Source organism: Micromonospora sp. NPDC049201, from assembly GCF_055586805.1.
Genome location: NZ_JBVJHM010000001.1, coordinates 762,427 through 874,772, shown reverse-complemented (window position 1 = coordinate 874,772; position 112,346 = coordinate 762,427). Strand labels below are relative to the sequence as shown.

101 protein-coding genes and 3 pseudogenes (1 of these 104 running past the window's edge) are annotated in these 112,346 nt (G+C 74.7%); 56 read left to right on the top strand and 48 right to left on the bottom strand.

Annotation, left to right across the window (positions count from 1 at the left end; translation table 11 throughout):
- Nucleotides 1–253, bottom strand: partial view of a ribonuclease HI gene (rnhA, locus tag ACZ6O5_RS03615; protein WP_465974299.1) — the start only. Its footprint begins 314 nt before the window's first position; only the first 253 of its 567 coding nucleotides appear in the window; its start codon is at nt 251–253; the stop codon falls past the left edge of the window.
- 110 nt (nt 254–363) lie between these two features.
- Here rnhA and ACZ6O5_RS03610 point away from each other — a divergent pair, with 110 nt between their 5' ends.
- Both ACZ6O5_RS03610 and ACZ6O5_RS03605 read left to right on the top strand, forming a co-directional pair.
- Nucleotides 364–1,137, top strand: a complete 774-nt coding sequence (locus ACZ6O5_RS03610) for a tyrosine-protein phosphatase (protein WP_465974298.1) — start codon at nt 364–366, stop codon at nt 1,135–1,137.
- Nucleotides 1,138–1,139: 2 nt separating this feature from the next.
- Complete coding sequence (locus tag ACZ6O5_RS03605) at nt 1,140–2,267, top strand: serine hydrolase domain-containing protein (protein WP_465974297.1); 1,128 nt, start codon at nt 1,140–1,142, stop codon at nt 2,265–2,267.
- Here ACZ6O5_RS03605 and ACZ6O5_RS03600 read toward each other — a convergent pair.
- A complete protein-coding gene (locus ACZ6O5_RS03600; protein WP_465974296.1) occupies nt 2,205–3,428 on the bottom strand; it encodes a lycopene cyclase family protein in 1,224 nt (407 codons plus the stop codon). The two genes, ACZ6O5_RS03605 and ACZ6O5_RS03600, sit on opposite strands and share 63 nt — an antisense overlap.
- 81 nt (nt 3,429–3,509) lie before the next feature.
- Between ACZ6O5_RS03600 and ACZ6O5_RS03595 the strand changes: the two genes are divergently transcribed.
- On the top strand, nt 3,510–4,568 hold the full coding sequence (locus ACZ6O5_RS03595) for a Gfo/Idh/MocA family oxidoreductase (RefSeq protein ID WP_465974295.1): 1,059 nt from the start codon (nt 3,510–3,512) through the stop codon (nt 4,566–4,568).
- Here the strand turns inward: ACZ6O5_RS03595 and ACZ6O5_RS03590 are convergent.
- Complete coding sequence (locus tag ACZ6O5_RS03590; RefSeq protein WP_465974294.1) at nt 4,540–4,680, bottom strand: hypothetical protein; 141 nt, start codon at nt 4,678–4,680, stop codon at nt 4,540–4,542. The genes ACZ6O5_RS03595 and ACZ6O5_RS03590 overlap by 29 nt on opposite strands.
- Nucleotides 4,681–4,849: 169 nt before the next feature.
- Here ACZ6O5_RS03590 and ACZ6O5_RS03585 point away from each other — a divergent pair, with 169 nt between their 5' ends.
- Nucleotides 4,850–6,577 (top strand): FUSC family protein, encoded by a 1,728-nt coding sequence (locus ACZ6O5_RS03585; RefSeq protein WP_465974293.1) that lies wholly within the window; start codon nt 4,850–4,852, stop codon nt 6,575–6,577.
- A 236-nt stretch (nt 6,578–6,813) separates the two neighbouring features.
- Here the strand turns inward: ACZ6O5_RS03585 and ACZ6O5_RS03580 are convergent, their stop codons facing one another.
- From ACZ6O5_RS03580 to ACZ6O5_RS03570, 3 genes are all read right to left on the bottom strand, one after another.
- Entirely contained in the window at nt 6,814–7,950 is a 1,137-nt protein-coding gene (locus tag ACZ6O5_RS03580; RefSeq protein ID WP_465974330.1) for an RNA polymerase sigma factor, read from the bottom strand.
- Nucleotides 7,951–7,958: 8 nt separating this feature from the next.
- Complete coding sequence (locus ACZ6O5_RS03575; protein WP_357306203.1) at nt 7,959–8,369, bottom strand: YciI family protein; 411 nt, start codon at nt 8,367–8,369, stop codon at nt 7,959–7,961.
- 228 nt (nt 8,370–8,597) lie between these two features.
- Nucleotides 8,598–9,014: a DUF6069 family protein gene (locus tag ACZ6O5_RS03570; protein WP_465974292.1), complete on the bottom strand. Its 417-nt coding sequence runs from the start codon at nt 9,012–9,014 to the stop codon at nt 8,598–8,600.
- 171 nt (nt 9,015–9,185) lie between these two features.
- On the opposite strand from ACZ6O5_RS03570, the gene ACZ6O5_RS03565 reads away from it, so the two are divergent.
- The 5 genes from ACZ6O5_RS03565 to ACZ6O5_RS03545 all read left to right on the top strand — a co-directional run bounded on the left by ACZ6O5_RS03565 (nt 9,186) and on the right by ACZ6O5_RS03545 (nt 13,704).
- Nucleotides 9,186–10,292 carry a sensor histidine kinase gene (locus ACZ6O5_RS03565; RefSeq protein WP_465974291.1) on the top strand — a complete coding sequence of 369 codons (1,107 nt, stop codon included), beginning with the start codon at nt 9,186–9,188 and terminating at the stop codon, nt 10,290–10,292.
- A gap of 114 nt (nt 10,293–10,406) precedes the next feature.
- Nucleotides 10,407–11,069, top strand: a complete 663-nt coding sequence (locus ACZ6O5_RS03560) for a response regulator (protein WP_281941436.1) — start codon at nt 10,407–10,409, stop codon at nt 11,067–11,069.
- 250 nt (nt 11,070–11,319) lie between these two features.
- The gene (locus tag ACZ6O5_RS03555) at nt 11,320–11,805 is read left to right on the top strand and encodes a hypothetical protein (protein ID WP_281941438.1); all 486 of its coding nucleotides are present in this window, start codon (nt 11,320–11,322) and stop codon (nt 11,803–11,805) included.
- A 75-nt stretch (nt 11,806–11,880) separates the two neighbouring features.
- On the top strand, nt 11,881–12,531 hold the full coding sequence (locus ACZ6O5_RS03550) for a class F sortase (RefSeq protein WP_465974329.1): 651 nt from the start codon (nt 11,881–11,883) through the stop codon (nt 12,529–12,531).
- 75 nt (nt 12,532–12,606) lie between these two features.
- Entirely contained in the window at nt 12,607–13,704 is a 1,098-nt protein-coding gene (locus tag ACZ6O5_RS03545; protein ID WP_465974290.1) for a magnesium and cobalt transport protein CorA, read from the top strand.
- A gap of 13 nt (nt 13,705–13,717) precedes the next feature.
- Here ACZ6O5_RS03545 and ACZ6O5_RS03540 read toward each other — a convergent pair whose 3' ends face one another.
- Nucleotides 13,718–14,410 (bottom strand): TetR/AcrR family transcriptional regulator, encoded by a 693-nt coding sequence (locus ACZ6O5_RS03540; protein WP_465974289.1) that lies wholly within the window; start codon nt 14,408–14,410, stop codon nt 13,718–13,720.
- A gap of 73 nt (nt 14,411–14,483) precedes the next feature.
- Here ACZ6O5_RS03540 and ACZ6O5_RS03535 point away from each other — a divergent pair, with 73 nt between their 5' ends.
- Nucleotides 14,484–14,714 (top strand): hypothetical protein, encoded by a 231-nt coding sequence (locus ACZ6O5_RS03535; RefSeq protein WP_396778211.1) that lies wholly within the window; start codon nt 14,484–14,486, stop codon nt 14,712–14,714.
- Between the two features lie 76 nt (nt 14,715–14,790).
- Here the strand turns inward: ACZ6O5_RS03535 and ACZ6O5_RS03530 are convergent, their stop codons facing one another.
- Nucleotides 14,791–15,867: a phosphotransferase family protein gene (locus ACZ6O5_RS03530; protein WP_465974288.1), complete on the bottom strand. Its 1,077-nt coding sequence runs from the start codon at nt 15,865–15,867 to the stop codon at nt 14,791–14,793.
- A 177-nt stretch (nt 15,868–16,044) separates the two neighbouring features.
- Here ACZ6O5_RS03530 and ACZ6O5_RS03525 point away from each other — a divergent pair, with 177 nt between their 5' ends.
- Nucleotides 16,045–16,434 carry a YchJ family protein gene (locus ACZ6O5_RS03525; RefSeq protein ID WP_465974287.1) on the top strand — a complete coding sequence of 130 codons (390 nt, stop codon included), beginning with the start codon at nt 16,045–16,047 and terminating at the stop codon, nt 16,432–16,434.
- An 83-nt stretch (nt 16,435–16,517) separates the two neighbouring features.
- Here the strand turns inward: ACZ6O5_RS03525 and ACZ6O5_RS03520 are convergent, their stop codons facing one another.
- From ACZ6O5_RS03520 to ACZ6O5_RS03495, 6 genes and pseudogenes are all read right to left on the bottom strand, one after another.
- Entirely contained in the window at nt 16,518–18,380 is a 1,863-nt protein-coding gene (locus tag ACZ6O5_RS03520; RefSeq protein ID WP_465974286.1) for a transketolase, read from the bottom strand.
- A gap of 56 nt (nt 18,381–18,436) precedes the next feature.
- Nucleotides 18,437–19,747 carry an MFS transporter gene (locus ACZ6O5_RS03515; protein WP_465974285.1) on the bottom strand — a complete coding sequence of 437 codons (1,311 nt, stop codon included), beginning with the start codon at nt 19,745–19,747 and terminating at the stop codon, nt 18,437–18,439.
- Between the two features lie 509 nt (nt 19,748–20,256).
- Nucleotides 20,257–21,051, bottom strand: a pseudogene (locus ACZ6O5_RS03510) (membrane protein); the annotation flags it as partial.
- 53 nt (nt 21,052–21,104) lie between these two features.
- Nucleotides 21,105–22,202 carry a hypothetical protein gene (locus tag ACZ6O5_RS03505; protein ID WP_465974284.1) on the bottom strand — a complete coding sequence of 366 codons (1,098 nt, stop codon included), beginning with the start codon at nt 22,200–22,202 and terminating at the stop codon, nt 21,105–21,107.
- Between the two features lie 56 nt (nt 22,203–22,258).
- On the bottom strand, nt 22,259–23,902 hold the full coding sequence (locus tag ACZ6O5_RS03500; protein WP_465974283.1) for a serine/threonine-protein kinase: 1,644 nt from the start codon (nt 23,900–23,902) through the stop codon (nt 22,259–22,261).
- A gap of 238 nt (nt 23,903–24,140) precedes the next feature.
- On the bottom strand, nt 24,141–25,919 hold the full coding sequence (locus ACZ6O5_RS03495; protein ID WP_465974282.1) for a hypothetical protein: 1,779 nt from the start codon (nt 25,917–25,919) through the stop codon (nt 24,141–24,143).
- A 153-nt stretch (nt 25,920–26,072) separates the two neighbouring features.
- On the opposite strand from ACZ6O5_RS03495, the gene ACZ6O5_RS03490 reads away from it, so the two are divergent.
- From ACZ6O5_RS03490 to ACZ6O5_RS03460, 7 genes are all read left to right on the top strand, one after another.
- Nucleotides 26,073–27,206: a peptidoglycan recognition protein family protein gene (locus tag ACZ6O5_RS03490; RefSeq protein WP_465974281.1), complete on the top strand. Its 1,134-nt coding sequence runs from the start codon at nt 26,073–26,075 to the stop codon at nt 27,204–27,206.
- A 269-nt stretch (nt 27,207–27,475) separates the two neighbouring features.
- The gene (locus tag ACZ6O5_RS03485; protein WP_465974280.1) at nt 27,476–30,661 is read left to right on the top strand and encodes a penicillin acylase family protein; all 3,186 of its coding nucleotides are present in this window, start codon (nt 27,476–27,478) and stop codon (nt 30,659–30,661) included.
- Between the two features lie 95 nt (nt 30,662–30,756).
- Entirely contained in the window at nt 30,757–31,944 is a 1,188-nt protein-coding gene (dinB, locus tag ACZ6O5_RS03480; RefSeq protein WP_465974279.1) for a DNA polymerase IV, read from the top strand.
- A gap of 101 nt (nt 31,945–32,045) precedes the next feature.
- The gene (locus tag ACZ6O5_RS03475; protein WP_465974278.1) at nt 32,046–32,975 is read left to right on the top strand and encodes a hypothetical protein; all 930 of its coding nucleotides are present in this window, start codon (nt 32,046–32,048) and stop codon (nt 32,973–32,975) included.
- Nucleotides 32,975–33,427, top strand: coding sequence for an ABA4-like family protein (locus ACZ6O5_RS03470; protein WP_465974277.1), 453 nt, complete (start codon nt 32,975–32,977; stop codon nt 33,425–33,427). The genes ACZ6O5_RS03475 and ACZ6O5_RS03470 overlap by 1 nt, the downstream gene beginning before the upstream one ends.
- A 9-nt stretch (nt 33,428–33,436) precedes the next feature.
- Nucleotides 33,437–34,666 carry a sensor histidine kinase gene (locus ACZ6O5_RS03465; RefSeq protein WP_465974276.1) on the top strand — a complete coding sequence of 410 codons (1,230 nt, stop codon included), beginning with the start codon at nt 33,437–33,439 and terminating at the stop codon, nt 34,664–34,666.
- A complete protein-coding gene (locus ACZ6O5_RS03460) occupies nt 34,663–35,289 on the top strand; it encodes a response regulator (protein ID WP_281941476.1) in 627 nt (208 codons plus the stop codon). Before ACZ6O5_RS03465 ends, ACZ6O5_RS03460 begins: the two co-directional genes overlap by 4 nt.
- Before the next feature lie 4 nt (nt 35,290–35,293).
- Here ACZ6O5_RS03460 and ACZ6O5_RS03455 read toward each other — a convergent pair whose 3' ends face one another.
- The 5 genes from ACZ6O5_RS03455 to ACZ6O5_RS03435 all read right to left on the bottom strand — a co-directional run bounded on the left by ACZ6O5_RS03455 (nt 35,294) and on the right by ACZ6O5_RS03435 (nt 39,121).
- Nucleotides 35,294–36,007, bottom strand: a complete 714-nt coding sequence (locus ACZ6O5_RS03455) for an RraA family protein (RefSeq protein WP_465974275.1) — start codon at nt 36,005–36,007, stop codon at nt 35,294–35,296.
- Nucleotides 36,008–36,090: 83 nt separating this feature from the next.
- The gene (locus ACZ6O5_RS03450) at nt 36,091–36,717 is read right to left on the bottom strand and encodes a maleylpyruvate isomerase family mycothiol-dependent enzyme (protein WP_465974274.1); all 627 of its coding nucleotides are present in this window, start codon (nt 36,715–36,717) and stop codon (nt 36,091–36,093) included.
- Between the two features lie 31 nt (nt 36,718–36,748).
- Nucleotides 36,749–37,501 carry a dienelactone hydrolase family protein gene (locus ACZ6O5_RS03445; protein ID WP_465974273.1) on the bottom strand — a complete coding sequence of 251 codons (753 nt, stop codon included), beginning with the start codon at nt 37,499–37,501 and terminating at the stop codon, nt 36,749–36,751.
- 80 nt (nt 37,502–37,581) lie between these two features.
- On the bottom strand, nt 37,582–38,511 hold the full coding sequence (locus ACZ6O5_RS03440) for a diacylglycerol/lipid kinase family protein (protein ID WP_465974272.1): 930 nt from the start codon (nt 38,509–38,511) through the stop codon (nt 37,582–37,584).
- A gap of 10 nt (nt 38,512–38,521) precedes the next feature.
- Complete coding sequence (locus ACZ6O5_RS03435; protein ID WP_465974271.1) at nt 38,522–39,121, bottom strand: TetR/AcrR family transcriptional regulator; 600 nt, start codon at nt 39,119–39,121, stop codon at nt 38,522–38,524.
- Nucleotides 39,122–39,194: 73 nt separating this feature from the next.
- Between ACZ6O5_RS03435 and ACZ6O5_RS03430 the strand changes: the two genes are divergently transcribed.
- A complete protein-coding gene (locus ACZ6O5_RS03430) occupies nt 39,195–39,740 on the top strand; it encodes a hypothetical protein (RefSeq protein ID WP_465974270.1) in 546 nt (181 codons plus the stop codon).
- 51 nt (nt 39,741–39,791) lie between these two features.
- Here ACZ6O5_RS03430 and ACZ6O5_RS03425 read toward each other — a convergent pair whose 3' ends face one another.
- Nucleotides 39,792–40,562, bottom strand: coding sequence for an SIR2 family NAD-dependent protein deacylase (locus ACZ6O5_RS03425; RefSeq protein ID WP_465974269.1), 771 nt, complete (start codon nt 40,560–40,562; stop codon nt 39,792–39,794).
- Nucleotides 40,559–40,846 (bottom strand): DUF1905 domain-containing protein, encoded by a 288-nt coding sequence (locus ACZ6O5_RS03420; RefSeq protein ID WP_357306142.1) that lies wholly within the window; start codon nt 40,844–40,846, stop codon nt 40,559–40,561. The genes ACZ6O5_RS03425 and ACZ6O5_RS03420 overlap by 4 nt, the downstream gene beginning before the upstream one ends.
- Before the next feature lie 119 nt (nt 40,847–40,965).
- Between ACZ6O5_RS03420 and ACZ6O5_RS03415 the strand changes: the two genes are divergently transcribed.
- Nucleotides 40,966–42,255, top strand: coding sequence for a sensor histidine kinase (locus ACZ6O5_RS03415; RefSeq protein ID WP_465974268.1), 1,290 nt, complete (start codon nt 40,966–40,968; stop codon nt 42,253–42,255).
- The gene (locus tag ACZ6O5_RS03410) at nt 42,243–42,902 is read left to right on the top strand and encodes a response regulator transcription factor (RefSeq protein WP_405089568.1); all 660 of its coding nucleotides are present in this window, start codon (nt 42,243–42,245) and stop codon (nt 42,900–42,902) included. The genes ACZ6O5_RS03415 and ACZ6O5_RS03410 overlap by 13 nt, the downstream gene beginning before the upstream one ends.
- Nucleotides 42,903–42,906: 4 nt before the next feature.
- Here the strand turns inward: ACZ6O5_RS03410 and ACZ6O5_RS03405 are convergent, their stop codons facing one another.
- Nucleotides 42,907–44,535, bottom strand: coding sequence for an ABC-F family ATP-binding cassette domain-containing protein (locus tag ACZ6O5_RS03405; RefSeq protein WP_465974267.1), 1,629 nt, complete (start codon nt 44,533–44,535; stop codon nt 42,907–42,909).
- Between the two features lie 218 nt (nt 44,536–44,753).
- A complete protein-coding gene (locus tag ACZ6O5_RS03400) occupies nt 44,754–45,059 on the bottom strand; it encodes a DUF1330 domain-containing protein (protein ID WP_107158075.1) in 306 nt (101 codons plus the stop codon).
- Nucleotides 45,060–45,181: 122 nt separating this feature from the next.
- Between ACZ6O5_RS03400 and ACZ6O5_RS03395 the strand changes: the two genes are divergently transcribed.
- The gene (locus ACZ6O5_RS03395; RefSeq protein WP_465974266.1) at nt 45,182–45,514 is read left to right on the top strand and encodes a putative quinol monooxygenase; all 333 of its coding nucleotides are present in this window, start codon (nt 45,182–45,184) and stop codon (nt 45,512–45,514) included.
- Between the two features lie 54 nt (nt 45,515–45,568).
- Here ACZ6O5_RS03395 and ACZ6O5_RS03390 read toward each other — a convergent pair whose 3' ends face one another.
- Nucleotides 45,569–46,414, bottom strand: a complete 846-nt coding sequence (locus tag ACZ6O5_RS03390) for a S1 family peptidase (protein ID WP_465974265.1) — start codon at nt 46,412–46,414, stop codon at nt 45,569–45,571.
- A gap of 410 nt (nt 46,415–46,824) precedes the next feature.
- Between ACZ6O5_RS03390 and ACZ6O5_RS03385 the strand changes: the two genes are divergently transcribed.
- A complete protein-coding gene (locus ACZ6O5_RS03385; RefSeq protein ID WP_465974264.1) occupies nt 46,825–48,267 on the top strand; it encodes a glycoside hydrolase family 10 protein in 1,443 nt (480 codons plus the stop codon).
- 135 nt (nt 48,268–48,402) lie between these two features.
- Here ACZ6O5_RS03385 and ACZ6O5_RS03380 read toward each other — a convergent pair whose 3' ends face one another.
- Together ACZ6O5_RS03380 and ACZ6O5_RS03375 are read right to left on the bottom strand one after the other, a co-directional pair.
- Nucleotides 48,403–49,977: a Na+/H+ antiporter gene (locus ACZ6O5_RS03380; protein ID WP_465974263.1), complete on the bottom strand. Its 1,575-nt coding sequence runs from the start codon at nt 49,975–49,977 to the stop codon at nt 48,403–48,405.
- Between the two features lie 76 nt (nt 49,978–50,053).
- Nucleotides 50,054–50,674 carry an L-threonylcarbamoyladenylate synthase gene (locus ACZ6O5_RS03375; RefSeq protein WP_281941511.1) on the bottom strand — a complete coding sequence of 207 codons (621 nt, stop codon included), beginning with the start codon at nt 50,672–50,674 and terminating at the stop codon, nt 50,054–50,056.
- Between the two features lie 96 nt (nt 50,675–50,770).
- Between ACZ6O5_RS03375 and ACZ6O5_RS03370 the strand changes: the two genes are divergently transcribed.
- Both ACZ6O5_RS03370 and ACZ6O5_RS03365 read left to right on the top strand, forming a co-directional pair.
- Nucleotides 50,771–51,040, top strand: a complete 270-nt coding sequence (locus ACZ6O5_RS03370) for a hypothetical protein (protein WP_465974262.1) — start codon at nt 50,771–50,773, stop codon at nt 51,038–51,040.
- Nucleotides 51,041–51,284: 244 nt separating this feature from the next.
- Nucleotides 51,285–54,290: a glycosyl hydrolase gene (locus tag ACZ6O5_RS03365; RefSeq protein ID WP_465974261.1), complete on the top strand. Its 3,006-nt coding sequence runs from the start codon at nt 51,285–51,287 to the stop codon at nt 54,288–54,290.
- 46 nt (nt 54,291–54,336) lie between these two features.
- Here ACZ6O5_RS03365 and ACZ6O5_RS03360 read toward each other — a convergent pair whose 3' ends face one another.
- The 4 genes from ACZ6O5_RS03360 to ACZ6O5_RS03345 form a co-directional block, all read right to left on the bottom strand.
- A complete protein-coding gene (locus tag ACZ6O5_RS03360) occupies nt 54,337–54,717 on the bottom strand; it encodes a VOC family protein (RefSeq protein ID WP_465974260.1) in 381 nt (126 codons plus the stop codon).
- Between the two features lie 45 nt (nt 54,718–54,762).
- Nucleotides 54,763–57,555 carry an FAD-binding and (Fe-S)-binding domain-containing protein gene (locus tag ACZ6O5_RS03355; RefSeq protein WP_465974259.1) on the bottom strand — a complete coding sequence of 931 codons (2,793 nt, stop codon included), beginning with the start codon at nt 57,553–57,555 and terminating at the stop codon, nt 54,763–54,765.
- Between the two features lie 104 nt (nt 57,556–57,659).
- The gene (locus ACZ6O5_RS03350) at nt 57,660–58,448 is read right to left on the bottom strand and encodes a nucleotidyltransferase domain-containing protein (protein WP_465974258.1); all 789 of its coding nucleotides are present in this window, start codon (nt 58,446–58,448) and stop codon (nt 57,660–57,662) included.
- A 43-nt stretch (nt 58,449–58,491) separates the two neighbouring features.
- Complete coding sequence (locus tag ACZ6O5_RS03345) at nt 58,492–59,409, bottom strand: diacylglycerol/lipid kinase family protein (RefSeq protein WP_465974257.1); 918 nt, start codon at nt 59,407–59,409, stop codon at nt 58,492–58,494.
- A 431-nt stretch (nt 59,410–59,840) separates the two neighbouring features.
- Here ACZ6O5_RS03345 and ACZ6O5_RS03340 point away from each other — a divergent pair, with 431 nt between their 5' ends.
- Nucleotides 59,841–61,904 (top strand): M4 family metallopeptidase, encoded by a 2,064-nt coding sequence (locus ACZ6O5_RS03340; RefSeq protein WP_465974256.1) that lies wholly within the window; start codon nt 59,841–59,843, stop codon nt 61,902–61,904.
- A 77-nt stretch (nt 61,905–61,981) separates the two neighbouring features.
- Here ACZ6O5_RS03340 and ACZ6O5_RS03335 read toward each other — a convergent pair whose 3' ends face one another.
- On the bottom strand, nt 61,982–62,431 hold the full coding sequence (locus ACZ6O5_RS03335; RefSeq protein ID WP_465974255.1) for a YbaB/EbfC family nucleoid-associated protein: 450 nt from the start codon (nt 62,429–62,431) through the stop codon (nt 61,982–61,984).
- 209 nt (nt 62,432–62,640) lie between these two features.
- Here ACZ6O5_RS03335 and ACZ6O5_RS03330 point away from each other — a divergent pair, with 209 nt between their 5' ends.
- Nucleotides 62,641–64,203, top strand: coding sequence for an LLM class flavin-dependent oxidoreductase (locus ACZ6O5_RS03330; RefSeq protein WP_465974254.1), 1,563 nt, complete (start codon nt 62,641–62,643; stop codon nt 64,201–64,203).
- A gap of 53 nt (nt 64,204–64,256) precedes the next feature.
- On the opposite strand, the gene htpG is transcribed toward ACZ6O5_RS03330, so the two are convergent.
- Nucleotides 64,257–66,149 carry a molecular chaperone HtpG gene (htpG, locus tag ACZ6O5_RS03325; RefSeq protein WP_465974253.1) on the bottom strand — a complete coding sequence of 631 codons (1,893 nt, stop codon included), beginning with the start codon at nt 66,147–66,149 and terminating at the stop codon, nt 64,257–64,259.
- 144 nt (nt 66,150–66,293) lie between these two features.
- Between htpG and ACZ6O5_RS03320 the strand changes: the two genes are divergently transcribed.
- Genes ACZ6O5_RS03320 through ACZ6O5_RS03310 form a run of 3 tightly spaced genes read left to right on the top strand, consistent with a single transcriptional unit; the run spans nt 66,294 to nt 68,472 of the window.
- Nucleotides 66,294–67,016 carry a FadR/GntR family transcriptional regulator gene (locus ACZ6O5_RS03320; RefSeq protein WP_425788404.1) on the top strand — a complete coding sequence of 241 codons (723 nt, stop codon included), beginning with the start codon at nt 66,294–66,296 and terminating at the stop codon, nt 67,014–67,016.
- Nucleotides 67,013–67,840, top strand: coding sequence for a sterol desaturase family protein (locus ACZ6O5_RS03315; protein ID WP_465974252.1), 828 nt, complete (start codon nt 67,013–67,015; stop codon nt 67,838–67,840). Before ACZ6O5_RS03320 ends, ACZ6O5_RS03315 begins: the two co-directional genes overlap by 4 nt.
- Nucleotides 67,837–68,472, top strand: a complete 636-nt coding sequence (locus tag ACZ6O5_RS03310) for a lysoplasmalogenase (RefSeq protein ID WP_465974251.1) — start codon at nt 67,837–67,839, stop codon at nt 68,470–68,472. The genes ACZ6O5_RS03315 and ACZ6O5_RS03310 overlap by 4 nt, the downstream gene beginning before the upstream one ends.
- A gap of 46 nt (nt 68,473–68,518) precedes the next feature.
- Here the strand turns inward: ACZ6O5_RS03310 and ACZ6O5_RS03305 are convergent, their stop codons facing one another.
- Nucleotides 68,519–69,577 (bottom strand): PKD domain-containing protein, encoded by a 1,059-nt coding sequence (locus ACZ6O5_RS03305; protein ID WP_465974250.1) that lies wholly within the window; start codon nt 69,575–69,577, stop codon nt 68,519–68,521.
- 103 nt (nt 69,578–69,680) lie between these two features.
- Complete coding sequence (locus ACZ6O5_RS03300) at nt 69,681–70,553, bottom strand: NAD(P)-dependent oxidoreductase (protein ID WP_465974249.1); 873 nt, start codon at nt 70,551–70,553, stop codon at nt 69,681–69,683.
- A gap of 135 nt (nt 70,554–70,688) precedes the next feature.
- Between ACZ6O5_RS03300 and smpB the strand changes: the two genes are divergently transcribed.
- The 11 genes and pseudogenes from smpB (at nt 70,689) to ACZ6O5_RS03245 (ending at nt 81,980) form a co-directional block, all read left to right on the top strand.
- Nucleotides 70,689–71,180, top strand: coding sequence for an SsrA-binding protein SmpB (smpB, locus tag ACZ6O5_RS03295; protein WP_281941540.1), 492 nt, complete (start codon nt 70,689–70,691; stop codon nt 71,178–71,180).
- Between the two features lie 78 nt (nt 71,181–71,258).
- A complete protein-coding gene (locus ACZ6O5_RS03290; RefSeq protein ID WP_405089588.1) occupies nt 71,259–71,696 on the top strand; it encodes a VOC family protein in 438 nt (145 codons plus the stop codon).
- 48 nt (nt 71,697–71,744) lie between these two features.
- On the top strand, nt 71,745–72,320 hold the full coding sequence (locus ACZ6O5_RS03285; protein WP_281941542.1) for a helix-turn-helix domain-containing protein: 576 nt from the start codon (nt 71,745–71,747) through the stop codon (nt 72,318–72,320).
- Nucleotides 72,317–73,624: an MFS transporter gene (locus ACZ6O5_RS03280; RefSeq protein WP_465974248.1), complete on the top strand. Its 1,308-nt coding sequence runs from the start codon at nt 72,317–72,319 to the stop codon at nt 73,622–73,624. Before ACZ6O5_RS03285 ends, ACZ6O5_RS03280 begins: the two co-directional genes overlap by 4 nt.
- Nucleotides 73,625–73,691: 67 nt before the next feature.
- Nucleotides 73,692–74,018, top strand: a complete 327-nt coding sequence (locus ACZ6O5_RS03275) for a CU044_2847 family protein (RefSeq protein WP_465974247.1) — start codon at nt 73,692–73,694, stop codon at nt 74,016–74,018.
- Nucleotides 74,019–74,028: 10 nt separating this feature from the next.
- Complete coding sequence (locus ACZ6O5_RS03270; RefSeq protein ID WP_465974246.1) at nt 74,029–75,861, top strand: VMAP-C domain-containing protein; 1,833 nt, start codon at nt 74,029–74,031, stop codon at nt 75,859–75,861.
- Nucleotides 75,858–76,811: an AAA family ATPase gene (locus ACZ6O5_RS03265; protein ID WP_465974245.1), complete on the top strand. Its 954-nt coding sequence runs from the start codon at nt 75,858–75,860 to the stop codon at nt 76,809–76,811. Before ACZ6O5_RS03270 ends, ACZ6O5_RS03265 begins: the two co-directional genes overlap by 4 nt.
- A gap of 2 nt (nt 76,812–76,813) precedes the next feature.
- Nucleotides 76,814–78,964: pseudogene (locus ACZ6O5_RS03260) on the top strand (SAV_2336 N-terminal domain-related protein); the annotation flags it as partial.
- 687 nt (nt 78,965–79,651) lie between these two features.
- Nucleotides 79,652–79,900: pseudogene (locus ACZ6O5_RS03255) on the top strand (DivIVA domain-containing protein); the annotation flags it as partial.
- A gap of 140 nt (nt 79,901–80,040) precedes the next feature.
- Entirely contained in the window at nt 80,041–81,276 is a 1,236-nt protein-coding gene (locus ACZ6O5_RS03250; protein WP_465974244.1) for a ricin-type beta-trefoil lectin domain protein, read from the top strand.
- Nucleotides 81,277–81,383: 107 nt separating this feature from the next.
- A complete protein-coding gene (locus ACZ6O5_RS03245) occupies nt 81,384–81,980 on the top strand; it encodes a GNAT family N-acetyltransferase (protein ID WP_465974243.1) in 597 nt (198 codons plus the stop codon).
- 81 nt (nt 81,981–82,061) lie between these two features.
- On the opposite strand, the gene ACZ6O5_RS03240 is transcribed toward ACZ6O5_RS03245, so the two are convergent.
- Entirely contained in the window at nt 82,062–87,842 is a 5,781-nt protein-coding gene (locus tag ACZ6O5_RS03240) for a WD40 domain-containing protein (RefSeq protein WP_465974242.1), read from the bottom strand.
- 108 nt (nt 87,843–87,950) lie between these two features.
- On the opposite strand from ACZ6O5_RS03240, the gene ACZ6O5_RS03235 reads away from it, so the two are divergent.
- Nucleotides 87,951–89,183, top strand: a complete 1,233-nt coding sequence (locus tag ACZ6O5_RS03235; RefSeq protein WP_281941550.1) for an ArsB/NhaD family transporter — start codon at nt 87,951–87,953, stop codon at nt 89,181–89,183.
- 21 nt (nt 89,184–89,204) lie between these two features.
- Here ACZ6O5_RS03235 and ACZ6O5_RS03230 read toward each other — a convergent pair whose 3' ends face one another.
- Together ACZ6O5_RS03230 and ACZ6O5_RS03225 are read right to left on the bottom strand one after the other, a co-directional pair.
- A complete protein-coding gene (locus ACZ6O5_RS03230; RefSeq protein WP_465974241.1) occupies nt 89,205–89,639 on the bottom strand; it encodes a hypothetical protein in 435 nt (144 codons plus the stop codon).
- Nucleotides 89,632–90,972 carry a molybdopterin-dependent oxidoreductase gene (locus ACZ6O5_RS03225; RefSeq protein WP_465974240.1) on the bottom strand — a complete coding sequence of 447 codons (1,341 nt, stop codon included), beginning with the start codon at nt 90,970–90,972 and terminating at the stop codon, nt 89,632–89,634. Before ACZ6O5_RS03225 ends, ACZ6O5_RS03230 begins: the two co-directional genes overlap by 8 nt.
- A 215-nt stretch (nt 90,973–91,187) precedes the next feature.
- Here ACZ6O5_RS03225 and ACZ6O5_RS03220 point away from each other — a divergent pair, with 215 nt between their 5' ends.
- Nucleotides 91,188–92,258: an NAD-dependent epimerase/dehydratase family protein gene (locus tag ACZ6O5_RS03220; protein WP_465974239.1), complete on the top strand. Its 1,071-nt coding sequence runs from the start codon at nt 91,188–91,190 to the stop codon at nt 92,256–92,258.
- Nucleotides 92,259–92,393: 135 nt separating this feature from the next.
- Here the strand turns inward: ACZ6O5_RS03220 and ACZ6O5_RS03215 are convergent, their stop codons facing one another.
- The gene (locus ACZ6O5_RS03215; protein ID WP_465974238.1) at nt 92,394–93,806 is read right to left on the bottom strand and encodes a hypothetical protein; all 1,413 of its coding nucleotides are present in this window, start codon (nt 93,804–93,806) and stop codon (nt 92,394–92,396) included.
- A gap of 145 nt (nt 93,807–93,951) precedes the next feature.
- Here ACZ6O5_RS03215 and ACZ6O5_RS03210 point away from each other — a divergent pair, with 145 nt between their 5' ends.
- The 3 genes from ACZ6O5_RS03210 to ACZ6O5_RS03200 are packed head-to-tail and all read left to right on the top strand — an operon-like array spanning nt 93,952 to nt 96,049.
- Complete coding sequence (locus tag ACZ6O5_RS03210; protein WP_405089601.1) at nt 93,952–94,626, top strand: glycosyltransferase family 2 protein; 675 nt, start codon at nt 93,952–93,954, stop codon at nt 94,624–94,626.
- Entirely contained in the window at nt 94,623–95,330 is a 708-nt protein-coding gene (locus ACZ6O5_RS03205) for a TIGR04282 family arsenosugar biosynthesis glycosyltransferase (protein WP_465974237.1), read from the top strand. The genes ACZ6O5_RS03210 and ACZ6O5_RS03205 overlap by 4 nt, the downstream gene beginning before the upstream one ends.
- Nucleotides 95,327–96,049, top strand: coding sequence for a methyltransferase domain-containing protein (locus ACZ6O5_RS03200; protein ID WP_465974236.1), 723 nt, complete (start codon nt 95,327–95,329; stop codon nt 96,047–96,049). Before ACZ6O5_RS03205 ends, ACZ6O5_RS03200 begins: the two co-directional genes overlap by 4 nt.
- 56 nt (nt 96,050–96,105) lie before the next feature.
- On the opposite strand, the gene ACZ6O5_RS03195 is transcribed toward ACZ6O5_RS03200, so the two are convergent.
- From ACZ6O5_RS03195 to ACZ6O5_RS03175, 5 genes are all read right to left on the bottom strand, one after another.
- On the bottom strand, nt 96,106–97,002 hold the full coding sequence (locus tag ACZ6O5_RS03195; protein WP_396778096.1) for an inositol monophosphatase family protein: 897 nt from the start codon (nt 97,000–97,002) through the stop codon (nt 96,106–96,108).
- 21 nt (nt 97,003–97,023) lie between these two features.
- Nucleotides 97,024–97,677, bottom strand: a complete 654-nt coding sequence (locus ACZ6O5_RS03190; RefSeq protein ID WP_405089610.1) for a sulfurtransferase TusA family protein — start codon at nt 97,675–97,677, stop codon at nt 97,024–97,026.
- A complete protein-coding gene (locus ACZ6O5_RS03185) occupies nt 97,674–98,684 on the bottom strand; it encodes a hypothetical protein (protein ID WP_465974235.1) in 1,011 nt (336 codons plus the stop codon). The genes ACZ6O5_RS03190 and ACZ6O5_RS03185 overlap by 4 nt, the downstream gene beginning before the upstream one ends.
- Before the next feature lie 43 nt (nt 98,685–98,727).
- The gene (locus ACZ6O5_RS03180; protein ID WP_465974234.1) at nt 98,728–99,516 is read right to left on the bottom strand and encodes a class I SAM-dependent methyltransferase; all 789 of its coding nucleotides are present in this window, start codon (nt 99,514–99,516) and stop codon (nt 98,728–98,730) included.
- A gap of 140 nt (nt 99,517–99,656) precedes the next feature.
- Entirely contained in the window at nt 99,657–100,613 is a 957-nt protein-coding gene (locus ACZ6O5_RS03175) for a TolB family protein (protein ID WP_465974233.1), read from the bottom strand.
- 139 nt (nt 100,614–100,752) lie between these two features.
- Here ACZ6O5_RS03175 and ACZ6O5_RS03170 point away from each other — a divergent pair, with 139 nt between their 5' ends.
- Nucleotides 100,753–101,346: an HD domain-containing protein gene (locus ACZ6O5_RS03170; RefSeq protein WP_465974232.1), complete on the top strand. Its 594-nt coding sequence runs from the start codon at nt 100,753–100,755 to the stop codon at nt 101,344–101,346.
- Nucleotides 101,347–101,352: 6 nt separating this feature from the next.
- Here the strand turns inward: ACZ6O5_RS03170 and ACZ6O5_RS03165 are convergent, their stop codons facing one another.
- Nucleotides 101,353–102,339: an ArsR/SmtB family transcription factor gene (locus tag ACZ6O5_RS03165; protein ID WP_465974231.1), complete on the bottom strand. Its 987-nt coding sequence runs from the start codon at nt 102,337–102,339 to the stop codon at nt 101,353–101,355.
- A gap of 62 nt (nt 102,340–102,401) precedes the next feature.
- Between ACZ6O5_RS03165 and ACZ6O5_RS03160 the strand changes: the two genes are divergently transcribed.
- Genes ACZ6O5_RS03160 through ACZ6O5_RS03145 form a run of 4 tightly spaced genes read left to right on the top strand, consistent with a single transcriptional unit; the run spans nt 102,402 to nt 104,532 of the window.
- Nucleotides 102,402–103,652, top strand: a complete 1,251-nt coding sequence (locus ACZ6O5_RS03160) for an MFS transporter (RefSeq protein WP_465974230.1) — start codon at nt 102,402–102,404, stop codon at nt 103,650–103,652.
- Between the two features lie 21 nt (nt 103,653–103,673).
- On the top strand, nt 103,674–104,153 hold the full coding sequence (locus ACZ6O5_RS03155) for a DUF2975 domain-containing protein (protein ID WP_465974229.1): 480 nt from the start codon (nt 103,674–103,676) through the stop codon (nt 104,151–104,153).
- Nucleotides 104,153–104,371 (top strand): helix-turn-helix domain-containing protein, encoded by a 219-nt coding sequence (locus ACZ6O5_RS03150; RefSeq protein ID WP_107158121.1) that lies wholly within the window; start codon nt 104,153–104,155, stop codon nt 104,369–104,371. The genes ACZ6O5_RS03155 and ACZ6O5_RS03150 overlap by 1 nt, the downstream gene beginning before the upstream one ends.
- The gene (locus ACZ6O5_RS03145; RefSeq protein ID WP_465974228.1) at nt 104,368–104,532 is read left to right on the top strand and encodes a hypothetical protein; all 165 of its coding nucleotides are present in this window, start codon (nt 104,368–104,370) and stop codon (nt 104,530–104,532) included. Before ACZ6O5_RS03150 ends, ACZ6O5_RS03145 begins: the two co-directional genes overlap by 4 nt.
- A 32-nt stretch (nt 104,533–104,564) precedes the next feature.
- Here the strand turns inward: ACZ6O5_RS03145 and ACZ6O5_RS03140 are convergent, their stop codons facing one another.
- Complete coding sequence (locus tag ACZ6O5_RS03140) at nt 104,565–105,764, bottom strand: RtcB family protein (RefSeq protein ID WP_465974227.1); 1,200 nt, start codon at nt 105,762–105,764, stop codon at nt 104,565–104,567.
- A gap of 114 nt (nt 105,765–105,878) precedes the next feature.
- On the opposite strand from ACZ6O5_RS03140, the gene ACZ6O5_RS03135 reads away from it, so the two are divergent.
- The 4 genes from ACZ6O5_RS03135 to ACZ6O5_RS03120 all read left to right on the top strand — a co-directional run bounded on the left by ACZ6O5_RS03135 (nt 105,879) and on the right by ACZ6O5_RS03120 (nt 109,327).
- On the top strand, nt 105,879–106,166 hold the full coding sequence (locus ACZ6O5_RS03135; RefSeq protein ID WP_465974226.1) for a hypothetical protein: 288 nt from the start codon (nt 105,879–105,881) through the stop codon (nt 106,164–106,166).
- A 446-nt stretch (nt 106,167–106,612) separates the two neighbouring features.
- Nucleotides 106,613–107,851: a helix-turn-helix domain-containing protein gene (locus ACZ6O5_RS03130; RefSeq protein ID WP_465974225.1), complete on the top strand. Its 1,239-nt coding sequence runs from the start codon at nt 106,613–106,615 to the stop codon at nt 107,849–107,851.
- Between the two features lie 131 nt (nt 107,852–107,982).
- Nucleotides 107,983–108,147, top strand: coding sequence for a hypothetical protein (locus ACZ6O5_RS03125; RefSeq protein ID WP_465974224.1), 165 nt, complete (start codon nt 107,983–107,985; stop codon nt 108,145–108,147).
- Nucleotides 108,134–109,327, top strand: coding sequence for a helix-turn-helix domain-containing protein (locus tag ACZ6O5_RS03120; protein ID WP_465974223.1), 1,194 nt, complete (start codon nt 108,134–108,136; stop codon nt 109,325–109,327). The genes ACZ6O5_RS03125 and ACZ6O5_RS03120 overlap by 14 nt, the downstream gene beginning before the upstream one ends.
- A gap of 19 nt (nt 109,328–109,346) precedes the next feature.
- On the opposite strand, the gene ACZ6O5_RS03115 is transcribed toward ACZ6O5_RS03120, so the two are convergent.
- Nucleotides 109,347–109,739: a hypothetical protein gene (locus ACZ6O5_RS03115; RefSeq protein ID WP_425788464.1), complete on the bottom strand. Its 393-nt coding sequence runs from the start codon at nt 109,737–109,739 to the stop codon at nt 109,347–109,349.
- Between the two features lie 152 nt (nt 109,740–109,891).
- On the opposite strand from ACZ6O5_RS03115, the gene ACZ6O5_RS03110 reads away from it, so the two are divergent.
- On the top strand, nt 109,892–110,710 hold the full coding sequence (locus ACZ6O5_RS03110) for an alpha/beta hydrolase (RefSeq protein ID WP_465974222.1): 819 nt from the start codon (nt 109,892–109,894) through the stop codon (nt 110,708–110,710).
- 135 nt (nt 110,711–110,845) lie between these two features.
- Here ACZ6O5_RS03110 and ACZ6O5_RS03105 read toward each other — a convergent pair whose 3' ends face one another.
- Together ACZ6O5_RS03105 and ACZ6O5_RS03100 are read right to left on the bottom strand one after the other, a co-directional pair.
- Nucleotides 110,846–111,352 carry a DinB family protein gene (locus ACZ6O5_RS03105; protein ID WP_281941603.1) on the bottom strand — a complete coding sequence of 169 codons (507 nt, stop codon included), beginning with the start codon at nt 111,350–111,352 and terminating at the stop codon, nt 110,846–110,848.
- A 68-nt stretch (nt 111,353–111,420) separates the two neighbouring features.
- On the bottom strand, nt 111,421–112,227 hold the full coding sequence (locus tag ACZ6O5_RS03100; RefSeq protein ID WP_465974221.1) for a M15 family metallopeptidase: 807 nt from the start codon (nt 112,225–112,227) through the stop codon (nt 111,421–111,423).
- Between the last annotated feature and the right edge of the window lie 119 nt (nt 112,228–112,346).

Below are 112,346 nucleotides of genomic sequence, written 5' to 3'. Positions count from 1 at the left end.
TGATGCCGTTACGCACATAGGTGCTGTCGGTGTGCAGCCGCACCGTGACCGGCCGGGTCAGGCTCTCCAACGCCCGGATCGCGGCGGTCAGCTCCATCCGGTTGTTGGTCGTCGCCGTGGCCTCGCCGCCGCACAACTCCCGCTCGTGCCCGCCCCAGCGCAGCAGCGCGCCCCAGCCGCCCGGACCGGGGTTGCCGCTGCACGCGCCGTCGGTCCAGATCTCCGCGACCCGGCCGCTCTCCGCCTCCACCATGCCGGCAACCTACCCGGTACGCCGCCCGACCCGACCGCCCGACCGCCCCGCGCGCCCAGCGCTCCGGCGGGGCCCGCCCGCGGCGCGTCGCCCGACTAGCGTGCGGAGCCATGACCGCACCCCTGGAGTTCAGCACCCTGTGCAACTTCCGAGACCTCGGCGGCTGGCGTACCGACGACGGTCGCACCGTGGCCCGCGGCCGGCTCTACCGCTCCGACTCCCTGGCCAAACTCGCCGGCGACGACCTGGCCCGGTTCGCGGCGCTCGGCGTCCGCACCGTGATCGACCTGCGCTACCCGTGGGAGATCGCCGACCGCGGCCGGGCACCGGAGAGCCTCGGCGTCACCTGGCACAACCTGAGCATCGAGCACCGCACCTACGTCCAGGCCGACATCGACCCCGACGTGGACCCGTGGCGCTACCTGGCCGACCGGTACGCCGAGGTGGCCGAGGACGGCGTGGTCGAGCTGCGCCGGGCGGTGGAGGTGATCGCGCACGACGCGCACCCGTTGGTGTTCCACTGCGCGTCCGGCAAGGACCGCACCGGGCTGCTGGCCGCGCTGGTGCTCGCCCTGCTCGGCGTGGACACCGACCAGATCGCGGCGGACTTCGCGCGCACCGAACACGCCACCGGGCGGCTGGTCGCCGAGTGGCGCGACCGCAACGGCGGCGCGACGCCACGCTGGCCCGCGTACGGGCGGGCGCCCGAGGCGCTCATCCGGCTGGTGCTGGCCGAACTGGCCACGGCGCACGGCTCGGTCCACGGCTACGTCACCGGGCGGCTCGGGGTGGGCGAGGAGACCATCGCCGCGCTGCGCGCCCGGCTGCTCACCGACGACGAAAAACCGCACGACGGCGACGCGACGCTCTGGCAGGCTCGCTGATCGTGGACAGTCGCTGGGACGGCCTGCGGGCCGAGGTGCGCACCGCGCTCGACAACCTCGTGACCTCCGGGCGGGAGGCCGGCGTGCAGGTGGCCGCGTACCTCGACGGCGCGCCGATCGTCGAGGAGCAGGCCGGCCTCGCCGACACCGCCACCGGCCGGCCGATGACCGCCGACACGCCGGTGCACGCGGTCTCCACCGGCAAGGGCCTCACCGCCACCGTGGTGCACGTGCTGGCCGAACAGGGCCGGCTCGACGAGGACCTGCCGCTGGCCCGGGTGTGGCCCGAGTTCGCCCGGCACGGCAAGGACGGCATCACGCTGCGGCACGTGCTCACCCACACCGCCGGCCTGCCCGCGCTGCCAGCCGACGTCACCCCCGCCGACTTCACCGACTGGTCCCGGATGTGCGACCTGCTCGCCGACGCGACACCCCTGTGGGCCCCCGGCGAGCGGCTGGCGTACCACGCGTGGACGTGGGGCTGGCTGCTCGGCGAGGTGGTCCGCCGGGTCACCGGCAGACCGGTCTCCCAGGTGCTCGCCGAGGAGGTGGCCGGGCCGCTCGGCGTGACCCGGGAACTGTTCCTCGGCGTACCGGACGCGGAACTGCCCCGGCTGGCCCGGCTGGAGGACGCCGGCCTGTCCGCGCTGATGACCTGGGCCGGCGCGCACCTGCCGCACTTCGACGCGGTGGCCCCGCCCGCGGTCCGCCCGGACACCACGACCGGCAGCGACCCCGACGTGCTGCGCGCCGACGTGCCCTCGGTCGGCACCATGAGCGCCCGCGCGGTCGCCCGGATGTACGCGGCGCTGCTCGGCCCCGTCGACGGCGTCCGGCTGATCTCCCCCGAACGGCTACGCGCGGTGTCCGCGCCGGCCGTCCGCGCCCAGGAGTGGGTGTTCGGGCAGGAGAGCACGTTCGGGCTCGGCTACGCGGTCGACGACGACGGCTCGTTCGGCACCGCCGGCAGCGGCGGCAGCCTCGCGTTCGCGTACCCGGAACTGGGGTTGACCGTGGCGGCGGTCCGCAACCGGCTCGGCGCCGGCGACGGCGACCCGATGGAGCGGCTACGGACGCTGGTGCGCGACCGGGTCACCGAGACCCTGAGCGGGGCGCAGCCGGGCGCGTAGCCGCCCGGCGGCGTCGCCGAGCACCGCGCCGGTCATCGGCAGCAGCGGGCTGGACCGCATCACCGCCAGATCCTCGGCCGGCGTGGTCACGCCGTCGAGGAACCGCAGCACCCGCTCCGCCGGGTTGCGGTCGAACAGCCGGTCGAAGAACTCCACCCCGGCCACGTGCCCCCGGTCCAGCGCGCGTAACGCCACCGCGTCCATCCACCGGTGCCGCCCCGGGTACGCCGGCCGAGGCACCGGCGGCCGGCCCGCCGCCACCGCCCGGGCCACCTGGTCGGCCTGGCGCAGCATCGCGGAGAACGTGAACCCGGTGGACGGGCGCGTCGCGCCGCCGGCGGTGCCCAACCGCACCACCCGGCGGCTCGGCCGGACCACGAACGGGCCGTCCGTCATCGGAATCACCCCGTTCTCCACCTCCCGCACCCGCAACGCGCCCAGATCCAGCCCGAGCAGCCCGGCGTAGCCGCGCAGCGCCGCGTCGTAGCCGGCGTCGTCGAGCACCGCCGGCCCGAACTCGGTGTACTCGACAAGCGCGAACCGGTCGTCGACCGGCAACACGTACCCGAACGACACCCCGCGGGCCGGCTGCGGCGTGCGGAAGTCCATCAGCACCGCCCGACCCGGGTCGAACGTCGGCCGCTCCGCCGCCAACCACCAGCCCCGGAAGTGCTGCAACCAGCTCGTCCGCCCCGGCCGCGACGGCGGGCGCGGCCGGGAGTCCAACACCCAACCGGCGCGCACCAACGCCCGCCCCGCCGGGTCGCACACGGTGACCCGCTCCCCGTCGTCACGCAGCTCCCCCGCCGGCGCGGCGATCCGGACCGCGTCCAGCCTCCGCTCCGCCTCGGCAGCCCGGTCGTAGACCGGGGCGGAGCGGACCATGGCGTACCGCAGCGGTGCCAGCGGCAGGACGCGGCGGCCCGCCGCGGTGACCACCTCCACCCGCGACCAGCTCGCGCTCAACAGCGGCTCCAGGTCACCGCCCGGCGAGCCCCAGAACGCCCAGGTGCGGTCCTGGCCCCGCTTGCGGACCGGGTCGACCACCGCGACCCGCACGCCGGTCACCCCGTGCCGGTCCAGGGCGGCCAGGACCAGCGACGCGGCGCCGCCGCCGCCGACCAGCGCGAGGTCGACGTCGACCGGGGAGGATGCGGGCATCCGCCCACGCTGTCACACCGGCGGGCAGCGCCGCCGGGGACCCCGCCGCCCGGCGCCGCCGCGCCGCGTAGATTCGGCGGCATGACGCTGCGGGTGGGACTGCTCGGGTACGGCACGGCCGGGCGGGTCTTCCACGCCCCGCTCATCGCCGCCACTCCCGGCCTGCGGCTGGACGCGGTGGTGACCCGCGACCCGCAGCGCCGCGCGCAGGCCCAGGCCGACCACCCCGACGCCCGGGTCGTCGACGACGCGGACCACCTGTGGCGGGCCGCCGACCAGCTCGACCTGGTGGTGGTGGCCGCGCCGAACCGGCAGCACGTGCCACTGGCCCGGGCCGCGGTGGCCGCCGGGCTACCGGTCGTGGTGGACAAGCCGCTCGCCCCGACCGGCGCGCAGGCCCGGGCGCTGCTGGCCGACGCCGACGCCGCCGGCGTGCCGCTCACCGTGTTCCAGAACCGACGCTGGGACGGCGACTACCGCACCGTGTGCCGGCTCGTCGAGGCCGGCGAACTGGGCCGGGTCACCCGGTTCGAGTCACGGTTCGAACGGTGGCGGCCGACGATCAAGCCGGGCTGGCGGGAGAGCGGCACGCCCGACGACGCCGGCGGCGCGCTGTTCGACCTCGGCGCCCACCTCATCGACCAGGCGGTCCACCTGTTCGGGCCGGTGGAACACGTCTACGCCGAGGTGGACCGGCGGCGGCCCGGCGCCGAGGTGGACGACGACGCGTTCGTCGCGCTCACCCACACCGGCGGCGTACGCTCGCACCTCTGGACGGGCGCGGTCACCGCGCAGCCCGGCCCCCGCTTCCGGGTCCTCGGCGACCGGGCCGCCTACACGAGCTGGGGCCTGGACCCGCAGGAGGCGGCGCTGCGCGCCGGCCGGCGCCCCGACGAGCCCGGCTGGGGCGAGGTCGACCCGCAACGGTACGGGCGGCTCGGCGCCGACGACGACCTGCGGGCCGTACCCACCGAACCGGGTCGCTACCCGGACTTCTACGCCCAGGTGGCGACCGCGCTACGCGACGGCACACCGATGCCCGTCGACCCGGCCGACGCGGTCGCCGTGGTCGAACTGATCGAGCTGGCGCACGAGGCCGCCGCGCAGAACCTCACGCTGCCGGTCCCCCCGCTGCGCTGACCGCCGGCCCGGGCGCCGCCGGGGCCGGCTCGGCGTACGCGGCGGCCACCGTCGCCCGGTCGAACACCCGCCACGTCGCGGCGATCACCACCACCGCCGGCAGCAGCCGCACCGCCGAGCGGTTTAAGGCCGGGCCCCCTGTTAACGCCTCCGGTAGAGACGGGGCCCCACCTCACACGTGGGCGTGCTCTCGTTAGGACGCGGGCCGGTCGGGGTACCTGCGGGCGACGACCGGGCCGGCCCGGTGAATCCGACCGGTGCGACCGAGGTGAGGTACGGACATGCCGAACTGGGTGCGGGCCGCCGCCGGGCGGGTACGCCGGGACTGGGTGTCGGTGGTCGAGGCGACCGTGGCCGCCACCGTCGCCTGGGTCCTCGCCTCCCGGGTGATCGGCCACCCCGATCCGTTCTTCGCCCCGTCCGCCGCGCTGGTGGTGCTCGGCGAGACCCGGGGCAAGCGACTGCGGCAGACCGTCGAGATCCTCCTCGGGGTGGCCGCCGGCATCCTGGTGGCCGACGTCGTCGTGCAGGCCCTCGGCCCGACCACCACCACCGTGTTCCTGGTCCTGGGCTGCACCCTCGGACTGATGGTGGTGCTCGGCGCGAGCACCACGCTGACCGTGCAGGCCGCCGTCTCGGCGTTGTACCTGGTCGTGGTGGCCGCGCCGAAGGGCAGCCTGATGCCGTTCCGGTTCGTCGACGCGCTGATCGGCGGCGCGGTGGCGATCGCGGCCAGCCAGTTGATCGTCGCCCGGGACCCGCTCGCGCCGCTGGTGGCCGAGGCCCGGCAGACCTTCGCCGACCTGGCCGACCTGCTCGACCGGATCAACGACGCGCTGCGCCGGTGCGACGAGGACGCCGCCCGGGCGACCCTGGAGCGGGCCCGCCAGGTGGACGACTGCGTGGATCGGCTGCGCGAGGCGGTGGCGGCCACCGGTGAGACGTTGCGGCTACGGGTCCGCCGCCGCCGGCACATCGGCCAGGTCCGGGAGGTCGAGGCCACCACCCGGCAACTCGACTACGCCGCGCGCAACATCCGGGTGCTGGCCCGCGCCGGGGTGCACCTGACCCGGCTGCACACCGCCACCCCACCCGAACTGGCCCTGGCGATCAACGAACTCGCCGACGCGCTCCGCGCCGCCGGCGAGGCCATGGTGCACAGCCTGACCGGCGACGAGGAGGCGACCGAGTGCGCCGAACGGGCCGACGCCGCCGCCCTGGAGGCGGTCCGGATCGCCGCGCAGTTGTTCGAGTCCCAGCCGCCCCTGCCCCTCATCATGATCTCGGACAGATCCGGGCCACCGCCATCGACCTGCTGCGCGCGGTCGGCACCGACGACCCGGTCCTCGGCCGGGTCGACGAGGCCCTCGGCCTGCCGGAGTCACCCACCCCGCCGGCGCCTCGCGCCGATCCCGGGACGACGCCGACAACAACAATGGCGGCATGACACGTCCACGGCCGGACGGCACCGGTGGCCGGAGCGCGCCGACGGCCCGGCGGCACCGGTGGGCCGCCGACATTCCCTCGGCCGCCGCCGGCCGCGAAACGGTCGCCGGCGGGCGTTTCGCGGCCGGCGCGGGGCACTGCCGGGCCGGCCGCGTCCCCGCTCAGCTCAGTCGGCCTCGTCGAGGGTGGGGATCGGCAGCGCGACCGGGTCGCCGGGACCGCCCGCCGGGACCGAGTGCGGCGGCGCCGGCCGCTCCACCGCCGGTCGCCGCGAGTACAGCCGCCCCTGGCCGGCCGGACCGTTGCGGCGGGACACCTCGACCGTCACCATCCGGATCGGCGCGGGCGGCGCGGTGAACCCGGGTACGCCCCAGCGCAACCAGATCGGGACCCGCCCGGCCTCGGCCTCGGCCAGCAGCTTCTCCACGGTCCGTCGACGGTCGGTGTGGTCGACCTCGACGACGACCGGCGGACGGTCCGGCCGGGCGCAGGCGACGTCGAGCACCGACTGCCGCCCGGACAGCGGCGGCGGCAACGGCACCACGCTCGCCGCCCGGCGGTAGACCCGCCAACCCTCGCCGGTCGCCCACTCCGCCACGGCGTCGACCAGCCGGGCGGTCACCTGGTCGGTGGTCAGATCCACGAAGGTCAGCCCGTCGAGTCGGTGCGCGAGGGACGCGGCCACCCGCTCGCCGTCCAGCCCCAGATCCATGCCCGCAGGCTAGCGTGCGGCCGACCCGCCGACCCCTGCGGAGCGCACCCCCGAGAACCGGCCGACGTCCACCCCGGAACGGCCGGGTCACCGAGTGTTGAGGCGGGCGGCCTGGCGGATCAGGTGGTCACGCTCGGCCAGATTGGTCGCCCGACGAGCGGCCTCGGCGTAAAGTGTTGCCGCCGTCGACCGGTCACCGTCGCGTTCGTGCAGGTACGCGGCCACCGCCGTGTACCGGGGCAGCGTCTCGTCCAGCGCCGCGAGCGCGGCCAGCCCGGCCCGCGGACCGTCCGCCTCGCCGACGGCGACCGCGCGGTTGAGCCGTACCACCGGGCTGTCGGTCAGGCGCACCAGCTCGTCGTACCATTCCACGATCTGCACCCAGTCGGTCTCCGCCGCGGTGGGCGCGTCGGCGTGCAGCGCCGCGACGGCGGCCTGGGCCTGGAACTCACCCAGCCGGTCGCGGGCCAACGCCGCCTGGAGGATCCGCACCCCCTCGGCGATCAGGCCGGTGTCCCAGCGGCGGCGGTCCTGCGCGGCCAGCGGCACCAGACCGCCGTCGGGCGCGGTCCGGCTGGCCCGGCGGGCGTGGTGCAGCAGCATGAGGGCGAGCAGCCCGGCCACCTCGGGATGGTCGATGGCGGCGGCGAGTTGTCGGGTGAGTCGGACCGCCTCGGCCGCCAGGTCGACGTCGCCGGAGTAGCCCTCGTTGAACACCAGGTAGAGCACGCGCAGCACGGTGGCGACCTCACCGGGCTGGTCGAACCGGACGCCCGACACGGTGCGCTTCGCGCGGCTGATCCGCTGCGCCATGGTCGCCTCCGGCACCAGGTAGGCCCGGGCGATCTGCCGGGTGGTGAGCCCGCCGACCGCGCGCAGGGTGAGCGCCACCGCGGACGACGGGGTCAGCGACGGATGCGCGCAGAGGAAGTAGAGCCGGAGCGTGTCGTCGACCCCTGGCACCGGCCCGGGCGCCGGCTCCTCGTCGACGGCGTCCTCGCGCCGACGCCGGGCGGCGTCGGCGCGGGCCGTGTCGAGGAACCGGCGCCAGGCCACGGTGACCAGCCATGCCTTCGGCTCGCGCGGCGGGTCCGCCGGCCAGACGCGGAGCGCTTCGACCAGGGCGTCCTGCACGGCGTCCTCGGCCGTCGCGAAGTCGGCTCCGCGGCGGACGAGGACGCCGAGGACGCCCGGGATGAGGCTGCGCAGCAGCACCGCGTCCATCGGTCGGGTCACTCCGTGATGGTGGGCGGCGCGGTCAGGAACGGGCGCAGCTCCAGCCACTCGCGGATCGGCTTGCCGCCCTGCCCCGGCGCGGCGGACAACTCCGCGGCCAGGTCGAGGGCGCGTTCGTGGCTGTCCACGTCGATCACCATCCAGCCGGCGATGAGGTCCTTCGTCTCGGCGAACGGACCGTCGGTGACCGGCGGGCGACCCTCGCCGTCGTAGCGCACGAACGTGCCCTCCGGGGCGAGCGCCTGCGAGTCGACGAACTCGCCCGTCTCCTCGAGACGGGCCGCGAAGTCCTTCATGTACTGCACGTGCGCGGTCACCTCCTCGGGCGTCCACCGGTCCAGCAGCGGCATGTCGGTGACCGGGGTCGGGCCGCCACGGTAGTGCTTCAGCAGCAGGTACTTCGCCATGATGGGTCTCCTCGGTGCGGGTACGGCCCATTCTGGCCGCGTTCACTCCGGGGACGGAGCCGGCCGCCGGTTCTCGACATCGGGGTCGGAAACTTTCCGTTCGCACTTGCCTTGTCCTCTACCGCGACACGGTCGCCGACGTCACAACCCGTAAGGCATCCTAGGATCCTGGATTTATAATCGGGTCGGGGTCGCCCACCCCCGTGCCGGCGACCCCGACCCGACGGCTCAGCCGGCGGCGGTCCGCCGCAGCCCGGGCACCAGCACGGCGCCGGCCACCAGGTGCAGCACCACCAGGGTCACCGTCGCCGGCCCACCCGCTCCCCCGCCCAGCGGACCGACCAGGGACAGCAGCAACACCAGCACCGCGACCGCGGTCCAGACGGTCCGGGCCCGCCCGGTGACGCGCTCCAGCAGGGCCAGCAACGCCCAACCGGCCAGGCCGGCGAGCAGCGTGCTGACCGCGACGGCGAGCGGCGTGACGCGCTGCTCGCCGTCGCCGCTGCGCGCCACCAGCACCACCCCGGCCAGCGGCACCGCGACGACCCAGCCCAGCAGCGTGGCGACGGTGGCGGCGAGCACGGTGAGCAGCCGGTCACGGCGACGGGCCGGACGGACGCCGGCGTTCGGGATCGTGGTCTCCATCGGTGCGTACCTCCCGGTCGGATCTACTGCCGGCAACGCTAGGTCCGGACGGGCACCGCGCGGATCACGCCGGGGAGCGGTTCCCGCCTCCGTCCCGGGACCCAGCGCCCCGCCGCATCTCCGTCTCCCGGCCGATGAACGGCGGTGGGCCGACGGCCTAGCATCCGGGGCATGAGGTGCCCGTCCCGGTCCCGGTCCGTGCTGCTGCTGATCGACGGCGGCATCGCCGCCGTCGTGCTCGGCGTGTCGCTGCTCGTGCTGCTGACGTCGGGCACCCGCCCGACCACGCCGGGCGGCACCGCCGTCGCGGTCGGCCTCGCCGCGTGGCAGGCCAGCTGTCTGCTGTGGATCCGCTACCGACCCGGGTACGCGCTCGCGATGGCCGCGGCGGCCGGCGTGGGCCTGGAGGCGCTCTGCCCGGCACTGGGCTGGCTCGGGCTGGTGGCCGCGCCGCTGTCCTACGTGGCCCGGCTGCGGCCGCCCCGCTTCTCGCTTGTCGCGCTCGGCCTGCTGCTGGCGTGCACGCCGTGGAAGCTGGTCACCGGTGACTGGCGGGATCTGCTGCTCGCGGTGACCGCGCTCGGCCTGAGCTGGTCGGTCGGCGAGTTGCTGCGCGCCCGGGAACAGCGGCGCTGCGAGTGGGAGCGGCAGGTCCGCGCACGGGAGCGGGAGCGGATCTCCCGCGAGCTGCACGACGTGGTCGCCCATCACGTGGCGGTGATCGCCGTGCAGGCCGTCGCCGCCGAGGACGTCTTCGACGAGCAGCCGGCACAGGCGCGCGCCGCGCTCGGGTCCATCCACACGGCGGCCCGGTCCGCGCTCACCGAGCTGCGCGCCATGCTGCACGCGTTGACCGCCGACGACGGGACCGACCCGAACGGGCCGCAGCCCGGGCTGGCCCAACTCGACGCGCTGGTCGAGGCCGTGCGGGCGGTGGGGTTGCCGGTGACGCTGCGCCGGGAGGGCGACTGCGGGAAGCTGCCCGGCGGGGTGCAGCTCTCGGCGTACCGGATCGTGCAGGAGTCGCTGACCAACGCGCTGCGGCACGGGCACGCCACCCGGGCCGACGTCGACGTCCGGTACGACGACGGGGTGCTGCGGCTCGAGGTGGTCAACGACGGCTCGACGCCGGCCCGCCGGCCCGGGACGACGGGTGGGCGCGGCATCGTCGGCATGCGGGAACGGGCCCGGCTGCTCGGCGGCACCCTCGACGCCGGCCCGCTGCCGACCGGCGGTTTCCGGGTGCACGCGCGACTGCCGGTCGGCGCGGCCCGGTGAGCGCGAGGAGCGAGCCGGGGTTGCGAGCCCCGCGGTCGCGAACGAAGGAGATCCGGTGAGCGCGAGGAGCGAGCCGGGGTTGCGAGCCCCGCAGTCGCGAACGAAGGAGATCCGGTGACCGTGCGCGTGGTGGTCGTGGACGACCAGGAGCTGATCCGCGCCGGGCTGCGTACGGTGCTCGACGCGCGAGCCGACCTGACCGTGGTCGGCGAGGCCGCGGACGGCGTGGAGGCGGTGGCGGTGGCCACCCGGACCCGCCCCGACGTGGTGCTGATGGACGTGCGGATGCCCCGGCGGGACGGCATCGCGGCCACCCGGGAGCTGGTGGCCGCCGGCAGCCCGGCCCGGATCGTCATGCTCACCACGTTCGACGTCGACGAGCACGTCTACGCCGCGCTGCGCGCCGGGGCGAGCGCCTTCCTGCTCAAGGACACCCGCCCGGCGGACCTGGCCGAGGCGGTACGGGTGGTGGCCCGGGGCGAGGCGTTGCTGGCGCCGACGGTGACCCGGCGGCTGCTGGACCGGTTCGCCGACCGGCTGCCCGGTCCGGCGCCCACCGCCGAACGGGCCCTCGCCGCGTTGACCGCCCGCGAGGTGGAGGTGCTCACGCTGACCGCCCGTGCGCTGTCCAACGCCGAGATCGCCGAGCGGCTGCATGTGAGCACCGCGACCGTGAAGACCCATGTCTCCGCGATCCTCACCAAGCTGGGCCTGCGGGACCGGATCCAGGCGGTGGTTCTCGCGTACGACGTCGGGCTGGTCCGGCCGGCCGGCTGAGCCGTGCCGGGCGCGCGGCGGCGCTCACCTCGCGCGGCGCGGCGTTTTGTCCGCCGCGGCGCCGCCTGTGCCGGCATGTCCGCCGTCCGGTGGCGGGAGGGGGGACACCGGACGGCAACGAAGATTTCTCAATTACCCCCAGTGACCGCCGCAACCCTCCTAGTGTTGGCCACACCGGTGCTCGTCACGGAGTTGGCCACCCGAACGACGTCCCACGCAGACAGCGGACGAAAAGTGAGGGAAGACGCGGATGAAGGCACAGTCAATTCTCGGATCGGCGGCGGTCGGCGTGGGTCTCGGCGCACTGCTGCTCCCGGCCGCCGCGCTGGCGGACACCAGAGTCTCTCCCGCCACCACCCCGGTCGGCGGCACGGTAGTGCTCACCTCGACGTGCAACCCGAAGGCCGGTGACGCGATCTTCCGGGTCACCGGGCCGGACCGGGATCAGAACGTCAGGTCCACCACGGCCGCGGCGGGCGGCGGGCTGAGCGCGGAACTGTTCACCGCCGGGTTCACGCTCGGCACGTACACGGTGGCCACGACCTGCGGCGACGGCAGCGACGGCGGCAGCGCCACGTTCACCGTCACCCCGATCGGCGGCGCGCAGGCCGGCGCCGGTGGCCGGGACGGCGACACCGGAGTGCTGGTGGCGGGCGGCGCGCTGGCCGCCGGCGCGCTCGCCGGCGGGGCGTACGTCCTGGTCCGTCGCCGGCGCCGGGCCGGCGTCACCGCCTGACAGTTCGTCGAGTGGGTCGCCCGCGCCGGTCCGTCCGGCGCGGGCCCCGCGTCCTCGCCGGACGGAGGTAGGACCCTGTCCCCAGCAGAGCGTCGGGCGGGTGGGCCGTCGCGGGCCCGCACCGCCGCCGTCGTCACCGCCGTCACCCTGGCCGGGGCCACCGGTGCCGGGCTGCTCTCGGCCGGTCTCGGCAGCACCTCGGCGTCGCCGCCCCAACCGGGCGCGTCCGCCGCGCCGGCCACCGAGCGCCCCGGCTCCGCCGGTCCGGCACTCCCCCGCGCGGCGCCGCTGCGGGTGGTCATCCCCCGCATCGGCGTCGACGCCGAGATCGTCGCGGTGGCCACCGACGACGGCGGCGCGCTGGAGGTGCCGCCGCTGGAGCACCCGGAGGTCGCCGGCTGGTACCGGCCGGGTCCGGCGCCCGGCCAGGCCGGCAACGCGGTGCTGGTCGGGCACGTCGACTCCACCCGCGGGCCGGCGGTCTTCTTCGACCTCGGCCGGCTGCGTCCCGGCGACACCGTCCGGGTGGTCCGGGCCGACGGCCGGACCGCGGCGTTCACCGTGGACGGTGTCGGCGCGTACCCCAAGGCGCGTTTCCCCACCGAGCGGGTGTACGGCGGCGGCGCGGCGGCCCGGCTACGGCTGATCACCTGCGGTGGTCGGTTCGACCCGCGCACCGGCAGCTACCCCGACAACATCGTGGTCTTCGCCACCGCCGCCGGTTGACCCGGCCCGGGGCTCACCGCCGCACCGCCGGGCCGTACGGTAGGCCGTCGGTTTCCCGGCGGGCGGAGGTGCGCGGTGGACCGGATCCAATGGCGGGAACGGCTGCCCGGCGTCGTCGGGCGCCTGCTCGGACACGACCGTCCGGTGGCCGGGAAGCGTCCACGCCGGACCAACCCGGACGCGGTGGTCGACTGCGCGGTCTACGTCGCCGGGCGGCGGGAACCGGGCCGGCCGCACTACGTCGACGCGTACGCCCGGGCCCGCCACGGCCGCCGCGCGTTCGTCTGGCTCGGGTTGCACGAGCCGGGCGCGGCGGTGATGGCCGCGGTCGGCCGGACGTTCGGTCTCGACGAGGCGGCGGTGGAGCAGGCGCTCGCCGACGGGCACCGGCCCACCGTGCGGCGCCTCGGTGACGTGACGCTGGTGGTGCTGCGCAGCGCCGGGTACGTCGAGCACGGCGAACTCACCGCCACCTCGGAGGTGGTCGACACCGGGGACGTGCTGGTGTTCCTCGGCGACCGCTTCGCGCTGACCGTCCGGCACGGCGCCACCGGCGCGCTCGCCCCGGTGCGCGAGGCGGTGCAGCGCCGCCCCGACGTGCTGGCCCAGGGACCCTGGGCGGTGGCGTACGCGGTCTGCGCCCGGATGGTCGAGCTGTACGGGGAGGTCGCCGAGCACCTGGAACGCGATCTGGAACGGGTCGAGGAGAGCGTCTTCGCCCGCGAGCACGGCGCCGACATCCAGCACCTCTACCAGCTCAAACGGGAGGTGGTCGAGTTCAAGCGGGCGGTGCTGCCGTTGGGCGCCCCGCTGCGCGCGCTGCTGGACCCGTCCGACGCCGGCCCGCCGACCGCACTGCGGTCCCGGTTCGCCGCGGTGGCCGACGACCTGGCCCGGGTGGTCGAACGGATCGGCGCCTACGACGAGTTGCTCACCTCGCTGGTCCAGTCCCGGCTGGCGCAGCTCGCGGTGGAACAGAACGACGACATGCGCAAAATCGCGTCGTGGGCGGCGATCGCCGCCTCGCAGACCGCGGTGGCCGGCGTGTACGGGATGAACTTCGCGCACATGCCGGAGCTGCACTGGAGGTACGGCTACGGTGGCGCGCTGCTGCTCATGGCGACGCTGGCGGTGACACTGCACCGGTTGTTCCGCCGCTCCGGCTGGCTCTGACCGGCGGTGCCCATCACGGTCCGGGCGGCGTACCGGGCCCGGCCGCGGCCCGGAGCAGGCCGGTGAGGCCCTCCTCGAACAGCAGGTCGTCGCTCCACCGGCCGTCGTCGAGGTGACCGGAGGCGGTCAGCGTCGGATAGGCGGCGGCGCTCGCCGCCACGTGGGCGCGGGCGGCGGCCCGCGCGTCGGGGTGCGCGGCCCGTCGCCAGGTGGCCTCGGTCAGCGACGCGCCGATGACGTAGTTGGCCAGCATCCGGGTGACCACCGCGAGCTGACGGCCGTGGCAACCGCCGCGCACCAGCGTGGCCTGGAGAAACTCGGTGCGGGCCAGCACGTTGGGGCCGAGCATCGGCCGGCCGACCAGCCCCGACGCCCAGGGGTGGTCGAGCATCGCGGCGCGCCACGCGCGGACGAGAGCCCGGACGTCCTCCCGCCAGTCGTCGCTCACCGGCGGGATCGGCACCTCGCCGAAGATCCGGTCGACGGCCAGGTCCAGGACGTCGTCCCGGGTCCGCACGTGCCAGTAGAGCGCCGTGGGTGTCACGTCGAGGCGCTCGGCGAGGCGGCGCATCGTCAGCCCGTCGACGTCGTGCCGGTCCAGGAGGGAGACCGCCGCGTCCACGATGTGCTCCCGGGTCAGCGGCGGTCGGCGGCGCGCCCGGTTCGGCTCCGTCCGGAGCCACACCGGCGGCTGGGTGGCGGTCACGACGCCATCATAAACAGTGGACAGCCAACTTAACGACGGTAAATTGGCTGAACACCGAATGAGGAGGTCCGCCATGCCTCTGCTGCGCGTCCAGCTCGACACCGACCCGACCACCGCCCGCCGCGTGCTGCTCCTGCACCGCCAGGGCAAGGCCCATCACGAGTCGCGGGAGGCGGCCCGACAGCAGGTGTGGCGTCAGGGCCGTACCCCCGCCGGCGAGCCGGTCTTCGTCGGCGTCACCAACGGCCGCCGCCACCTACGTTTGCTCTACGACGTCGAGGTCCATGTCGACACGGTCCCGTGAGTGGTCGCCCGGCGGGTGGCCGCTCCCACGCCCCGCCGGCCGGCGGCGGACGAGGCCGGGCCTTGCCGGCCGCCGGTCAACCGAGCGGCCCGGACAGGTCGGCCAGCTCGGCGTCGAGCAGCTCGGCCAGCCGTGCCACCCGGCCCGGGTCCGACGCCGCGGTGATGCCACGGCTGGGCATCTCCACGGTCATCAGCAGATAGAGGTGCAGCCGGTAGAGGCCGAGCCGCCGCCGCACCGCCGCGTCGAACGGGAACGGCGCCACCGCCCGGTACGCCCGCACCAGCGGATCGTCCGGCTCGTCCTCGGCGCGGCGGAACAGCAGCGGCGAGACCAGGTCCAGCAGCGGATCGCCCCACAGGTACCGTTCGCCGTCGACCAGGCCGCTGAGTCGGGGCGTGCCGTCCGGGCCCTCGACCGCCAGCACGTTGCCCGCCCAGCCGTCCACGTGCAGCAACGCCGGACGGCGGACCGCGTCGAGGACTGCCGCGTGCCGGGCGACCGACGCCCGGATCCGGGACGTGGGCAGCGGCACCGCCCAGTCCGCCGCGTCGGCGAGCAGGTCGTCCACCATCGCGAGGTACGCGCCCCGCCAGGTGGAAGCGGCGGCCCGCCCGCCGTCATAGCCGTACCGTCCGTCGTCGCCGTACCGTTCGCCGTCGCCGTGCCGTCCGCCGTCGCCGTGCCGTCCGCCGTCGCCGTGCCGTCCGTCGGGCACGGCGTGCAGGGCGGCCAGCGCGCGGCCGAACTCCGCCCGCAGCGGGGCGACGTCCGCGCCGGCCCGGGTCAGGTCCCACAGGGTACGGCCGGGCAGGCGCGCCGTGAGCAGCCAGTCGCCCAGCTCGGGATGGCGTCCGTGGTGCAGCAGCGGCGGCACCGGCACTGCCGGCGCGCGGTCGGCCACCAGCCGCAGGTAACGCGCCTCCGCCCCGATCATGTCGCGCTCGTAGCGCAGCAGTGGCACGCCCGGCGGTGGGCCGACCTTGAGCACCACCTCACGCCCGTCGGTGAGGCGTACCCACCAGACCGCGGCGAACCCGCCGCCGGTCAGCGGACCGCAGGCCGCGACCTCGCCGGCCGGCCCGAGCGAGGCGGCCAGGTAGTGACCGACCTGCTCCGGGTCGAGGTCGCGCCGGGTCGGACTGCCACTCATGGTGCCTCGGACACTAGTGCGCCGCTCCAGCCCCCGCTGCCCCCTCCGGGCGCCGGTCGGCGGGTAAGGAGGGGCCCCCGGTTAACGCATCCGGTAGAGGAGGGCGCCCCGCTTGACATGCCGGCGTTAAGCGGGGCCCCCTGCTTGCACCTGTCGGCGGCGGGTGAGAATCGGAGAATGGCGAAACGGAACACCGCCTGCCCGTGCGGGTCGGGCCGGCCGTACGAGGACTGCTGCGCCCCGGTACACCGGGGTGTCGCGACGGCGGCCACCGCCGAGGCGTTGATGCGGTCCCGGTTCAGCGCGTTCGCGCTCGGCGACGCCGACTACCTGCGGCACAGTTGGCACTCCGGCACCCGGCCCGATCGGCTGGAGCTGGACCCGGGCACCCGGTGGACCCGGCTGGAGGTGGTGGAGACGGGGCAGGGCGGCCTGTTCGACAGCACCGGCACGGTGCGGTTCCGGGCCCACTACCGGGAGGGTGGCCGACCCGGCGTGCTGACCGAGCGCAGCCGCTTCGTCCGGGAGGACGGCCGGTGGGTCTACGTCGACGCGCTGCCCGGGTGACGATGCCGGCGCGCCGGCCCACGCGTGTTAAGCGGGGCCCCCTGTTATGCAGAATGCGTTAACAGGGGGCCCCTCCTTGCGCCTCAGGCGAGGGCGCGGGCGGCGGCGACGACGGCGTGCACGCCGATGCCGGCGCGGTCGAGCTGCTGGGTCGGGGTGCCGGAGCCGGGCAGTACGCGTACCGCGAGGTGCTGGACGCGCACCGGGTCGGCCCGGTCCGCCAACGCCTCCAGCACGGCCGAGCCGAGCCCGCCCTCGGGGTAGTGGTCCTCGACCACCACGAGCCGGCCGCCGGTGTCCCGAGCGGTCTCGATCAGGCGCTCCCGGTCGACCGGCTTGATCGAGTAGAGGTCGACGACCCGGGCGTCGATCCCCTCCCGGGTCAGCTCGTCGGCGGCGGCCAGGCAGACGTGCACGGTGACGCCGGTACCGAGCAGCGCCACGTCGGCGCCGTCGCGTACCACCCGGCTGCCGCCGATCGGGAACGCCTCGCCGTGCTCGTAGAGCACCGGGTACGCGCCGCGGGTGGTGCGCAGGTAGCTGACGCCCGGCCGGTCCGGCAACTGGGCGACCAGCGCCGCGCAGGAGACCGCGTCGGACGGGCACAGCACCGTGGAGCCGGGGACCGCGCGCAGCGCGGCGATGTCCTCCAGCCCCATCTGGGAGGGCCCGTCCGGGCCGATCTCCACGCCGGCGTGCGAGCCGACCAGGGCGATGTCGGCGCGGGAGACGCCGGCCATCCGGATGAAGTCGTAGGCGCGGGACCAGAACGCGGCGAACGTGGCCGCGAACGGCCGCCGGCCGCGGACCGCCAGGCCCACGGCGGCGGCGACGAGCTGCTGCTCGGCGATGAACATCTGGAAGAACCGGTCGGGGTACGCGTCGGCGAAGCGCTCGGCCCGGGTGGAGTCGGCGACCTCGCCGTCGAGCGCGACCACGTCCGGCCGGGCGGCGCCGAGCGCGCACAGCGCGTCCCCGTACGCGTCCCGGGTGGCGACCTTCGCGCCGCGCGCGTAACGGGGCAGGTCGGGTTGTCCCGGCGCGGCCCCGGTGGCGCGCGGCGCGGCGGGCGGGCGTGGCCCGGTGACCCGGATCCGGGTCGGCCCGCCGAGCGCCCGCACCGCGCGGTCGGCCAGCTCGGGGTCGAACGCCTTGCCGTGCCAGGACGGGTCGTCCTCGACCTCGGGCACGCCCTTGCCCTTGACCGTGCGGGCCAGCACCACGGTCGGGCCGGCGGCGTCCCGGGCCTGCCGGTACGCGTCGTCGACCGCGCCGAGGTCGTGGCCGTCGACGACGATCGCCCGGCAGCCGAACGCCTCGACCCGCCGACGGTAGGTGTCCAGGTCCCACTCCAGTTCGGTCGGGCCGCGCTGGCCGAACCGGTTGACGTCGACGATCGCGGTGAGGTTGCGCAGGCCGTAGTGGCCGGCCTTGTCCAGCGCCTCCCAGACCGACCCCTCGGCCGTCTCGCTGTCGCCGCAGAGCACCCAGACGTGGGCGGTCGACCGGTCGAGGTACTGGGCGGCGAGCGCCACACCCACCCCGACCGGCAGGCCCTGGCCGAGCGAGCCGGTGGCGACGTCCACCCAGGGCAGGACCGGGGTGGGGTGGCCCTGGAGGCGCGACCCGGCGCGGCGGTACGTCTCCAGCAGTTCCTGCTCGCTGATCGCCCCGACGGCCCGGAACACCGCGTACAGCAGTGGCGAGGCGTGGCCCTTGGAGAAGATCAGGTGGTCGTTGCCGGGGTTGCCCGGGTAGGACCAGTCGTAGCGCAGGTGCCGGGCGACCAGCACGGCGAGCAGGTCGGCGGCGGAGAGGCTGGAGGTGGGGTGGCCGGAGCCGGCCATGGTGCTGCACCGGATCGCGTCCACCCGTAGCTGGGCCGCCAGCTCCGCCAGCCCGCTGAGGTCCTCGTCGCGCAGCGTGCGCTCTGCTTCCAGGGTCACCGCAATCGTCTCCCGCGGTCGGTCGTTTCCGACACTCACCGTAGTGCTGAATGCGGCTATTGTTCCTTTTTCCAGCGAGTCACCCCCCGTCCGGTGAGCAACCAGAACGCCACCCCCAGGTACGGCAGCACGGCCACCGCGAACGCGGCCGGGTTGCCGAGCGCACCGGCGAGCAGGCCGTACCCGGCGTAGCAGGCGACGGTGGTCAGGTCGGTGGCCATGCCGGCCAGCGAGGTGACCGTGGCCCGGGCGCCGCCGGTGATCCGCGCCTGCAACCGCGCGTCGGCGAGCACGGTGGCGAGCTGGAACGCCGCGAACGCGACCGCCAGCAGCAGGAACCCGGCCGGGCGGCGCAGCAACGCCCCGGCCGCCGTCGCCACCGCCGCGACCACCAGCAGGCCGGCGTACCCGCGGTGCGACAGCCGCTCGCCCAGCGGGGCGAGCAGCCCGCCCACGCTCATCCCGCCCCACACCAGCAGGAGCAGCAGCGGCACGGCCGCCTCGGCGACGCCGGTGTCGCGGGCCAGCAGCCCGGTGTACTCGTCGAGTCCACCCCAGATCGCGGCCACGGCGGCGACCAGCAGCACGGCGGCGCGGACCGCGCGGTCGGCCCGCACCTCGGCCAGCCCGCCGCGCAGGCTCTCCCGCCAGCCGGGCCCGTCGCCGGCCGCGTCCCCGCCCGGACCCGCGACGGGGGCGGCCTCTCCCAGGCCGCCGCCGGAGGCGGTCTCCCCCGGGCCGGCGCCGGCCGGCACCGGTCGGTCGGCCGCCGGCGCGGTGGCCGGCGCCCGGCGCTCCGGCAGGCGCGCCGCGACGGCGGCGGCGAGCAGGCAGGTCAGCACGCTTGCCGCGCCGACCGCGAGGTAGCCGCCGAGCGCGAACACCGGGCCGGCGAGCACGCCGGAGCCGACCGCGCCGAGCACCTCGGCGGTGCGGGCGCGACCGATCAGGCGGGCGTACCGGTCGGCCGCGCCGAGGCGGTCCAGCTCGGTGAAGACCAGCGCCTCCAGCGCGCCGGAGCGCAGCGCGCCGCCCGCGCCCCAGAGCAGGAAGCCGACGGCGAACGCCGGGTACGACGGCAGCAGCACCCAGAGCGCGAAGCCGGCGGCGGTGAGCAGCGGCGCCAGGCAGAGCAGCAGCCGCCGGGACAGCGCGTCGGCCCACGCGCCGGACGGGATCTCCAGCAGGATGCCGGCGGCCGACCAGAGGACGAACAGCGAGGAGATCTGCCCGACCGACAGCCCGGTGTCGGCGAACAGCAGGACGTAGAGCGGGTACAGCAGGACGAGGTCGGTGAGGAACGCGTAGCCGTAGAGCGTCGCCGCCAGTCGGCGGGTCGCGGGCACGCGGGCAGGAGCGACGAGCATGGGGCCTTCCCACGGGACGTGACGGACACCGGTCGGAGTGCACGGTGTCCGCGGCGGCCCGCGGCCTCGTCGGTCAGGAGGGGATCACCATCGCCAGGTCATGCCGACGATCCTAACCGGACTCCGCGTTCGACGAACACGCGGAGCTGCGCCCACCCTCGAGCGGCCGGCGGCCGGGCCGAGCGCCGCTACCCCGGCTGACCACGCGCCGGGGCGGGACCCGCATCGGATCCCGCCCCGGTCGTGCGCCCGGCTCAGCGGCGGAACTTGTCCACGTCGGCCGACGGGATGACCATCGTCGCCTCGCTGTCCGCCGCCCGCTCGGCGGTCGGCTGGCGCGGCGCGGCCGGCGGGGTGCGCCCGGAGTCGCCGAGCGGCGGGATCACCTGGGTGGCGTCCTCGGCGCCCGGGGCCGGCACCGGCTGGGTCGGCTCGGCGGCACCCGCGTACGCCGGCACCGGCTGGGTCGGCTCGGCGTCCCGGGACACCGGCTGGGTGCGGTCCGCCTCGGCGTCCCCGGCCACCGGCTGGGTCAGCTCGGCCTCGCGGTACGGGTCGGTGGTGGCGAGCCGGGCCTCGACGTCACGCCGGCCGGCCTGGTAGGCGCGGGCGTGGGTGGCGATGGTCCGGGACTCCTCCTCGGCCCGGGTCAGCCAGCTCTCCCAGCGGCTCTGCATCGGCCGGACCAGACCGCCGCCGACGCCCACCACCAGGATGCCGCCGACGGTGGCGAGCACCGCGATCAGCACCGGCGTGGTCACCGCGGTGGCGACGCCGATCTGGTTGAGCGCGGCGATCACGCCGAGGCCGAGGATGAACACCGAGGCGAGGTTGGCCAGCACCCGGCCGTAGGAGAGGCCACCGAGCGCGCTGGAGATGATGTCCTTCACCGCGCGGGCGATGGCCGCGGCCACCACCACGATGACGATCGCGACGAACGCCCGCGGCAGCCAGGCGACCACCATGGCGATCAGGTCGGAGATCGGGTTGGGCCCCCAGATGCCGAACGCGAGCTGGAGCGTGACCAGCAGCACCGCGTAGTAGGCCAGCTTGGCGACGAGGTCGCTGGCGTCGTACTTCGAGCGGGCCAGCGCGGTCTTGATGCCGCCGCGCTCGACCGCCCGGTCGAAGTGCACCCGCTCCAGCACCTTGTCCACCAGCTTCAGCACCGCCTTGGCGATCAGCCAGCCGGCGACCAGGATCGCGACGAACGCGACCGCCTTGGGCAGGAAGAGCATCACCGAACGGAACGCGTCGCCCACCGCGTCACCGAAGTTGTCTTTCATCGAAGGGCCTCCACGCATGGGTTCAGATTCATCCCGGGTGGGCCTACCCTGGGCGGCACGCGGGGAAACGCTCAGCCGCCGGGGCAGCGGTAGCTGACCCGCGTACCGGCCTGCACCGGCGTCGGTTCGACGATGTTGACGGTGGCGGTCCCGATCGTGGCGCCGACGCCGCTGAACGTCCACCTGAGGGTGAGCGTCGCGGTCCGCTGGCCGCTGCCGACCCGTTCGGCGAGCAGCGCGCCGGGCGGCGCGTCGGAACGGAACCACTGGTAGCGGATCGTGCCGGCGTGCCCGTTGGTGCGTACCGTGGCGACGACGTCGACGGTCACGTCGCAGGCCACCCCGGCCGGTCGGGGCACCGCCACCGCGACCTGTTCGATCTCCAACGGTCGCAGCCGCTGCCACAGGTAGAGCCCGACGGTCACCAGCAACGCGGCGGTGAGCAGCGTGGACAGCACCGAGACGACGCGGCGCCAGACCGGGCGCGGCGGGCGGCCCGGTGGTGCGGTCGGCCAGGCAGGGGCCGGCGGCGGCGTCGCCGGCACGCCCGGCCCGAAGCGCAGCTCGCCGCCGGGCGGGGGCGCCGCAACGCCGCTCGCCGCCCGCGCGTCCACAGTCGTCTCCCGGTACGCCCCGGCGGTCGCCCCCGCCGTCGGTCCGGTCGGTCCGGTGGCCGTCGGCAGGTACCCGGCGGTCGGCTGCCCCCCGGCCGACCACGGCCCGGTCCGGTGCACGGTCGACTCCGCTCCGCCGGCCGTGCCACCGCCGAGGTACACGGTCGACTCTCCGCCGCCGCCACCGCCGCCGACGGCGCCGCTGCCGCTGCCGAAGTGCACGGTCGGCTCCGCCCCACCGGCCGTGCCACCGCCGAGGTACACGGTCGGCTCTCCGCCGCCGGCCGTGCCGCTGCCGAAGTGCACGGTCGACTCCCCGTCGACCGGCCCGGACGCGGCGGGGCCGGCGAGGTGTGCCGTCGCGTCGGCTGCCGCGGGCGGGCGCGCGAGGTGCGCGGTCGGCCGCCAGGCGGGGTCGACGCTCAGGGGCGCGGTGGCGTCCGCGTCGACCGGCGGCCGGGGCGGGACGAGGTGGACGGTGGGCTCGCCCCGGGCCGGTTCGGCGGGCAGGGCGCGGGTGGGCAGCGCCTCGGTGGGCTCCTCCGGCCGGGTCACGCCGGCCGTCCCCGGTCCGGGCCACGGTGCGGGGCAGCGGGCAGCACGTCGTCCTCCTAGCCGGGGGTGCAGTAGTTGTAGAGGGTCACGTACACCGGGGACGCCGAGGTGGCCGCGTTGCCGGCGGCGTCGACGGCGGTGACCTCGATCGGGATGCGGGTGCTCTGCTTCGGCGCGGCCAGCGGGCCGAGCGTGCCGGTGAACACGCCGCGCCCGGCGGCGGCCATCCGGACCGTGCCGGTGGCGCCCCCCAGCAGGTAGCGGAACGTGACCGTCAGGGCGGCCGGGCCGCTGCGGTCGTCGGTGACGGTGACCGTGACGGTGCTGCTCTGCACACCGTACGGGCAGCCCTTCGGTTCGAGCTGGCCCGGATCGACCGTCACCCCACCGACGGCCGGCGCGGTGACGTCCGGCGGGGGCGGCGGCGCGGTGCGGCGCGACGGGGTGGGGGCCGGCGCGCTGGTGCGTACCGGTGGCCGGGTCGGCGACCGCGTGCCGTCCGGGGTGGCGGACGGCGTGCCGGTCGGCGGATCGGGCGGGACGGACGGCGTGGGGAGCGCGGTGGCGGTGGGGTCCGGTGTCGCGGTGTCCGTCGGGTCCGGCGCGGCCGGGCCGGTGGGGCCGGCCGGCGACGGGCCGGCGGGCGTCTCGGCGGCCGGGGTCTCGCGGGCGGCGTAGCTGTAGCCGGCGCCACCGACAAGCACGGCGGCGACCACAGCGCCGGTCGCCAGCAGGACGCGCTTGCGTCCCCGTTGGACCAGGCGGCCCCGTCCGGTCGGGGCGCCGAGCGCGGTGCTGGCCACCGCGGTGGCGCCCTCCGCCCGGTCGGGGAACGGCCACAACGCGGCCAGCAGGGCGGCCCGCCGGGCCAGCTCGCGCAGCCCACGCTCCTCCCAGTCGGGCCCGTATCCGGTGCCGGCCACCCGGTCCAGCAGCTCCAGGAAGACCGCAGCCGGTTGCGGCCGGTCGTCGGGACGCTTGGCCATGCCGTGGCGGAGCAGCTCGTGCACCGGCACGGGCGCCGGATCGGTGGGGATCGGCGCGCTGGCGTGCTGGTCGCGCAGGGAGAGCAGGTCGGGTCCCTGGTACGGGGGCCGCCCGGTGAGGCACTCGAAGAACGTGGCGGTCGCGGCGTAGATGTCGCAGGCCGGACTGGCCGGGGCGCCGGTCCACTGCTCCGGCGCCATGTAGCGGGGCGTGCCGGAGACCGTGGTGTCGCTGCCCCGACCGATCGGCATGGCGATCCCGAAGTCGGCGAGCTTACTCAGCCCGGCACCGGAGACGAGCACGTTCTCCGGCTTGTAGTCGCGGTGCACGACGCCGTGGGCGTGGGCGGCGGCGAGCCCGGCGAGCGAGCCCTTCAGCACGCAGAGCGCGGCCTCGGGCGTGGTCGGGCCGTGTGCGCGCAGCATCTGCCGCAACGACACGCCGTCGACCAGTTCCATCACGATGGCCGCGCCGTGCGGGGACTCGACGTACTCGTAGAGCCGGCTGACGTGCGGGTCGTCGACCTCGCCGAGCAGCCGGGCCTCGTCGCGGAAGGCGGCCCGGAACGAGGAGTCGGCGCCGAGATCGCGGACCAGGTACTTGATCGCGACCGGGGTGCCGGTGCTGTCGTGGGTGGCCAGCACGACGCTGCCGGACGCCCCGGAGCCGAGCGTGCGAACCGGCGTGTAGCCGGACAGCTGCCAGCCGCTCATGCGACCCACTCCACGACGTCCCAGGGGCGGATGTCGGTGGCCGCCTCGCTGGTCATTCTGGTCGCGTCAGGGCTGCCGGCCATCGGCGCAACGGATGCTTCCACTCGCCGGACGGCGGCCCCGGATCCGGCCGCGGGCAACGGATGGTCGGTAACGGACACTCCGCCAGTGTTAGCAGACACCGGCAAGCGTCAGCCCGTCGGTCGCTCCCGGTCGGCGGCGCGACCCGGTGGGGTGGTCAGAAGCGGCGGGTCGGGGGGACGCCGCCGGGTGGGGGTCGGCGCAGCAGCCAGAGCGGGTTGCTCGCCGCGACGACGGCGCCCTCACGATCGCGGACCTGGGTGCGCAGGTACGCCCCAGCCCCCACCCGCACCGGCAGGTCGTGCCAACCCTGGCGGAGCTGACGCCACGGCACCTGTCCGGTCCGGATCGCGGGCGTCGGATCCGCGACGCCGGCGGAGTCGACGTCGCCGGTGACCACCTCCAGGGCGGCCCCGGCCGGCAGGTCGGTGGCGCGCACCCGCACCGTCACGGTGTCGTCGGCGACGGTGGGCAACGCGCCCATGGCGCTGCGACCGCCCAGCTCCAGGTCCAGCGCGCCCCGGTAGGCGGCCAGGTCGGCGAACCACGCCTGCCCGGCGCGCAGCGCCGCGACCAGGTCGTCCCGCCGGGTGGAGCCGGCCCAGACGGAGGTGATCCACCGGTCCCGCCCGGCCCGCCAGTCGGTGCCGTCGTGGTCGTCGGTGACGCCGACGGCGGTCAACGGGATCGCGTTGCGGGCCGCCACGTCGTACGCCCAGAGGTGGTCCTCGACCGGGGTCCGTCCGATCTCGATCAGGTCGACGCCGAGCCCGCGCCGGGCCACCAGCAACCGGGCCAGTGAGTCGCGCCGCTCCACGTCCAGCGGGTGGTTCCAGCAGACCACGCCACCGTGGGCGTGCAGGAACTCCACCATCCGTTCGGTCGCGTCGACGTCGTTGTCCCGCACCGGCGGGGACGGGAAGCGGGGCAGTGTGCCGTCGCCGCCGAACCAGTTGAGGTGGCGCACCATCGACACCTCGTACGCCCGGTGGTGGGTCACCTCCGGGTACGCCCCGGCGTAGCCGCGCAGCACCTCGGCGCGCAGCTCCTCGCCCGCCTGCCCGGCACGGCGGGCCCGGTCGAAGACCAGCCGGTCGACCAGGTACGCGCCCCGCGCGCCGCCGGTGACGGTGACGCCGAGGCGCAGCCCGCGCAGCGAGTTGTCGCCGGCCACCAGGTCGGGCCAGAGCCGCCGGACGTCGGCGAGCAGGTCGAACGTGTGCCGCCGCCAGACGCCGGCCGGGGCGGGCCGGTCGACCGTGCCGTGCCGGCCGTCGACGGTGTGCCGGGCCACGTCGGTGCCGCCGAGCCGGTAGCGCAGCACCAACTGCCCGGCGGGCCGGCCGGGCCCGACCGGGTGGTGGGACAACGCGATCTCGACGGTCAGCGTGGCCTCCCGGCCCGCCGACTCGGGTCGCACGTCGAGGTGGAGCGTGGTGTCGGCGATGTTCCCGGTGTGCGTCCAGTTCCACGCCTTGCCGGCGTACCAGTGGGTGCCGGTGCCGGCGGCGGTGAGGCGCAACGCCCGGCCGGGTCCGTCGGCGGCGTCCGGGACGGCGACGAAGTCGGCGGACGAGTCGGTGAGTCGCCCCTCGGTGGCCGGGTGCCAGGTCCAGGCGAGCCCGCCCTCCGGCTCCTCCGGCCCGTCGAAGTGGACGACGCGGCGGTGGTCGTGCGCGGCCACCCGGAAGTCGTGGTCGGTCCACCAGAGCACGTCGACGGCGTTACGGCGGGCCTGGTCGAGGTGGGCGGCGTAGCTGGCGACGCCCTCACTGAACGAGGCGTGCAGGTGCATGGCCATGCTGACCGGCCGGCGTCCGTTCGGGACCGAGGGCGGCCGGTCGCGCCCGAGCGCCAGCCCCACCGGTACGCCCACCCCGGCGACCACCAACCCGCCCGCGGCAGCGAGCACCCCACGCCGATCCAGTCCCCGCACACGTCCTCCCCGACCCCGCCCGCGCCCAGCGTAGAGGTGATGGCATTTGTCCTCTGGCGCGGCGCGGCCCGGTGGCAATATTCTTCGACTTGCGCGCTTACCTTGGAGTTCCTTTACATCACCCGGCATCGGTCGGGTCATCGAGGAGATGCCATGCACTTCGACCACCCCGAGCTGGACCGCCGTACGCTGCTGCGGGCCGGCCTCGGCGCCGCCGCGGTCGCGGTCGTCGGGAGCGACCTCGCGTTTCCGGCCGCCGCGCAGGCCGCGCCGGGCGCGGACCTCGACTGGATCATCAGCTGCGACGAGTGGGCCGCCCGCCCGCCGGCCGACCCGCTGTCGGTCAGCGCGATCCCGACCAACAAGATCATCGTGCACCACATGGCGTTCCCGAACGTCACCGACTACTCCGAGGAACACGCCAAGCAGCTCGCCCGCGACTGCCAGGACCTGCACATGGACGGCAACGGCTGGTCGGACACCGGGCAGCACTTCACGGTGAGCCGGGGCGGTCACGTCCTGGAGGGACGCCACGGCAGCCTGGAGCGGTTGCAGGCCGGCGACCGGCAGATGATCTCGGCGCACTGCCCGGGTGAGAACGGCCGCGCGATCGGCATCGAGAACGAGGGCACCTACGTCACCGAGACGCCGCCCGAGGAGCTGCTCGACGGCCTGGTCCGGCTCTGCACCGCGATCTGCCGGCAGTACGGGCTGCACGCGCACGACATCTTCGGCCACTGGGACTTCCGGGCCACCCAGTGCCCGGGCGCGATGTTCTACCGGGAGTTCCCCCGGCTGCGCCGCGAGGTCTTCCGCGAGCTCGGCACCCCGCTGGGTGACGTGCCGGCGCGCCGCTGGCCGGACATCTGGCGCTTCGTCGGCGGCCCGGTCGTCCAGGTCGCGCAGTACCTGCTCACGTTCCGCGGCTACGCCGTGCCGGTCACCGGCGTGTTCGACGCCGCCACCGTGGCGGCCGTGCAGGACTGGCAGGCCCGCAACGGGATCCCGGTCGACGTGGACGCCACGCTCACGGCGCCGACCTGGGAGACGCTCGCTCCGGAGCTGGACCAGCACGACACCGGCGTGCCGGTGGTCGCGGCGCAGTTCATGCTCGCCTCCAAGGGCTACGCGGAGGTGCTCCCGACCGGCGAGTACGACCACCTGACCCGGACCGCGGTGAAGGACCTGCAACGCCTGCACGGGCTGCCGCCCACCGGCAAGCTCAGCACCAGCACCTGGTGCGCGCTGGTGGGGGGTGTGGTGCGCCAGTCGTTCCACAAGGGCTGACGGTCGCACCGGCGGGGAGCACGGTGGGGGGTGGCAACGGCGCCGCCCCCCACCGTCGCGTCCGGACCCCGCGCCTGGAGCGAAACGTCGGCATTCGCGGCTGGTGAACAACGGGTATCCCGGACGGCGGTCCGCCGCCGATCATTGCCCGGAGATAGATGTGAGTCATTCTCACCTCCGGGTGGAACGCCCGGGCGCGGAGGGCGAGACGTCGGCAACCGGCAGCCGGGCGTACCGAAGGCCCGACTCCGCGTCCCCGGAGGATCGCCATGCCCCGACCCCCACTCCGTGCCCGGCTCGCGGCGCTCACCGCCGCCGCCCTGACCGCCAGCGTGCTGACCGTCACCCCGCCGTCACCGGCGCTGGCGGCCACCACGTTCGCCGCCAACGACTACTGCCTCGGCCAGTGCGCCGACATCCTGCCCCCCGGGCAGAACGGCAACGCCACGCTCGTCGCCATCCTGGCCCACCAGACGCTCGGCACCCGCCCGGCGCACTCCAGCGACCAGCTCGACGAGTACGCCAACCTGGTCTACAACTACGCCGGGCTGACCGACGAGCAGATCGCCCAGTTCTACAACGACTCCTCGTTCGGCGTCCCCGCCACGCAGGTCGAGAGCACCGTCTCGCCGCGCTCGGACGTCACCATCGTGCGGGACAAGGCCACCGGCGTCCCGCACGTCACCGGCACCACCCGCGGCGGCACCATGTTCGGCGCCGGCTACGCCGGGGCCCAGGACCGGCTCTGGGTGATGGACCTGCTGCGGCACGTCGGCCGCGGCAACGTCACCTCGTTCGCCGGCGGCGCCCCCGGCAACCGGGAGCTGGAGCAGAGCGTCTGGGCCAACTCGCCCTACACCGAGGCGGACCTCCAGGCCCAGGTGGACGCGCTGCGCACCAAGGGCACGCGGGGCCAGCAGCTCTACACCGACGTGGTCGACTACATCGCCGGCATCAACGCCTACATCGACAAGTCGATCGCCGACGACAACTACCCCGGCGAGTACGTGCTGGCCGGCGCCGGCAAGCCGAAGCACTTCACCATGACCGACCTGATCGCCACCGCCGGCGTGATCGGCGGCCTGTTCGGCGGCGGGGGTGGCAGCGAGATCCAGTCCGCGCTGGTCCGGGTCGCCGCCCGGGCCAAGTACGGCGCCACCGAGGGCGACCGGGTGTGGGCGGCGTTCCGGTCGCAGAACGACCCGGAGACCGTGCTCACGCTGCACGACGGGCAGAGCTTCCCGTACGGGGCGACGCCGCCGGGCGCGACCAGCGCGGTGCTGCCCGACGCCGGTTCCGTCGTCGCCGAGCCACTCGCCTACGACGCCACCGGCGGGGCCGCCGCCCGCACCGGCGCCAGCACCGCCACCAAGGACCTGCTCGGCGGCCTGGCCAACCTGCGCGCGCACGGCATGTCCAACGCGGTCGTGGTCTCCGGCCGGCACACCACCACCGGCAACCCGGTCGCCGTGTTCGGGCCGCAGACCGGCTACTTCGCGCCGCAACTGCTGATGCTCCAGGAGTTGCAGGGCCCCGGGATCAGCGCACGCGGCGCGGCGTTCGCCGGGCTCAACCTCTACGTGCTGCTCGGTCGCGGCCAGGACTACGCGTGGAGCGCCACGTCCGCCTCGCAGGACCTCACCGACACGTACGCGGTGCCGCTGTGCACCACCGACGGCAGCGTGCCGACGCTGCGCACCAACCGCTACCTCTACCACGGGCAGTGCCTCGCGATGGAGACGCTGGAGCAGCGCAACTCGTGGTCGCCGACGCTCGCCGACTCCACCCCGGCCGGCTCGTACACGCTGCGCGCGCTGCGCACGAAGTACGGGCTGGTCGCGTACCGGGGGCTGGTGAACGGGCAGCCGACCGCGTTCACCAAGCTGCGCTCCACCTACCGGCACGAGGCCGACTCGGCGATCGGCTTCCAGGCGTTCAACGACCCGTCGGCGATGGGCAGCGCGGCGGCGTTCCAGGCGTCCGCGGGCAGCGTCGGGTACGCGTTCAACTGGTTCTACGTCAACTCGACCGAGGCGGCGTACTACAACTCCGGCTCGAACCCGGTCCGGTCGTCGGTCACCGACCCGAACCTGCCGACGAAGGCCGAACCGGCGTACGAGTGGGCCGGCTGGAACCCGGACACCAACGACGCCAGCTACGCCCCGGCGTCGGCGCATCCGCAGTCGGTCAACCAGGACTACTACGTGAGCTGGAACAACAAGCAGGCGCGGGACTTCGGCGCGGCGGACGGCAACTTCAGCTTCGGCTCCGTACACCGGGGTCAGTTGCTGGACGGCCCGGTGCGCGCCGCGATCGCCCAGCGCAAGCTCGGCCGCGCCGACGTCGTCAAGATCATGGCGGACGCGGCGGTGACCGACCTGCGCGGCCAGCAGGTCCTCGGCGACCTGCTGCGGGTGCTGGACAGCGCGCCGGTCACCGACCCGGCGCTGGCCGACGCGGTCGGCAAGCTGCGGGCCTGGCAACAGGCCGGCAGCAGGCGGGTGGAGACGTCGCCCGGCTCGAAGGTCTACCAGCACGCCGACGCCATCCGGATCTTCGACGCCTGGTGGCCGCTGCTGGCCTCGGCCGAGTTCCGGCCCGGCCTCGGGCCGGACCTGTACGCCACGCTGGTGGACGCCATCGAGGTCAACGAGGCGCCCTCCGGTGGCCAGAACGGCGGGCGCGACGGCGCGGCGAACTGGGCGTTGCAGGGCCAGGCGCACAAGGGCTCGTCCTTCCAGTACGGCTGGTGGGGCTACGTCGACAAGGACGTGCGCACCGTGCTCGGCGACCCGGTGGCCGGCGGGCTGGGGCGCGCGTACTGCGGCAACGGCGCGCTCGGCGCCTGCCGGACGGCGCTGCTCGGCGCGCTCGGCCAGGCCGCCGCGGTGCCCGCCACGACGGTCTACCCGGGTGACAAGTCCTGCTCCGCCGGCGACCAGTGGTGCGCCGACTCGATCGCCCAGTCCGGGCTCGGCGGCATCACCCACCCGCTGATCGCCTGGCAGAACCGGCCCACCTACCAGCAGGTCGTCTCGTTCCCGGCGCGCCGGGGCGACGACGTCACCAACCTGGCCCAGGGCCGCCCGGCCAGCGCGTCGAGCACCCAGTTCCTGACCAGCTACACGCCGGACAAGGCGGTCGACGGCAGCCTGGGCAGCCGGTGGGCCAGCAGTTACAACGACAACCAGTGGCTGCGCGTCGATCTCGGCGCGGCCCGCACCGTGAGCCGGGCGGTGCTGCGCTGGGAGTCCGCGTACGGCACGTCGTACCGGGTGGAGGTGTCCGGCGACGGCAACTCCTGGACGCCGGTGTTCGCCACCACCACCGGCAACGGCGGCGTCGACAACGTCACCTTCGCCCCGGTCAGCGCCCGCTACGTGCGGGTGTACGGGGTCACGCGGGCCACCTCGTACGGCTTCTCGCTCTACGAGTTCGAGGTCTACGGGCGGTGACGACGGGGACCGGCCGGTGGGATCCTCCGCCGGCCGGTCGCCATTTTCCCGCAGGTCAGCACCCATTCATCGAACAGGTGTGCGAAGATGGTCGGGTGTCGGGCGAGGCCACCATCCTGCATGCCGACCTGGACGCGTTCTACGCCTCGGTCGAGCAACGCGACGACAGCCGGCTGCGCGGCCGGCCGGTGATCGTCGGTGGCGGCGTGGTGCTCGCGTGCAGCTACGAGGCGAAGGCGCGGGGCGTGCACAGCGCCATGGGCGGCCGGCAGGCGCGGCGGCTGTGCCCGGAGGCGATCGTGGTGCCACCCCGGATGGCCGCCTACACGGCCGCCAGCCGGGCCGTGTTCGAGATCTTCCGGCAGACCACCCCGCTGGTCGAGGGCATCAGCATCGACGAGGCGTTCCTCGACGTCGGCGGGCTGCGGCGACTGGTCGGGCCACCCGCCGGCATCGCGGCCGAGCTGCGCGACCGGGTCCGCCGCCAGGTCGGCCTGCCGATCACGGTCGGCGTGGCCCGCACGAAGTTCCTGGCCAAGGTGGCCAGCGGGGTGGCCAAGCCGGACGGCCTGCTGGTCGTCGAGCCGGCGCGGGAGCTGGCCTTCCTGCACCCGTTGCCGGTCGAGCGGCTGTGGGGCGTCGGCCCGATCACCGCCGGGAAGCTGCGCGAGCGCGGCATCCGTACGGTCGGGCAGGTGGCCCGGCTCGACGAGCCGACCCTGGTGTCGCTGCTCGGCGGCGGCGCCGGCCGGCACCTGCACGCCCTCGCCCACAACCGTGACCCGCGCGCGGTGCAGGTGGGTCGCCGCCGCTCCTCGATGGGCGCGCAGCACGCGCTGAGCCGCGAGCCGCACTCCCCCGCCGAGCTGGACGCGGTCCTGGCCGGCCTGGTCGACCGCGTGACCGGGCGGATGCGCGACGCCCGGCGCACCGGCCGCACGGTGACGCTGCGGTTGCGCTTCGCCGACTACACCCGGGCCACCCGCTCGCACACGCTGGACAAGCCGACCGCGCAGACCGCCCCGCTGCGGGCCACCGCCCGGGCGCTGCTGCGCGCCGCGTTGCCGCAGATCGAGCAGCGCGGCATCACCCTGCTGGGCGTCTCGGTGGCCAACCTCGACGCCGGGCACACCCAGCTCACCCTGCCGTTCACCGCCCAGCCGGGGCCGGCGCTGGACGCCGCCGTCGACGCCGTCCGGGACCGCTTCGGCGCACGGGCGCTGACCCGTGGGGTGCTGCTCGGCCGCGACCCGGGCGTGGAGATGCCCCGACTGCCCGACTGACCGCCTCCTCCCCCGGGAGGAGACGCGGCTCGGACCGGTGGCCGCGACCGCGACCCCCGGTCGGGCGCGACCACGGTCGCCGGCCGCGAGCATCTACAGACATGACTACCGTACGGAACCGGGCGGCCGGCTGGCCCCGCCCCCTGCTGCTCCTCGTGTCCATGATGGCGGCGCTGACCGTCGTCGCCGCGATCGGCCTCGTCACCGATCCCCGCGTGCTCACCGGCGCGCCGGTCTGGCTCAAGCCGCTGAAGTTCGCGGTCTCGCTCACGCTCTACGGCGGCACCCTGGCCTGGATGCTCTCCCTGCTGCCCCGACGCAGCCGGCTCGCCGAACGGGCGGTCACCGTGATCGTGGCCGCGGCGGTGCTGGAGATGGTCCTCATCGTCGTCCAGGTGCTGCGCGGCACCACCAGTCACTTCAACACCGGCACGCCGCTGGACGCGGTGCTCTACAACGTCATGGGCACGGCCATCACGGTGCTGTTCCTGGCCCAGATCGTGCTCGCGGTCGTCCTGGCGCGCCGGCCCCTGCCGGACCGCGCGGGCGGGTACGCGATCCGGGCCGGGCTCGCGGTGTCGCTGCTCGGCATGCTTGTCGCGTTCCCGATGCTGACCCAGCACCCGGACGGCACGCCCGCCGGCATCACCGGGGCGCACAGCGTCGGCGTGCCGGACGGCGGCCCGGGGCTGCCGGTGGTCGGCTGGAGCACCACGGGCGGCGACCTGCGGGTCGGTCACTTCATCGGGCTGCACGCGTTGCAGGCGCTGCCGTTGCTGGCGATCCTGCTCGACCGGTTCCTCGGCGCCCGCCTGGACGAGCTGGTCCGGGCCCGGCTGGTGCTGGTCGGCGGGTTCGCCTACGCCGGGCTGACGCTGCTGGCCACCGTGCAGGCGCTGCGCGGACAGCCGCTGCTGCGGCCGGACGAGATCACGCTGACCGCGGCGGGGGTGCTGGTGGCCGCCACCGCGGCGGCCACCGGCCTGGTCCTGTCGCGCCGGTCCGACCACGCCACGGCGGTGCTGGTCTGATGGCCGCCACCTTGTTCGGGCTGACGTTCGCCCTCGCCGCGCCGTTCTGGGCGCTGATGATCGTGGCGCCCCGCTGGTCGTGGACCGCGCGGATCGTCGACTCGCCGTTGATCGTGGCGCCGGTCCTGCTGGTCTACGCGATCCTGGTGCTGCCGGCGCTCGGCACGGTGCTGCCGGTGGTGGCACTGCCCACCCTGGACGGCGTCCGGGACCTGCTCGGCACCGACAGCGGCGCGGCGGCGGCCTGGGCCCACATGATCGGCTTCGATCTGTTCGTCGGGCGGTGGATCTGGCGCGACGGCCGGGAGCGGGGCATCCCGGCGCTGCTCGCCGCGCCGGTGCTGGTGCTCACCATCCTGCTGGGCCCGCTCGGGCTGGCCGTCCACCTCGGACTGCGGGCCGGGTGGCGGCGGCGGACCGTGGTGGTGGCCCCGGCCGCGCCGGTTGCCTAGGCTGACGTCGTGGGCTGGGTGGGTCGACTGCTCGACGCAAGTGACACGCTCGCGCGGCGACTGCTGCTGAATCTCGCCGGCGTCGGCTACCTGGTCGTCGGCGTGCACGGCCGGCCCGGGCCGACGACGACGCAGTGGATCCTCGCGCTCGGCGCGTTCGTCCTGGCGCTGCTGTGTCATCGCCGGCCGCTGCTGAACCTGCTGCTTCAGTCGGCCCTGCTGGCGGTCGCGTTCCCGCTCGTCGACGATGTGATGATCAACCAGGTCGGGGCGAGCTGGGCACTGCTGGAGCTGACCATGCGGGCCACGCGGCCCCGCACGTTCTGGCTGGCCGCCGGGCTGCTGGCCGCCGTCGACCTGACCGGTCTGATCGGCGACCCGCTCCGGCAGGCGCTCGCCGGTCTGCTCGGCCTCGCCGTCACCGTCGGGCTGCCGCTGCTGATCGGCCTGGTCGTGCGGACCACCCGGGAACTCGGCCGGCAGGCCGAGGAACGGGCCGTGGCGGAGCAGCGCCGACGCGAGTCGGAGAGCCGCGCCGCGCGCGCCGACGAGCGGGCCGCGATCGCCCGGGAACTGCACGACGTGATCGCCCACCACGTCGCGTCGATGGTGCTGCGGGTCGGGGTGGCCCGACACGTGCTGCCGGACCTCGACCCGCGGGTCGGCGCGGTCTTCGACGACGTGCACCGCACCGGTACGGCCGCGCTGACCGACCTGCGCCGGCTGGTCGCGGTGCTGCGCGACCCGGACGGCGTCCGCGGTGACGCGGCGCTGACCGCGATCGATCCGGCGGCGCTGCCGGCGGCGCTCGGCGTGGCGGTGGACCGGGCCCGGCAGGCCGGGGTCACCGTGGAGGCCGACGTGGACCCGGCGATCGGCACCCTGGACGCGGTCCGCGGCCAGGCGGTGCTGCGACTGACCCAGGAGGCGTTGACGAACGTGGCGAAACACGCGGGCGCGACGGCCCGGGCCCGACTGACCGTGTCGGTGGTCGACGGGGCGGTGCACTGGGCGGTCTCCGACGACGGGCGCGGCGCGGCGCCGACCGTGGTGCCGGTCGGCGGCGGCCACGGGATCGTCGGGATGCGGGAGCGGGTCGAGGTGCTCGGCGGGCGGCTGGAGGCCGGGCCGACCGGCGACGGGTGGCGGGTGCGGACGGTGCTGCCGCCGGGCGGCACCCCGGACCGGCCCGCCCGGGTGGCGCCGGGGTCGCGGCCGGCCGCGCCGGAGCCGGCGTGATCCGCGTGCTGCTGGCCGACGACCAGCACCTGATCCGCGCCGGCCTGCGGATGCTCTGCGACGCGCAGCCCGACCTGGAGGTCGTCGGCGAGGTCGACAACGGCCGCGACGCGATCGCCGCCGCCGCCCGGCTGCGGCCGGACGTGGTGGTCATGGACCTGCGGATGCCCGGCGTCGACGGGATCACCGCGACCAGCCGGATCCTCGCCGACCGGCCCGCCACCCGGATCATGGTGCTCACCACGTTCGGCGACGACGACCACCTCTATCCCGCGTTGACCGCCGGCGCCTGCGGCTTCCTGCTCAAGGACGCGCCCCCGGCCGACCTGCTCGACGGCCTCCGCCGGGCCGCCGCCGGGGACAGCCCGTTCAGCCCCGAGGTGCTGCGCCGGCTGGTCCAGCGGGCGGTGCACGCCCGCGCCGGCACGCCCCGGCGGTCGGCCGGGCTGACCGCCCGTGAGCAGGACGTGCTCGACCTGGTCGCGGAGGGGCTGGCCAACACCGAGATCGCGGAGCGGTTGCACATCGGCGTGACCACGGTGAAGACCCACATCACCAGCCTGATGGCGAAGACCGGCAGCCCCAACCGGGTGCGCCTGGCGCTGTGGGCGCGCGGCGGCTGAGCGGTCACTCCTCGATCGCGCCGCCGACCGCCCGCAGGTGCGCCCGGAACGTCAGCGTCGGGTCCGCCGCACGGGCGGTCAGGTAGTCGTCGAACCCGACCTGCGCCCGCAGCGACCGGCCGGCCCGGATCCGGTCGGCCTGCCGCCGCTCGGTGTCCCGGATGGACCCGGCCAGGTCGAACAGCTCCCCGGCCCGGTCGGCCGGCACGAAGAGCACACCGTCGTCGTCGGCCAGCACCAGATCACCGCCGTCGACCGTCCACGGCCCGACTCGCGCCGCGTCCAACGCGCCGGCCGGCCGTGGGTCCAGCTCCAGCGGCCCGCTCGCCGTGGCGCCGAGGCTGAACACCGGCAGCCCGACGACGGTGAGGTCCGCGGTGTCCCGGTGCGCGCCCCAGACCACGAGGCCGGCCAGGCCGGCGGCCCGCGCCTCCCACGCCACCAGGTCCCCGACGCAGGCCCGGTCGGTGCGACCGCCGTCGTCGACCACCAGCACGTCCCCCGGCTGGGCCCGGTCGATCGCCTCCAGGAAGACGTCGACGCTGCCGGCGTGCCGGGCCGGCCGGACCCGCCCGGCCAGGCGCCGCCCGGCCAGCACCGGGCGTACGGCGGCCGGGGCGCAGCGGACCGCGACGCCGGCCCGCAGGCAGGCGTCGGCGACGTGGGCGGTGGTCAGCGCGGCGAAAGGCCCAGCCGGGGCGGGGTGGTCGGCGTCCATGGGCCGACGCTAGCCAGCCGGGGACGGGGATGGCAGGTGCCAGTTGCGCGCCGGTGGCCTGCGCCCACGCCGGCGGAGGCCGGTCAGGGGGCGGCGAGCCGCGCCACGCCGTCCCCGGTGAGGTCGGCCAGCGCCACCCGGCGGCCGGTCAGCGCGAGCAGCAGCGCGGCGCCGGTGCCCCGCACCACCGGCCCGTCCCCGGCCGACCAGCCCAGGTCGGTCGCCTCGACGCGCAGCCCGGCGACCCGCCGACGGTCGACGAACCCGACCGCCCGGCCACCGGTCAGGAAGTCCAACGAGATGCGCAGCCGCTCCGGATCCAGGTCGGCGGGGAGGCCGAGCGGCCGGCGGATGTCCTGCCCGTGCACCTGGAGGCCGGTGAGCTGGCCGGGCCAGCCGACCACCGGCAGGCGGAACCGGTGGTCGGCGTGCTCCCGCAGCGCGGCGGCCAGTTCGGCCGGCGACCGCCGGGCCACCCGCCGGGCCAGCCGCGCGTTCGCCACGTGCGGCCGGAACCCGGCGCCGACCAGCTCTGGCAGCAGGCGCCACGGTGTGGAGACCAGCGGTGACACCAGGTGACCGGCGACCTCCCGGACGGTCCACGCCTGGCAGAGGCTGGGCGTGTCCAACTGGGCCGGGGTGAGCGAGTCGATCAGGTCGGCCGTGCGGCGCCGCTCGGCGGCGATCATCGGCAACAGGTCGGTCTCCACCACTCCATTGTGGCCGCGCCGACCGGTCGGGTCAGCCCGGGAAAGTGCGGTCTAGCAGGTCGAACAGGGCCGCCCAGTGCCGCTTGGTGGCCTGCTCGTCGTACATCGGCGTGTCCGCCTGCGTGTAGCCGTGGCGGGCGCCCCGGTAGACCTCCGAGCGGTAGGTGACGCCGGCCGCGTCCAGCGCCTGCTCCAGCGTCGCGATCTGCTCGGCGGTCATCGACGCGTCCTGGTCGGCGTGACCGAAGTAGAGTTCGCCGGTCACCGCGCCGACGCCCCGGTGCGGGCTGTCGGGCGCGTCGCTGACCACGTGACCGGCGTGGAAGGCGGCCACCGCGGCGATCCGGTCCGGGTGGGCCTCGATGGCCCGCAGCGCGTTCGTGCCGCCCATGCAGTAGCCGGTGATCGCCGCCGGGCCGGGTGCGACACCCGGCTGGGCGGCGAGGAAGTCGAGGTAGGCGGCGGTGTCCCGGGCCACCACGTCCGGCGTCAGCGCGGCCATCAGCGGGCCGAGCCGCCCGAACAGCTCGAGGCGCCGGCTGTCGTCGGTCAGCGCGGACGTGTCGACCGGCGCGGCGGGGCCGGCGCGGTGGAACAGGTTGGGCACCAGCACCACGTATCCCCGGTCGGCGATGGTCGCGGCCATCTCGGCCAGCCGGGGCCGCAGCCCGAACGCGTCCATGAACAGCAGCACGCCCGGGAACGGGCCGCCGGAGTCCGGCCGGAGCAGGTAGGCGTCCGCCGTCCCGTCGGGGGTGGGCACGTCCACGATCGTCGGCTGCACGGTCCGAACCTCCTCGCTGCGGTTTCCGCGTCGCACGCTACTCCCGGCGTCGGCGGCCGGCACGTCGAGGCCGGGCCCGGTCAGTGGTCCGGGCTGTCCGCGGGCGCCATCAGCCGCAGTGCGTTCGGGTCGAGGCCGATGCGCACCGGCGTCCGCCCGTACGGTTCGCCGTCGACCTCGATGCGGGCCGGCGGGTCGGACTCCAGCCACAGCTGACGCACGGCCAGGAACGGCTCGTCGCGCAGCGTGCGACGCCGGCCGGCCGCCGCGTTGCGGGCCGTGTCGCGCAGCAGCCCGCGCCGGCTCGGCCCGCCGACCGGGTACGCGACCAGCAGCCGGTCGTCGGCGTTGGCGTCGGCGGTGATCGGCCGGCCGGCGTGGAAGCCGCCGTTGGCCACGTACACCTGGTGAGTGCGGAACGCGTGGTCCCGGCCCTCGGCACGGACCGTCACGCGCAACGGGCGGTGCCGGGTCAGCAGCCCCAGCGCGGTCAGCGGATAGGCGAGCCGGCCCACGGCGCGCTTCAGCCGGGGCGGCGCGGTCAGCATGATGTCGGCCGACAGCCCGATCCCGACGTGGTTGGTGAACCGGGTGTCGCCGATCAGGCCGAGGTCGACGTCGATCACCTTGCCGCCGGTGAGCACGGCGATCGCCGCGTCGAGGTCGAGCGGGACGCCGACGGTGCGGGCGAAGTTGTTGGTGGTGCCCAGCGGCAGCAGGCCCAGGGCGACGTCCCGGTGGGCGAGCAGCCGGGCCGCCGCGCCGACCGTGCCGTCGCCGCCGCCGGTGACCAGCAGGTCCGGGCCGAGGTCGGCGGCCTCGGCGAGCACCCGGTCCAGCTCGCCCGGCCGGTCCACCGGGTACGCGCCGAGCAGCGTGAACCCGGCCGCGCGCAGGCGCGCGTGGACGGTGTCGTAGAGCCGGCGGCCCCGGCGGGAGTGGGCGTTGACCACCAGCGCCGCCCGCCGTCGTTCCCGGATCGCCGTCGACAGCTCCTGTTTGGTCCGCACGGGTGCGACCCTATCCGCCGACGCCGGTGTCCGACCCCTCGGCGAGCTGGTCGAGGTGCGCGGCGAGCAGGTCGCGGATCCGGGCCGGCGGCATCCGGTCGGGATGCAGCAACGCGTGCAGCGTGAGGCCGTCGAGCAGGGCGTGCAGCCGGGCGGCGGTGGCCGCGTCGGTCGGTTCCGCGCCGGTGAGCAGCGCGACGGCGAGTTCGGCGGCCCGGCGTACGCCGTCGTCGGCCTCGGTCATCCGCTCGCGGGCGGCGGGGTCGACAGGCACCCGGGCGGCGAGCAGCAGCCACACCTCGGCCTCCCGCGCCCGTTGCCGGTCCAGCGGAAGCAGCTCCTCGAGCATCCGTTGGACGACCTGCCGGGTGGTGCCGGTGCGGTCCCCGGCGGTGAACCGCTCGGTCGCCTCGGCCATCACGTGTTCCATGGCGAAGACCAGCAGCTCGGTCTGGGTCGCGAAGTAGTGCCGCAGCGCGCTGGGCGACCAGCCGGCCTCGGCGGCGATGCTGCGCACCGTGGCGGCGCCGACGCCGTCGCGGTAGACGACCCGCCACATCGCCTCGGCCAGCTCGGCGCGGCGGGCGTCATGGTCGACGATCTTGGGCACGGCCCCTCCGGCGGCGGGTGGACGACTGTTGCTACGGTTGTTGTCGCACAGCGTACTAAAACCTGGAGGCCGCGTGCTCATCGGAGTGATCATCGCCTGTGAGGTGGGGTTCTGGCTGCTCCTGGTCGCCGGGCTGGTCGCCCGCTACCCGCTGCGGCGGCCCCGCCTGGGCGCCGCGCTGCTGCTCGCGGTGCCCGCCGTCGACCTCGTACTGCTGGCCGCCACGATGATCGACCTGCGCGGCGGGGGCACCGCCACGTTCGCGCACGGCCTCGCCGCCGCGTACCTGGGCTTCTCCGTCGCCTTCGGGCACAGCATGGTGCGCTGGGCCGACGAGCGGTTCGCCCACCGGTTCGCCGGCGGCCCGCCGCCGCGCCGGGCCCCCCGCCACGGCTGGGCCCGGGCCCGGCACGAGTGGCGGGAGTGGGGCAAGGGCATGCTCGGCTGGGCGGTCGCCTGCGCCGTGCTGCTCGGCGGCGTCGCGCTGGTCGGCGACGCCGAGCGGACCGGGGAGCTGTGGGCCTGGGCCGGCCGGCTCACCCTGGCCATGGCGGCCTGGCTGGTGTTCTGGCCGGTCGCCTACACCGTGTTCCCCAAGCGGGCGCCCCGCGACGTCTGACGCTCACCCCTTGCGGCCGGTGGTCGCGATGCCGTCGACCAACCACCATTCTCAGCCGGCGGACGCGTCGGGCCAGGCGGCCCGGACCAGCGCCGGCAGCACCTCGCCGGCCGGCCCCCGCAGGTTGACCGCGCAGACCGCGTCCAGTGGCGTCGGCACCGGGTTGACCTGCACCACCGGCGCGCCGAGACGGGCCGCCACCAGCGGGATCTCCGCGGCGGGGTGGACCAGGGCCGAGGTGCCGACGGTGAGCAGCAGGTCGCAGCGGGACGCCGCCTCGACCGCCGCCGCCAACGCCGCCTCGGGCAGCGCCTCACCGAACCACACCACGCCGGGCCGGACCGGTGCGGCGCAGTGGGCACAGGCCGGCGGGTCGAGCGGCCCGGTCGGCTCCCCCGCGTCGTCGGGCAGCGGCGCCGGCCGGGCGCACCCGGAGCAGCGGGGCGCGAACAGGCTGCCGTGCAGGCGGACCGGGGCGAGGGCGCCGCCCCGCTCGTGCAGGTCGTCGACGTTCTGCGTGACCACCACGGTGTCCGGCAGCCGGGCCTGGATCGCGGCCACCGCCCGGTGCCCCGGGTTCGGCGCGGCACGGCGCACCCCGTGCCGCCGGCCCTCGTACCAGCCCCAGACCAGGGCCGGGTCGGCGTGGAACGCGGCCGGGGTGGCCAACTGCGCCGGGTCGAAGCGCTGCCAGAGGCCGACCTGCGCGTCCCGGAACGTCGGCACGCCGCTCTCGGCCGACATGCCGGCGCCGGTGAACACCACCGGCCGGGTCGCGGCGGCCAGCAGCCGGCCCGCCGCGGCGAGGTCGCCGGCGCTCACCCGTCCACCGTCAACCGGACGCCCACCCGGTCGCCCAGCTCGATCCGCTCCGCGCGGCGCACCGCCACCTTGAGCGGCAGCACGTAGCGGCCGTCCTTGGGCCACAGCGACGTCCGCCAGTCGGTGGCGCCGATCCGGACGCCGACCGGGACCATGCCCCAGCCGTAGCTGACCGAGGCGGCGGCGGTCGCCAACGCCGCGCACTGCTCGTCGGGCACGGTGACGAAGTGGTAGGGCGCCGGGCCGCGCCAGAACCACACCTCGCCGCTGAACGCCAGCTCCATCCGCTCAGGATAGGGACGGGGTACGACGTCCCCGGCCCGGCGGGGTGGGGCCAGCCCCACCCGACAACCGGGGTCTGGACGGCTGGGCCGGCCGGCCGCCGCCTGGCTAGCGTCAGCCCATGACCGAGGACCGACCGTCGTACCTGGCCGGGGCGTTGCGCCGGCGCCGATACCTGCGCTCCGCCTGGCCGTGGCGGGCCCTGGCGTACGCGCTGACCACCCTGCCGGTCGCCGGCGTGCTGACGGTGGCGGCCGGCGTGCTCGCCGCGCCGCTGCTGCTGGTGGTGAGCGCGCTGCGGCAGGGCCGGCCGGTCGACGTCCCCGCCCTGGTCGTGCTCACCCTGGTGTCGCTGGCCGGGCTCGCCGTCGCCCCGCTGGTCGGCGCGCCGGTGGCGGCGGTCGAGCGGTGGCGGCTCGGCCTGGTCGACGGCCGGCCGGTACGCGCGCCGGGGCGGCGTGGCCCGGCCGCCCGCTGGACCGGCGCCGCCGCCTGGCGGGAGGTCGCGTACGCCGGCTGGCTGGGCACCGTGGTGCCGGTGGCGTACGGCACGTTCGCGCTGCTGGTGCTGCTCGACGCGGCGCTCGTCGCCGGCCCGTGGCTGGCCGGCGGCGAGGACCGGATCGTGCTGGTCTGGACCACCGTCGACTCCCCGGCCGGGGCGGTCCCGTACGCGGTCGCCGGGGTGCTCGCCGTGCCCGCCCTGGTCTACCTCGCCGGCCTGCTGGTCGCGGGGCAGGCGGCGGTGGCCCGGTGGCTGCTCGACGACGCGCCCGACGCCACCGCGCTGCGCGAGGTGACCCGGTCCCGGGCCCGCCTGATGGGCGCGTACGAGGCGGAACGCCGCCGCATCGAGCGGGACGTGCACGACGGCGCGCAGCCACGGCTGACCAGCCTCACGCTCCAGCTCGGGCTGGCCCGCCTCGACGTGCCGGACGACTCGCCCGCGGCGCGACCGCTGGACCTGGCGCACGAGCAGGCCAAGGAGCTGATGGTGACGCTGCGCGGCATCGTGCAGGGCCTCCGCCCGCCGCAGCTCACCGATCTGGGGCTGGCCGGCGCGGTCGGCGACCTGGCGGCCCGCTCGGTGGTCCCGGTCACCGTGCGCGCGGAGCTGCCCCGCCCGGTGCCGGAGCTGGTCGAGACCACCGCCTGGTACGTGGTCTCCGAGGCGCTGGGCAACGTGGCCCGGCACGCCCACGCGACGCGCGCCGTGGTGCGGTTGACCCGGACCGGCCACCTCCTGGTGGTGGAGGTCGAGGACGACGGCCGGGGCGGCGCCGACCCGGCGCGGGGCACCGGCCTGACCGGGCTCGCCGACCGGGTGGCCGCGGTGGACGGCAGGTTGCTGCTGGCCAGCCCGGCGGGCGGGCCTACCCTCGTGCGGGTGGAGCTGCCGTGCCGTCCGTGATCCGGGTCGTCCTCGCCGAGGACGAGGTCCTGCTCCGGGAGGGTCTGGTCGGCCTGCTGACCCGGTTCGGGTTCGCGGTGGCCGCCGCGGTCGGTTCCGCCCCGGCGCTGCTCGACGCCGTCCGCACGCACCGGCCCGAGCTGCTGGTGACCGACATCCGGATGCCGCCGGAGCACCGGGACGACGGCCTGCGCGCGGCGGTCACGCTGCGCGCGGAGCGGCCGGATCTCGCGGTGGTGGTGCTGAGCCAGCACGTGCAGAGCGGGTACGCGGCGGCGCTGCTGGACAGCGGCGACGGCCGGCGGGTCGGCTACCTGCTCAAGGACCGGGTGGCCGACGTGGCCGAGTTCGCCGACACGTTACGCCGGGTGGCCGCCGGCGGCACCGCGGTCGACCCGGACGTGGTGCGGCACCTGTTGCGCCGCCCCCGCGACCCGCTCGACGCGCTCTCCCGGCGCGAGCGGGAGGTGCTGGGGCTGGTCGCGGAGGGGCACTCCAACGGCGCGATCGCGGCCCGGCTGCACGTGACCGAGGCGGCGGTCGGCAAGCACGTCGGCAACATCCTGGCCAAGCTGGACCTGCCGCCGGACCAGGACACCCACCGCCGGGTGCTGGCCGTGCTCGCCTACCTGCGCGCCGAAGGTTGACGGGCTACCGCTCCGGGCCGCCGGTCTCGGTCAGTGCGCCGTCGGCCAGCCGCAGCCACCGGTCCACCCCGAGGTCGGCCAGGAACCGCGGGTCGTGGCTGACCACCAGCAGCGCTCCCCGGTAGCCGCCGAGCGCGCCCGCCAACTGGGCCACGCTGTCCAGGTCGAGGTTGTTGGTGGGCTCGTCGAGCAGCAGCAGCTGCGGCGCCGGCTCGGCGTTCAGCACGCAGGCCAGGGTGGCGCGCAGCAGCTCGCCGCCGGAGAGCACGCGGACCGGCAGATGCACCCGGTCGCCCCGGAACAGGAACCGGGCCAGCAGGTTCATCCGCTCGGCGTCGGCCAGGCCGGGCGCGAAGGCGGCCAGGTTCTCCGCGACGGTACGCGCCGGGTCGAGCAGGTCCAGCCGCTGCGACAGGTACGCCACCCGCCCCTCGACCCGGGTGGCGGTCCCGGCGGTGGGCTGCTGGTCGCCGCTGACCAGGCGCAGCAGCGTGGACTTGCCGGTGCCGTTCGGGCCGGTGAGCGCGATCCGTTCCGGCCCCCGGACGATCAGGTCGATGCCGTCGAACACCTGACGGCCGGCGTACTCGGCGCGCAGCCGCTCGCCGTGGAAGACGGTCCGGCCGGCCGGCACGGCGGTGTCGGGCAGGTCGATCACGATCTTGTCGTCCTGGCGGGCGGCCCGGCTGGCCTGGTCCAGCCGGTGTTGCGCGTCGCCGACGCGGGCGGCGTGCGTCTCGGCGGCCCGGCCGGCGGAGACCTGGGCGTCCCGCTTCAGGCCACCGGCGACGATCCGGGCCAGCCCGGCGTCGGGCAGGTTGCGGGCGGCCGTGGCGGCGCGGCGGGCGGCGCGCTCCCGGGCCTGCTGGAGTTCGCGCCTCTGCCGCTTGAGGTCCTGCTCGGCGCCGCGAACCTGCCGCTGAACCACCTCGCGCTCGGCGCGCACGGCCTGCTCGTACGCGGTGAAGTCGCCGCCGTACCAGCTGAGCTCGTCGGGGGCCAACGCGGCGATGCGGTCCATCTCGTCCAGCAGCGCCCGGTCGTGGCTGGCCACCAGCAGGCAGCCGGTCCAGCCGCGCAGCACCGCCGTCAACCGCTCACGGGCCGCCTCGTCGAGGTTGTTCGTCGGCTCGTCGAGCAACAGCACGTCCGGCCGCCGCAGCAGTTGCCCGACCAGCCCCAGGGAGATCACCTGACCGCCGCTGAGCGTGCCCAGCCGGCGGTCCAGGGCCAGCCCGCCGAGGCCGAGGCGGTCCAGCTCGGCGTGGGTGCGCTCCTCGACGTCCCAGTCGTCGCCGACGGCGGTGAAGTGTTCCTCGCGGGCGTCACCGGCCTCGATGGCGTGCAGCGCGGCGACGGCCCGGTCGACGCCGAGAACCTGGGCGACGGTCTGGTCGACGGCGAACGGCAGGTGCTGGGGCAGGTAGCCGAGCACGCCCCGGACGGTGACCGCGCCCGCCGTCGGGCGCAGCTCGCCGGCGATCAGCCGCAGCAGGGTGGTCTTGCCGCTGCCGTTTGGCGCCACCAGGCCGGTACGGCCGCCGGGCACGGAGAAGGTCAGGTCGGTGAGGACCGGTGTGTCGTCCGGCCAGGAGAAGGAGAGCGCGGAGCTGACGACGTAGGCGTCGGACATGATCAACCTCAGGAGGGAGAGCCGCGGGCGCGGTGCGCCGGCGTGGACAGGGGACGACGAAGGGGGCCGCGGCGACGGCGCGGGATACGCGCGTCGGCGGCCGTCCGGGGCTCTCACCCGGAGATGTCGTCGTCACCTGCCATGACCACTCCGATCCTCGACGGACCGCTAAACCCTAGCTCACCGGCGGGCCGCCCGGGGCCCGCCGGCGGCGTCGGTCAGGCCGGCCAGGCGTGGCCGATCCCGTCGAGCAGCAGGACCACCCCGTCGGTGGCCGCCTCCCGGTCCCGGGAGATCGCCTGGTACTCCGGCGAGGCGGACCAGCGCTCGAAGTCCTCCCGGCTGTCGAAGGACATGAGCACCACCTTGTCGTGCGGCCAGTCGCCCTCCACCACCCGGGGGGCGGTGTCGGCGGCGAGCAGCCGGCCGCCGTGCCGGGCCAGCACCGGGAGGAAGGCGGCGACGTAGCGGTCGTAGCGTGCCCGGTCGTGGACGGTGAGCTGCGCGAGGGCGTAGACGGTCACCGGGTCAGGCTACCGATCGGTAGACGCGCCCGATGCCCTCCGCGTTCGCCGACCCGGCGGCGGGCGAACTGGTGGGGCCGGTGACCAGGGATCGGGGCGCCCGGCCTGGGTAGCCTGAACCCATGATCTTCATCACCGCCAAGTTCCGGGTCCGGCCGTCCGACGCCGACCGCTGGCCACGGATCGCGGCCGACTTCACCGAGGCGACCCGGGCCGAGCCCGGCTGCCTGTGGTTCGACTGGTCCCGCAGCCTGGCCGACCCCACCGAGTACGTGCTGGTCGAGGCGTTCCGCGACGACGAGGCCGGCGCCGCGCACGTGCAGTCGGCACACTTCCGCGAGGCCCAGCGCACGCTGCCGCCGCACCTGGTCGAGACGCCGCGGGTCATCAACGCGACCGTGCCGCAGCAGGACTGGTCGCGTCTCGGCGAGATGGCCGTGCCGGGCGACGACTGACCCGGGTGCCCGCCGGGCCGGGCGGTCGGTCGGCGCCCGCCCGGCCCGCGCCGGTCACGGGATGCTGAGGCCGTACGCCGCGAGGATCTCCAGGATCGGCTGGTAGTAGCTGGTGCCGCCACTCGTGCAGTTGCCGCTGCCGCCGGAGAGGATGCCGAGCACCGTGCCGGTCGCCGCCACGTAGAGCGGACCGCCGCTGTCCCCCGGCTCGGCGCAGATGTTCGTGCGGATCAGCCCGGTGACGCTGCCCTCGGCGTAGTTGACTGTCGCGTTCAGTCCGGTGACCGAGCCGCAGCGGACGCCGGTGGTGGCGCCGCTGCGGCAGACCGCCTGCCCGACGTACGCGTTGCCGGCGGCTGAGATGGTCACCTGGCCCGGGTAGGTGTACACGGCACTGGGATGGGTGACCGTGCCGGTGTAGCGGACCACGCCGTAGTCGTTGCCGGGGAAGCTGCTGCCGGTCCGGCTGCCCAGCACCGTGGTGCGGGCGCTGTCGGCGTACCAGGTCGCGCCGAGCGTGGTGCAGTGTCCGGCGGTGACGAAGTACCAGGCGCTGCTGCTACGGACGTTCACGCCGAGCGAGCAGCGCCCGCCGCCGCTGTAGATCGCCTGGCCGCCGGCGATGAGCGGGCGCAGTCGGCCGGGCTCGTGCCGCAGCACCGCGCCGGATCGGGTGGCGGCGCGGCGCACCGCGGCCAGCGCGGCCCCGCGTACCGTGTCGTCGACGGTGACGGTCAGGCGGCCGGTGGCCGGGTCGTGGCCCCAGGCGGTCCCGACGGTGCGCGCCCCGGCGAGCGTCGACGGCGCCGGTGGCGGCGTTGTCGCGGCGGCACGGGCGGCGGCCGGGGTGGCGGCCAGCAGGGCGGTGAGGACGAGGACGACGAGCGACGGTCGGCGCATCCGGAGGATCCTTCCATCGGTGGAAGTCGATTCCGTTAAGCATCGACCCCGACCCGCCGGCGTTCAAGCGCCGGCCGCCGTCCGGAGCCGGACAGCGGGGCGACCGGGCCGCCTCGGCACGCCCGGCGCCGAAACTTCCGGAGCCGGCACGCCGGTCGGGCCGACCGCCCGAACCGCGTCTTCACGCCCTCGGCCGCCGGTTCGCCGGGCAAACTCGGGTATCGACGGCGTTAAGTTTTCGGAACGGTTCCGGTAGGCTCTCCGGCCAGGGATCTGCTTCGATCGACCCACGGTGGCGGGGAGTCTCTCCCCATCCCGCGCGGCCTCCGGGCGGCCGCGCACGAGCCGACACCGTGACGGGCGGTGGTCGGGGCGACCTCCCATTCGCCCAAGCTAGGAAAGGCTTTCACATGGACAAGGTGCTCGCCCGCGACAGCGGAAGCGCGGCAGCCCGGTCGCGTCCGCGTGCCGCGGTGGTGTCGATCGTGGCCGGAGCCGCGGCCGTGGCCGCGACGATCGCGGTGGCGACCAGCGCCAGCGCCGGCACGACGCTCGGCGCGTCGGCGGCGGAACAGGGTCGCTACTTCGGCACCGCGGTGGCCGCGTTCAAGCTGTCCGACAGCACGTACGTCGGCATCCTGAACCGCGAGTTCAACATGGTCACGCCGGAGAACGAGATGAAGTGGGACGCCACCGAGCCGTCCCAGAACCAGTTCACCTACTCCAGCGCCGACCGGATCGTGGCGCACGCCCAGGCCAACGGCATGCGGGTGCGCGGGCACGCGCTGGCCTGGCACCAGCAGCAGCCGGGCTGGGCGCAGAGCCTGTCCGGCACCGCGCTGCGCAACGCCATGGTCAACCACATCACCCAGGTCGCCACGCACTACAAGGGCAAGATCTACGCCTGGGACGTGGTCAACGAGGCGTTCGACGACAGTAACGGCGGCCGGCGCGACTCCAACCTGCAACGCACCGGCAACGACTGGATCGAGGTCGCCTTCCGCACCGCCCGCGCCGCCGACCCGGGCGCCAAGCTCTGCTACAACGACTACAACACCGACAACTGGACCTGGGCCAAGACGCAGGGCGTCTACAACATGGTCAAGGACTTCAAGGCCCGCGGCGTGCCGATCGACTGCGTCGGCTTCCAGTCGCACTTCAACAGCGGCTCGCCCTACCCCGGCAACTACCGCACCACGTTGCAGAACTTCGCCGACCTCGGCGTCGACGTGCAGATCACCGAGCTGGACATCGAGGGCTCCGGCAGCACCCAGGCCACCACGTACGGCAACGTGGTCAAGGACTGCCTGGCCGTGGCGCGCTGCAACGGCATCACGGTCTGGGGCATCCGCGACAGCGACTCGTGGCGGGCCAGCGGCACGCCGCTGTTGTTCGACGGCAACGGCAACAAGAAGGCGGCGTACACGTCGGTGCTCAACGCGCTGAACGCCGGTGGCACCACGCCGCCGACCAGCACCCCGCCGACCAGCACGCCGCCGACCAGCACGCCGCCCACCACCACGCCGCCCACGTCGGAGCCGCCGTCCACGCCCCCGCCGGCCGGCGCCTGCACCGCGACGCTGACCACCAACCAGTGGCAGGGCGGCTTCGTCACCACCGTGCGGGTCACCGCCGGGGGCAGCCCGCTCAACGGATGGTCGGTGTCGGTGACGCTGCCCTCCGGCTCGTCGGTCACCAACGCGTGGAGCGCGCAGGCCAGCGGCTCCAGCGGTGCGGTGACGTTCCGCAACGTCGACTACAACCGCCAGGTCGGCGCCGGCGGCAGCACCGAGTTCGGGTTCCAGGGGACGGGCACCGCCCCCGCCGGCACCCCGAGCTGCACCGCCGGCTGATCCCTCTCCCCTCTCCCGCTATCCCCCCTGTTTCACGGAAAGAGTGGCTATCCGGGCCCGGATAGCCACTCTTTCCGTGAATCGGGCGAGGGCGCAGGCGGGGGCGGGGGGCGGGACTGGCCATCGGCGCGACGGTCAGTCCTCCAGTTCGGGGCCGAGCAGTCGCAGCTCCTCGATGTCGGTGGCCGCCTGGAGTTCCCGCAGCACCGCCTCGTCGATCTGGTTGGTGTTGCGCAGCCGGGTCACCGCCTGACGCTTGCGGTCCAGCATCTCCAACTGGAGTCGCCGGGCCAGCTCCCGCTCCCGGTCCGTCGCCTCGTCGCGCGGGTTGCGGACGTCGTCCAGGTGGTCCTGGTAACCGGCGCGGAGCCGCTCCACGGTGTCCGGCGCGACGCCCAGCTCCGCGGCGGTTCCCGGCAGCGCCTCCAGCACCGCCTCGGTGGCCCGGATCCGGGCCACCAGCATCTCGTCCGCGCGCTCCCGGTCGCCGGTCAGGCCGGCCCAGCCCACGACCGCGGGCAGCGTGGTGCCCTGCACCACCATGATCAGCACGATCACCACCACGGTGACGAAGATGATCAGGTCACGTTCGCGCACCGGCGTGCCGTCGTGCGTGGTCACCGGCACGGCCAGCGCCGCCGCGAGCGAGACCGCGCCCCGGAAGCCGGCCCAGCCCGCCGCGGTACGCATCCGGGCGTCGAAGTGGCGCGACCGCCGCGACTCCCGCCGGTCCACGCGTTGCAGCGCCGAGACCGACAGGTGCACCCAGGCCAGCCGGGTGACCACGACGACCAGCGCCACCAGCACCGCGATGCCGAACGACGCCACCGGCGAGTGGCTGGTGATGCTGCGCAGCGAACGCGGCACCTGCATGCCGAGCAGCACGAACAGGCTGCCGTTGATCATGAAGGTGGAGAGGTCCCAGAACGCGTACGCGGTGACCCGGGAGCGGGCCCGGATCACCCGGGGGCCCGCCCACGACAGCAGCAGGCCGGAGACGACCACCGCGAGCACGCCGCTGGCGTGCACCGCGTCGGCGAGCAGGAACGCGACGAACGGGGTCATGATGCTCAGCCCGCCCTCGCGCATCGCGTCGTCGACGTGTTTGCGGATCAGCACGACCAGCCCGCCGACGAGCAGCCCGGCGGCCACCCCACCCAGCGACTTGCCGACGAACTGCCCGGTCAGCGAGAACGCCCCGGGCACCCTCCCACCCGCGATCACGCCCACCGCCACCGCGAAGAGCACCAGCGCCGTACCGTCGTTGACCAGGCTCTCCGCGCGCAGCGTGGTGAGGATGCCCCGCGGCATCCGCTTGGCCAGGCCGGCGACGGCGGCGGCGTCGGTGGGCGCCAGCACCGCGCCGAGCACCCAGGCGGCGGCCGGTTCCACCCCGAGGGCCCGGGTGACGTACGCGACCGCGACCATCGTGATGATCACCAGGGCGACGGCCAGTAGCACGATCACCGCCAGGTTGGCCCGGATCTCCCGGAGGCTGATCACCAGGCTCTCCCGGTAGAGGATCGCCGGCAGGAACAGCACCAGCACCACCTCGGGTTCGAGGACCACGTTCTCGAACGGGGGCAGCAGGCCGAGCAGCGCGCCCATGGCGATCAGCAGCACCGGCGGCGCGACGCTGTACCGGCCGCCGATCGTGGTGCCGACGAGCACGGTGGCGCCGAGCACGCCGATCAGCACCAGTGCGTCCACGCCGTACCCCCGTCACCGTCCGCCGGAACCACCGTGCCGCACCTCGTGGGCCCGGTGCGGCGGAACGGACCGATCGCTACTCGAAGCGGGACGGGTCGCCGGCCCCCCGGCGCAGGATCTCCGGCTCCGGGCCGGACAGGTCGACCACGGTGGTCGGTTCGAGCCCGCAGTCCCCGGCGTCGACCACGGCCTCGACCAGGTGGTCGAGGCGTTCCTTGATCTCCCAGCCCTGGGTCATCGGCTCCGTCTCACCGGGCAGCAGCAGGGTGCTGGAGAGCAGCGGCTCGCCCAACTCGGCGAGCAGCGCCTGGGTGACGGTGTGCTTCGGCACCCGCGCGCCGACCACCCGCCGGCGCGGGTCCTGCAACCGGCGCGGCACCTCCGAGGTCGCCGGCAGCAGGAACGTGTAGCTGCCCGGGATCACGGACTTGACCTGCCGGAAGACCGCGTTGCTGAGTTTGACGAACTGGCCGAGCTGGGCGAAGTCGCGGCACACCAGCGTGAACGGGTGCCGCTCGTCGAGCCGCCGGATCTCCCGGATCCGCTCCACGCCGGCCCGGTTGCCGAGCCGGCAGCCGAGCGCGTAACAGGAGTCGGTCGGGTAGACGATCACGCCGTCGGACCGGAGCAGGTCCACCACCTGCCGGATCACCCGGGGCTGGGGGTTGTCCGGATGCAGGTCGTAGTACCGCGCCACGCCGGCCAGCCTATGCCCCGTCCCGATCATCCGCAGGTTTGCCGGGGGCCGGTTCCGGAAACAGGTGGGGGCCGTTCACCACAGGGGGGATCGACCATGTCCGAATCCAGCACCGACCGCGCCGCCGCCCGTCCGGCGGAGGTGACCGACCCACTGCTGTGGGATCTGTCCGCCGCGGTGGCCGACGCGCACCAGCCGGACGCGGAGCGGGCGTGCGCCAGCCCGAGCTGCGCCGGCGCGGCCTGGCCGTGCGCCGCCTGGGACACCGCGCAGATGGGGCTGAGCGCCGCCCGCCCCGGGTCGTCCGCGACCGACACGTCACCCACCACCACCACCACCCCGCAGCGGCTGGCCCCCGCCGCCTGACCCACCCCACCCACACCACCCCACCCAAATTCACGGAAAGAGTGGCTATCCGGGCCCGGATAGCCACTCTTTCCGTGAAAAAGAGGGCGCTCGCGGGGGTGGGGATGGGGGCGGGAGAGCGCTCTCTTGGGCAACGAAACATTGACGGACGCGTAACCGGAACCTAATCTCGCTTCTCAAGAGAGCGCTCTCTCGACCGTCGGACCACCACCGGACACCACCTTCTCCTCTGAAGGGGACCTCCATGACACTCCCCCTGCGGGACGTCTCCCCCGGCGCCGCACCGCCGCCGACCCCTCTCCCGTCCACTCCCCGGCGCCGCCGGGCCATCGCCCTCGCCGCCGCGTCCCTGCTGGCGGCCGGCCTGCTCGGCGTCGTGGTCGGCGGTGGCGGCACCGCCACCGCCGGCACCGTCGGCGCGGGCAGCTACACCGAGACGCTGCCGCCCGGGGCCGTGCTGCCCAAGGGCTGCGGCACGGTCAGCACCAACCCCCGCATCTTCGCCACCGCCGACGCGCCGGCCGGCGCGATCCCCACCAACGACTGGTGGTCCTCGCTGATCTGGAAGCGCAACAACTGCGGGACCAGCGAGAACCTCCAGGCCCACCCGCTGGCGTTCAAGGCCGAGAACAACGGGCTCGGGCTGTCCTACACCACCACGCCGGCGATCAGCGGCACCGCGACCGGGGTCGGCGAGTACCACTACCCGTACACCGAGGACGTCCGCGTCGGGGTGGCCGGGCTGGCCGCGCCGGTGGTCAAGGCCGCCGACTGGACCGACTGGACCGTCACCGCCGACTGGAGCGACGGCAACCGCAGCATGCGGGCCACCATCGGACACGGCCTGCCGTTCAGCTACTACACCGTGACCGGCGGCGGTGCCGCGCAGCTCACCGCCGCCGCGACGCCGACCGTGTGGCGCAACTCCGGCGCCACCATCGGCTTCACCGTCAACGGCCACGACTACGTCGCCTACGGGCCGACCGGGTCGAGCTGGACCGTCAACGGCGCCGGCATCAGCTCCACGCTGGCCGGCAAGGGCTACTTCTCGGTGGCGGTGCTGCCCGGCGGCGCGGACAGGGCCGCCCTGGCCGACACCTACGGCCGGTACGCCCACGCGCACGTCACCGGCACCCGGATGAGCTACGCCTACGACCCGGCGACCGGCTCGGTGCGCACCACGTACGCGTTCACCACCACGCCCCGCGAGGGCACCGAGAAGAAGACGGTGGTGGCGCTCTACCCGCACCAGTGGCGCAGCCTCACCGGCGCCACGCCGATCACCCCGACGTACGTCTCGGCGCGCGGCGCCATGCGGGTGCTCGCCGGCGTGCCGTCGTTCACCACCGCCATGCGCTTCACCGGTGTGCTGCCCGAGGTGCCGGCCGTGGGCGACGCCACCGGCGCGGACCTGAGCACGGTCACCAACTACCTCAACGCCGAGCTGGCCAACCCCGAGGGGATCAGCGGCAAGGACACCTACTGGGCCGGCAAGGGCCTCGGCCGGGCCGCCCGGATCGCCGAGATCGCCGACCAGCTCGGGATCACCACGGTCCGTGACGCGGCCGTGGCGGCCATGAAGACCCGGCTCACCAACTGGCTCACCGCCGGCTCCGGCGAGACCGGACAGCTCTTCTACTACGACCGCAACTGGGGCACGCTGATCGGCTACCCCGCCTCGTACGGCTCCGACGAGGACCTCAACGACCACCACTTCCACTACGGCTACTTCGTCGCCGCGGCGGCCACGGTGGCCAAGTTCGACCCCGGCTGGGCCGACGACACCCGCTACGGCGGCATGGTCGACCTGCTCATCCGCGACGCCAACAACTACGACCGGGCCGACGGGCGCTTCCCGTACCTGCGGGACTTCGACATCTACGCCGGCCACGACTGGGCCTCCGGCCTGGCGCCGTTCTTCGCCGGCAACAACCAGGAGTCCTCCTCGGAGGGGATGAACTTCGCCAACGCCCTGATCCAGTGGGGACAGGCCACCGGCGACACCGCCGTCCGGGACGCCGGCGTCTACCTGTGGACCACGCAGTCGGCGGCCATCTCGGAATACTGGTTCGACGTGCACGACGAGAACTTCCCGGCCGGCTTCGGGCACAAGACCGTCGGCATGGTGTGGGGCGACGGCGGCGCGTACTCCACCTGGTTCTCCTCCGCGCCGGAGATGATCCAGGGCATCAACATGCTGCCGATCACCGGCGGGCACCTGTACCTGGGCGACCACCCCGAGTACGTCAAGGCCAACTACGCCGAGCTGCTCACCAACAAGAACGGCCCGCCGACGGTGTGGCAGGACATCATCTGGGAGTTCCTGGCGCTCGGCGACGGCGACGAGGCGTTGCGCAACTTCCGAGCCAACAGCACGTTCGCCAGCGAGGAGGGCGAGAGCAAGGCGCACACGTTCCACTGGATCCGCAACCTGGCCGCGCTCGGCAACGTGGACACCACGGTCACCGCGAACCACCCGCTGGCCAAGGTGTTCCGCAAGGGCACCGCACGCACCTACGTGGCGTCGAACATCACCGCCGCGCCGCTGACCGTCACGTTCTCCGACGGCACCCGGCTCACCGTGCCGGCCGGGAAGACCGCCACCTCCGGGGCGTACACCTGGAGCGGCGGCAACGCCACCGGCGGCGTGACCGTGCCGACCGGTCCCCCGCCGACCGGCACGCCGACGCCCACCCCCACCACGCCGACGCCCACCCCGACCACCGCCAGCCCGACGCCGACCAGCCCGAGCCCCAGCCCGAGCACCTCGACGCCGACGCTGGAGCCGACCCGCTACCTGGCTGCCGGCGGCGGGCTGGACGGCACCGCCGGCCCGGCCGGCACGGTCACCGTCGTCGCCGCGAACGGCAACCACGACGGAACGCCGACCAGCCCGCAGGTCTTCACCGCCACCGGGCTGACCGGCACGTACACCGGCGGAACCACCGCCTTCGACCTGGGCGTCGACGCGGGCATCGCGGTCGGCAACGGCGTCCAGGCCCGGGTCTCGTACGACCTGACCGGTGACGGCAGCTTCGACCGGGTGGAAACCTACCGGTACTTCGCCACCGACCCGATCGTCGGGTTGGAGCGCTACCGCCAGACCCAGGGCCTGGCCTCGGCCACCGGCACGCTGGGCAACCTGGCCGGTGGCACGGTGAGGGTCGAGGTGTGGAACGCCATCGGCAACAACCCCACCACGGTCGGCACCGGCGACCGCTCGACGATCACCCTGCCCTACTCCCGGTGACCGAGGACCGGCGCCCCGACCCGTCGACGGGTCGGGGCGCCGGCCGTCACGGCCAGCGGCTGGCCGTGGCCTCGAACAGCTCCGGATCGCTGGCCACCGGGATGACACAGACGAGGTGACCGCCGGGGGCGCGCAGCACGTGGCAGTCCTGCCAGCGGGAGACCGGGGTGGCGCCCAGCCCGCGCAGCCGCTCGACCTCGGCGGGCACGTCGTCGGTCTCGATGTCGAGGTGGTGCCGGGGCGTGTCGTCCACCGCCTGCACGGCGGTGACCAGGCCCGGCACCACGTCGGCCAGATCGGTGAACTCGGGCTCGGACGGGTCGGTGCGCACCTCGGCGCCGAGCGCGGCGGACCAGAACGCGGTCACCTCCCGGGCCGACTCCTGCGGCGCGTCGATGATCAGGGCGTACAGGCGGGAGTGGTGCATCGCCCGAGCCTAGCCACGATCACCGTGCCCGGCAGCCCTGCCGGATCAGGCGGTGGCCTCGGCCAGCAGCTCCAGCAGGTGCCGGTACGGCTGCCCGGTGGCCCGCGTCAGGCCGATCTCGCAGGTGCGGTTCACCGAGGCGTACCCGTCGAACGGGCGGGCCGTGACGGCGGCGGCCTCAGCGCGGGTCGCCGACGCGGTCAGCTCCGGGTGCAGCAGACCCCGGTCGCCGGCGAAGCCGCAGCACTGCCACCCCTCGGGGACCACCACCTCGTCGGCGACCGCCCGGGCCACCGTGAGGACCGCGTCGTCCAGGCCCAGCCGCACCGACGAGCAGGTCGGGTGCAGCGCCAGCGAGCCCAGCCGGCGGCGCACGGTCAGCCGCGGCAGCAGCGCGGTGGCCGTGAACTCCACCGCGTCGACCACGCGGAGCCCGCCGGCGTCGGCGAGCAGCCGGTCGAAGCCCTCGGTGCAGGAGGCGGCGTCGCTGACCACCGGCAGCGTGCCGTCCCGGGTGGCCGCCCGCAGCACCGCCGGCACCCGGTCCCGCACCGTCCGCCACCCGTCGGTGAGGCCCTTGGACGACCAGGGGGTGCCGCAGCACAGGTCGCCGATGCCGGCCGGCACGAGCAGGCGTAAGCCGGCCCGGTCGGCGAGGGTGCGCAGCGCGTCGGCCACGCCGGTCCCGCCCTCGGCGGGGGCGAACAGCGTGCCGAGGCAGGACGGGACGAAGACCGCGTCCGGCTCGTCGGCCGGGTGCGGCCGGCGGGGCGTGCCGCCGCGCGGCAGGTCCCGCCGCCACTGCGGCACCCGCTCGGCGCCCAGCACGGCGCGGGCCGCCCGGGTGGCCGCCTCGGGCAGCGCCGGCGGCAGCGCGCCGGCCAGGTCCAGCCCACGGGCCATGCCCCGGGTGGTGACGCCCCAGCGGCGGGCCGCGCCCCGCCAGCCGGCCCGCGCCGCCCGGCCCTGCTCCTCGGCGCGCAGTCGCTTGACCAGGTCACCGGTGTTGATCAGCACCGGGCAGGCGGTGGCGCACATGCCGTCCACGGCGCACGTCTGCACGGCGTCGTAGTCGTACGCGTCGGTCAGTTCCCGGGCCAGCGCGGCGTCGCCGGCGGCCTCGGCGGCGGCGATCTCGCGGCGCAGCACGATGCGCTGCCGGGGCGTGGTGGTCAGGTCGCGGCTGGGGCAGACCGGCTCGCAGTAGCCGCACTCGACGCAGCGGTCCACCTCCTCCTCGACGGTCGGCACGGTCTTCAGGTGCCGCAGGTGCACCGTCGGGTCGTCGCTGAGCAGCACGCCCGGGTTGAGCACCCCGTGCGGGTCGCAGAGCGTCCTCAGCTCCCGCATCACGTCGTACAGCTCGTCGCCGAACTGGCGGCGCACGTACGGGGCCATCACCCGGCCGGTGCCGTGCTCGGCCTTGAGCGTGCCGCCGTGGCCGAGCACCAGGTCGACCAGTTCCTCGGTGAAGTCGGCGTAGCGGGCCGGGGCCACGCCGTCGGCGAACCGCTCGTTGAGCATGAAGTGCAGGTTGCCGTCCTTGGCGTGCCCGAAGATCACGCTGTCGGCGTAGCGGTGGTGGCCGAACAGGTCGGCCAGCGCCGCGCAGGTGTCGGCGAGCGCCGCCACCGGCACCGCGATGTCCTCCAGCAGCGCGGTGGTCCCGGACGGGCGGGCGCCGGCCACCGCCGCGTACAGCCCCTTGCGGATGTGCCACAGCGCGGCCCGGGCGGCGGGCTCGCCGCTGAGCCGGGCCGGGGTGGTCAGCGGCAGGTCGGCCAGCACCGGCCCGGCGGCGGCGACCCGGTCGGCCAGCGCGTCCGGCGCGGACTCCTGCCACTCCACAAGCAACGCGGCGTGCCCGCGCACGGCCAGGGCGCGCAGCGCGGCGTCCGCCTTCGGGTCGCGCTGGGCCACCCGCAGCGCGGCGGCGTCGAGCAGCTCGACCGCCGCCGGCCCGGCGGCCACCAGCGCCGGCATGGCGGCCATCGCCGCGCCGAGGGTGTCGAAGACCAGCAGGCCGGTCGCGGCGTGCCGGTGCACGGGTACGGTGCGGAACGTCGCGGACGCGACGAACGCGAGCGTGCCCTCACTGCCCACCACCAGCCGGGTGAGCAGGTCGGCCGCGTCGTCGTGGTCGAGGAACGCGTTGACGCCGTACCCCATGGTGTTCTTCATGGCGAACTGGGCGCGGACCCGGCGCACCGAGTCGGGGTTGCCGCGGACCCGGTCGCGCAGCCGGAGCAGGCCGGCGTGCAGCGCCGGCTCGGCGGCGCGCAACCGGGCGTCGGCGTCCGGGGCGCCGGTGTCCAGCACGGTGCCGCTGGGCAGCACCAGCACCAGCGACTCCAGCGTGCGGTAGGTGTTGGCCTCGGTGCCGCAGGTCATGCCGCTGGAGTTGTTGGCGACCACGCCGCCGACGGTGCAGGCGGACTCGCTGGCCGGGTCCGGGCCGAGCTTGCGGCCGTACGGCGCGAGCCGCGCGTTTACCTGCCGCAGCACCACACCCGGCTGCACCCGCACCCGCCGCCCGTCGTCGAGCACCGTCAGGTCGCGGAAGTGCCGGCGGACGTCGACGAGCAGGCGGTCGGTGACCGCCTGGCCGCTGAGGCTGGTGCCGCCGGAGCGGAACGTCAGCGGGGTGCCGGTGCGGCGGCTCTGCGTCAGCAGCGCGGCGACCTGGTTGGCGTCGGCCGGGGTGGCCACCGCGCCGGGGTGCAGCAGGTAATGCGACGCGTCGTGGGCCAGCCGCAGCCGGTCCGCGGCCCGGGTGCTCACCCCGCCGGGCACCGCCGCCTCCAGTCCGGCCCGGACCGACGCGCTCAACTCTCCCATGATCACCAACCTCCCGACCCCACCCTAATCCCGTCCCCGGTCCGCCCCGGTCGGTCGGGCGGCGATCACGATTTTGGCCGCGCCGATCCGCACGGCGGCGCGGCTCATGATCGCCGGGCGTCGCCGCCGGCGGTGAGGCAGGACAGGACGCGGCGCTGGAACGCGCGGGCGGCCGGGCCGCTCGGGGGCGGGGCGCCGCGGCGGGCGGCGATCGACGCCCGGATCAACGCCGCGTCCGGGTCGGTGGCGGCCACCCGCAGGCCGGCGTCGACCTTGCCCAGCCAGACCCCGTCGCGGTGGCGGACCAGCGCGCGGCAGGCCCCGAGCACCGCGTCCTCGGCGCCCGGCGCCGGCCCGTCGCCGGGCGGCGTGGGCCGCGCCAGCCACCAGCGCAGCGCGTCCACCAGCAGGGTCCGCAGCGCCGCCGGGGACGGGTCGGCGAAGACGTCGGCGGCGGGCGCGCCGAGCAGGGCCAGGCCGGACTGGCGCAGGATGCTGCGGTCCAGCGCGTACCAGAACCGCCCGTCGGCGGCGGGCCGGTCGGCCGGGTCGAACGTGGCCCGGAACGCCATCGCGGCGCCGGTGTTCAGCTCCACCTCGAAGCCCGGCTCGGGCGTGCCGGAGGCGGCCACGTCCCGCCGGTAGACGACCAACTCCAGGCCGCGCGCCGGGCAGGGCAGCGCCTCGTGCCGCAGCCGGTCCACCAGCGCCCGTTTCGCGGCGGCCGGGACCGGGCCGTCGACCAGCAACGCCACGTCCACGTCGCTACGCCCCGGCTGGTAGCCGCCCAGCCCGACCGAACCGGCCGCGTACGCGCCGGTCAGGTCGTCGCCGAGCACGCCGCGGGCACGCTCGAGAAGGTCGGCGAGGTAGTCGCGGACGTCGTCACGCATGTCCGCATCCTGCCCCGCGCGGTCGCCGGCGCCGACGGCCGGGTCAGTCCTCCGGCTCCGGGCAGCAGACCGTCAGCCCGCCCGGCACCACCTTGACCTTGAGCCGCTTCGCCGTCCCCCGCGCGCCGCCGTCCAGCTCGTACGTCTTCGGCGCGGCGAACCGTACGGTGATCTTCCGACCCCGGGTGATCCGCACGAACGGCGACTCGTCGGAGCGCCCGGCGGCCATCCGCCCCAGCGTGCGGGCCCAGTCCACGGCGCCGCTGGCGGTGGCGACGCCCACCTCGAGCGCGCCGTCGTCGGGCCGGGCGTCGTCGAAGGCCGGGATGCCGCCGGTGATGGTGCCGACGTTGCCGAACAGCACGCAGCTCGCCTCGCCGTCGAACCAGTCGGCGCCGTCCACCCGGACGCGGGTGCGCACGCACTCGCCGCGCACGTGCCGCAGCCCGGTCCAGACGTAGGCGACCCGGCCGAGCCGGCCCTTGAGCCGGCGGTCCGCGTCGCGGATCAGGTCGCCGTCGAACCCGGCGCCGGCCATCACCGCGAAGTGCTCCCCGTTGATCCGGCCGAGGTCCAGCCGGCGGCGCGGGCCGTGCAACGCGACCCGGACCGCCTCGGGCAGGTCGGTGGGGATGCCGAGGTTGACGGCGAAGAGGTTGGCGGTGCCGGCGGGCAGGATGCCCATCGGCACGTCGGTGCCGGCCAGCGTGTCGGCACACCGCTGCACCATGCCGTCGCCGCCCCAGACCAGCACCAGCTCCGCGCCCTCGTCGAGGGCCGCGCGGACCCGCTTCGGCGCCTTGCGGCTCTTCGGCACCTCGTACCAGAGCAGCCGGCCGACGCCGGCGCCGACGAGGCGGGCGCGCAGCTCGTCCAGGCCGCCGCCGAAGGTCTTCTTCCGGTGGGCCACGACCGCGATCACGCCCGTGCGGGCCGGGCGGTCGGTGGTGCTCGTTGTCATGGCGCCCTCGTACCCGGAGCGCGCCCGGCCCACGCCTGCCACCGGGACCGGCCCGGCCGCTCGTGCACGCTGAATCTATGTGCACCGATTGCGTAGAGCGGCAATCCTTGCATCTCGGACAGGCCATCGTCCACGGACAACAATGTTCACCCTGATCAGGGGCTATTGAAGATCATGGCTTCCTGAATTCGCGTCGACGGCCGACTGTCCGGCAGGTGTCGGTTGCCCCGGTCACCCATTGCTCCCGGCTCGCGCGCCGTGTGATTGTGCACCCAACGAGCCGCCGACCCCCGACGGCCTGGACGGTCGATCTGTCGACCCGGAGCCACGCCGGCAGCTCCGGTGACCGACCGTCACCCCGCCTCGCACCATCGCGCCGCCCGTCCCCACCGGGCTCCGTGCGGCGCGCCTAGGAACAGGAGCACACCCTCTTGAAGCTCTCACCCCGCCTCGCCGCGCTCACCGGCGCGGCCGCGGCCGGCGTGCTGGCCGCCGGCACCGCCGCGGCCGTGCAGGCCGCGCCCCCCGGGCCCGCCGCCCCGAACCCCGCCCAGGCCCGCGCGACAGCCGCCGACTCGGCCCGCGCGCTGGTCGCGAACCGTCCCGCCTACCTGCAGGCCGGCTCGGACGACGCGTTCGTGCAGAAGCCCGTGATCTCCTCCGAGGGCACCCAGTACGTGCCCTACGAGCGGACCTACCGGGGCCTGCGGGTGGTCGGCGGCGACTTCGTGCTCGCCACCGACGCCGCCGGCAACCTCAAGTACGCCTCGGTCGCCCAGCAGCGGCCGATCGGCGCGCTCGCCACCACCCCCAAGCTGACCTCGGCCGCCGCCGCGAAGACGGCGCGCGCCCAGCTCAAGACCGTCAGCGCGGTCGAGGGCACCACGCTCGTGGTCTACACGCTCGGCGCCAGCCCGACGCTGGCCTGGGAGACCACCGTGCGCGGCACCGGCGCGGACGGCCCGAGCCGGCTCACCGTCGACGTCGACGCCCGCACCGGCGCGGTCCTGGACAAGCAGGAGCACATCGTCGCGGGCACCGGCACCGGCGCCTGGAACGGGCCCAGCCCGCTGACGCTGAACACCACCCAGTCGGGCAGCACGTACACCATGAAGGACCCGACGGTCACGAACCTGAGCTGCCAGGACGCCGCGAACAACACCACGTTCAGCGGCACCGACGACGCCTGGGGCAACGGCACCGCCACCAACAAGGAGACCGGCTGCGTCGACGCGCTGTTCTCCGCCCAGACCGAGCACAAGATGCTCAACCAGTGGCTGGGCCGCAACGGCGCCGACGGCAACGGCGGCTACTGGCCGATCCGGGTGGGCCTGAACGACCAGAACGCCTACTACGACGGCACCCAGGTCCAGATCGGCAAGAACACCGCCGGTCAGTGGATCGGCTCGCTCGACGTGGTGGCCCACGAGATCGGCCACGGCATCGACGACCACACCCCGGGTGGCATCTCCCGGGGCGGCACCCAGGAGTTCGTGGCGGACACGTTCGGCGCGGCCACCGAGTGGTTCGCCAACGAGCCGTCCAGCTACGACGCGCCGGACTTCCTGGTCGGCGAGAAGATCAACCTGGTCGGCTCCGGCCCGATCCGCAACATGTACAACCCCGGGGCGCTCGGCGACCCGAACTGCTACTCCAGCAGCGTCCCCGGCGGCGAGGTGCACGCCTCCGCCGGGCCGGGCAACCACTGGTTCTACCTGCTGGCCAACGGCAACAGCCCGACCAACGGGCAGCCGTCCAGCTCGACCTGCAACGGCGGCAGCGTGACCGGCCTGGGCATCCAGAAGGCCATCAAGATCATGTACAACGCGATGCTGCTCAAGACCTCGTCCTCGTCGTACCTGAAGTACCGCACCTGGACGCTGCAGGCGGCGAAGAACCTCTACCCGAGCGGCTGCACCGAGTTCAACACCGTCAAGGCGGCCTGGGACGCGGTCAGCGTGCCGGCGCAGTCGGGTGACCCGACCTGCTCCGGCGGCGGCACCCCGACGCCCACGCCGACCACCTCCACCCCGCCGTCGGGCGGCTGCTCCGGCAACAAGCTGGCCAACCCCGGCTTCGAGTCGGGCAACGTGAACTGGACCGCCTCGTCCGGCGTCATCACCACCGACAGCGGCCAGGCCGCGCACGGCGGCTCGTACAAGGCGTGGCTCGACGGCTACGGCTCCTCGCACACCGACACGCTCAGCCAGTCGGTCAGCATCCCGGCCGGCTGCCGGGCGACGCTGAGCTTCTGGCTGCACATCGACAGCGCGGAGTCCACCACGAGCACCGCGTACGACAAGCTGACCGTCAAGGCCGGCAGCACCACGCTGGCGACCTACTCCAACCTGAACAAGGCCACCGGCTACGTGCAGCGGTCCTTCGACATCTCGTCGCTGGCCGGCACCACCGCCACCATCTCGTTCAGCGGCGTGGAGGACGCCTCCCTCCAGACGTCCTTCGTCGTCGACGACACCGCGGTCAACCTGAGCTGACCACAGCGCGAGCGGCCGGTCGTCGTCCTCGGAGACGGCCGGCCGCTCCGTCGTCTCCGGTGACCGGTCGCCGCCGATCAGACCGGACGTGCGGCGCGGGACGCGGCGGCGCGGTCACGGCGGATCCGCGCGGCCACCTCGTGCATCGTCGCGCTGAACAGCTCCGCCTGGTCGGGCAGCCCGCCGAGCCGGGCGGCGAGCGCGTCGGCGTCCGCCCGGGCCGAGGCGCTGACCTGAGCGTCCAACTCGGCGAGCGCGGCGTTGACGGCGGCGACGACGTGCCCGCAGAGCGCCTCCAACGGTTCGCCGGCCAACTCCGGGTCGACCGCGACGGAATCCAGCCGGCCACCCTGGACGGCGACCGCGCGGACCCGGCCGCCGGCCGCGACGCCCTCGGCCCGCAGCAGGTCGCCCGGCTCGCCGTCGGCGTGCACGGTGGCCCGGGACCGCATCGCGGCCAACGCCTGCTGCGTGCGGGTCAGCAGCTCGTCGAGGCTCATGGCGGCCGAGAACGCATCGTTGGTCATATCCGCGCTTTCTTCACGTCTTAGCCAAGCAACCGTGACCATAGCAACCGGCGGCGACGGAACCCGGCCACCCGCCACCTCGGCCGGTCACCGGCGCCCCGAGCAGCACGGACACCCGGCGGCCCGGCGTGTCGCGGGACGGCGGACGCCGGGCGGGCCGCGGCGTTACCGTGGGCGGGACCGGACAAGATCGCGCGAGGAGCGGGTGGATGACCGACCACGGACCCGAGCTGGCCTTCGGCAGCTTCCTCACGCCGGCCGCCGGGCAGCCCGAGCAGGTGGTGGCGCTCGCCACGCTCTGCGAGCGGGCCGGGCTGGACCTGGTCACCTTCCAGGACCATCCCTACCTGCCGGCCTTCCTGGACACCTGGACGCTGATGTCGTACGTGGCCGCCGCCACCGACCGGATCCGCCTGGCCGGCAACGTGCTCAACCTGCCGCTGCGCCAACCGGTGGTGCTGGCGCGCAGCGTCGCCAGCCTGGACCTGCTCACCGGCGGCCGGGTCGAACTGGGGCTCGGTGCGGGCGCGTTCTGGGACGGGATCGAGGCGGCCGGCGGGCGGCGGCTCTCCCCCGGCGCGGCGGTCGACGCGCTCGACGAGGCGATCCGGGTCATCCGCGAGGTGTGGGACACCGACCGGCGCGACATGATCCGCCTGCCCGGCGAGCACTACCGGGTGGTCGGGGCGAAACGCGGGCCGGCCCCGGCGCATCCGGTGGGCATCTGGGTGGGTGCGTACAAGCCGCGGATGCTGCGGCTGGTCGGGCGTGCCGCGGACGGCTGGTTGCCGTCGCTGTCGTACCTGCCGAACGGGCCGGAGGACCTGCCGGCGCTCAACGCGCTTGTCGACGACGGCGCGCGGGCCGCCGGCCGGGACCCAGGCGCGATCCGCCGGATGCTCAACGTGACCGGCACGTTCGCCCGCTCGTCGACCGGCTTCCTCGCCGGCCCGCCGGAGCAGTGGGTGGAGGAGCTGGCCGGGCTCACGCTGGCGCACGGCATCACCACGTTCATCCTCGCCGGTGACGAGCCACGCGCCATCCAGCTGTTCGGACAGGAGGTGGCACCGGCGGTGCGGGAGCTGGTCGCCGCCGAGCGCACCACGCCCGGCAGCGGCGCCCGGGCCGTCGCCGGGGAGCAGGCCGCGGCCGGTGGTCCGACCGCGCTCGCCGTCACCCCCACCCCCGACCCCGGGGTACGCCTGAGCGCGCGCCGCCCCTGGGACGAGTCGACCCGGCCGGCCGCCCCGCCGGCGCCGGCCGGTCAGACCTACCCGGCCGGTGGGCAGGCGGCCGGGCAGCACCTGGTGGACGTGCACGACCACCTGCGCCGGGAGCTGGCCCAGGTGCGCGACCTGCTCGACCAGGTCCGGCGCGGCGCGGTCTCGCCCGGTGGGGCGCGGGCCGCGCTGAACGCGATGACCATGCGGCAGAACAACTGGACGCTGGGCGCCTACTGCGCGGCCTACTGCACGGTGGTGACCCAGCACCACGGGCTGGAGGACGCCTCCATCTTCCCGCACCTGCGCCGGGCCGACGCCGGGCTGGCGCCGGTGCTGGACCGCCTGACGGAGGAACACGTCGTGATCCACGACGTGGTGGAGAGCGTGGACCGGGCGCTGGTGGAACTGATCCGCTCCCCCGGCGACTTCACCGCACTCCAGGACGCGGTGGACCTGCTCACCGACACGCTGCTGTCGCACCTGTCGTACGAGGAGCACCAGATCGTCGAGCCGCTGGCCCGCTACGGCTTCTTCCCCGGCCAGCTGTGAAAGGAGGTGCCCCTTGTTAACGCCTGGCGTTAACAAGGGGCACCTCCTTTCATCTAGAGGCCGCGGGCGAGGCGGTCGGCGAGGATCCGGGTGAAGCGCGCCGGGTCGGCGAGGTCACCGCCCTCGGCGAGCAGCGCCATGCCGTACAGCAGTTCGGCGGTCTCGGTCAGTACGGCACCGTCGCCGCCCTCGCCGTGCGCCTTGCGCAGCCCGGTGACCAGCGGGTGGGTCGGGTTCAGCTCCAGGATGCGCTTGACCTGGGGCACCTCCTGGCCCATCGCCCGGTACATCTTCTCCAGCGTCGGCGTCATGTCGTACGCGTCGCCCACCACGCAGGCCGGTGACGTGGTCAGCCGGGTGGACAGGCGTACCTCCTTGACGCTGTCGGCGAGCGCGCCGCCGAGGAAGGTGAGCAGCTCGGCGTACTCCTGCCGTTCCGCCTCGGCCTTCTCCTTCTCCTCCTCGGTCTCCAGGTCGACCTGGCCCTTGGCCACCGAGCGCAGCGTCTTCCCGTCGTACGCGCCGACCCGCTCGACCCACACCTCGTCCACCGGGTCGGTGAGGATCAGCACCTCGTAGCCCTTGGCCCGGAACGCCTCCAGGTGCGGGGAGTTCTCGATGGTGGCCCGGTTGTCGCCGGTGGCGTAGTAGATCTCGGTCTGGCCGTCCTTCATCCGCTCCACGTAGTCGCGCAGCGTGGTCAGCTCGGCCGGGTCGTGGGTGGAGGCGGCGCGGACCAGGTCGAGCAACGCGTCGGTGTTGTCCGCGTCCTCCAGCAGGCCCTCCTTGACCACCGGCCCGAACTCGGACCAGAACGTGCGGTACGACTCGGCCGGCAGGCCCTTGAGCGTGGCGAGCACCTTCTTGACCAGCCGCCGGCGCACGGCGCTGATCTGCCGGTCCTGCTGGAGGATCTCGCGGGAGATGTTCAGCGACAGGTCGTGCGCGTCCACCACGCCCTTGACGAAGCGCAGGTAGTTCGGGATCAGCGCCTCGCAGTCGTCCATGATGAAGACGCGCTTGACGTAGAGCTGCACGCCGCGCCGGCCCTGCGGGGAGAACAGGTCGACCGGGGCGTGCGAGGGCAGGAAGAGCAACGCCTCGTACTCGAAGGTGCCCTCGCCGCGCATGTGGATGGTTTCCAGCGGGTCCGCCCAGTCGTGCGCGACGTGCCGGTAGAACTCCTTGTACTCCGCCTCGTCGACCTCGTCCCGCGACCGCGCCCAGAGCGCCTTCATCGAGTTGAGCGTCTGCTCCTCGCGGGTGGTGTCGCCGTCCTCGCCGGGCTTGTCGACGGTCATCCGGATCGGCCAGGCGATGAAGTCGGAGTAGCGCTTGACGATCTCCCGGATGGTCCGCTCGGCGGAGTAGTCGTGCAGGTTGTCCTCGGCGTCGACCGGCTTGAGGTGCAGCGTGACGGAGGTGCCCTGCGGCGCCTCCTCGACCGCCTCCACCGAGTAGGTGCCCTCGCCGGTGGACTCCCACCGGGTGCCACCGGTCTGCCCGGCGCGGCGGGTCAGCAGCGTCACCCGGTCGGCGACCATGAAGGTGGCGTAGAAGCCGACGCCGAACTGGCCGATCAGCTCCTGCGAGGCGGCGGCGTCCTTCGACTCGCGCAGCTTGCGCAACATCTCGGCGGTGCCGGACTTGGCGATGGTGCCGATCAGCGCCACCACCTCGTCGCGGGACATGCCGATGCCGTTGTCCCGCACGGTCAGCGTGCGGGCCTCGGCGTCGGTCTCGATCTCGATGTGCAGGTCGGACGTGTCGGCCGACAGCTCCTTGTCGACAAGCGACTCCAGCCGCAGCTTGTCCAGCGCGTCGGACGCGTTCGAGATGAGTTCACGCAGGAAGACGTCCTTGTTCGAGTAGATCGAGTGCACCATCAGCTGCAACAGCTGACGCGCCTCGGCCTGGAACTCCAACGTCTCGACCCGGTCGCTCACACCGACTCCCTTCACCGTGGCGGTCCTACCGCGGAAAGGATACGAGGCGTGACCGCGACGGCACCCACCGGCCGGGCCGGCCCGAGAAATCAGACTGGTCCAACCAGTTGACGGGTTGATGTGTCCGGGGACACACTGCTGGCCATGGCCTTCACCCCCGCGCCGCGCGCCTCGGTCTCCGACCACGTCTTCGGCCAGCTCCGCGACGCCATCGTGTCCGGGCGCCACCGGCCCGACGAGACGCTGCCCGGCGAGCGGGAGCTGGCCGCCGCGTTCGCGGTGAACCGGCACGCGGTGCGGGAGGCGCTGCGCCGGCTGCAACAGCTCGGCCTGGTCCGGGTCAGCCAGGGCGGCGCGACCCGGGTGCTCGACTGGCGGGTGCACGCCGGGCTCGACCTGGCGCTGTCGCTGGCCCGCTCCGGCGACGTACTCCCGGTCGAGACGCTGGTGCGCGACATGCTGGAGATGCGGGCCTGCGTCGGCGTCGACGCGGCCCGGCTGTGCGCCGAACGCGGCGACGAGGCGGTGGTCGCCGCGTTGGTCCGGGCCGCCGAGGAGTACGGCGCGCTCGCGCCGGACCTGGACCGGATGGCCGAGGCGAACATCCGCATCTGGCGGCTGGTGGTGCGGGGCAGCGGCAACACCGCCTACCAGTTGGCCTTCAACAGCTTGGTCGCCGGCACGTTCGCGGTCGGTGACGTCCCCCCGGACGCCCGCGCCGCCGAACTGCTCGACGTCGCCGGGCACCGCCGGCTCGCCGCGGCGGTCGCGTCCGGCCGGGGCGAGGCGGCGGCCCGGCAGGCCCGGGCGCTGCTGACCGCCCCGGTCACCCCCACCCCCACCACCGGAAGGGAAGCGCGCGCATGATCCCCGCCGTGCTGTACGCCGTCCCGGCGTTCCTGCTGCTGATCGTGATCGAGGCGGTCTCCTACCGCTTCCTGCCCGACGACGAGGAACGCGGCTACGAGCTGCGCGACACCACCACCAGCCTGTCGATGGGGCTGGGCAGCCAACTCATCGGCTTCCCGTGGAAGCTGCTCACGGTCGGCCTCTACGCGGCGCTGTGGACGGTCGCGCCGGTGCACCTGTCCCCCGGCGACTGGTGGACCTGGGCGATCGTCTTCTTCGCCGACGACCTGGCCTACTACTGGTTCCACCGGTCCCACCACGAGGTGCGGGTGCTCTGGGCCAGCCACGTGGTCCACCACTCCAGCGTCCACTACAACCTCTCCACCGCGCTGCGGCAGAGCTGGACGCCGATGACCTCGCTGCCGTTCTGGCTCCCGCTGGCGCTGCTCGGCATCCCGCCCTGGATGATCTTCCTCCAGCAGTCGATCAGCCTGCTCTACCAGTTCTTCCTGCACACCGAGCGGGTCGGCCGGCTGCCCCGGCCGATCGAGTGGGTGTTCAACACCCCGTCGCACCACCGGGTGCACCACGGCTCGAACACCGAGTACCTGGACCGCAACTACGGCGGCATCCTGATCGTGTGGGACCGGCTGTTCGGCAGCTTCGCGCCGGAGCGGGCCGCGGTGCGCTACGGGCTGACGAAGAACATCGGCACCTACAACCCGCTGCGGGTGGCGACGCACGAGTTCGCCGCGATCTGGTCCGACGTCCGCCGGGCCACCTGCTGGCGGCACCGGCTCGGCTACCTGCTCGGCCGTCCCGGCTGGCAGCCGGCCCGATGAGGCGTTCCTGGCTGACCCTGTTCGCGCTCGTCGCCGCCGTCGAGCTGGTCGGGGTGGCGCTCGACTCGACGGTGCTCCAGTGGCTGGCCAAGCCGCTGCTGGCGCCGGTGCTGCTGGCGTACCTCTGGCGGCGCCGGGGCCGGTGGGACGCGGTGGCGACCGGGCTGGTCGCCGCCACCGCCGGGGACGTGGCGCTGCTCGTGCCCGGACCGGCCGCGTTCCTGGCCGGCATGGGGTTCTTCCTGGTCGCACAGCTCGCGTTCCTGACCGGCTTCCGGCGTCACGGCCGACCGCCGGCACTGGCGTGGGTCGGCTACCTGCTCGCCTGGGCGGCCGGGAACGCGCTGCTGTGGGGCACGCTGGGGCCGCTGCGGCTGCCGGTGCTCGGCTACAGCCTGGCGCTGTGCCTGATGGCCGCCGCCGCGGCCGGGGTGTCCGCGCGGGTCGCGGCGGGCGGCGCGTTCTTCCTCGTCTCCGACCTGCTCATCGGCGTGGGCGCGGCCGGCACCGAACTGCCCGGCGCGGGCCTGCTGGTGATGGGCACCTACTGCGCCGCGCTGCTGCTGATCACCACCGGCTGGGTGGCCGCCCGCGTCGACGCCGCCCGTGAGCCGGAGGTGGCGCCCGTCTGACCGGGTGGGTGGCGGTGCGCGGGAGTCGCCCACCGCCACCCGCGCGTCAGCGGACCCGGACCGGCACGGAGAGCAGTTCGTTGTCCGCCGGGAGCGCGTCGCGGTGGTCCCGCACCGCGGCCACCGCGCGGAAGGTGACCTTGCCGGCCGCCGCGTCCTGCGACGTCACGGTGTACGCGAACGAGAACGACGTGCTCCCGCTCCTCGCCGGCACCGGCCGGGTGTCGACGCCCACCTCCTCGTACCCGAACGGGCCGCTGCGGTGGAGCCGGACCTCGACGTTCTCGTCGTAACGGGTGTTCCGCACGTCGACGGTGACGCCGACGCGCTGCCCGACGCGGGCGGTCGAGGGGGTGTTCAGCTTGACGACCGCCACGTCGTGGGTCCGGACCACCGACGTGTGGGTGGCCGAGGCGGTGCGCCCGTCGACCGTACGCGCGGTCAACCGCACCTGGTGGTCGCCGTCGCCGGTGAAGCGGTGGCGGGGGTACTGCTCGGTCGAGGTGGTGCCGTCGCCGAAGTCCCAGCGCAGCGAACCCAGGTCGAGGCCCAGGCCGGCCGGGTCGGACAGGCGGGGCCAGAACGCCACCTCGTCGAAGACGCTCCACTCCACCTCGGCCACGTCGAAGTCGACCTCCGGCGCCGGCGCCACGTCCAGCCGGAACGTGGTCTGCTCGACGTGGTTGGCGCCGATCCGGAACAGGTAGGTGGTGCCGGCCCGCGCGGGGAACGTCACCGGCGTCCCCGCGTAGGTGGGCCGGCACAAGACCTCAGTGAGGGCGTCGAGGGAGTCGCCCGTGTAGACCGCGACTCCGAGGTGGTCCGGCCCGGCGCCGGCGGTCACCAGCCGGTCCACGGTCGGGGTGTACGAGTACCAGACCGTCCGGTCGGTCTCGAAGCAGGACGACGGCTCGCCCTCCTGCACGGTGGCGGTGCTGAGGTCCTGGACGTCCACGAACGGCAGCGCGCCGACCGGCGACGCGTCGGCCAGGTTGTCGTTGACCGGCGCGTCGGCCGCGGCGGACGCGCCGGTCGCACCGGCGAGCACCAGTGCGACCACGCCCGGAACCGCGACGGCGATCCGGGCGAGTTGACGGTTGACCACTTCTCCTCCTGGGGGCCCCGTATCCCTTGTGGATGCGACCGGGCCACGGTAGGAGCCGGCGTCGTAGGGCCGGGCCAAGAGAAGCTCTGGTTCCGGTTAAGGATCAGCGGTTCGCGCCCCCGCCGAGCGCGCGGGTCACCACGGTCAGGTCGTCGCCGCCGAGGCCGCTGGCCGCCGCGTGCCGCCACTCGGCGGCCAGCGCCTCGGCGGCCGGGAAGCTGCCCGGCGGCGCCTCGCCCAGCGCCAGCTCGACGTCCTTGAGCGCCAGCGCGAGCGAGTACTGGGCGCCGTGCTCGTCGCGGGCGACCCGCGCCAGCTTCTCCGCCGCCCAGGGCGAGACCAGCGGGCTGCCGTCCAGCGCCTGCCGGACCGTGTCGCGGTCCAGGCCGAGCGTGTCGCCCAGCGCCACCGCGGCGGCGACCCCCTCGTTGACGAACGCCAGCAGCAGGTTGTTGACGAGTTTGAGTCGCGACCCAGCGCCGGTCGGGCCCAGCCAGAGCGTCCGCTGCCCGATCGCGTCGAACACCGGGGCGACCCGCTCGCGGGCCTGTTCCGGGCCGGAGGCGAGCACGGTGAGGCGGCCCTGCTCGGCGGGACCGCGGCTGCCGGCCACCGGCGCGTCCACCAGGCTGACGTCGGGCCGTTCGGCGGCGACCAGGTCGGCGAGGCGTTCGGTCGCGGTCACGCCGATGGTGCTCATCTGCGCCCACACCGCACCCGCCGGCAGGGCGGCGAGCATGCCCTGGTCAACCGCGATCGCGCGCACCGCGTCCGCGTCGGTCACCATGGTCACCGCCACGTCGGCCCGGCGGACCGCCCCGGCCGGGTCGGCGGCCACCTCGGCGCCCCGCCCGGCGAGGGCGCGGGCCGGCTCGGGGCGCCGGTTCCACACCACCGTGTCCAGCCCGGCGCCGATCAGGTTCGCCGCCATCGGCGTACCCATGCCGCCGAGCCCGAGCACCGCCACGCGTGTCATCCGCCGCTCCCCTCGTCGCCGTCCGGGCCAGCCTAGGTGCCGGCCCGGGCGGGGGCAGCCCGAACGCCGACCCGTGGTCGGACGGCCGGCACGCGGGGGGCGGCCGTGGCCCGCGCCGACGGGTATCCTGCCGGCGTGGCCAGGGAGAACGGGCGCAAGGCGATCGCCTCGAACAAGAAGGCGCGGCACGACTACGACATCCTCAAGACCTACGAGGCGGGCATCGTGCTGGCCGGCACCGAGGTGAAGTCGCTGCGCGAGGGGCGGGTGTCGCTCGTCGACGCGTTCGCCCAGGAGCGCGACGGCGAGCTCTGGCTCTACGGGCTGCACATCGCCGAGTACGGCTTCGGCACCTGGACCAACCACGCGCCCCGGCGTACCCGCAAGTTGCTGCTGCACCGGGTGGAGATCGCCCGGATCCTGGAGAAGCTGCGCGACGGCGGGGTCACGCTGGTGCCGCTGTCGATGTATTTCGCGGACGGCTGGGCCAAGGTCGAGCTGGGCCTGGCCCGGGGGCGCCGGTCGTACGACAAGCGTCAGGCGCTCGCCGAGCGGGACGCCAAGCGGGAGATCGCCCGGGAGATGGGGCGCCGGCTCAAGGGCCGGGCGGCGACGCGCCGGACCTGACGCTCCCGCGGGTCGCGGTCAGTTCCTGACCGCTACGTCGGGAAGGCTGGCCGGGACCCGAGGAAGAGGAGAGCCGCAATGGGCCTCGACGTGCAATTCACCTTCGACTGCGCCGACCCGGCCGCACTGGCCGCGTTCTGGGCCGAGGCGCTCGATTACCGGGTGCAGGGGCCGCCGGACGGCTTCGACTCGTGGGAGCAGGCGCTGACCGCGTTCGGCGTGCCGCCGGAGCGGCACGGCGACGCCTCGGCCGTGGTCGACCCCGAGGGCACCGGACCACGGCTGTTCTTCCAGCGGGTGCCGGAGCCGAAACGGGGCAAGAACCGGGTGCACCTCGACGTCCGGGCCGCACCCGGGCTGACCGGAGCGGCCCGGATGGCGGCGCTGGAGGCGGCGGCCGACCGGCTGGTGGCGCTCGGGGCGACCCGGGTGGCCCGGCACGAGCCCGCTCCGCCGCTGGGCGCCGGGCACCTGGTGCTGGCCGACCCGGAGGGCAACGAGTTCTGCCTCGACTGATATACAAGACATCTTGTACTTCATCTCTTGTCGGTCTAGCGTGGCGGCATGGCGGACCGGCCGAACCACGTGCACCTGACCGACCCACGGGCCATGCGGGCGCTGGCCCACCCCACCCGGCTGCGGCTGCTGGGCGAGCTGCGCCTGCGCGGCCCGCAGACCGTGGGCATGTTGAGCGAGCGCACCGGCGAGGCGGTCGGCTCGGTCAGCTACCACGTCGGCAAGCTGGCCGAGCACGGCTTCGTGACCGAGGCCCCCGACCTGGCCCGCGACCGCCGCGAACGGTGGTGGCGGGCGGCGCACGCCACCACCGACTGGGACCCGGTCGAGCTGCTCGACGACCCGGAACGCCGGCTCGCCGGCGACCTGCTGCGCCGCGCCGCCATGGAGCGGTACGTGGCCCGCTACCAGGCCTACCTGGAGTCGGAGGCGAGCCTCGACCTGGCCTGGGTGCGCGGCACCACCAGCAGCGACACGGTGCTGCACCTGACCCCCGACGAGCTGGGCGAGCTGCGCGACGAGCTGTCCGAGCTGGGCCGGCGCTGGCAGGCGCGCGGCGCGTCCGGCCGGCCGGGCGCGGAGATGGTCACGCTGATCTGGCAGGCCTACCGGGGGCCGCAGTGAGCCGGGACCGCCGGCCGCTGGCCGGGCTGCTGATCGGGCACGCCGTCTCGCTGACCGGCAACGTGCTGACGCTCATCGCGCTGCCGCTCTACGTGCTGGCCGAGACCGGCTCGCCGGCGGCCACCGGGCTGGCCGGCGCGTTCGCCACCGCACCGGTGGTGCTCGGCGGCGCGTTCGGCGGCGTGCTGGTCGACAGGATCGGCTTCCGCCGGTCCAGCGTGCTGGCCGACGTGGTCTCCGGCGTGACGGTCGCCGCCGTGCCGCTGCTGCACGCCACCGTCGGCCTGCCGTTCCCGGCGCTGCTGGCGCTGGTCTTCGTCAGCGGGCTGCTGGACACACCGGGCCAGACCGCCCGCACCGCGTTGCTGCCGGAGGCGGCGACCGCGGCCGGGGTGCCGATCGAGCGGGCGATCGGCTGGCACGAGGCGACGTCGCGGGGCGCGCGCATGATCGGCGCGCCGGTGGCCGGTCTGCTCGTCGGCGTGCTGGGCGCGCTGCCGGTGCTCGCCGTGGACGCGGCCACGTTCGCCGTCTCGGCGCTGGTCGTGACGCTGCTGGTGCCGCGCGGCCTGCGCCCGTCCGCCGAGGAGGCCGAGCCGGAGACCGGCGGCTACTGGCGACAGTTCGCCGCCGGGCTGCGCTTCCTGGCCCGGGAGCCGCTGCTGCGCGCCATGGTGCTGCTGGTCCTGGTCACGAACCTGTTCGACGCGGCCAAGAGCAACGTGCTGCTGCCGGTGGTGGCCGACCGTGAGCTGGGCGGGCCGGCCGCGTTCGGCCTGCTGGTCGGCGTCATGGGCGGCGGCGCGCTGATCGGCTCGTTGGTGTTCAGCGCGATCGGGCACCGGCTGCCCCGCCGGGCCACGTTCGTCACCGCGTTCGCGATCTGCGGCGCGCCGCCGCTGTGGGCGCTCGCCGCCGCGCCGCCGTTGCCGGTGGTGGTCGCGGTCGTCGCGGTGGCCGGGCTGGCCGCCGGCGCGCTCAACCCGCTGATGGGCGCGGTGGAGCTGGAGCGGGTGCCGGCGGCGATGCGGGCCCGGGTGTACGGGGTGATCGGCGCCGGCGCCTGGGCGGCGATGCCGTTGGGCGCGTTGGGCGCCGGGCTGGCCGCCGACCGGTTCGGCACCACGCCCACGCTGCTCACCATCGGCGCCTGCTACCTGCTGGTGGTGCTGACCCCGCTGCTCGGCGGCCCGTGGCGCGAGATGCGCCGCCCGGCCGTGGCGGCGCCGCGGCCGGCCGCGCCCCCGACCATCGGGAAAGACGCTCGCGGTCAACGGGAACAGTCAGAAGTCGGACAAACGTGAGACCGTCACATTGTCGCCTCTCGCTAATATCCTTCACCCTTCAATCCGTCAGGCGAAGGGGCGAAGCGTGCGGGAAATTGTCCAGGTCGAGCTACCCGACGGTCAGGTCGCGTGGGCGGCGATCGAGACCAACGGGGTCAGCGACGTCGGCTTCGGCGCGCGGCTGCTGCCGCTGACCGGGTTGTCGGAGACCCTCACCGCGGTGGCCACCAACGTCCGCGACGGGGTGCGGGCCGCACGACCGGACAACGTCTCGGTGGAGCTCGGTCTCGACCTGGAGGTCGGCGCCCAGGGCCTGGTTGCCGCGATCGCCGGATCGGCCGTCAAGGCGGCGCTGAAGGTCACGCTCACCTGGACGGCCCCCGCGACGGCTCCGGATGCCGCCGCCGACTGAGCCCGCACCGATGTCGAACGCGGTGACGGCCTGGGCCGAAGGCCATCTCACCGAATGTCTCGTGCAGGTCGACGGACGTCTCCCGGGCAGCGGCTTCTTCGTCGCCCCCGGCACGGTGCTCACCTGCGCCCACGTCGCCGGCCCCACCGCGACCCGGGTCACCGTGCGGTGGCGGGGTCTTCCCCACGCCGGCACGGTGCGGGCGGCCTCCGCGGCGCCGACCGGCGCGGCACTGTGGCCGTGGCCGGACCTCGCCGTCATCCACCTCGACAGCCTGACCGAACACCCGTGCGTCTGGCTCACCACCCGGATGCCGAGCCTGGGGCGTCCCTGTTTCGGCGCCGGCTACTCGAGCACCCTGGCGCCGTCGCTGAAGCCCGCCGTCGGGTTGCTGCATCTCACCGGGCGGCACGCGTTCCCGCCCGGCACGCTGCTGAAGATCTCGCACGAGGACGTCACCCAGGGAATGTCGGGTGGGCCTGTCCTCGACCCGGACAGCGGAGGCGTCTGGGGAGTCATCAAGGCCAAGCGGGAGCAGGGAGGCGGCTTCGTCGTCCCCCTGGTCGGCCTGCGCGACCTGGACCCGGCCATCCACCGGCACCTGTGGCGGGCCCACGACCTGCACCACCACCGTCATCCCGACAACGAGCACCGCCCGACGTTCGACGCCGAGCGTTCCGTCACGTACGTCACGCCGAGGGAGGAGCGGGACCTGCGCGGCATCCTCGCCACGCTGCCCGAGATCCGGGGCGAGGAACACCGGACGGACTACGCACGGTCGGCCGGGCCGCTGGCCCGACCGCCGTCCGCACCGCAGCACGACTACGGCGACGTCGCCGCGGATCTGATGGGCCTCGTGGCGCCGCCCGCCGGCGAACCGCCGCAGGTGCTGACCTACGCCGCTGACCTGGCCCGGCGGCACACCGACCGACCCGAGCTGCGCGACTGGGTGTTGTACCGCACCGGGCGCCTCGGCGTCATCCCGCCGATCGTGGACCGGCTGACCGAGTCATCCGTCACCGACCCGGTCTCGGTCATGGTGCGGCTGCGCCCGGCGGGCAACAACCACCGGCGCTACCACGTGACCATGTGGCGCTACGTGGACGCCGACCACGTCGTGCCGGTCATCGACGATCTCGAAGCCGTGCCGTGGCCGGACGCCAGGCAGCGGGTGCAGGACACGCTCGTCGAACAGATCCGGCACCTGGCCGCCCACGAGCGGGACATCATGATCGAGTTCATCCTGCCGCAGGAACTCCTCAACGAGCCGGTGCACTCCTGGGCCCTGTGGCGGTCGCGCCGGTGGGAGACGCTGGGCAGCAAGTACGCCGTCGTGGTCCGCGACCTCGAGCGGCTGGAGGACGCCGAGAGCCTGGCCTTCCTCAAGCGGCGGTGGAACACGACAGCCCAGCAGTTCCTCCGCTCCGGCCTCGCCTCGATCCCCTGTGGGGATCGGCGTGGCCACGAGGCGATGTGGGGCTGGGTCGGCAGCCAGCCGCACCTGTCCGCCGTCGCGCTCCCCGGCCCGCCCGACGCCGCCCCGTCGCGAGTCGTGTTGGAGGTGGCGCTTCCGGCAGGTGTGCCGGCCCTGACCTGGTGCGGCACGCGCTGCCAGGAGTGCGCCGACGACGCCTGCCCGGTGCGGCTGTTCCAGGACGGGCTCCGGGGCTGGCTGGCGGACACCCGCCATGACGGGCTTCCCCAGCGGTTCCTCGAACTGCGGCGGCGGGCCGCGGCGGCCGACGAACACTGGGGACGAGATCTGGTGCTGCTCTGGGACGATCCGAGGCGGCGTCCGCCCCGGCAACAGATGCTGCCGCCTGACGAAGCGGAGGTCGCGTGAACACCTGGTGGGTCTTCCGGGGAAGCGGCGAGCCGCACGACGGCATCGACCGGCTGCCACCCCCGCCCCCGTGGCGGACCTTCGACGGTACGCAGAATCGCACGCAGCGTCCCGAGCAGGCCCGGACGTACCAGACCGACGAGGAGACGTTGAACCTCGTCAACACCGCCATATACCTGCGTCGTCCGCTGCTGGTGACCGGGCAGCCGGGCGTGGGCAAGTCGACCCTGGCGTACGCGATCGCGCACGAGTTGGGGCTGGGGCCGGTCCTGCGCTGGCCGATCACCAGTCGGACGACGGTCCGCGACGGCCTGTACCACTACGACGCGATCGGCCGCATCGAGGAGCACAACCTGCGCGGCGCCGGGCAGGATGCACCGGACGTCGGGCGGTTCCTGCGACTCGGCCCGCTCGGTACCGCCCTGACGCCGAGCGAGCGGGAACGGGTGCTGCTCGTCGACGAGATCGACAAGAGCGACATCGACCTGCCCAACGACCTGTTGAACGCGTTCGAGGAGGGTGAGTACGAGATACCGGAGCTGTCCCGGCTCGCCGAGGCCGTCCCGCAGGTGACGATCGGCACCTCAGACGGCCGCCGCGTCACGGTGGAGAACGGTTACGTCCGCTGCACGACGTTTCCCATCGTGGTCCTGACGAGCAACGGCGAACGGGACTTCCCACCGGCTTTCCTGCGGCGCTGCGTCCGGATGGAGCTGCGACCGCCGGCCGAGGACCGGTTGGACGACATCGTCCGGGCCCATCTCGGCGCCGACCTGGACGACCGCGCGCGGCGACTGGTCCGCGCCTTCCTCGACCGGCGGGAGCACGGCGAGCTCGCCACCGATCAACTCCTCAACGCCGTCTACCTGACCCGGCACGTACCCGGCGACCAACTGGATCCGGACCGGCTGGCGAACCTCGTCCTGCAGTATCTGGCCGAGCTGTCCTAGTCGTGTCCGTCGCACGGGTGTCGCGGGTCTTCGCCCGGGCCGGCCTGGACCTGGACGCCCGCGGTCTCGCGGACGCCCTGTGGCTGGCGCAGCACCTGCCGTCCGGGCCAGCGGCGGCGTCCCCGGACGACCATGGTGACCGGGCCGCGCCCGTCGACGAGGGCACCGAGCCTCCGGAACGGACCGGGTCGGGCGAGCCGGCGGAGGCGCCGTCGCCGACGGACCCGCGGTTCGACCCCGGCCCACCGGAGCCGGCCGAGGTCCCCGACCCGGTCGATCGGGTACGCCCGCCCGATCCCGTGGCGGAGGACCTGCTGCCGCTGCACCTGCGTCCTCAACAGTCCCACCACCGGCCTCCGGCGAGCCCGGCGGTGCCGCTGCTGGCGCACGCCGCACCGGCGATTCCGGACACGCTGCGTCTGATGCGGTCGCTGCGTCCGCTGAAGCGGACTGTCGACTCCCGACACCGGATGGTCCTCGACGAGGAGGCGACGGCACGCCGGATCGCCGAGCGGAGGATCTGGCTGCCGGTGTTGCGGCCGGCTCGGGAGCCGTGGCTGGACCTGGTGCTCGTCGCGGACCTGGGAGCGGGCGGGCAACTCTGGGGGCGACTCGCCATGGAGCTGTCCGGCGTGTTCCGGCGGCTCGGCGCGTTCCGGGACGTGCGGTTGTGCCACCTGCACGTGGACGCGGACGGCAGGCCATGGGTGACCACGTCCCGGCGGGGCGCCGGTGGCACCCCGCGACGTCCGTCGGAGCTGATCGACCCGACGGGCCGCCGGCTCATCCTGCTGCTGACCGACGGCGTCGGCGAGGCGTGGCGTGGCGGCGGTCTCGGCGAGGTGATCCGCCGTTGGGGCCGCTCCGGTCCGGTTGCCGTCCTGCAACCGCTCCCCGCCCACCTGTGGGAACGGACGGCACTGCGTCCGGTGCCCGGGCGGTTGGACACCCCGTCGCCGGGCGCGCCCAACAACCGGCTGTCCTTCGTCAGTTATCGACGCCGCCATCACGTCGCCGAGCCACCGGTGCCGGTGTTGGAGGTCGACGCCGGATGGCTGGCCCCCTGGGCCCGGCTGACCAGCGGCAGTGCCCAGGGCGGAGTCGACGCGTCGGTCCTCTTCCCCGGCGACACCGCACGCGGCACTCCGGAAACCCGCCGGGAGCCCCGGGAACCCTTCGAGCGGGTCCGGGCGTTCCGGGCCGGAGCCACGCCGGAGGCGTACGAGCTGGTCACCTACCTGTCCGCGGCGCCGCTGAGTCTGGCGTTGATGCGGACCGTGCAGGCGACGATGATGCCCCGTTCCTCACCAGCACACCTGGCGGAGATCCTGTTCAGCGGTCTGGTGGTCAGCGTCACCGACGGGTCGGCGGCCGACGACCGCTACGAGTTCGTCGACGGCGTCCGCGACATCCTGCTCGCCACATTGCAGCGACACGAGGCGGACCGGGTCGACCGGGAGGTGTCCGCCTTCATCGAGCGCCGGCTGCGGCTGCCGGGCGCTGGCCTGGCCGCCGCGGTGCCCGCCCCGTCCGGCGCGCTGGATCTGCCGGCGGACAGCCGTGCGTTCGCGAGGCTCCGGGCCGAGATCCTCGCCCGGGTGGCGGGCGTCTCCACGCCGGCGGAGCCGGACGCTCCCACGGACGCCGTCGTCGCGCCCGGCATCCCCGACGAGCCCGTGGTCGGCGAGGTGACGGATGCCGACGGTCAGGGCGTGGGCAGCGGCTTCCTGGTGGGTCCGCGGTACCTGGCGACCTGCGCCCACGTGGTCAACAGCGCGCTCGGCCGAAATCCGGTCGCCTCCTCGTGGCCGGACGGTCCGGTGTCGGTGCGCATCGGTGGTCGGCGCGGGGGGCCCGTCCACACCACTGTCGTCGCGGCGTGGCCCCCGCACCAGTCCACGTTCGACCAGCTCGACGTGGCGATCCTCCGCATCGAGGGGGACCCGCCCGCGTACGCGCCGATCTCGGTCGCGCCCGGGGCGCCGAGCGTCGGCGAAGCGGTTCTCCTCCTGTCCCACGCCTCCCAGCGTCCGGCCCGGGTCGTCTCGGTCGCGTCGGGCGGGTGGGCGTACGTGGAGTTGACGGGTGACGATCCGGCGTCGCTCGGGCATGCGATGGCCGGCGCGCCCGTGTGGCGACCCGCGAGCGGAGAGGTCGTCGGCATGGTGAACGGCCGGTCGGCGCTTCGGGGACCCGGGGACGAGATCGCCGTGCTACCGGCCGAGGTCGTGCGGCAGGTCATGGACGACTACCTCAGTCTGCTCGGGTCGGCGCCCACCACCGGGGCCGGGCCGTCGGAGGGCCCGAGAGAGGGACGGCACGCGCGGCACACCGAGGAGCCGCCTCCCGTGTCCGCGCTCGGTGCGCAGGAGACGCCGCTCTCCGCGCCGGACGAAGAGACCATGCCGGATACGGAGGCGACGCAGTTCATTCCGTTCAACGACGTGGAGGCGCAACTGTGGGCCGCGAGGCGGTCGTCCGCCGACGCGGCGGTGCGGATCCTGCTGTCGGCGGAGGTCTGGTTGCCGTACAAACCGCTCCGGGCCGGCGATGCGGCCCTGGCCAAAATACTGCGCGGCAATCTGGCAGTCAGTAGGCGCAACATCGTGTTGGCCACCGCGCCGCAACGGCTGGAAGACCGGCCGTCCGGCCCCTGGTCCTTCCTCGACGTGGTCTCGGCGTGGCCGGGCGGCGTCGCGATGGTGGTGAACCCGGGGACGCCCATCCGCGTCGAGTTGACCGCCGACGAGGTGCGGGCCCTGGTCCGCCCGGCGCGTGCCCAGGAGCGGGTGCCCGAACCGGCCGCCGAGGGGACCTCGACGGCGACGGAGCCACTGAGGATGCCCCGGGGGCAACGCTTCGCGCGCCGACTCCTTCGCCGTGGTTACGACACCAGGGAGGTCGACGCGTTCGCCGAGCGCATCGAGGCGACGCTCGCCCACCACCAACACGGCACGATGCCCAGCCTGAGCCCGGTGACCGCCCGGGAGGTGCACGACGTCGTCTTCCAGGTGCGTTTCAACGGATACGACGAGTGGCAGGTCGACCTCTGGCTGGACCGGGTGGAGCGGGCGATCGGCGACGCCGAACGGTAGTCTCCCCCGCTCCCTGTTGACAGCGGGCGACTTCGTTCATACCTTCATCGAAGACTATCTTTATAGTTTGTTTACCGTTCGGCGGGGCCGGCCGCCCGGACACCGAACGCCCCCACCACCGCAGGAGGCACCCCGTGCGCAGCATCCGTACCGCCGCCGCCCTGGCGATGGCGGCGGTCGGCCTCACGGCCGCCCTCACCACCGTCCCGAGCACCCCGGCGATGGCCGCCCCCGGCGCGGTCACCTGGTCCGACGACTTCACCGGCCCGGCCGGCGCCGCCCCCGACGCGAGCAAGTGGCGTTACGACATCGGCGGCGGCGGTTGGGGCAACAACGAGTTGCAGTACTACACCAACAGCACCCGCAACGCCGCGCTCGACGGCAACGGCAACCTGGTCATCACCGCCCGCAAGGAGAACCCGGCCGGCTACGGCTGCTGGTACGGAAACTGCCAGTACACCTCGGCCCGGCTGCTCACCAACGGCACGTTCGCCCAGGCGTACGGCCGGTTCGAGGCGCGCATCAAGATCCCGCGCGGGCAGGGGCTGTGGCCGGCGTTCTGGATGCTCGGCAACGACATCGGCAGCAACCCGTGGCCCAACAGCGGCGAGATCGACATCATGGAGAACGTCGGCTACGCCCCGTCCACGGTGTGGGGCACGCTGCACGGCCCGGGCTACTCCGGGGCCAACGGCATCGGCGCGTCCACCTCGCTGCCGAACGGCCAGGCGCTCGCCGACGCGTTCCACACGTTCGCCGTCGACTGGGCCCCCGACTCGATCACCTGGTATCTCGACGGGGTGGCCTACTCGCGCAAGACGCCGGCCGACGCGGGCGGCAACCGCTGGGTCTTCGACCACCCGTTCTTCATGATCATGAACGTGGCGGTCGGCGGCAACTGGCCCGGCTCGCCGGACGGCTCCACCACGTTCCCGCAGACCATGACCGTCGACTACGTCCGCGTGCAGGCCTGGGACACCGGCGGCGGGGGCACCGGCGGGCCGATCGTCGGGTACGGCAACAAGTGCGTCGACGTGGCGAGCGCGAGCACCGCCAACGGCACCGCCGTGCAGCTCTGGTCCTGCAACGGCACCGCCGCCCAGCGCTGGACCTGGAACGCCGACGGCTCGGTGCGCGCGCTCGGCAAGTGCCTCGACGTGGCCTCCGGGTCCACCGCCAGCGGCGCCAAGGTGCAGCTCTACGACTGCAACGGCACCGGCGCGCAGAAGTGGGTGTTCAGCGCCGCCGGCGACATCGTGAACCCGCAGGCCAACAAGTGCCTGGACGCCACCGGCAACAGCTCGGCCGACGGCACCAGGTTGCAGATCTGGGACTGCACCGGCGGCGCCAACCAGAAGTGGCGGCGCTGACCGGCCGGTGAGCCCGGGGCGGGCGGCGCCCACCGCCCGCCCCGGCACCCGCGCCGCCGGTACGATGAGGCGGCGCCATCCCACCCCTCTCCCGAGACGGCGACGCCATGAGCGGGTTCACCACCGGAACCGTCCCCACCGCCCGGCTGCTCCTGCTGCCGCTGGCCGTCGCGCACGCCGAGGAGATGGCCGCCGTGCTCGCCGACCCGGCGCTGCACACCTTCATCGGCGGCAGCCCCGCCGACCCGGTGGCGCTGCGCGCCCGCTACGAGCGGTTGGTCGCCGGCTCCCCCGATCCGGGCGAGTCGTGGTGCAACTGGGTCATCCGGCTCCGCGACGACGGCCCGCTGACCGGGTTCGTCCAGGCCACCGTCACCGCACCCGTGGGGCCGCCCCGGCACGCGGCCACGGCGGGCGTCCGGGCGGTCGGGCACCGGCACCGCGACGACACGGAGCCGGTCGACGCCGGGCCGGTCGCGGAGATCGCCTGGGTGGTGGGCACGCCCTGGCAGGGACGCGGGATCGCCACCGAGGCCGCCCGGGGGATGACCGGCTGGCTCGGGCGGCGCGGTGTGCGTACCCTCGTGGCCCACATCCATCCCGACCACCGCGCGTCGGCGGCGGTGGCCACCGCCTGCGGTCTGGCCCCGACGGACGTGTGGCACGACGGCGAGGTCCGCTGGACGGGCCCGGCCCCCGCCTGAGTCGACCGAGGAGTTCGCGTCGGAGCCGGCCCGGAACCGGGACGCGAACTCCTTGATCACCGGCGACGGGCCCGGGGGTGGTCAGAAGGGGGCGTCGACGGCCAGGCGGCGGACCTGGGTGAGGTAGGGGTCCAGTTCGCCGACCTCGAAGCGGCAGGTGCCGATGACGTGCCAGAACTGGCCGCCCGGGTCGCCGTCCAGCTTGTAGCGGCCGTCCGGGCTGACCGCCGCCCAGCCGTCCGGCAGACCGATCAGCGTGGTCCGCAACTGGGCGTGCTCCGGGTCGGCCACGTCCCACAGCCGGACCGTGCCGTCGTCGCCGGCGCTGGCCAGCAGGCTGCTGTCCGGGCTGAAGTGCACCGACCAGACCCGCCGGGTGTGCGCGGCGAGGGTGCCGTGCAGCCGCCCGGTGCCCGGGTCCCAGAGCCGGATCACCAGGTCGTCGCCGGCGGTGGCGAGCAGGTTGCCGTCCGGGCTGAACGCGCACGACCAGAGCCGGCCGGTGTGCTCGGTGAGCACCGTGCGCGCCTCCCCGGTGGCCACGTCCCACACCACCGCGGTGCCGTCGTTGCCGGCGCTGGCCAGCAGCGTTCCCTCGCTGTTGAAGCCGATCGAGTAGACCCGTTCGGTGTGGTGCTCCAGGGTCAGCCGGCAGGTGGCGGTGGCCGCGTCCCACAGCCGGACCATCTGGTCGTCGCAGCCGGTGGCGATGGTCTCGCCGTCCGGGCTGAACGCCACCGTGCGGACCCGGCCCCGGTGCGGGGTGAGCGTGGCGAAGTGCCGGCCGGTGCGGCGGTACCAGAGGCGGACCGTGTCGTCGTCGTTCGCGGTGGCCAGGGCGTCGCCGTCGGGGCTGAACGCGACCGCCCAGACGTGGTCGGTGTCCACGTTGAGTTCCCGCTCGTCCGCGCCGGTGTCGGTGTTCCACAGGTGCACGCCGCCGTCGCCGCTCGGCGTGGCGACCAGCGGCTCGTCCGGGCAGAAGACCACCGAGAGCAGGCGGTCGGCGGGGGTGGCGAGCTGCCGCAGCAGGCGGCCGGTGCGCGGTTCCCAGAGCCGGACCACGCCGTCGTTGCCGCAGGCGGCCAGCACCTCCCCGTCGTCGCGGAAGGAGAGCGCGGTGACCCGCCGGCCGTGCCCGCGCAGCGTGTGCTGGAGCTGCCCGCTGCGCACGTCCCACAGCCGGGTGGTGCCGTCGTTGCTGCTGGTCGCCACCTGGTTCTGGTCCGGCCGCCAGACCACCGGCCAGACCGAGCCGCGGTGCCGGGTCAACTCGTGCCGCACCTGGCCGTCGACGGTGTCCCAGAGCTGGATCGCGCCGTCGCTGGCCGCGGTGGCGAGCAGGCTGCCGTCACCGTTGAACCGGACGCTGTAGATCGCGCCGCGCTGCCGGCCGAGCACCCGGACCGGCCGGCCGGTCTCGGTCTCCCACAGCCGCAGCGCGCCGTGCGTGTCGCCGGTGGCCATCAGCGTGCCGTCGGGGCTGATGTCCAGCGCGTACACGTCGGCCTCGTGGCCGCGCGGCTGCCGCAGCAGCTCGCCGTCGGAGGCCCGGCGCACCCAGACCCGGCCGTGCTGCCCGACGGCGGCCAGCAGCCGGCCGTCCGGCGAGTGCACCACCCGGTAGACCACCTCCGGCTCCCGCACCTCGAACGCGAGCCGGCCGGTGTGGATGTCCCAGCCGCGGACCGCGCCGGCGCTGTCCACCACCACCACCCGTCGGCCGTCCGGACTGAACGAGGTGCCCCAGATCGGCGCGTCGTGCCCCGGCCACTCGTGGCGCAGCCGCGCGGTGCGGGTGTCGAAGAGCCGGACCACGCCGGCCGCGTCGCCGACCACCAGCCGGCCCCGGCGCTCGTCGGTGAGCAGCGGCCACACCCAGCCCGCGAAGACGTCCTCGATGACGTGCCGCACGTCGCCGTGGTCGGCGTCCCACAGCCGCACCGTCAGGTCGGCCGCGCCGGTGACGAGCTGGTGCGAGGCGGCGTCGTAGCGCACCGCGTACACCCGGGACCGGTGCCCCTGGAGCGTGCGCACCGGCAGCCCGGTGGCGGTGTCGCAGAGCAGCACGCCACCGTCGTCGCTGCCCACCGCCAGCACCGCGCCGTCCGGGCTGTACGCCACCGGCACCGGCAGCCGGCCCACCTCGAAGCCGTACCCGACGCCCACCGCGGGCGGCGCCAGCCCGGGCGCGACCGGCCGGCCCGGCGCGACGACCGCGCCGCGCAGCTCCGGCGCGCGCAGCAACGCCGGGTCGGCGCTCACGTCGATCAGCGCGGTGCGGTGCCAGCTGCTGCCGGCGATCCGCGCGCCGCGCAGGTCGGCCCGGAACAGCCGGGCGCCGGCCAGCTCCGCGCCGCGCAGGTCCGCCCCGGCGAGCCGCGCCTGGTCCAGGCGCGCGCCGCGCAGCCGGGCGTGTTCCAGCCGCGCCTCGGTCAGGTTCGTCGCCACCAGCCGGGTGTCGGTGAGGTCCGCGCCGGTCAGGTCCGCGCCGGCGAGTTCCCGGTGCGACAGGTCCTCGCCGCGCAGCACCGCGCCGCGCAGGTCGGCCCGGTCGGGCAGGCGCAGCCGGGCGGACAGCCGCAGCGCGTTCGCGCGCAGCGTCTCGCCGGCCGACTCGTCGCCGAGCACCCGGGCCGTCCACGCGGTGCAGCGGGCCGGGTCGGCGAGGTCGCCGAGGAACTCCACGGCCAGCGCGGACAGCGACCGGACCGCCAGCGCGGTCGGCTCCTCGCCCCGGTTGAGCTGCTCGGCGACGCCGTCGGCGACCAGCCACTCCATCACCGAGGTGTGGATGAAGCCGAACAGCCCGTCGTCGGTGCGGACCAGCAGGCTGCCCGCGCCGACCGCGTGCGCGGCCTGCGGCCCGGACAGCCGCGACTCGGCCCGCCCGGCGAGCTGGCCGGTGGACTCGGTCAGCTCGGCGAGCCGCAGGTAGGACTCGCCGCTCTCCCAGAGCTGGAACGCCAGCCGGCTCACCGCCTGCCACAGCTCCGGCCGGCGCAGGCTGACCGGGGCCCCCGGGATGCCCTGGGTGCGCCGTTCCTCGAAGTCCAGCCAGGACTCCAGGATCTCCCGGTAGAGCGCGGCGGCGCTGAACGTGCCGCCGGCGCCGGCCACCGCGGCCAGCCGGCCCTCGTCCAGGTTGGCGATGAACCCGAGCATGCGCGGGTTACGGGACAGGCCGAGCAGATCCTTGACGCCGGCCAGCAGGCTCATCCGCTCGCGGGCGGCGGCCTCGTCGCCGTCGTAGCGGTGCCGCAGGAACGCCTCGATCTGGCCGGGGGTGAAGTCCTCCACCGCCAGCACCCGGCGGTGCGGCAGCAGGCCGACCCGCTCGCCCAACGCGGTCAGCACCTGCGAGTTGGTCTTGAAGTGCTGGGTCCGGCTGCTCACCACGATCTTCGCCGCGCCCTCGGCGGCCTGGAGCAGCGTCTCCAGGTGGTCGGCCGCCCGGTCGTAGGTCACCCGGGCCACCAGCTCGTCGAACCCGTCGAAGAGCAGCACGATCCGGCCCTGCCGCAGCATGTACCGGAACGCCTTGAGGTCGATCACCTGCTCACCGTGGTTGGCCAGGTGCGCGGCGACCAGGCCGTCCACCGAGTGCGCCTTGTCCAGCGCGCGCAGCTCGACCAGGATCGGGATCAGGTCCGGTGCGGCGGTCGGCAGCCGGCGGGCCACCTCCCGCAGCGCGAACGTCTTGCCCCGGCCGAAGTCACCGAGCACCAGCACGAACCGGCCGTCCGGGGCGGAGACGGTCTCCAGCAGCTCGTCCACCACGTCCTCGCGGACCCGCTGGTCCGCGCCGACCAGGTGGCGGTAGCGCTGGGGGACGTACTGCCCGGGCGGGTAGAGCCGGTCGGCCTGGAGCCGGGCGGTCTGCGCGGCCACGTAGTCGCGCAGGTCCAGCAGGCCCTGGAACTCGGTCAGGTGCAGCACGCGTACGCCGCGCCGCTGCGCCTCCTCGGCCAGCCCGCGCGGCACCCGGTCGCCGTCGTAGACCAGCTCGGACCCGATGTCCGGGTCGGTGGCGTGCACCCGACGGGCGAACCGGTCCACATCGTCCGGCCCCGGCGTGCCCACGTGCGCGCCGACCCGCTGCTGCCGGACCACCCCGTCGGAGCGGTAGCTGACGTACAGGTGCGGCGGGTCGCCGTCGACACGCCGCACCACCACCCGGTCGTAGCGGGCCTCGCACACCTCGGCGAGCCGGTCCAGCAGCCGCTCCACCGGCGCCGCCGGCGTCGCCGCCGCGGCCGGCGCCCCGCCCTGGGTGGCGCCCTCCACCAGGGCCGGTCGCCTCGGGTCGGGCACCTGGGCCGGGCCGGCCGCGCCGAAGGTGGCCTCGGCGCGGGGCCAGCTCACCGCCGTGGACTCGCCGCCGTCCTCACGGTCGTCGCGGCCCAGCACCCAGCGGGTCAGCCCGTCCGCGCCGAGCCGCAGCACCTGCGCCCGGCCGTCGCGCGGCGCGGCGGCCAGCGGCACCACCGGGTCGACCCGGCCGGCCGGCGCCGCGTCGGAGATCAGCAGGTTGAGCATCGGGCCGACCAGCCGGTTGACCGAGCCACGGTCGCGCAGCGACACCCGGTCCGGCGGGGCCTCGTCGGCGTACGGGCTGCGCGGGCCGGGGGCGTGCGCCATCGCGCCCAGCCGCAGCCAGCCGGACTGCTGGTAGTGGCGCAGCCGCTGGGCGAACCAGCTCGACTGGGCCTCGCCGAGGAAGCCGTAGCGGTCCTCCTCACGGTGGGTGATGGCGATGGTGGAGTTCAGCCCGGCCACCACCACCCGCAGGTCGGGGATCGGGAACAGCGTCCAGGGCTGTTCGCTGTCGAAGAGCCGGTCGTCGAGCCCCTGGTAGAGGTCGTCGAAGAGCCGCGCGTAGTGCCGCCACTTGGGCCAGTAGGGCGGCTGCGGGTCGACGTCGTCGGCCTCGCAGGTGGCGAAGTACGCCCGGCAGGCGGCCATCGTCACGTCCCGCGGGCCGGGCACCACCACGAGGCGGTGCGGTTCCAGGCCGAGCAGCACCCGCAGCCCGGTGAGGAAGCTCAACGCGTCGGAGAACTCACGCGGGGTGCCCGACTCGGTCAGGTTGCCGGCCACCACCAGCAGGTCGGGTCGTGGCACCCCGTCGTTCATCAGCAGCGTCAGGTCACCCATCAGGTGCTCCTGCACCTCGCCGGGGGTGACCGGGGCGCCCGGGTCGAGTACGCCGCGACCGAACCGGGGCCCGGCCACCTGGAGCACCGTGACGGTGTCGCGCGCCGTGGGCGGCGCCACCGCGGCCGGCGGGAACGGCGGCGGGTTGATCGGGGTACGCCGGGGGCGACGCTGCGCGGGCGTCCCGGCGGCGGGCGCGGCGAGCAGGCCGGCCGGATCGTCCGGGTGGTGCGGGAACGCGGGTTGCCGCATCGGCTTGGCCCGACCGTCGAGCGCCTCCCGGATCCGGTCCAGCACCCGGGCGCGCGCCTGCGCCGGGTCGTCCACGCCGACCAGGTCGACGTAGGTGATGGTGGCGAGCAGACCGTCGATCGGGCAGTCCTCGACCCGCACGGTGACCAGCTTGTTGCCGGTGCCGTCCGGGTCGGCGCGCAACGCGGCCTGCCACTCCAGCTTGCCGTACGTGGAGTGCAGGTAGCGTTCGGACAGCACCGCCACCACCACCTCGGCCTCACGGACCCCGCGGTCCATGAAGTCGATGAAGTTGGTGCCGGCCACGAAGTCCCACGCCTGGATCATCGTGCGGTAGCCGGCGGTCTCGAACTCCCACGCCAGCCACGTCGCCCAGCGTTCGTCGGCCGGCGAGTAGCTGATGAAGAAGTCGATGGGGCGGTCGGACCGGGTGGGGTGCGCGCCTACAGCCACGTGGTCATTATGACCACCGACGGTCAACAGATCGACACCCTCGGCCGCACGGTATGCCGCCCATGTCGGGCCGGACCGGTCGGGACGGATGTGCGAGGATCGTCGTTCGTGGAGACCGTCGGCGATCCGCCGTCCGCCGCGCCGGACCGATCCCGTCGGAGCCGGCTGCACGTGCTCGACTGGATCGCGATCGGGCTGGCCGTGGTCGGCGTGTTCTGCGTGCTCACCGGGCTGCTCCCCCGCGCCGACGCCGAGGCCACCGTACGCCGGATCGTGCCCATTCTGATCTTCCTCGGCACGGTGGTGGTGCTGGCCGAGCTGACCGCGGTGGCCGGCGTGTTCGACGCGCTCGCCGCCCGGGTGGCGATCACCGCGCGGGGCAGCTTCCGGGCGCTGTTCTGGCTCTGCGTCGGTTTCGCCTCGGTCACCACCATCGCGCTCAACCTGGACACCACCGCGGTGCTGCTGACGCCGGTGATGATCGCGCTGGCCCGGACGCTGAACGTGCCGCCGACGCCGCTGGCCATGACCACGGTCTGGCTGGCCAACACCGCGAGCCTGCTGCTGCCGGTGTCCAACCTGACAAACATCCTGGCCAGCGACCGGATCGGCCTGGACCCGGTGCCGTGGGCGGCCCGGATGTGGTGGCCGCAGCTCGTCGCCATCGCGATCACCATGCTGCTGCTGTGGTGGTGGTACTGGCGACCGGCCCGCGCCGGGGCCGACCCGTTCGTCCCGCCGCCGCCGTACGTGGCGCCGGACCGGCTGCTCTACCGCACCGCGCTGGCCGCCTGCCTGCTCTTCGTCGGCGGCGTCCTGGCCGGGGTGGAGATCGGCGTCGCCTCCGGGGTGGCCGCCGCGATCGTGGTGGCCGGCTTCGCGGCACGCGCCCGGCACCGGCTGCGGCCGGCGCTGGTGCCGTGGCGGCTGCTGGTGTTCGTCACCGGCCTGTTCCTGGTGGTGCAGACCATCGGCCGGCACGGCCTGGACGGCGTGATGGGCGCGCTGATCGGCGCCGATCCGGGTGCGGAGGGGGCGCTGCGGGCGGGCGCGGTCGGCGCGCTGTTCAGCAACGTGGTCAACAACCTGCCGGCGTACGTGGCCGGCGAGGCGGTGATCGCCGCCGACCGGCACACCCAACTGCTGGCGCTGCTGATCGGCACGAACGTGGGTCCGCTGGCCACGCCGTGGGCGTCGCTGGCCACGCTGATCTGGTACGAGCGATGCCGGGCCGCCGGCGTGGCGGTGCCGTTGGGCCGGTTCGTGGCGACCAGCGCCGCGCTGGCCGCCCTCGCCACGGCGGGCACGGTGGCCGCGCTGCTGATCGGCCCCGGCGCCTGACCCGCCCCGCGCGTCGGGAGGTCAACGCTCGCGGTGGCGCAACCGGCGGACCGTGTAAAGCAGCGCGCTCGCGGCGAACAGCACGGCGCTGACCGCCAGCCAGCGTCGCAGCAGCGGTTCGGGCGTCAGCCCGGTGGCCGCCGAGTACGTGCCGTCGCCGAGCCCGAGCACGCCGGGCAGATAGACCAGCAGCAGGAGCCCCGAGCCGAGCGCCGGCACCCGCACGTGGTTGCGCACCGCCGGGCCGAAGCGACGCAGCAGCCGGTCGAGGGTCGCGTACGCCGGGAACAGCACCAGGTCGTGGGCGACCACCGCGCCGACGAACCAGAGCAGCATCCGCCCCGCGGTCGGTTCGCCGGCCAGCCGCAGCGCGATCCAGCCGGTCACCGTGAAGCAACCGACCAGGAGCGCCAGGTGCCACCACGCCGCGCCGTACGCCCGCCGGAGCTCAGCCATCGAACTCGATCTCCTCGACCCACTTGGTGCAGTGCACGCCGGGCAGCGCCGGCACGATGATCCGGGCCGGGAAGCCGTGGTCGGGGCTCAGGTCGACGCCGTTGACCCGCAACGCGAGCAGCGCGTCCGGGTCGCTGACCTGGCCGCCGTGCAGGGTGGCCCGGCTGAACAGCCCGCCGCGTTCCAGCGAACGGACCCGTGCCGTGGCCGGCTCCGCGGCGCCGACCATCGCGGCGAGGTCCCGAAGGCGTACCCCGGTCCAGGTCTGCAACGTCGACCAGCCCTCCACGCAGGCGATCGGCAGCGTGGCGGTGTGCTGCGGCAGCGCGAGCAGCCGGTCGCGGTCGAGCGTTTCGGTCCGGTCGCCGGCGCGCACCGTCAGCGACCAGCCCGACCCGGTCCGGTCCGGCGTGACGCCGGCCGCGGCGGCGGTGCGGTTGACCGGGAAACCGGTCGGCCCGTCGCCGATCCGCCGGCCGCGCGGCAGCAGCAGCGCGGTGCCCCGTAGCGCGTCGACGCCCTGCCCCACGGTGAGCGCGGCCAGCAGCAACGCGCCGCCGCCGGCCAGCGCCAGCACGCCGCGCCGGCTCGTCGTCGCCGGGCCGGGGCGGCGTGCCACCAGGCCGTCCGGGTCCGCCGGCTCCGGCCGGGTCCGGGCCAGCGGGGTACGCGCGAAGCCCGGCCCGCGCAGCGCGGTCACCAGCCGGGGCAGCTTGACCGCCACGTGCACCACCAGCGCCACCGTGAAGATCCAGGCGCCGTACCAGTGCGCGGTGTAGAAGTCGAAGCCGAACAGGTACGCGTACTGCACGTTGAGCAGGCCGGTGGCGCTCTGGAACAGGATGCCGCCGACCAGCAGCAGCAACGACAGCCGCTCCAGCACCTGCGCGCCGGAACGGGCTGGTGGCCAGGCGAACAGCTTCGGCACCACCGACCAGAGCTTGGCCAGCACCACCGGCACCAGCACGATCCCGAGCGTCACGTGCAGCCCCTGGGTGACCCGGAACAGCCACGCCGGTCGGGTCGGCCAGTCGAACACCGGCGGGTGCAGCCACCCCACGTCCCGGGGGAACGCCTGGTCGAAGCGGGGGCCGTAGGCGATCCAGTCGAGCAGCCCGGTGACGATCACCAGCGGCAGGGTGGCCAGCAGCACGGCGCCCAGCACGGAGGTCAGCCACGGTCCGCGTACCGGGCTGCGCCAGGCGCGGTCGACCGCGTCGACGCCCGGGGGACGGTGGCGGTCCAGGGCACGCCAGAGCTGGGCCGGCGCGGCGTACCGCGGCTCGGTCGCGGCGGGCGCGGGGTCGTCCGCTGGTGGGACGTCGGTGGGCACGGGCACCTCCTCCGGCGACGGGGCCGACCGGTCGGCCGGCGCTTCCGGATGGGACGCTAGACGCCGCCGGTCGCCCGCGACGGCGTTTGCCGCATTACCGAAGCCTTACCGCGGTCGTCCTCACGGACCGCCTTACCGCGGTCGTCCTTACGGACCGCTGACGTCGGACGTGAACCGGCCGCCGGCCCGACCCGGGTGCCCTAGCGTGGGCCGGTATGCGGGTACTGCTCACCGGCGCGGCCGGCTTCATCGGATCGCAGATCGCCGACCTGCTGGCGGCCGAGGGCCACGAGCCGGTCTGCCTGGACGCCCTGTTGCCGCAGGCGCACGGCGGCGCGCTGCCGGAATGGTCCCGGCGGCACGACCCGACCGTCGGTGACGTCCGCGACGCCGGGCTGCTGGACCGGCTGCTGGCTGGCGTGGACGCGGTCTGTCACCAGGCGGCCATGGTCGGGCACGGGCTCGACCCGTCCGACGCGCCGGACTACGCCGGGCACAACGATCTCGGCACGGCGGTGCTGCTCGCCGCCATGCACCGCGCCGGGGTACGCCGGCTGGTGCTGGCCAGCTCGATGGTGGTCTACGGCGAGGGGCGCTACACCTGCGCCCGGCACGGCGTGGTGCGTCCCGCCGCGCGCCGCGCCGCCGACCTGGCCGCCGGCCGCTACGACCCGACCTGCCCCGGCTGCGGCGACCCGCTCACCCCGGCGCTGGTACCCGAGGACGCGCCGCTGGAGCCGCGCAGCACGTACGCGGCCAGCAAACTCGCCCAGGAGCACTACGCCGCGGCGTGGGCCCGGCAGACCGGCGGCGGTGTGTGGGCACTGCGCTACCACAACGTCTACGGTCCGCGGATGCCCCGCGACACCCCGTACGCCGGGGTGGCCTCGCTGTTCCGCTCGGCGCTGGCCGCCGGTCGCGCCCCGGTCGTGCTGGAGGACGGCCGGCAGCGGCGGGACTTCGTGCACGTCACGGACGTGGCGCGGGTGAACCTGCTGGCGTTGACCGCGCCGCCGCCGGACGGCCTGGTGCCGATGAACGTCTGCTCCGGCGAGCCGCACACCGTGGGCGACCTGGCGACCGCGCTGGCCGAGGCCATGGGCGGCCCGGCACCGGAGATCGCCGGCGGCGCGCGGGCGGCCGACGTCCGGCACGTGGTGGCCGACCCGACCCGCGCCCGCGACCTGCTCGGCTACACCGCGCGGGTCACCTTCACCGACGGCGTCAAAGCCTTCGCCACCGACCCCCTCCGCTCCCCCGCCACCCTCTCCCCCCAACCCGCCTGACCCCCGCCCCCGCCCCTCCTCGGGGCCGCCCACCCCCCCCTCGGGCCACAGTTTCCCGGAAAGAGTGGCTATTCCGCCCGCGACAGCCCCTCTTTCCGGGAAACCGCGCGGCCTCGATGGGGGCGTGGGCGGGGGTCAGGAGACGGTGAGGAGGAGGTGGTTGACGAGGAGGGCGGTCACGGCCTGGGCGGCGAGCCAGCGGCGGTGGGTCGACGGGGGCAGGTGCGCGGCGGCGACGAGCAGCCAGACCACGAACGGCAGCCAGATCCGCTCCACCTCGGCCTTGCTCATCCCGGACAGGTCGGCGGCGGCCACCACCAGCGCGGCGGCGGCCGGAAGCAGCACCGTCGGCCCGAGCCCGACCAGCCGTCCGGTCCACCCGGTCCACCCGGGGCGGCGAGTGCCGACCGGGCCGGCAGCCGACCAGGCGGCGCGCGCCGCGACGGCGGTACGACGCAGCGCCGGCCCGAGCACCGGCCCGGCGGAGAGCAGCAGCGCGGCCAGGTTCGCCCATACCCAGTACGCGTACGGGCGGTCGGCCGCCCAGCCCTGGTAGTAGCGCTCTACGACCCGGTCGTACCCCTCCCACCACCGGAAACCGGAGAGCACGAACAGCGCCGTGACGGCCGAGACGCCGGCGGTGGCGGCGACCAGGGCGGCCCGGCGGCGGTCGGGCCGCAGCGCCGACACGGTCACCGCCAGCGCGCCGACCAGCACGAACCCGTACGACAGGTGCAGCGCGAAGCCGAGCAGCAGGCCGCCGGCCAGCGCGGCGAGCGGTCCGCGTACCGCCAGCAGCGCGAGCCCGGCGGCGACCACGCCGGTGAACACCGCGTCGGCGGAGGCGCCCAGCCACACCGCGCCGGGCAGCAGCACCAGGAACGGCAGCACCGCCCGGGCCGCGTCGGCGGCGCCCAGCGCGCGCAACGTGACCGGCACCGAGACCACCACGGTCGCGCCGACCAGGACGCAGCACAGCGCGGCGGCGGCGCCCCCGCCCAACCCGACCCGGTCCAGCCAGACGAAGACCAGCAGCGCGCCCGGCGGATGCCCGGCGGTGTGGGTGGACCAGGAGTCGGGCTGGAAGTCCAGGATGCGGTCGGTGAAGCCGGCCAGCATGCGGGGAATGTCGGTCACCCCGGGCACCTCGTGCAGGTACTCCGCCTGCGGCGTCAACCGTCGCGTCAGCCCGGCCGTCCAGCCGTCCACCAGGGCCAGCGCCAGCGTCCAGGCCACCGCCGCCAGCCAGCCGGCCGCCAGCAGCGGCCCCCATCGGGCGGTCCGGGCCCAGCGCAGTCCCGGTCCGAGCACGGCGAGCGCGACGAGCGCCGCGAGCGGCGTACCCCAACCGGCGTGCGGACGCCAGGTGGCGTAGAGCGGCGCCGCGTCGGCGTGCAGGCCCACGCCACGCCGGTTGAGCACCAGGCCGACCACGACGGCGGCGGCGAGCAGCGCCGCCTCGACCGCGACCACGACCAGGTCGCCCCGGTGCGGGGAGCCGGTCCGGTCCGCGGCGGGGGCGCGACGCAGGGTGGGTGCGGATCTCATGACGACCGCACGGTACGGGGGGCCGGCGCGGGACGGGACCGCAACCGCCGGCCCGTCACGGGATGGTAAGAAATGCCTGCTCGTAACGGTTCTGTAAGCACGATCGAGGGCTCGGTCGGGCGGCGGTCGGCCTAGCGTCGGCGGCATGCGGACACAGATCGACGTGGTGCTGCCGTGCCTGGACGAGGCCGCCGCCCTGCCCGGCGTGCTGAACGCGTTACCGCCGGGTTACCGGGCGATCGTGGTGGACAACGGCTCCCGGGACGGCTCGCCCGAGGTGGCGGCCCGGCACGGCGCCCGGGTGGTACGCGAACCGCGTCGCGGTTACGGCGCGGCCGTGCACACCGGGCTGGAGGCCGCCGGGACGGAGCTGGTCTGCGTCCTGGACGCGGACGGCTCGTTCGACCCGGCGGAGCTGCCGGCGCTCGTCGCCCCGGTCGCGGCCGGCACGGCCGACCTGGCGGTGGGGCGCCGTCGGCCGGTGTCGGCCGGCGCCTGGCCGTGGCACGCGCGGGCGGGCACCGCGCTGGTCGCCGCGTTGCTCCGGCAGCGTGGGGTGCCGCTGCGTGACCTCAGTCCGATCCGGGTGGCCCGCCGCGAGGCGTTGCTGGCGCTCGGCGTCACCGACCGGGCGTTCGGTTATCCGGTGGAGTTGATGATCCGGGCGGCGGCGGCCGGCTGGCGGATCCACGAGCACGACGTCCGCTACGCCCCGCGCGCCGCCGGCACGAAGTCCAAGGTGTCCGGCTCGGTACGCGGCACGGTCCGCGCCACCCGGGACTTCCTCACCGTGCTGCGCAGTGTGGACGGCCGACGGTGACCGTCCTGCTGGTGGTGGCGAAGGCCCCGGTGCCGGGGGCGGTGAAGACGCGGCTGTGCCCGCCGGCCACCCCGGCCCAGGCGGCCCGGATCGCCGCCGCCGCCCTGCGCGACACGCTGGACGCGGTCGCCGCCACCGGAGGCGTGACGCCGGTGCTGGCGCTGGCCGGGCGGCTGGCCGACGCCGAGGAGGGCGCGGACCTCGCCGCCTCGGTCGCCGGCTGGCCGGTGCTGCCGCAGTGGGGTGACGGCCTCGCCGAGCGGCTGGCCCACGCGCACGCCGACGTGGCACACGCGTACCCGGGGCGGCCGGTGCTCCAGATCGGCATGGACACCCCGCAGGTGACGCCGGCGCTGCTCGCCGACGGCGTACGCCGGTTGGCCGCGCCCGGCGTCGACGCGGTGCTCGGCCCGGCGGCGGACGGCGGCTGGTGGGCGCTGGGGTTGCGCGACCCGCGCCGCGCGGCGGCGTTGCGCGCGGTGCCGATGTCCACCGCCGACACCGGCCGGCTCACCTACGCGGCGTTGTGCGACGCGGGCCTGCGGGTGGGGGCCCTGCCCACGCTGCGCGACGTGGACGACTGGGCCGACGCCCGCGCGGTGGCCCGGGGCGTGCCCGGCGGCCGGTTCGCCCGCGAGGTCGCCGCGCTGCGACCCGCCCTGGTGGCGATGTCGCCCGATCGTCGACCGAAGGCGGTTCGATGAGCGCCGGCCCCGCGAGCGCGACCAGCGAGCCGGGGCTGCGGACCCGCCAGACGCCGACCCGGACCGGCCCGGCGAGCGCGACCGGTGTGCCGGCCGGTGTGGAGGCCTTCGGCATCGCGCTGCGCGAGCGTGCCGGCAGTCACTGGCTGGTGCAGGCCGACGGGGTTCGCCGGCGGCTGCCGGTGGAACGGTGGCACGGCCCCGCGGAGGCGGCGACCGCCACGGTGGTGGCCCGCTGCCACGGTCCGGCGTTGGACCTGGGGTGCGGGCCGGGCCGGCTCACCGCGGCGCTCACCCGGGCCGGTCTGGCCGCGCTCGGCGTCGACGTCTGCCCACGGGCGGTGGCGCTGACCCGGGCGCGCGGCGCGGTCGCGGTGCGCGCCGACCTGTTCGGTCCGCTGCCGGCCGAGGGCCGGTGGCGGCACGTGGTGCTGTTGGACGGCAACATCGGCATCGGCGGCGACCCGACCCGGCTGCTGCGTCGGTGCCGGGAGCTGCTGCACCCGGACGGCACCGTGCTGGTCGAGGTGGACCCGCCTGGCAGCGGCGCCTGGCAGGGCCGGGCGCACGTGGTCTCCGGCCGGCGGCGGGGGCCCAGCTTCGGCTGGGCGCGGCTGGACACCCGGGCGGTGCACGGCCCGGCCACGGCCGCCGGGCTCCCCGTGCGGGACCTGTACCCGGCGGGCGGGCGGTGGTTCGCCGAGCTGGCCGTGGCCTGACCGCCGAGCCCCGCACCGTGAACGGCGCTACCGCCGCTCGCGCAGGGACGGACGGTTCACCAACCGACCGTGCCGAGGCTGATCGGGGTGAGCTGGCGGACCTGCGGCTCGATCCACTGTGCCGCGGTGACCAGTTTGACCAGCCGGTCGATCGTCTCCGGTGGGCCGGCGACGAAACTACGTCGGTCGGCCGGGCAACCGTAGCGGTCGTCGAACGGGCCACCGTCGAGCGCGCGTACCACCATGCCGGCCTCGGCGGCCAGCAGCAGCCCGGCCGGCAGGTCGACCGCCTCCGGGCGGTAGCCGACGATGCCGTCGATGTCGCCCCGGGCCAGCATCACCCAGGACAGCAGCGGCGCCCACAGTTGCAGCACCCGGCGGGCGGTGGTGTCGAGCACGACCTTCAACGCCCGGGCGGTGCTGTCGTCGCGGCGTACGCCGTGGCCCTGGGTCCAGGCCAGCACCGGCGCGGCCGGCACCGGCCGGTGGGCGGTACGCAGCGGCCGGCCGGCCGGGTCCGCACCGTGCACGAACGCGCCGTGGCCGCGCAGCGCGGACCAGGTCCGGCCGGCGACCGGATCGTGCACCACGCCGAGCACCGGCGAGCCGCGTTCACACAACGCGATGCCCACCACGTACGCCGGCAGGCCGATCGCCACGTTGTTGGTGCCGTCGAGCGGGTCGACCAGCCACGCCCAGGTGGTGTCGGGGGCGTACTCGCCGCCCTCCTCGGCGATCACCCCGTGCTCCGGCCAGCGGGCCCGGATCCGGTCGACGATCAACCGCTCGGCGGCCAGGTCGAGGTCGGTGACCAGGTCACCGGAGTCGTCCTTGGCCCGGGCGTGCACCTCGCCCCGGATGCCCCGGCGCAGCAGTCGGCCGGCCGCCCGGGCGGCGTCCACCGCGAACCGGTGCGCGTCGCGCAGGTCGGGCCCGCCTCTGTTCGGCTCCACGTCCACGGCTCCTCCAGCCAGTCAGCCCCGTGCCACCAGTCGCGCGATCTCCCGCGCCATCCGCGCGGTCTCCGCCGCGTCGCAGCGGTCCCGGCGGACCCGGTGGCTGCGCCCGTCCACCGCGCCGAGGCTAAGGTCGCACGCGCCGGGTGTGGTCCGGCCGAGCGCCACGGTCACCGCGGGCGTGCCGGCGGCGACCTCCGAGGTGTGGAAGCCACCGGCGCGCAGCGCGTACGAGTCGCCGGCGGTGTGCGTCTCCACGGTGGCGGTCATCGCGGTGACCAGACGGTCGGTGGCGGCCACCTCGTCGACCTCGCCGAGGCTGTGCACCTCGTAGATCCGCCAGGAGGGGTCGGCGGGCGCGTCGGTGACGTCGATCAGCTCGTTGCGGACCGTGCCGTGCAGCACGTGGCTGAGCAGGTCCCAGCTGTGCGAGTGCATGGCCGAGGTGGTGGGGCGCACCGGCGGCGGGTCGGCCGGCCAGGCGTGCACGCAGATCCCGTCGGGGCCGTCGCGCTCCACCGGCAGGCAGGTGAAACCGAGCGGGTGCCGGACCGCCCGCAGTGGTCGCCGCCCGTCGGCGACGTCGGCGAGCACGTGCAGCACCCAGTCGCGCAGCAGCTCCGGCCGGGTGCCCCGGTCGATCTCGCGGGCCAGGTCGGCGTAGCTGGTCATGCGTACGGGTTCCTCGCCTGGAGGGCCTTGCGCACGATCTCGCCGACCTCCCGGTCACCGAAGGACCGGGGCAGCGTCAGCCCGAGCGCGGCGAACAGCCGGCGGACCTGTTCGACGGACGGCTCGTCGTCGAGGCGGACCTGGCCGGCGGACTCGATCGGCACCCGGCGGCTCTGCCGGCGGCTGTAGTCGAGTTCGATGTTGAACCGGTTGTAGTAGACCTCGCCACGGTCGATGCGCAGCGCCGGCGTCTGCGGGTTCTCCTGGGTGATGACCACACAGGAGGAGGAGAGGTCGTAGCGGAACGTGGTCATCTGCGCGGAGAGCCGGATCTCGACGGTGAGCAGGCCGGAGCGTTGCATGTGCCAGCAGGCGGCGAGCACCGTCGCGTAGGACTCCTTGCGGGTGCGGTCGACCGTCCACGGTTCCTTCGGCTCGGTCGGCTCGTCGGCTTCCAGGCTGCGCCGGAACCACGCGTACCGCTCGCAGACCTCCTCGTCGGTCGGGTCGATGATCTCGATGGCGAGGCTGAGCGTGGCGTTGCGGCGGCGGGCGTGTTTCAGGCACTCGGGCAGCGTGACGGCGCGCAGGTAGGTGCCGGTGCCGCCCTTGAAGTGCCACTGGTCGGTGTGCTGCCGCGCCTCGTCGAGCGCCTGGCCGACCTCGCTGCCGTGCAGCACCCGGACCATGGAGGCGCTCTGGATCGCCTCCCGGGATCGGGTCAGCGCGCCCTCCGGGCCGGTGAGCGCGGCCATCGGCGGGACCAGGTCGGTGAGCCGGGCGCGGACGTCCACCATGACCTGCCGGACCTCCTGCTCGGCGGTCCGGCGGCGCAGCCGGTCGCGCAGCACCGCCTGGGCGAGCAGGCCGAGGACCAGCAGGATGGCGCTGTTGACCACGTCCTGGCTGACGGTGTTGGTCAGGCCGAGGACGGCGACCGTGACGGCCAGCAGCAGACCGATGAACGCGTCGAGATTGCTGACGACCCAGCCGAGCAGGCGCGCCATGACATCCCCCGGTCGACGACGGAGCCTCCATGATAGCCCTTTGTCAATGCGCGATCACGCCCCGTTTCGCCGGTGGCGGCGGTGTGCCGCGTCGCCGGGCGGCGCAGATCAACGAGCCGCCGAGCCCCGGCGCGGCCCGGGCCAGCCACCGCGAGGCGATCCAGCGTCCGCCCGGCAGCCGCCAGCCGACCTCGTTGGAGCGTATCGCCAGCGGGAGGAACCCGGCGCGGCGCAGCGTGCGCCGCAGCAGCGACGCGGTGAACGGGCGGATGTGCAGCCAGAGGTAGGGGTGCAGCGGGTCGACCTGGCGCGGCGCCCGGCCGGCGAGGAACGCCAGTCGGTCCTGCACCGGGGCCAGGTTGGGGGTGGTGAGCACCAGCAGGCCGTCCGGGGCGAGCACGCGGTGGCACTCCCGCAGCAGCGCCAGCGGATCGTAGACGTGTTCGATCAGCTCGCCGGCGAGCAGCCCGGCGAAGCTGCCCGCCCGGAACGGCAGGCCCCGGGTGGCGTCCAGGCAGACCGGCAGCGCCGGACCGCCGGCCGCCCGCCGGGCGGTGCCCAGCGCGGTCTCGGCCATGTCGGCCAGCACGAGCGGGCCGGGCAACGCGGCCGGGTCGAGCATGCCGCGCGACCCGCAGCCCAACTCCAGCACCGGTCCGTCGCCGGTCACCCCGTCGGCCATCAGCCGGGCCGCGACCGCGCGGCGCACCCGGTGGTACGGGTCGTCGACGTACCCGTCGACCTGCGCGCCGTCGTGGTAGCTGCGGTGGTTGGCGTGCCGGCCGTGCGCCTGCGCGCGGTGCGCCGAAGTCCCGGTCGGCGGCTCGGCCATCGCACCCTCCACGGCGGTCGCCGGCCCCGTCGGCGGCGTCCACCCCAAGCCTCGCACCGCGCGCGCCCGGTTGCGGGGATCTCCACCCCGGATACGCCGACGCGGCGGCCGTGGTCCGGCCGCCGCGTCGTCCGGGCGGGTCAGATGGCCCGCGCCCAGTCCAGCCGGGAGGAGTCGTCGTACTCGTCGCCGGGGATCCACCACGGCTCACCGAAGCCGCTGGTGGAGACGAGGATGTTGCCGCCGTCGGGCTCGGTGTTCTCCGGCGGGATGGACAGCGCCGCGCAGTAGCGGCCGTCCGGGGAGAACACCGGCGACAGGTAGAACCGCGGTTGGTCGGTGAGCTTCTTCAACCCGGTGCCGCCGAGTCGCACCGACGCCAGGGACTGGTTGTAGGTGTCCCGGTCGGGATACCAGCGGGTGGTGCAGAACACCACGCGCTGGGAGTCGGGCGTGAACACCGGCCCGCTGACCCGCTCTCCCGCCTGCGGCGTGTAGAGCCGCCGGACGGTGCCGGTCGCCAGCTCCAGCACCCGCAACTGCCAGCCCTCGGAGCGGCTGAGCCAGTGCAGGACGATCATGGAGCCGTCCCGGGACCAGTCCGGGTCCCGCATGACGTGCCCCTGGGCCAGCACCCGGGTGGCGCCGGTCGCCACGTCGACCGCGATCAGCGTGTCGTCCTGCTCGCCGGTGACCAGGGCGATCTCCCGGCCGTCCGGCGACCAGGTGGGCGCGCCGTAGTGGACGCCGGGCGGGTCGGCGAGCAGCGTGCGCTTCTGGCCGGTGACCCGGTCGTGGACCGCCACGTACGGCAGCAGCGTGCCGTCGCCCGACCAGGCGGTGTTTTCCCAGGCCACGTACCGGCCGTCCGGTGAGGTCTTGGCGTTGTCGCCGTCCTCCAGCAGCCACCGCGGGGTGGTGCGGCCGGGGTCGACCTGGCGCACGCCCCAGCCGACGCTGACCAGCCACGGCCCGTTGACGGTCTCGGCGGCGGCGGCCGGTGTCGCGGCGGCCGTTCCGCCGGCCAGCCCGGTCGCGGCGGCGGCGCCGGTGAGCGCGGCGGCGCGCAGCAGGGTACGACGGTTCAACTCGATCATGTGAGATCCCCCGTGATAGACATCGTTCCACCCTCCTGACAGGACGAACGCGCCGGGATCGGGCGAGCGGACCGTTCACCGTCGGCTGGTCGGCCAGGACACGGGGTGAGCGGCGTCGACGCCCGGTACCCTCGCCCCGGTGACCTCCGACGCGTTGCGCCGCGCCCTGACCGAACCGGGTGACCCGCCGCTGCTCCCGCTGCCCGGGGTGGCGGTCGAACTGCTGGCCGCCCTGTCCGCGCCGCCCCGGCTCGGCGCGCACCTGCGCCTGGTGCACGACGTCGCCTGGCGCCTCACCGCCGCGTTCGCCGAGCGTTTCGCCGCGGTGCCGTTCGACAGGCAGGCGGTGCTGTTCGGCGCCGCGGTGCACGACCTCGGCAAGGTCGAGCACCCGGCCGAGCTGACCGGTCCGGGCTCCGCGCACGAGGAGGCGGGCTACCAGTTGCTGCTGCGCTTCGGCGTGCCCGAGGAGCGGGCCCGCTTCGCGGTCACCCACGCCGCCTGGCACGCGCCCGGCGTGCAGTTGGAGGATCTGCTGGTCAGCCTCGCCGACAAGGTGTGGAAGGGCCGCCGGGTCACCGACCTGGAGCAGCTCGTGGTGGACCGGCTCGCCGACATCACCGGGCAGGAGCCCTGGCAGACGTTCCTGGACCTCGACGACGTGCTCGCCGACCTGGCGGCTGGCGCGGACCACCGGCTCGCCTTCCAGGCCGAGCATCCGGTGCACGGCTGAGCCGGGTCACCGCGGGCCGGCGCCGTCGACAAGCGCCTCCCCGGAGGCGGTCCGGGCGTACCGCAGGAACCGCCCGGCCCGGTGCGTGCCGACCAGGCCGGCGTCGCGCAGCGCGGTGAGGTGGTGGGAGACCGTGCCGGCGGTCAGCCCGCAGCGCCGGGCCAGTTCGGTGGTGGACGCCGGCACCGCCAGCTCGTGCAACAGAGTGGCCCGGGTGCGGCCCAGCACGCCCGCGAGCGCCACGCCGGCCGGGGCGGGGTTCCGTTCCCAGAGCGCGCCGACCGCGCCGGCCGGGTAGCGCAGCAGCGGCTGGGCCGGCCGCTCCGTCAGGTTCGACCAGACCCGGGCGCCGGCGAAGACGGACGGAACCAGCAGCAGGCCGCGACCGCCGAGGTCGACCGCGCCGGCGCGGGTCAGGTGGGCGACGTGGAGCGTGCCGTCGGCCCAGGACACGTACGGGTCGATCCCGTCGAGCAGGCCGCGTAGCCCGTCGGAGGCCATCCGTCCAGCGGCGACCATGATCTCCCGTTCGAGCAGCGTCCGCATCCGCGGCCAGTACGGCGTGATCGCCGCGGCGGCGTACGCCTCGATCACCGCCGCGAGGCGGGCCAGCCCGGCCGGCGGGTCGGCGCGGAAGGCGGCCAGCCGGGGTGAGCGGGCGTCCGGCAGCTCGTCCAGCCCGGCCCGGACCACGTCCGGCGGGGTGGCCACGAGCGCGGCCAGCTCCTCGGCCAGGGTGGGCCGTGTGGTCGGCGGCGGCGGACAGACGAAGGCGGGGATCACCACGGTGGGCATCGGCACCAGGTCCGCGAGCAGTCGCCGGTCCAGCCCCGTCAGGCGGGGCAGGACCTCGGCACGCCAGAGCTGGTGGGCGGGGAACCACTCGGGTGCCCGCAGTGCCAGGATGCTCGCGACCACCTCCCACAGCGGTGAGATCGCGAAGCGCACGCCGGCGAGGTCCCGCACCCCCAGCGCGACACGCAGCACCGACACCCCCGGATTCGACCAGGCTCAAATTTATCGACCCCGCCGGTGGGGCGGAACAGGGTTACGGCATGACCCCCTCCACCACCGCCGCGCCCACCCGCTGGCCCCGCGCGTTCCGCTACGTCTACGCGGCCGACCTCGTCGAGGGCCTGGGCTTCCAGGTCGGTTATCTGGCCGTACCGGTGCTGGCCGTACCGGTGCTGGCCGTGTCGGCGCTGGCCGCCACGCCCGGCCAGGTCGGGCTGCTCGCGGTGCTCGGCACCGCCGCGTTCCTGGTGATCGGGCTGCCCGCCGGGGTGTGGGTCGACCGGTCCCCGCGCCGCACCGTGCTGGTGGCCGCCGCCGCGGTCCGCGCGGCGCTCTACGCGTCGGTGCCGCTCGCCTGGTGGGCGGGCGCGCTGACGCTGAGTCAGGTGTACGCGGTGGTGCTGCTCGTCGGCGTCGCCACCGTCTTCGGGGACGTGGCGGCGCAGAGCGTCCTGCCGGAGCTGATCGGTAGGGACCGCCTGGTCGCCGCCAACTCGCTGCTGATGACCACCGGCGCCACCGTCCAGATCGGCGGCCGGGGCCTCGGCGGGCTGCTCGTGCAGGCGCTCGGCGCGCCGCTCGCGCTGGCGGTGAACGCGGTCACCCACCTGCTCGCCGCGCTGGCGCTGACGCGGGTCCGTCCCGCCGTCGGCGTCGCCCGGACGCGGCCGGCCGGTGGGTTCGGACGGGAGCTGGGCGAGGGCGTCCGGCACGTGCTGGGCGGCGGGGCGCTGCGTCCGCTGGCCGTCTCGCTGGCCGGCATCAACCTCACGGTGAACCTGATGACCACCATGCTGCCGCTGATCTTCCTGCGTGAGCTGCGGCTGGGCGCCGGCGCGCTCGGCGTGTTCCTCGGTGTCGGTGGGGTCGGGGCGTTGCTCGGCGCGGTGACGGCGCGCCCGGTCGCGGCCCGGATCGGGGCCGGACGCGCGCTGTGGCTGCCCGGCCTGTTGGTCGCGCCCGCCGGCGTGCTGGTGGCGCTGATCGACCGAGGGCCGTGGCTGTGGCTGGCCGGGTTCGGCTGGCTGGCGTTGGCGTGGCGGACCGGCATCGGGAACGTGATCGGGGTGAGCCTGCGGCAGCGGGTGACCCCGGATCGGCTGCTCGGCCGGATGAACGCCACCTTCCGGTTCCTGCTCACCGGTGCGATCGCGGTCGGCGCCGGGCTCGCCGGCCTGCTCGGCCAGTACGCCGGACCGCGCGTCCCGCTGTGGGCCGGCGCGATCGGCGTCGCGCTGACCTGGGTGCCGCTCTATCTGTCTGAGCGCACCGAACCGATTGACTTTCGATAGCTTACGAGCGATAGTCGATGCATGGTGACTACCGAGCGTGCGGTGACCGCACTGCGTGCCTTCCTCGTCCTGCTGTTCGGCATTCTGCTGCTGTTCGAGACCATGTCGCTCCCGGGCCAGTTCGCGCACATGGCCCGGGAGGACCCGGAGATGGCGTACCTGCGCTGGCCGGCCACCGCCGTGACCGTCTTCTGGGTGCTCTGCGTGCAGGTGGTGATCGTGTGCACCTGGCAGTTGCTCACCCTGGTCCGCACCGACCGCATCTTCACCGAGGCGTCGCTGGCCTGGGTCGACGGGATCGTCTGGGCCGTCGCCGCCGCCTGGGCGAGTCTGGTCGCCGTCTTCCTCTACGTCGGGTTCCACGCGAACGACCCCGGGCTGCCGCTGCTGCTGTTCCTGCTCACCACCGGCGTCAGCGTGCTCGGGCTGCTGATGGTGGTGATGCGCGCGCTGCTGCGGCAGGCCACCACGCTGCGCACCGACATGGAAGCGGTGATCTGATGCCCATCGTCGTCCGCATCGACGTCGAGCTGGCCAAACGCAAGATGAGCGTCGGTGAGTTCGCCGAACGGGTCGGGCTCACCCCGGCCAACGTCGCGGTGCTCAAGAACGGCCGCGCCAAGGCCGTCCGCTTCAGCACCCTGGAGGCCATGTGCCGGGTCCTCGACTGCCAACCCGGCGACCTGCTCGAATGGGTCGCCGACGGGGAGGAGGCATGAGATACGCGCTCACCGCCCTGGCCGTCCTCGCCGTCGCGCTCGGCGTCGCCGGCTTCGGGTACGGGGAGGTCGACGACTCCCCCGGCCTCCAACTCCTGTCCGCGCTGCTCGCCATCGGCGCGGTCGCCGTCGCCGTGCGCGTCGCCCGGCGTACCCGGTAGGGCCGGCGCCCCCTCGACGCCGGCCCCGCCGGTCAACCCTTCACGCAGACGACCTGCTTGAGGTGGGCGACCACCTCGACCAGGTCCTCCTGCTGGGCCATCACCTCGGTGATGTCCTTGTAGGCGCCGGGGATCTCGTCGACCACCCCGGCGTCCTTGCGGCACTCCACGCCGGCGGTCTGCGCGGCCAGGTCGGCCGTGCTGAACGTCCGCTTCGCCTGCCCCCGCGACATCCGCCGCCCCGCGCCGTGCGACGCCGAGCAGTACGCGTCGAGGTTGCCCTTGCCCCGCACGACGTACGAGCCGGTGCCCATCGAGCCGGGGATGATGCCCAGGTCGCCGTCGCCGGCCCGGATCGCCCCCTTCCGAGTCACCAGCACCTCCACGCCGTCGTACCGCTCCTCCGCCACGTAGTTGTGGTGGCAGGAGATCGGCTCGTCGTAGCCGACCCGCGGGAACGCGTCCCGGACCACCTGGCAGAGCAGCGCCAGCATGACCGCCCGGTTGCGCCGCGCGTACTCCTGCGCCCACCACAGGTCCCGGCGGTAGGCGTCCATCTCCGGCGTGCCGGACAGGAACACCGCCAGGTCACGGTCGGGCAGGTCGGTGTTGTGCGGCAGCCCGCGCGCCACCGCCATGTGCCGCTCGGCCAACTCCTTGCCGATGTTGCGGGAACCGGAGTGCAGCATCAGCCAGACCTGGCCGTCGTCCGGGCCGCCCTGCTCCAGGCAGACCTCGATGAAGTGGTTGCCGCCGCCGAGCGTGCCGAGCTGCCGCTGCGCCCGCGTCTCGAGCTGCGCCACCTTCCGGTCGAGCGTGCCGAACCGACGCCAGAAGTCGACCCAGCCGGCCTGCTCCAGACCCCGGACCCGGCGCGGGTCGACCGCGTCGTCGCGCATCGCGAACCCGACCGGGATCGCCGCCTCGATCGCCGACCGCAGCGGCCCGAGGTCGTCGGGCAGGTCGGCGGCGGTGAGCGAGGTGCGCACCGCGGACATGCCGCAGCCGATGTCCACGCCGACCGCGGCCGGCGAGACGGCCTGCCGCATGGCGATGACCGAACCGACCGTCGCACCCTTGCCGAAGTGCACGTCCGGCATCACCGCGACGCCCTGCACCCAGGGCAGCGCGCCGATGTTGCGCAGCTGCCGGGCCGCCTGCGCCTCGATCGCGTACGGGTCGGTCCAGACCCGGACCGGCGCCCGGGTACCGGCCAGCGGGGTGAAACCCATGATCGTCTCCTTGCTCGTAGGGCTGGGCCGACGGCGTCGGCTCCACCCCAGTGCTTGTCGATACGTCTATCCCTCTGCCAAGATCGGGCGTCGGATCGAGCCAGAGGAGCCCGCATGCCCGCACGTCGTCGGATCGCCGCAGCCACCGTGATGGTCGGTGCGTTGGCCACGTCCATCCTCGCCGCAGGTCCGGCTCAGGCCGCCGAAACCACGTCCTACGTGGGCACCGGGATGAACAACAACTACTTCACCGCGCTGTCCTACGCCACGAACAACGCATGGGCCCTGGCCAGCGCGGACGGGTTCGATCCGGCCACGCAGTGCAGCCCTGGCGGAAACTTCGCGACGCAGCCGTGGCCGGGCCTGTACCAGGTGCGAGCGCTCATCAACTGCACCCGCTGACGCCGGGACCCCGCGACCGCAGCGCTGTCGGTCGCGGGCCGCGAACGCGGACCGGTCCGGTCAGGTGAGGCCGGGCGACGGGCGCAACCCTCGACGATCGTCACGTCGCGACCGCGCTCGCCAACAGCCTTCGCCCGGTGCGGAAAGCAGGGCACCGGCGCGCGGCGCGGGCCGCTCGGCTCGGGTGCGTTTCTGCTGCGACACGGGGGCGCTCCTTGAGGGCTGGAACCGGTTGACGTTGCCCGCTCACGGTACGACCGCGACGCGCGGGGCGGCAACGCGATATTCACGAGAATCCCTCGGGCACGAGGCCGGCACTTCGGCGTACCGGGGTCGATCCACCCACGGGACGTCACGCACAGCTCAGACCGGTGTACGGTCCGAAGTGGCAGCTCATCCGCCTGCACGTCGATGGGCGGTCGGTCGTTGCGGCAGCGGGAGATGGCATGACTGAACCCACCGTCGGGGAGCGTCTCGCCGGGCTTCGTCGTGAGTCGCGGCTGACGCAGGAACAACTGGCCGAGCGGTCCGGGATCAGCGTCGAGGTGATCCGGAAGCTGGAACAGGGCAGCCGGGGCACGGCTCGCCTCGACACGCTGCATGCGCTCGCGCGCGCCCTGGGGGTGTCGACGTCCGGGCTGCTCGGCGACGCGTCGCAGGCCGCCGCGCGCGGCGAGGCGGAGAACCGGTCGTTGTCGCTGGCGGAGATCCGCCGGGTCATCACCCCGCTGCGAGGGATCGACGGCGCGCCGTTCGTGGTGCCGCGGAGCGAGCCACCCGGCCTCCGCACGCTGCGCGGAAACCTGCACGCCGCCGATCGGGTCTACAACGCCGGTGACTACGCGGTGGCGTTGCGGGTGGTGCCGCCGTTGCTGGTCGACGTGCGCGCGGCGGTCGGTCTGGCCGGCGACGAGCGGCAGGCCGAGGCGTACGACCTGCTCGCCCGCACCTATCACCTGGCCGGCGGTCTGCTGATCCAGCTTCGCGCCGACGACCTGGCGCAGACCGCGCTCTCGGGTGCCCTCGACGCCGCGCAGCGCTCCGGGGACCAGGTGGTGGCGGCGACCGTCATCCGGACGATGTGCTGGCTGCTGATGCGTCAGGGCCGGATCAGCGAGGCGGCCGAACTGGCGGTGGTCACCGCCGACGAGGTGGAGCCGCGGTTGTCCCGGGCGACGCCCGCCGACCTGGCCGCGTGGGGATGGTTGCTGCTGGGCGCCGCCGCCGCGCGGGCCCGGGACAACCGGCCGGACGAGGTGGCCGACCTGATCGGCGTCGCCGCTGCCGCCGCGGTCCGGATCGGTGAGCGGATACCGGCGGCGGACCAGTTGATGCTGGTGGGTGGCTTCGACAGCGCCAAGGTGCAGATGCAGCGGGCGGAAGCGGCGGCGGTGGCCGGTGAGGCGGGACGGGTGCTGGAACTGTCCGCGTCGGTGCCGCCGGCACCCACCATCAGCAGGTCGGCGTGGCGCCGGCATCGGCTGGACCTGGCGTGGGCGTATGCGGATCTGCGGCGTTACGGGAAAGCGACAGCGGTGTTGACGCAGTTGCGCGGCACGGCGCCGACCTGGCTGCGGCAGCAGCGGTACGCGCGGGACATCGTGGACACCATCGCCACCGGACGCCGCCGGGCGATGACGGACGAGCTGGCCGCACTGGCCGAGCTGATGGGCGGTGCGCGGTGACTGGTACACCGCGTCCGAGTCGATGACTCACGATCTTCGGATCGCACCATCCGCACCTTTCTGATCACCCTGAGTCACCTCAGCCTGTGGTGGTGAGGCGCGTCGACGCGTCTCCGCCGATGGAGGTGGCGATGCCGAAACATGGTGACAGGCCGGCTGTTGATCGGGGCGAGCAGATTCAGGCCGCCGAGCGGGAGGCGGCGCGGCAGCGGCTGCTCGCGCAGGCCGAGGCGGAGCGGATACCGGTCGAGGAGACGACCCGGGCGGTACCGGACCGGCGGCATGACCGGCGGTGACGTGCCGGTCGGCCGCCGCGTCGCCCAGTGGCGGGTCCGGCGTCGGATGACCCAGCAGATGCTGGCCGACCGGGTGGGCAAGTCGAAGAGCTGGGTCGACAAGGTCGAACGCGGCGTACGCGCCCTGGACCGCTTCTCCGTCATCCAGGATGTCGCCCGGGTGCTGCGGGTGGAACCGGCGACGCTGCTCGGCCGGGAGAATCCGCCGCCGGCCCGCGGCGACGAGGGGGTGGACGGGGTACGCGCGGCGCTGGCCCGCTACGACCTGTTCCCGGCCGGTTCCGGCCACCGGGATTCGACGTCCACGGACGAGCTGGGCCGGCGGGTGGATCATGCGTGGTCGGCGTACCGGCACGCACGCTATCCGCAGGTGCTGCGCCTGGTGCCGGAACTGCTCGACGCGGCCCGGGCCGCGTACGCCGGGGACGGGGACGGCGCCGGCGGGCGGCTGGTGCGGGCGTACCGGATCACGGCGTCGGTGCTGGTGAAACTCGGCGAGCCGGACCTGGCGTGGCTGGCGGCCGACCGGGCGGTGACGGTGGCCGCCGGTCATCCGAGGTGGACGGCGGTCGCGGCGGTGCCGCTCGGGCAGGCGCTGCGTGCCACGGGGCGGGGGCGGCTGGCGACGACGGTGACGATCGCCGCCGCGAACCGGACCGGTGCCCCGGCGGCGCGCGACGCATCGCCGGTCGGAGCGGCTCTGGCCGGGACACTGTGGGTCGAGGCGGCGCTCGCGGCGGCGTCCTGCGGCGACGCGCGCAGCGCGGCGGAGTGGCTGGGGGTGGCCGCCGGGATCGCCGGGCGGGCCGACGACCGGCACGACCCCCACCTCGACGGATTCGGGCCGGCTGCCGTGCGGGTGGCACACGTGGCGGTGGCTGTCGAACTCGGCGACGGCGCCGAGGCGGTCGCCCGGCACGAGACGGCAATCCGGTCGGAGGGCTGGCGGTGGTTGCCCGTCGAGCACCGCGCCGCGCACCTGGTCGACGCCGCGCGGGCGTACCTCCAGATCGGTGACCTGCTGCGGGCGGGCCGCGCCCTGACCGAGGCCGACCGGCTCGCGCCGGCCGAGGTCCGGATGCGGCCGGTGGCGCGTACCGTGCTCGCCGAGGTGGCACGCGGCGGACCCGCGCCGGCCGGCGTGGCGCACCTGGCGACGGCGGTCGGCCTCATCCGCTGACGCGGACCGGGCCGCCGGCCTAGCCGGCCTGGGCCACCGGGTGGCGCTTCATCTCCTCCATGAAGGGGAAACGGGCGGTGAGTTCGGTGAGCGTGGTGCCGGACCGCCAGGCGTCGGCCACCTGGGCGACCTGGAGCAGGTCGGTGGCGTCCCCCCGGGCCTGCACCTCGCCGTCGACCCGCAGGTCGATCATGAAGTAGCGGGCCTGGGCGCCGAGGCTGACGCAGACCACCCCCCGGTCGGAGGTCAGCTCGGCGCAGGTGAACCGGCTGCGGCCCTGCTCGGGAGCGCTGACCCGCCCGACGTCGAGCTGGTGGGCGGTCGCGGTCTGCGCGAGCGCGGGAGCCAGACCGCCGGGCTCGACCAGATCCGGGTAGAGGCGCACACCCAGTGCCGCCGAGACGTCGCTCATGACTGACTCCCACTTCCTCGTGACAGAGACCAGCAACGCGCAGGTTACGAACACGTTTCCGGCACGCATGCCCATCCTGTCCCGCACGAAGGGCCCGCGGCAATAGGAACGGTCAATCCGCCCCCATCGGGCCACCGGTACGCTGCCGGCTCATGGCGCGGATACGGTGTGACTTCTTCTCCGAGACGCTCGGCATGGGCACCTCGATGACGGTGCTGCTGCCCGACCGGGGCGCGGCCGGGATCGGCATGGCCGGGGCGGCCGGCGACGGGGATCCGCCGGTGCTGTACCTGCTGCACGGCCTGAGCGACGACGACACGGCGTGGACCCGGCGGTCGTCGATCGAACGGTACGCCGCCCCGCTGGGGCTGGCCGTGGTGATGCCGCAGGCGCAGCGCAGTTTCTACTGCGACGAGGCGCACGGCAACCGGTACTGGTCGTTCCTCAGCGAGGAACTGCCCGAGGTGTGCCGGTCGTTCTTCCGGCTCTCCACCCGCCGGGAGGACACGTTCGTGGCCGGCCTGTCGATGGGCGGCTACGGCGCGGTGAAGTGGGCGCTGCGCCACCCGGACCGGTTCGCGGCGGCGGCCAGCCTCTCCGGCGCGCTCGACGTGGTGCACCGGCGGCACCACCCGTCCAGCCCACTCGACCCGGCGGTGTGGCACACCGTCTGGGGCGACGGCCCGGCGCCGGACGGGGACGACACGGTGGCGCTGCTGGAGCGGGCCGGCGACAACCTGCCCGCGCTCTACGTCGCCTGCGGCACCGAGGACTTCCTGTACGAGGACAACGTCCGGTTCGTCGACACCGCCCGGCGGCGCGGCCTGCCGCTCACCGTCCACTTCACCCCAGGCGACCACGACTGGCCCTACTGGGACGCCCGAATCGCCGACGTCCTCACCTGGCTGCCGCTGCGCGGAAAGGCGGGGCCCCCGGTTAACGCCTCCGGTAGAGGAGAGGGCCCCGCTTGACACCCCTCAGCGGGTGAGCACGACCTTGAGCGCGCCGGTCTCACCGGTGGTGACGGACCTCGGCCCCGCGCGCCGTGATCGTGGTGTTAACAGGGGGCCCCGCCTCTACCGGAGGCGTTAACCGGGGGCCCCGCCTTACACGCCGACGGTGCCGTCGACGGCTTCGCGGAGCAGGTCGGCGTGACCGTTGTGCCGGGCGTACTCGTGGATCATGTGCAGCATCACCAGGCGCAGCGAGACGTCCTCGCCCCAGCGGGCCTGGTGGCCGGTCACGTCGAGCGACTCGGCCGCGAGTTCGATCCGGCGGGCGTGCGCGACCTCGCGCTGCCACGCCTCGAACGCCTCCGCGCGGTCGGCGTCGCGCGCGTCGTACGCCGCCTGGTAGTCGTCGGTCTCCGACCAGACCAGCGGCACGTCCTCGGCGGCGATCACGCGACGGAACCAGGCGCGCTCCACCTCGGCCATGTGCCGGACCAGGCCGAGCAGGGACAGCGTGGACGGCGGCGAGGACTGCCGGCGCAGCTGCTCGTCGGTCAGCCCCTCGCACTTGCGGGCCAAGGTGGCGCGGTGGAAGTCGAGGAAGGCGCGCAGCGTCTCCCGCTCGCCGGCCCGCAGCGGCGGGCCGATCCGTTCGATGGTCACCGGGAACGTCCTTCCGGGGCGGGGTCGGTCCCCCGGAGCCTAACCGTCGTGGATCATGAGGCAACCGGTTACCGCAGCGAGGAGCGGGCCACCGGGAAGTCGAACCAGGTGTCCGGGTACGGCTCGTCCACGTACCGGTAGTGCCACCACTCGCGCGGGTAGTTCTCGAAGCCCTGCGCCGTCATCAGCTCCTTCAGCAGGGCCCGGTTCCGGCGGGCGGGGTCGGTGAGCCCGGGGGCGGCGGTGTGGGCGCGCGGGTCGAAGCAGTCGAACCCGGTGCCCATGTCGACCGAGTCGTCGGCGAAACGCCGGCCGGTCGGCGCGGTGCAGGGCAGCAGCGGCTGGCCCGGCGCGTAGCCGGGCTGCGCGGAGGTGGGCACCGGGACCAGGGTCAGGTCGAGCGTGCTGCCCCGGCTGTGCGCGGTGGGCGCGCCCAGGTAGCCGTCGGCGAAGAGCCGGTCCTTCGGCACGTCGGGGTAGAACTCCGCCTTCATCTGTTGCTCCTGCGGGCGCTTCGCCCAGGCGACGAACTCGTTCACGGCCCGCTGCGGGCGGTAGCAGTCGTACACCTTCAGGCTGCGACCGCGGCCGAGCGCGGCGGCCTGCACCCGGCTCAGCGCCGCCGCGGCCCGGCGGGTGAGCAGGCAGAGCGGCTCGGGGTAGCCGTCGATCGGCCGGCCGACGAAGTTGTGCGCGCCCGCGTACCGGATGTCGGTGCGCACGCCCGCGTCGACGGTGGCCAGGTCGACGATGTCGGCCGGGGCACGGGGGCCGGTCGGGGTGGCCGACGGCGTCGGGCGCGGCGCGGGTCGCTGGCAGCCGGCGGCGAGGGCCGTGACCACCACGACCAGGACCATTGCCGTACGTCTGCGCACGCTGCCTGTCTACCAGGGTGTAAGGAGGGGCCCCTTGTTAACAGACGTCTGTTAACAAGGGGCCCCTCCGTACACCCTCGGCGGGTGGTGGCGGGAGCCCCGGGCGGCGGGGGCGTCCG

What these genes read in the sequence shown, in the direction of transcription:
- ACZ6O5_RS03110 (WP_465974222.1), top strand. Translation starts at nt 109,892, where the DNA reads ATGGCGCGGATACGGTGTGACTTCTTCTCCGAGACGCTCGGCATGGGC.
- ACZ6O5_RS03150 (WP_107158121.1), top strand. Translation starts at nt 104,153, where the DNA reads ATGCCCATCGTCGTCCGCATCGACGTCGAGCTGGCCAAACGCAAGATG.
- ACZ6O5_RS03595 (WP_465974295.1), top strand. Translation starts at nt 3,510, where the DNA reads ATGACGCTGCGGGTGGGACTGCTCGGGTACGGCACGGCCGGGCGGGTC.
- ACZ6O5_RS03585 (WP_465974293.1), top strand. Translation starts at nt 4,850, where the DNA reads ATGCCGAACTGGGTGCGGGCCGCCGCCGGGCGGGTACGCCGGGACTGG.
- ACZ6O5_RS03115 (WP_425788464.1), bottom strand. Translation starts at nt 109,739, where the DNA reads ATGAGCGACGTCTCGGCGGCACTGGGTGTGCGCCTCTACCCGGATCTG.
- ACZ6O5_RS03335 (WP_465974255.1), bottom strand. Translation starts at nt 62,431, where the DNA reads ATGACCAACGATGCGTTCTCGGCCGCCATGAGCCTCGACGAGCTGCTG.
- ACZ6O5_RS03220 (WP_465974239.1), top strand. Translation starts at nt 91,188, where the DNA reads ATGCGGGTACTGCTCACCGGCGCGGCCGGCTTCATCGGATCGCAGATC.
- ACZ6O5_RS03525 (WP_465974287.1), top strand. Translation starts at nt 16,045, where the DNA reads ATGGCGAAACGGAACACCGCCTGCCCGTGCGGGTCGGGCCGGCCGTAC.
- ACZ6O5_RS03355 (WP_465974259.1), bottom strand. Translation starts at nt 57,555, where the DNA reads ATGGGAGAGTTGAGCGCGTCGGTCCGGGCCGGACTGGAGGCGGCGGTG.
- ACZ6O5_RS03370 (WP_465974262.1), top strand. Translation starts at nt 50,771, where the DNA reads ATGTCCGAATCCAGCACCGACCGCGCCGCCGCCCGTCCGGCGGAGGTG.
- ACZ6O5_RS03135 (WP_465974226.1), top strand. Translation starts at nt 105,879, where the DNA reads ATGCCCGCACGTCGTCGGATCGCCGCAGCCACCGTGATGGTCGGTGCG.
- ACZ6O5_RS03200 (WP_465974236.1), top strand. Translation starts at nt 95,327, where the DNA reads ATGAGCGCCGGCCCCGCGAGCGCGACCAGCGAGCCGGGGCTGCGGACC.
- ACZ6O5_RS03300 (WP_465974249.1), bottom strand. Translation starts at nt 70,553, where the DNA reads ATGACACGCGTGGCGGTGCTCGGGCTCGGCGGCATGGGTACGCCGATG.
- ACZ6O5_RS03180 (WP_465974234.1), bottom strand. Translation starts at nt 99,516, where the DNA reads ATGGCCGAGCCGCCGACCGGGACTTCGGCGCACCGCGCGCAGGCGCAC.
- ACZ6O5_RS03345 (WP_465974257.1), bottom strand. Translation starts at nt 59,409, where the DNA reads ATGACAACGAGCACCACCGACCGCCCGGCCCGCACGGGCGTGATCGCG.
- ACZ6O5_RS03245 (WP_465974243.1), top strand. Translation starts at nt 81,384, where the DNA reads ATGAGCGGGTTCACCACCGGAACCGTCCCCACCGCCCGGCTGCTCCTG.
- ACZ6O5_RS03420 (WP_357306142.1), bottom strand. Translation starts at nt 40,846, where the DNA reads ATGGAGCTGGCGTTCAGCGGCGAGGTGTGGTTCTGGCGCGGCCCGGCG.
- ACZ6O5_RS03120 (WP_465974223.1), top strand. Translation starts at nt 108,134, where the DNA reads ATGACCGGCGGTGACGTGCCGGTCGGCCGCCGCGTCGCCCAGTGGCGG.
- ACZ6O5_RS03565 (WP_465974291.1), top strand. Translation starts at nt 9,186, where the DNA reads ATGAGGTGCCCGTCCCGGTCCCGGTCCGTGCTGCTGCTGATCGACGGC.
- ACZ6O5_RS03155 (WP_465974229.1), top strand. Translation starts at nt 103,674, where the DNA reads ATGGTGACTACCGAGCGTGCGGTGACCGCACTGCGTGCCTTCCTCGTC.
- ACZ6O5_RS03515 (WP_465974285.1), bottom strand. Translation starts at nt 19,747, where the DNA reads ATGCTCGTCGCTCCTGCCCGCGTGCCCGCGACCCGCCGACTGGCGGCG.
- ACZ6O5_RS03610 (WP_465974298.1), top strand. Translation starts at nt 364, where the DNA reads ATGACCGCACCCCTGGAGTTCAGCACCCTGTGCAACTTCCGAGACCTC.
- ACZ6O5_RS03475 (WP_465974278.1), top strand. Translation starts at nt 32,046, where the DNA reads ATGACTACCGTACGGAACCGGGCGGCCGGCTGGCCCCGCCCCCTGCTG.
- ACZ6O5_RS03530 (WP_465974288.1), bottom strand. Translation starts at nt 15,867, where the DNA reads ATGAGTGGCAGTCCGACCCGGCGCGACCTCGACCCGGAGCAGGTCGGT.
- ACZ6O5_RS03385 (WP_465974264.1), top strand. Translation starts at nt 46,825, where the DNA reads ATGGACAAGGTGCTCGCCCGCGACAGCGGAAGCGCGGCAGCCCGGTCG.
- ACZ6O5_RS03455 (WP_465974275.1), bottom strand. Translation starts at nt 36,007, where the DNA reads ATGGACGCCGACCACCCCGCCCCGGCTGGGCCTTTCGCCGCGCTGACC.
- ACZ6O5_RS03415 (WP_465974268.1), top strand. Translation starts at nt 40,966, where the DNA reads ATGACCGAGGACCGACCGTCGTACCTGGCCGGGGCGTTGCGCCGGCGC.
- ACZ6O5_RS03315 (WP_465974252.1), top strand. Translation starts at nt 67,013, where the DNA reads ATGATCCCCGCCGTGCTGTACGCCGTCCCGGCGTTCCTGCTGCTGATC.
- ACZ6O5_RS03175 (WP_465974233.1), bottom strand. Translation starts at nt 100,613, where the DNA reads ATGATCGAGTTGAACCGTCGTACCCTGCTGCGCGCCGCCGCGCTCACC.
- ACZ6O5_RS03600 (WP_465974296.1), bottom strand. Translation starts at nt 3,428, where the DNA reads ATGCCCGCATCCTCCCCGGTCGACGTCGACCTCGCGCTGGTCGGCGGC.
- ACZ6O5_RS03270 (WP_465974246.1), top strand. Translation starts at nt 74,029, where the DNA reads ATGTCGAACGCGGTGACGGCCTGGGCCGAAGGCCATCTCACCGAATGT.
- ACZ6O5_RS03130 (WP_465974225.1), top strand. Translation starts at nt 106,613, where the DNA reads ATGACTGAACCCACCGTCGGGGAGCGTCTCGCCGGGCTTCGTCGTGAG.
- ACZ6O5_RS03145 (WP_465974228.1), top strand. Translation starts at nt 104,368, where the DNA reads ATGAGATACGCGCTCACCGCCCTGGCCGTCCTCGCCGTCGCGCTCGGC.
- ACZ6O5_RS03470 (WP_465974277.1), top strand. Translation starts at nt 32,975, where the DNA reads ATGGCCGCCACCTTGTTCGGGCTGACGTTCGCCCTCGCCGCGCCGTTC.
- ACZ6O5_RS03320 (WP_425788404.1), top strand. Translation starts at nt 66,294, where the DNA reads ATGGCCTTCACCCCCGCGCCGCGCGCCTCGGTCTCCGACCACGTCTTC.
- ACZ6O5_RS03360 (WP_465974260.1), bottom strand. Translation starts at nt 54,717, where the DNA reads ATGCACCACTCCCGCCTGTACGCCCTGATCATCGACGCGCCGCAGGAG.
- ACZ6O5_RS03125 (WP_465974224.1), top strand. Translation starts at nt 107,983, where the DNA reads ATGCCGAAACATGGTGACAGGCCGGCTGTTGATCGGGGCGAGCAGATT.
- ACZ6O5_RS03190 (WP_405089610.1), bottom strand. Translation starts at nt 97,677, where the DNA reads ATGACCAGCTACGCCGACCTGGCCCGCGAGATCGACCGGGGCACCCGG.
- ACZ6O5_RS03140 (WP_465974227.1), bottom strand. Translation starts at nt 105,764, where the DNA reads ATGGGTTTCACCCCGCTGGCCGGTACCCGGGCGCCGGTCCGGGTCTGG.
- ACZ6O5_RS03365 (WP_465974261.1), top strand. Translation starts at nt 51,285, where the DNA reads ATGACACTCCCCCTGCGGGACGTCTCCCCCGGCGCCGCACCGCCGCCG.
- ACZ6O5_RS03160 (WP_465974230.1), top strand. Translation starts at nt 102,402, where the DNA reads ATGACCCCCTCCACCACCGCCGCGCCCACCCGCTGGCCCCGCGCGTTC.
- ACZ6O5_RS03185 (WP_465974235.1), bottom strand. Translation starts at nt 98,684, where the DNA reads ATGGCGCGCCTGCTCGGCTGGGTCGTCAGCAATCTCGACGCGTTCATC.
- ACZ6O5_RS03555 (WP_281941438.1), top strand. Translation starts at nt 11,320, where the DNA reads ATGAAGGCACAGTCAATTCTCGGATCGGCGGCGGTCGGCGTGGGTCTC.
- ACZ6O5_RS03395 (WP_465974266.1), top strand. Translation starts at nt 45,182, where the DNA reads ATGATCTTCATCACCGCCAAGTTCCGGGTCCGGCCGTCCGACGCCGAC.
- ACZ6O5_RS03405 (WP_465974267.1), bottom strand. Translation starts at nt 44,535, where the DNA reads ATGTCCGACGCCTACGTCGTCAGCTCCGCGCTCTCCTTCTCCTGGCCG.
- ACZ6O5_RS03290 (WP_405089588.1), top strand. Translation starts at nt 71,259, where the DNA reads ATGGGCCTCGACGTGCAATTCACCTTCGACTGCGCCGACCCGGCCGCA.
- ACZ6O5_RS03485 (WP_465974280.1), top strand. Translation starts at nt 27,476, where the DNA reads ATGCCCCGACCCCCACTCCGTGCCCGGCTCGCGGCGCTCACCGCCGCC.
- ACZ6O5_RS03575 (WP_357306203.1), bottom strand. Translation starts at nt 8,369, where the DNA reads ATGGCGAAGTACCTGCTGCTGAAGCACTACCGTGGCGGCCCGACCCCG.
- ACZ6O5_RS03500 (WP_465974283.1), bottom strand. Translation starts at nt 23,902, where the DNA reads ATGAGCGGCTGGCAGCTGTCCGGCTACACGCCGGTTCGCACGCTCGGC.
- ACZ6O5_RS03285 (WP_281941542.1), top strand. Translation starts at nt 71,745, where the DNA reads ATGGCGGACCGGCCGAACCACGTGCACCTGACCGACCCACGGGCCATG.
- ACZ6O5_RS03210 (WP_405089601.1), top strand. Translation starts at nt 93,952, where the DNA reads ATGCGGACACAGATCGACGTGGTGCTGCCGTGCCTGGACGAGGCCGCC.
- ACZ6O5_RS03390 (WP_465974265.1), bottom strand. Translation starts at nt 46,414, where the DNA reads ATGCGCCGACCGTCGCTCGTCGTCCTCGTCCTCACCGCCCTGCTGGCC.
- ACZ6O5_RS03490 (WP_465974281.1), top strand. Translation starts at nt 26,073, where the DNA reads ATGCACTTCGACCACCCCGAGCTGGACCGCCGTACGCTGCTGCGGGCC.
- ACZ6O5_RS03350 (WP_465974258.1), bottom strand. Translation starts at nt 58,448, where the DNA reads ATGCGTGACGACGTCCGCGACTACCTCGCCGACCTTCTCGAGCGTGCC.
- ACZ6O5_RS03230 (WP_465974241.1), bottom strand. Translation starts at nt 89,639, where the DNA reads ATGGCTGAGCTCCGGCGGGCGTACGGCGCGGCGTGGTGGCACCTGGCG.
- ACZ6O5_RS03535 (WP_396778211.1), top strand. Translation starts at nt 14,484, where the DNA reads ATGCCTCTGCTGCGCGTCCAGCTCGACACCGACCCGACCACCGCCCGC.
- ACZ6O5_RS03330 (WP_465974254.1), top strand. Translation starts at nt 62,641, where the DNA reads ATGACCGACCACGGACCCGAGCTGGCCTTCGGCAGCTTCCTCACGCCG.
- ACZ6O5_RS03215 (WP_465974238.1), bottom strand. Translation starts at nt 93,806, where the DNA reads ATGAGATCCGCACCCACCCTGCGTCGCGCCCCCGCCGCGGACCGGACC.
- ACZ6O5_RS03580 (WP_465974330.1), bottom strand. Translation starts at nt 7,950, where the DNA reads ATGGACGCGGTGCTGCTGCGCAGCCTCATCCCGGGCGTCCTCGGCGTC.
- ACZ6O5_RS03570 (WP_465974292.1), bottom strand. Translation starts at nt 9,014, where the DNA reads ATGGAGACCACGATCCCGAACGCCGGCGTCCGTCCGGCCCGTCGCCGT.
- ACZ6O5_RS03310 (WP_465974251.1), top strand. Translation starts at nt 67,837, where the DNA reads ATGAGGCGTTCCTGGCTGACCCTGTTCGCGCTCGTCGCCGCCGTCGAG.